The sequence below is a fragment of the Micromonospora sp. WMMD737 genome, assembly GCF_049179055.1.
GTDB classification, from domain to species: domain Bacteria; phylum Actinomycetota; class Actinomycetes; order Mycobacteriales; family Micromonosporaceae; genus Micromonospora; species Micromonospora reichwaldensis.
The window spans coordinates 4,650,001-4,765,343 of record NZ_JBMHMH010000001.1 but is presented as its reverse complement, the minus strand read 5'-3'; the positions used below and the strand labels follow the sequence as shown (position 1 = coordinate 4,765,343).

General features: G+C 69.5%; 97 protein-coding genes, 2 tRNA genes and 5 pseudogenes (2 of these 104 only partly in view). 56 read left to right on the top strand and 48 right to left on the bottom strand.

Annotated features, from left to right (window positions below):
* Positions 1-1,155, top strand: partial view of an ATP-grasp domain-containing protein gene (locus ACN27A_RS20875; RefSeq protein WP_421456024.1) — the 3' portion only. It extends 84 nt beyond the left edge of the window; only the last 1,155 of its 1,239 coding nucleotides appear in the window; its start codon lies beyond the left edge, outside the window; its stop codon occupies positions 1,153-1,155.
* Positions 1,156-1,275: 120 nt separating this feature from the next.
* Positions 1,276-1,809: a YbhB/YbcL family Raf kinase inhibitor-like protein gene (locus ACN27A_RS20870; protein ID WP_421456021.1), complete on the top strand. Its 534-nt coding sequence runs from the start codon at positions 1,276-1,278 to the stop codon at positions 1,807-1,809.
* A gap of 18 nt (positions 1,810-1,827) precedes the next feature.
* Here the strand turns inward: ACN27A_RS20870 and ACN27A_RS20865 are convergent, their stop codons facing one another.
* Complete coding sequence (locus tag ACN27A_RS20865) at positions 1,828-2,538, bottom strand: class I SAM-dependent methyltransferase (RefSeq protein WP_421456018.1); 711 nt, start codon at positions 2,536-2,538, stop codon at positions 1,828-1,830.
* 212 nt (positions 2,539-2,750) lie between these two features.
* On the opposite strand from ACN27A_RS20865, the gene ACN27A_RS20860 reads away from it, so the two are divergent.
* Positions 2,751-4,571: a hypothetical protein gene (locus tag ACN27A_RS20860; protein ID WP_421456015.1), complete on the top strand. Its 1,821-nt coding sequence runs from the start codon at positions 2,751-2,753 to the stop codon at positions 4,569-4,571.
* A 25-nt stretch (positions 4,572-4,596) separates the two neighbouring features.
* Here ACN27A_RS20860 and ACN27A_RS20855 read toward each other — a convergent pair whose 3' ends face one another.
* Positions 4,597-5,379: an IucA/IucC family C-terminal-domain containing protein gene (locus ACN27A_RS20855; protein WP_421458548.1), complete on the bottom strand. Its 783-nt coding sequence runs from the start codon at positions 5,377-5,379 to the stop codon at positions 4,597-4,599.
* Between the two features lie 293 nt (positions 5,380-5,672).
* Here ACN27A_RS20855 and ACN27A_RS20850 point away from each other — a divergent pair, with 293 nt between their 5' ends.
* The gene (locus tag ACN27A_RS20850; protein ID WP_421458547.1) at positions 5,673-7,190 is read left to right on the top strand and encodes a peptide deformylase; all 1,518 of its coding nucleotides are present in this window, start codon (positions 5,673-5,675) and stop codon (positions 7,188-7,190) included.
* A 165-nt stretch (positions 7,191-7,355) separates the two neighbouring features.
* Here ACN27A_RS20850 and ACN27A_RS20845 read toward each other — a convergent pair whose 3' ends face one another.
* On the bottom strand, positions 7,356-8,474 hold the full coding sequence (locus tag ACN27A_RS20845) for a globin domain-containing protein (protein WP_132240628.1): 1,119 nt from the start codon (positions 8,472-8,474) through the stop codon (positions 7,356-7,358).
* Between the two features lie 186 nt (positions 8,475-8,660).
* On the opposite strand from ACN27A_RS20845, the gene ACN27A_RS20840 reads away from it, so the two are divergent.
* Positions 8,661-9,431 carry a CPBP family intramembrane glutamic endopeptidase gene (locus tag ACN27A_RS20840; protein ID WP_421456011.1) on the top strand — a complete coding sequence of 257 codons (771 nt, stop codon included), beginning with the start codon at positions 8,661-8,663 and terminating at the stop codon, positions 9,429-9,431.
* 135 nt (positions 9,432-9,566) lie between these two features.
* Here the strand turns inward: ACN27A_RS20840 and ACN27A_RS20835 are convergent, their stop codons facing one another.
* Positions 9,567-11,069, bottom strand: coding sequence for a hypothetical protein (locus ACN27A_RS20835; protein WP_421456008.1), 1,503 nt, complete (start codon positions 11,067-11,069; stop codon positions 9,567-9,569).
* A gap of 342 nt (positions 11,070-11,411) precedes the next feature.
* Here ACN27A_RS20835 and ACN27A_RS20830 point away from each other — a divergent pair.
* The 3 genes from ACN27A_RS20830 (at position 11,412) to ACN27A_RS20820 (ending at position 12,133) form a co-directional block, all read left to right on the top strand.
* Positions 11,412-11,502: transfer RNA gene (locus tag ACN27A_RS20830), tRNA-Ser, on the top strand.
* Positions 11,503-11,538: 36 nt separating this feature from the next.
* Positions 11,539-11,614 (top strand) — tRNA-Arg (locus ACN27A_RS20825).
* A 363-nt stretch (positions 11,615-11,977) separates the two neighbouring features.
* Positions 11,978-12,133, top strand: a complete 156-nt coding sequence (locus tag ACN27A_RS20820) for a hypothetical protein (RefSeq protein WP_421456007.1) — start codon at positions 11,978-11,980, stop codon at positions 12,131-12,133.
* A 483-nt stretch (positions 12,134-12,616) separates the two neighbouring features.
* Here the strand turns inward: ACN27A_RS20820 and ACN27A_RS20815 are convergent, their stop codons facing one another.
* Positions 12,617-13,075 (bottom strand): DUF4259 domain-containing protein, encoded by a 459-nt coding sequence (locus ACN27A_RS20815; protein WP_421456004.1) that lies wholly within the window; start codon positions 13,073-13,075, stop codon positions 12,617-12,619.
* A gap of 42 nt (positions 13,076-13,117) precedes the next feature.
* Here ACN27A_RS20815 and ACN27A_RS20810 point away from each other — a divergent pair, with 42 nt between their 5' ends.
* Complete coding sequence (locus tag ACN27A_RS20810) at positions 13,118-14,449, top strand: IS701 family transposase (RefSeq protein WP_421456002.1); 1,332 nt, start codon at positions 13,118-13,120, stop codon at positions 14,447-14,449.
* Here the strand turns inward: ACN27A_RS20810 and ACN27A_RS20805 are convergent.
* The 3 genes from ACN27A_RS20805 to ACN27A_RS20795 form a co-directional block, all read right to left on the bottom strand.
* Positions 14,427-15,260, bottom strand: a complete 834-nt coding sequence (locus ACN27A_RS20805) for a hypothetical protein (protein WP_421455999.1) — start codon at positions 15,258-15,260, stop codon at positions 14,427-14,429. The two genes, ACN27A_RS20810 and ACN27A_RS20805, sit on opposite strands and share 23 nt — an antisense overlap.
* Before the next feature lie 4 nt (positions 15,261-15,264).
* The gene (locus ACN27A_RS20800; protein WP_421455996.1) at positions 15,265-17,250 is read right to left on the bottom strand and encodes a hypothetical protein; all 1,986 of its coding nucleotides are present in this window, start codon (positions 17,248-17,250) and stop codon (positions 15,265-15,267) included.
* A 188-nt stretch (positions 17,251-17,438) separates the two neighbouring features.
* Complete coding sequence (locus tag ACN27A_RS20795; RefSeq protein ID WP_421455993.1) at positions 17,439-18,263, bottom strand: hypothetical protein; 825 nt, start codon at positions 18,261-18,263, stop codon at positions 17,439-17,441.
* A 57-nt stretch (positions 18,264-18,320) separates the two neighbouring features.
* Here ACN27A_RS20795 and ACN27A_RS20790 point away from each other — a divergent pair, with 57 nt between their 5' ends.
* Both ACN27A_RS20790 and ACN27A_RS20785 read left to right on the top strand, forming a co-directional pair.
* A complete protein-coding gene (locus tag ACN27A_RS20790) occupies positions 18,321-18,977 on the top strand; it encodes a hypothetical protein (protein WP_421455990.1) in 657 nt (218 codons plus the stop codon).
* Positions 18,978-19,028: 51 nt separating this feature from the next.
* Positions 19,029-19,409 carry a cyclic nucleotide-binding domain-containing protein gene (locus tag ACN27A_RS20785; RefSeq protein ID WP_421455987.1) on the top strand — a complete coding sequence of 127 codons (381 nt, stop codon included), beginning with the start codon at positions 19,029-19,031 and terminating at the stop codon, positions 19,407-19,409.
* Between the two features lie 5 nt (positions 19,410-19,414).
* Here ACN27A_RS20785 and ACN27A_RS20780 read toward each other — a convergent pair whose 3' ends face one another.
* Positions 19,415-20,293 (bottom strand): IS5 family transposase, encoded by an 879-nt coding sequence (locus ACN27A_RS20780; RefSeq protein WP_421458546.1) that lies wholly within the window; start codon positions 20,291-20,293, stop codon positions 19,415-19,417.
* A 79-nt stretch (positions 20,294-20,372) separates the two neighbouring features.
* On the opposite strand from ACN27A_RS20780, the pseudogene ACN27A_RS20775 reads away from it, so the two are divergent.
* Positions 20,373-20,747: pseudogene (locus ACN27A_RS20775) on the top strand (Crp/Fnr family transcriptional regulator); the annotation flags it as partial.
* 470 nt (positions 20,748-21,217) lie between these two features.
* On the opposite strand, the gene ACN27A_RS20770 reads toward ACN27A_RS20775, so the two are convergent.
* Positions 21,218-22,606, bottom strand: coding sequence for a tyrosine-type recombinase/integrase (locus tag ACN27A_RS20770; protein WP_421455984.1), 1,389 nt, complete (start codon positions 22,604-22,606; stop codon positions 21,218-21,220).
* A 609-nt stretch (positions 22,607-23,215) separates the two neighbouring features.
* Positions 23,216-24,124 (bottom strand): hypothetical protein, encoded by a 909-nt coding sequence (locus ACN27A_RS20765; protein ID WP_421455981.1) that lies wholly within the window; start codon positions 24,122-24,124, stop codon positions 23,216-23,218.
* A gap of 59 nt (positions 24,125-24,183) precedes the next feature.
* Between ACN27A_RS20765 and ACN27A_RS20760 the strand changes: the two genes are divergently transcribed.
* Entirely contained in the window at positions 24,184-24,912 is a 729-nt protein-coding gene (locus tag ACN27A_RS20760; protein WP_421455978.1) for a class I SAM-dependent methyltransferase, read from the top strand.
* An 83-nt stretch (positions 24,913-24,995) separates the two neighbouring features.
* A pseudogene (locus tag ACN27A_RS20755) lies at positions 24,996-25,598 on the top strand (SDR family NAD(P)-dependent oxidoreductase); the annotation flags it as partial.
* 252 nt (positions 25,599-25,850) lie between these two features.
* Here the strand turns inward: ACN27A_RS20755 and ACN27A_RS20750 are convergent.
* Together ACN27A_RS20750 and ACN27A_RS20745 are read right to left on the bottom strand one after the other, a co-directional pair.
* Positions 25,851-26,468: a nitroreductase family protein gene (locus ACN27A_RS20750; protein ID WP_421458545.1), complete on the bottom strand. Its 618-nt coding sequence runs from the start codon at positions 26,466-26,468 to the stop codon at positions 25,851-25,853.
* Between the two features lie 56 nt (positions 26,469-26,524).
* Positions 26,525-28,378, bottom strand: coding sequence for a M3 family metallopeptidase (locus tag ACN27A_RS20745; RefSeq protein WP_421455976.1), 1,854 nt, complete (start codon positions 28,376-28,378; stop codon positions 26,525-26,527).
* A gap of 618 nt (positions 28,379-28,996) precedes the next feature.
* Between ACN27A_RS20745 and ACN27A_RS20740 the strand changes: the two genes are divergently transcribed.
* From ACN27A_RS20740 to ACN27A_RS20670, 15 genes are all read left to right on the top strand, one after another.
* Positions 28,997-29,164: a hypothetical protein gene (locus ACN27A_RS20740; protein WP_421455974.1), complete on the top strand. Its 168-nt coding sequence runs from the start codon at positions 28,997-28,999 to the stop codon at positions 29,162-29,164.
* Positions 29,165-29,297: 133 nt separating this feature from the next.
* Positions 29,298-29,501, top strand: coding sequence for a hypothetical protein (locus ACN27A_RS20735; protein ID WP_421455971.1), 204 nt, complete (start codon positions 29,298-29,300; stop codon positions 29,499-29,501).
* On the top strand, positions 29,498-31,573 hold the full coding sequence (locus ACN27A_RS20730; RefSeq protein ID WP_421455968.1) for a hypothetical protein: 2,076 nt from the start codon (positions 29,498-29,500) through the stop codon (positions 31,571-31,573). The genes ACN27A_RS20735 and ACN27A_RS20730 overlap by 4 nt, the downstream gene beginning before the upstream one ends.
* Positions 31,574-31,628: 55 nt before the next feature.
* Entirely contained in the window at positions 31,629-33,413 is a 1,785-nt protein-coding gene (locus tag ACN27A_RS20725) for a non-ribosomal peptide synthetase (RefSeq protein ID WP_421455966.1), read from the top strand.
* Complete coding sequence (locus tag ACN27A_RS20720; protein WP_421455962.1) at positions 33,410-34,627, top strand: cytochrome P450; 1,218 nt, start codon at positions 33,410-33,412, stop codon at positions 34,625-34,627. The genes ACN27A_RS20725 and ACN27A_RS20720 overlap by 4 nt, the downstream gene beginning before the upstream one ends.
* Positions 34,628-34,736: 109 nt before the next feature.
* Positions 34,737-35,777, top strand: coding sequence for an arginase family protein (locus ACN27A_RS20715; RefSeq protein ID WP_421455959.1), 1,041 nt, complete (start codon positions 34,737-34,739; stop codon positions 35,775-35,777).
* Positions 35,778-35,779: 2 nt separating this feature from the next.
* Positions 35,780-37,024, top strand: a complete 1,245-nt coding sequence (locus tag ACN27A_RS20710; RefSeq protein ID WP_421455956.1) for a hypothetical protein — start codon at positions 35,780-35,782, stop codon at positions 37,022-37,024.
* Positions 37,025-37,032: 8 nt separating this feature from the next.
* Positions 37,033-38,298 (top strand): PQQ-binding-like beta-propeller repeat protein, encoded by a 1,266-nt coding sequence (locus ACN27A_RS20705; protein WP_421455953.1) that lies wholly within the window; start codon positions 37,033-37,035, stop codon positions 38,296-38,298.
* Positions 38,289-40,109, top strand: coding sequence for a M3 family metallopeptidase (locus ACN27A_RS20700; protein ID WP_421455950.1), 1,821 nt, complete (start codon positions 38,289-38,291; stop codon positions 40,107-40,109). Before ACN27A_RS20705 ends, ACN27A_RS20700 begins: the two co-directional genes overlap by 10 nt.
* 50 nt (positions 40,110-40,159) lie before the next feature.
* Entirely contained in the window at positions 40,160-40,753 is a 594-nt protein-coding gene (locus ACN27A_RS20695) for an O-methyltransferase (RefSeq protein WP_421455947.1), read from the top strand.
* Positions 40,754-41,509 (top strand): SDR family NAD(P)-dependent oxidoreductase, encoded by a 756-nt coding sequence (locus tag ACN27A_RS20690; RefSeq protein ID WP_421455944.1) that lies wholly within the window; start codon positions 40,754-40,756, stop codon positions 41,507-41,509. It begins immediately after the preceding gene.
* Positions 41,506-42,561: an aldo/keto reductase gene (locus ACN27A_RS20685; protein WP_421455942.1), complete on the top strand. Its 1,056-nt coding sequence runs from the start codon at positions 41,506-41,508 to the stop codon at positions 42,559-42,561. The genes ACN27A_RS20690 and ACN27A_RS20685 overlap by 4 nt, the downstream gene beginning before the upstream one ends.
* A 23-nt stretch (positions 42,562-42,584) precedes the next feature.
* Entirely contained in the window at positions 42,585-43,523 is a 939-nt protein-coding gene (locus tag ACN27A_RS20680) for an aspartyl/asparaginyl beta-hydroxylase domain-containing protein (protein WP_421455939.1), read from the top strand.
* Between the two features lie 6 nt (positions 43,524-43,529).
* A complete protein-coding gene (locus ACN27A_RS20675; RefSeq protein ID WP_421455936.1) occupies positions 43,530-44,909 on the top strand; it encodes an MFS transporter in 1,380 nt (459 codons plus the stop codon).
* 18 nt (positions 44,910-44,927) lie between these two features.
* On the top strand, positions 44,928-46,187 hold the full coding sequence (locus ACN27A_RS20670) for an ATP-grasp domain-containing protein (RefSeq protein ID WP_421455933.1): 1,260 nt from the start codon (positions 44,928-44,930) through the stop codon (positions 46,185-46,187).
* 228 nt (positions 46,188-46,415) lie between these two features.
* Here the strand turns inward: ACN27A_RS20670 and ACN27A_RS20665 are convergent, their stop codons facing one another.
* From ACN27A_RS20665 to ACN27A_RS20655, 3 genes are all read right to left on the bottom strand, one after another.
* Positions 46,416-47,243 (bottom strand): JmjC domain-containing protein, encoded by an 828-nt coding sequence (locus ACN27A_RS20665; RefSeq protein WP_421455930.1) that lies wholly within the window; start codon positions 47,241-47,243, stop codon positions 46,416-46,418.
* Positions 47,244-47,331: 88 nt separating this feature from the next.
* Positions 47,332-49,314: a GTP-binding protein gene (locus ACN27A_RS20660; RefSeq protein ID WP_421455928.1), complete on the bottom strand. Its 1,983-nt coding sequence runs from the start codon at positions 49,312-49,314 to the stop codon at positions 47,332-47,334.
* 289 nt (positions 49,315-49,603) lie between these two features.
* The gene (locus tag ACN27A_RS20655) at positions 49,604-50,818 is read right to left on the bottom strand and encodes an ATP-grasp domain-containing protein (protein WP_421455926.1); all 1,215 of its coding nucleotides are present in this window, start codon (positions 50,816-50,818) and stop codon (positions 49,604-49,606) included.
* A 932-nt stretch (positions 50,819-51,750) separates the two neighbouring features.
* Between ACN27A_RS20655 and ACN27A_RS20650 the strand changes: the two genes are divergently transcribed.
* From ACN27A_RS20650 to ACN27A_RS20630, 5 genes and pseudogenes are all read left to right on the top strand, one after another.
* Positions 51,751-52,173, top strand: a complete 423-nt coding sequence (locus ACN27A_RS20650; protein ID WP_421458544.1) for a cobalamin B12-binding domain-containing protein — start codon at positions 51,751-51,753, stop codon at positions 52,171-52,173.
* A 7-nt stretch (positions 52,174-52,180) separates the two neighbouring features.
* Entirely contained in the window at positions 52,181-53,500 is a 1,320-nt protein-coding gene (locus tag ACN27A_RS20645; protein ID WP_421458543.1) for a methylaspartate mutase, read from the top strand.
* Positions 53,421-53,744 (top strand): DUF2326 domain-containing protein, encoded by a 324-nt coding sequence (locus ACN27A_RS20640; protein ID WP_421455923.1) that lies wholly within the window; start codon positions 53,421-53,423, stop codon positions 53,742-53,744. Before ACN27A_RS20645 ends, ACN27A_RS20640 begins: the two co-directional genes overlap by 80 nt.
* A gap of 59 nt (positions 53,745-53,803) precedes the next feature.
* Positions 53,804-54,262: pseudogene (locus ACN27A_RS20635) on the top strand (leucine zipper domain-containing protein); the annotation flags it as partial.
* 78 nt (positions 54,263-54,340) lie between these two features.
* A pseudogene (locus ACN27A_RS20630) lies at positions 54,341-54,406 on the top strand (hypothetical protein); the annotation flags it as partial.
* Here the strand turns inward: ACN27A_RS20630 and ACN27A_RS20625 are convergent.
* On the bottom strand, positions 54,393-55,118 hold the full coding sequence (locus tag ACN27A_RS20625) for a site-specific integrase (RefSeq protein ID WP_421455920.1): 726 nt from the start codon (positions 55,116-55,118) through the stop codon (positions 54,393-54,395). The pseudogene ACN27A_RS20630 and the gene ACN27A_RS20625 sit on opposite strands and share 14 nt — an antisense overlap.
* 9 nt (positions 55,119-55,127) lie before the next feature.
* Positions 55,128-55,604 carry a hypothetical protein gene (locus ACN27A_RS20620; RefSeq protein ID WP_421455918.1) on the bottom strand — a complete coding sequence of 159 codons (477 nt, stop codon included), beginning with the start codon at positions 55,602-55,604 and terminating at the stop codon, positions 55,128-55,130.
* A 536-nt stretch (positions 55,605-56,140) separates the two neighbouring features.
* Here ACN27A_RS20620 and ACN27A_RS20615 point away from each other — a divergent pair.
* The 3 genes from ACN27A_RS20615 to ACN27A_RS20605 are packed head-to-tail and all read left to right on the top strand — an operon-like array spanning position 56,141 to position 58,801.
* Positions 56,141-56,545, top strand: a complete 405-nt coding sequence (locus tag ACN27A_RS20615) for a hypothetical protein (RefSeq protein ID WP_421455915.1) — start codon at positions 56,141-56,143, stop codon at positions 56,543-56,545.
* 52 nt (positions 56,546-56,597) lie between these two features.
* On the top strand, positions 56,598-57,359 hold the full coding sequence (locus ACN27A_RS20610) for a hypothetical protein (protein WP_421455913.1): 762 nt from the start codon (positions 56,598-56,600) through the stop codon (positions 57,357-57,359).
* Positions 57,356-58,801, top strand: a complete 1,446-nt coding sequence (locus ACN27A_RS20605) for a hypothetical protein (RefSeq protein ID WP_421455910.1) — start codon at positions 57,356-57,358, stop codon at positions 58,799-58,801. The genes ACN27A_RS20610 and ACN27A_RS20605 overlap by 4 nt, the downstream gene beginning before the upstream one ends.
* A gap of 355 nt (positions 58,802-59,156) precedes the next feature.
* Here ACN27A_RS20605 and ACN27A_RS20600 read toward each other — a convergent pair whose 3' ends face one another.
* Together ACN27A_RS20600 and ACN27A_RS20595 are read right to left on the bottom strand one after the other, a co-directional pair.
* Positions 59,157-60,407, bottom strand: a complete 1,251-nt coding sequence (locus tag ACN27A_RS20600; RefSeq protein WP_421455907.1) for an XRE family transcriptional regulator — start codon at positions 60,405-60,407, stop codon at positions 59,157-59,159.
* The gene (locus ACN27A_RS20595) at positions 60,394-61,182 is read right to left on the bottom strand and encodes a hypothetical protein (RefSeq protein ID WP_421455905.1); all 789 of its coding nucleotides are present in this window, start codon (positions 61,180-61,182) and stop codon (positions 60,394-60,396) included. The genes ACN27A_RS20600 and ACN27A_RS20595 overlap by 14 nt, the downstream gene beginning before the upstream one ends.
* A 601-nt stretch (positions 61,183-61,783) precedes the next feature.
* Here ACN27A_RS20595 and ACN27A_RS20590 point away from each other — a divergent pair.
* Positions 61,784-63,016 (top strand): DNA cytosine methyltransferase, encoded by a 1,233-nt coding sequence (locus ACN27A_RS20590; protein WP_421455902.1) that lies wholly within the window; start codon positions 61,784-61,786, stop codon positions 63,014-63,016.
* Positions 63,017-63,117: 101 nt separating this feature from the next.
* Here ACN27A_RS20590 and ACN27A_RS20585 read toward each other — a convergent pair whose 3' ends face one another.
* The 3 genes from ACN27A_RS20585 to ACN27A_RS20575 all read right to left on the bottom strand — a co-directional run bounded on the left by ACN27A_RS20585 (position 63,118) and on the right by ACN27A_RS20575 (position 66,060).
* Positions 63,118-63,705 (bottom strand): transposase family protein, encoded by a 588-nt coding sequence (locus ACN27A_RS20585; protein WP_421458542.1) that lies wholly within the window; start codon positions 63,703-63,705, stop codon positions 63,118-63,120.
* A gap of 116 nt (positions 63,706-63,821) precedes the next feature.
* Entirely contained in the window at positions 63,822-63,983 is a 162-nt protein-coding gene (locus ACN27A_RS20580; protein WP_421458541.1) for a hypothetical protein, read from the bottom strand.
* Between the two features lie 253 nt (positions 63,984-64,236).
* On the bottom strand, positions 64,237-66,060 hold the full coding sequence (locus ACN27A_RS20575; protein WP_421455900.1) for a serine/threonine-protein kinase: 1,824 nt from the start codon (positions 66,058-66,060) through the stop codon (positions 64,237-64,239).
* Between the two features lie 178 nt (positions 66,061-66,238).
* Here ACN27A_RS20575 and ACN27A_RS20570 point away from each other — a divergent pair, with 178 nt between their 5' ends.
* The 3 genes from ACN27A_RS20570 to ACN27A_RS20560 all read left to right on the top strand — a co-directional run bounded on the left by ACN27A_RS20570 (position 66,239) and on the right by ACN27A_RS20560 (position 76,579).
* Entirely contained in the window at positions 66,239-69,295 is a 3,057-nt protein-coding gene (locus ACN27A_RS20570; RefSeq protein WP_421455897.1) for a hypothetical protein, read from the top strand.
* Positions 69,296-69,308: 13 nt separating this feature from the next.
* Complete coding sequence (locus tag ACN27A_RS20565; RefSeq protein ID WP_421455894.1) at positions 69,309-74,654, top strand: DEAD/DEAH box helicase; 5,346 nt, start codon at positions 69,309-69,311, stop codon at positions 74,652-74,654.
* A 65-nt stretch (positions 74,655-74,719) separates the two neighbouring features.
* Positions 74,720-76,579: an N-6 DNA methylase gene (locus tag ACN27A_RS20560; protein ID WP_421455891.1), complete on the top strand. Its 1,860-nt coding sequence runs from the start codon at positions 74,720-74,722 to the stop codon at positions 76,577-76,579.
* A 370-nt stretch (positions 76,580-76,949) separates the two neighbouring features.
* Here the strand turns inward: ACN27A_RS20560 and ACN27A_RS20555 are convergent, their stop codons facing one another.
* Positions 76,950-77,366: a hypothetical protein gene (locus ACN27A_RS20555; protein WP_421455888.1), complete on the bottom strand. Its 417-nt coding sequence runs from the start codon at positions 77,364-77,366 to the stop codon at positions 76,950-76,952.
* A 180-nt stretch (positions 77,367-77,546) separates the two neighbouring features.
* Here ACN27A_RS20555 and ACN27A_RS20550 point away from each other — a divergent pair, with 180 nt between their 5' ends.
* Entirely contained in the window at positions 77,547-78,434 is an 888-nt protein-coding gene (locus ACN27A_RS20550; RefSeq protein WP_421455885.1) for a hypothetical protein, read from the top strand.
* Positions 78,435-78,723: 289 nt separating this feature from the next.
* On the opposite strand, the gene ACN27A_RS20545 is transcribed toward ACN27A_RS20550, so the two are convergent.
* Positions 78,724-79,458: a bZIP transcription factor gene (locus tag ACN27A_RS20545; RefSeq protein WP_421455883.1), complete on the bottom strand. Its 735-nt coding sequence runs from the start codon at positions 79,456-79,458 to the stop codon at positions 78,724-78,726.
* A 206-nt stretch (positions 79,459-79,664) separates the two neighbouring features.
* Between ACN27A_RS20545 and ACN27A_RS20540 the strand changes: the two genes are divergently transcribed.
* Positions 79,665-80,159: a hypothetical protein gene (locus tag ACN27A_RS20540; RefSeq protein WP_421455880.1), complete on the top strand. Its 495-nt coding sequence runs from the start codon at positions 79,665-79,667 to the stop codon at positions 80,157-80,159.
* Positions 80,160-80,563: 404 nt separating this feature from the next.
* On the opposite strand, the pseudogene ACN27A_RS20535 reads toward ACN27A_RS20540, so the two are convergent.
* The 3 genes and pseudogenes from ACN27A_RS20535 to ACN27A_RS20525 all read right to left on the bottom strand — a co-directional run.
* Positions 80,564-80,889 (bottom strand): annotated as a pseudogene (locus ACN27A_RS20535) (tyrosine-type recombinase/integrase); the annotation flags it as partial.
* Positions 80,890-80,915: 26 nt separating this feature from the next.
* On the bottom strand, positions 80,916-81,125 hold the full coding sequence (locus ACN27A_RS20530; RefSeq protein WP_421455877.1) for a hypothetical protein: 210 nt from the start codon (positions 81,123-81,125) through the stop codon (positions 80,916-80,918).
* A gap of 277 nt (positions 81,126-81,402) precedes the next feature.
* Entirely contained in the window at positions 81,403-82,458 is a 1,056-nt protein-coding gene (locus ACN27A_RS20525) for a hypothetical protein (protein WP_421455874.1), read from the bottom strand.
* A gap of 265 nt (positions 82,459-82,723) precedes the next feature.
* Here ACN27A_RS20525 and ACN27A_RS20520 point away from each other — a divergent pair, with 265 nt between their 5' ends.
* Positions 82,724-83,056: a YrhB domain-containing protein gene (locus ACN27A_RS20520; protein ID WP_421455871.1), complete on the top strand. Its 333-nt coding sequence runs from the start codon at positions 82,724-82,726 to the stop codon at positions 83,054-83,056.
* A gap of 261 nt (positions 83,057-83,317) precedes the next feature.
* Here ACN27A_RS20520 and ACN27A_RS20515 read toward each other — a convergent pair whose 3' ends face one another.
* A complete protein-coding gene (locus ACN27A_RS20515) occupies positions 83,318-84,568 on the bottom strand; it encodes a S8 family serine peptidase (protein WP_421455868.1) in 1,251 nt (416 codons plus the stop codon).
* A 427-nt stretch (positions 84,569-84,995) separates the two neighbouring features.
* Between ACN27A_RS20515 and ACN27A_RS20510 the strand changes: the two genes are divergently transcribed.
* From ACN27A_RS20510 to ACN27A_RS20500, 3 genes are read left to right on the top strand one after another with little or no spacing between them, the layout of a single operon-like run.
* Entirely contained in the window at positions 84,996-86,207 is a 1,212-nt protein-coding gene (locus ACN27A_RS20510) for a YcaO-like family protein (protein WP_421455865.1), read from the top strand.
* Between the two features lie 32 nt (positions 86,208-86,239).
* Positions 86,240-86,578 (top strand): hypothetical protein, encoded by a 339-nt coding sequence (locus ACN27A_RS20505; RefSeq protein WP_421455863.1) that lies wholly within the window; start codon positions 86,240-86,242, stop codon positions 86,576-86,578.
* Between the two features lie 8 nt (positions 86,579-86,586).
* The gene (locus ACN27A_RS20500) at positions 86,587-87,828 is read left to right on the top strand and encodes an MFS transporter (protein WP_421455860.1); all 1,242 of its coding nucleotides are present in this window, start codon (positions 86,587-86,589) and stop codon (positions 87,826-87,828) included.
* 4 nt (positions 87,829-87,832) lie between these two features.
* On the opposite strand, the gene ACN27A_RS20495 is transcribed toward ACN27A_RS20500, so the two are convergent.
* Positions 87,833-89,008 carry an MFS transporter gene (locus tag ACN27A_RS20495; RefSeq protein WP_421458540.1) on the bottom strand — a complete coding sequence of 392 codons (1,176 nt, stop codon included), beginning with the start codon at positions 89,006-89,008 and terminating at the stop codon, positions 87,833-87,835.
* A gap of 365 nt (positions 89,009-89,373) precedes the next feature.
* Between ACN27A_RS20495 and ACN27A_RS20490 the strand changes: the two genes are divergently transcribed.
* From ACN27A_RS20490 to ACN27A_RS20480, 3 genes are all read left to right on the top strand, one after another.
* Positions 89,374-89,547, top strand: a complete 174-nt coding sequence (locus tag ACN27A_RS20490) for a hypothetical protein (RefSeq protein WP_192581334.1) — start codon at positions 89,374-89,376, stop codon at positions 89,545-89,547.
* A 259-nt stretch (positions 89,548-89,806) separates the two neighbouring features.
* Positions 89,807-90,562, top strand: coding sequence for a DeoR/GlpR family DNA-binding transcription regulator (locus ACN27A_RS20485; RefSeq protein WP_421455857.1), 756 nt, complete (start codon positions 89,807-89,809; stop codon positions 90,560-90,562).
* Positions 90,563-90,567: 5 nt separating this feature from the next.
* Positions 90,568-91,203, top strand: coding sequence for an HAD family hydrolase (locus tag ACN27A_RS20480; protein ID WP_421458538.1), 636 nt, complete (start codon positions 90,568-90,570; stop codon positions 91,201-91,203).
* A 34-nt stretch (positions 91,204-91,237) separates the two neighbouring features.
* Here the strand turns inward: ACN27A_RS20480 and ACN27A_RS20475 are convergent, their stop codons facing one another.
* Positions 91,238-91,462, bottom strand: a complete 225-nt coding sequence (locus ACN27A_RS20475) for a hypothetical protein (protein ID WP_421455855.1) — start codon at positions 91,460-91,462, stop codon at positions 91,238-91,240.
* A 424-nt stretch (positions 91,463-91,886) separates the two neighbouring features.
* Here ACN27A_RS20475 and ACN27A_RS20470 point away from each other — a divergent pair, with 424 nt between their 5' ends.
* Positions 91,887-93,566 (top strand): cellulose-binding protein, encoded by a 1,680-nt coding sequence (locus ACN27A_RS20470; protein WP_421455852.1) that lies wholly within the window; start codon positions 91,887-91,889, stop codon positions 93,564-93,566.
* 239 nt (positions 93,567-93,805) lie between these two features.
* A complete protein-coding gene (locus tag ACN27A_RS20465) occupies positions 93,806-95,038 on the top strand; it encodes a trypsin-like serine peptidase (protein WP_357578447.1) in 1,233 nt (410 codons plus the stop codon).
* A 101-nt stretch (positions 95,039-95,139) separates the two neighbouring features.
* On the opposite strand, the gene ACN27A_RS20460 is transcribed toward ACN27A_RS20465, so the two are convergent.
* Positions 95,140-97,008 (bottom strand): ABC transporter ATP-binding protein, encoded by a 1,869-nt coding sequence (locus tag ACN27A_RS20460; RefSeq protein ID WP_421455849.1) that lies wholly within the window; start codon positions 97,006-97,008, stop codon positions 95,140-95,142.
* 239 nt (positions 97,009-97,247) lie between these two features.
* On the opposite strand from ACN27A_RS20460, the gene ACN27A_RS20455 reads away from it, so the two are divergent.
* Positions 97,248-97,691, top strand: a complete 444-nt coding sequence (locus tag ACN27A_RS20455) for a pyridoxamine 5'-phosphate oxidase family protein (protein WP_421455846.1) — start codon at positions 97,248-97,250, stop codon at positions 97,689-97,691.
* Here ACN27A_RS20455 and ACN27A_RS20450 read toward each other — a convergent pair.
* Complete coding sequence (locus tag ACN27A_RS20450; protein ID WP_421455842.1) at positions 97,669-98,433, bottom strand: DUF2306 domain-containing protein; 765 nt, start codon at positions 98,431-98,433, stop codon at positions 97,669-97,671. The genes ACN27A_RS20455 and ACN27A_RS20450 overlap by 23 nt on opposite strands.
* A 325-nt stretch (positions 98,434-98,758) precedes the next feature.
* Here ACN27A_RS20450 and ACN27A_RS20445 point away from each other — a divergent pair, with 325 nt between their 5' ends.
* On the top strand, positions 98,759-99,526 hold the full coding sequence (locus tag ACN27A_RS20445; protein ID WP_421455839.1) for an RluA family pseudouridine synthase: 768 nt from the start codon (positions 98,759-98,761) through the stop codon (positions 99,524-99,526).
* A gap of 231 nt (positions 99,527-99,757) precedes the next feature.
* Positions 99,758-100,708 carry an alpha/beta fold hydrolase gene (locus tag ACN27A_RS20440; RefSeq protein ID WP_421455836.1) on the top strand — a complete coding sequence of 317 codons (951 nt, stop codon included), beginning with the start codon at positions 99,758-99,760 and terminating at the stop codon, positions 100,706-100,708.
* Here the strand turns inward: ACN27A_RS20440 and fxsT are convergent.
* From fxsT to ACN27A_RS20365, 15 genes are all read right to left on the bottom strand, one after another.
* Positions 100,702-104,613 (bottom strand): FxSxx-COOH system tetratricopeptide repeat protein, encoded by a 3,912-nt coding sequence (gene fxsT / locus ACN27A_RS20435; protein ID WP_421455833.1) that lies wholly within the window; start codon positions 104,611-104,613, stop codon positions 100,702-100,704. The two genes, ACN27A_RS20440 and fxsT, sit on opposite strands and share 7 nt — an antisense overlap.
* Positions 104,610-105,821, bottom strand: coding sequence for a TIR-like protein FxsC (locus ACN27A_RS20430; RefSeq protein WP_421455831.1), 1,212 nt, complete (start codon positions 105,819-105,821; stop codon positions 104,610-104,612). The genes fxsT and ACN27A_RS20430 overlap by 4 nt, the downstream gene beginning before the upstream one ends.
* Positions 105,808-106,488: a TIR-like protein FxsC gene (locus ACN27A_RS20425; protein ID WP_421455828.1), complete on the bottom strand. Its 681-nt coding sequence runs from the start codon at positions 106,486-106,488 to the stop codon at positions 105,808-105,810. The genes ACN27A_RS20430 and ACN27A_RS20425 overlap by 14 nt, the downstream gene beginning before the upstream one ends.
* Before the next feature lie 77 nt (positions 106,489-106,565).
* The gene (locus tag ACN27A_RS20420; RefSeq protein WP_421455825.1) at positions 106,566-107,369 is read right to left on the bottom strand and encodes an aminoglycoside N(3)-acetyltransferase; all 804 of its coding nucleotides are present in this window, start codon (positions 107,367-107,369) and stop codon (positions 106,566-106,568) included.
* On the bottom strand, positions 107,360-109,705 hold the full coding sequence (locus ACN27A_RS20415) for an FxsB family cyclophane-forming radical SAM/SPASM peptide maturase (RefSeq protein ID WP_421458537.1): 2,346 nt from the start codon (positions 109,703-109,705) through the stop codon (positions 107,360-107,362). The genes ACN27A_RS20420 and ACN27A_RS20415 overlap by 10 nt, the downstream gene beginning before the upstream one ends.
* A complete protein-coding gene (locus ACN27A_RS20410; RefSeq protein WP_421458747.1) occupies positions 109,677-109,850 on the bottom strand; it encodes a hypothetical protein in 174 nt (57 codons plus the stop codon). The genes ACN27A_RS20415 and ACN27A_RS20410 overlap by 29 nt, the downstream gene beginning before the upstream one ends.
* 98 nt (positions 109,851-109,948) lie before the next feature.
* Entirely contained in the window at positions 109,949-110,851 is a 903-nt protein-coding gene (locus ACN27A_RS20405) for a DUF4231 domain-containing protein (protein ID WP_421455822.1), read from the bottom strand.
* A 64-nt stretch (positions 110,852-110,915) separates the two neighbouring features.
* A complete protein-coding gene (locus tag ACN27A_RS20400; RefSeq protein ID WP_421455819.1) occupies positions 110,916-111,365 on the bottom strand; it encodes a SitI3 family protein in 450 nt (149 codons plus the stop codon).
* 13 nt (positions 111,366-111,378) lie between these two features.
* Entirely contained in the window at positions 111,379-111,801 is a 423-nt protein-coding gene (locus ACN27A_RS20395) for a hypothetical protein (RefSeq protein ID WP_421458536.1), read from the bottom strand.
* A gap of 188 nt (positions 111,802-111,989) precedes the next feature.
* Positions 111,990-112,517 carry a DUF6244 family protein gene (locus tag ACN27A_RS20390; protein WP_421455816.1) on the bottom strand — a complete coding sequence of 176 codons (528 nt, stop codon included), beginning with the start codon at positions 112,515-112,517 and terminating at the stop codon, positions 111,990-111,992.
* Positions 112,475-112,768 (bottom strand): hypothetical protein, encoded by a 294-nt coding sequence (locus ACN27A_RS20385; protein WP_421455813.1) that lies wholly within the window; start codon positions 112,766-112,768, stop codon positions 112,475-112,477. The genes ACN27A_RS20390 and ACN27A_RS20385 overlap by 43 nt, the downstream gene beginning before the upstream one ends.
* Positions 112,656-113,168, bottom strand: coding sequence for a DUF6098 family protein (locus ACN27A_RS20380; protein ID WP_421455810.1), 513 nt, complete (start codon positions 113,166-113,168; stop codon positions 112,656-112,658). Before ACN27A_RS20380 ends, ACN27A_RS20385 begins: the two co-directional genes overlap by 113 nt.
* 79 nt (positions 113,169-113,247) lie before the next feature.
* Complete coding sequence (trpS, locus tag ACN27A_RS20375) at positions 113,248-114,306, bottom strand: tryptophan--tRNA ligase (protein WP_421455807.1); 1,059 nt, start codon at positions 114,304-114,306, stop codon at positions 113,248-113,250.
* Positions 114,307-114,393: 87 nt separating this feature from the next.
* Entirely contained in the window at positions 114,394-114,570 is a 177-nt protein-coding gene (locus ACN27A_RS20370; protein WP_421455805.1) for a hypothetical protein, read from the bottom strand.
* Between the two features lie 31 nt (positions 114,571-114,601).
* A complete protein-coding gene (locus ACN27A_RS20365) occupies positions 114,602-115,051 on the bottom strand; it encodes a PRC-barrel domain-containing protein (protein ID WP_357578463.1) in 450 nt (149 codons plus the stop codon).
* Positions 115,052-115,336: 285 nt separating this feature from the next.
* On the opposite strand from ACN27A_RS20365, the gene ACN27A_RS20360 reads away from it, so the two are divergent.
* Positions 115,337-115,343, top strand: the 5' end (the start) of a protein-coding gene (locus ACN27A_RS20360; protein WP_421455802.1) for a hypothetical protein. 461 nt of this gene lie beyond the right edge of the window; the window shows 7 of its 468 coding nt (coding positions 1-7); its start codon is at positions 115,337-115,339; its stop codon lies off the right edge, out of view.

Sequence of the window (115,343 nt, the reverse complement as noted above, 5' to 3'; positions counted from 1 at the left end):
CACGTACGCAGCGGCGAGTCCCTGTACGACTACTACCTGAAGACGTTCCGCCCCGGCGACTACGCGGTCGACCTCGGCTTCGTCGCCGACGAGGACCACCTCGTCGACCGGCTGCGGGCGCTCGGCGTCGACCGGGTCGTCGCGGGCACCGAGCCGGGGGTGCTCCTCGCCGACACGCTCAACCACCTGCTCGGCACGCCCGGCAACGACATCGCCACGGTCACCGCGCGGCGCGACAAGTCGGCGATGGCGGCTACCGTGGCCGCCGCCGGTCTCGCCGTGCCCGCCGGCCGGTGCTTCGAGTCCGTGGACCAGGCGGTCTCCTGGTACGCGGCCAGCCTGTCCGGCCCGGCCGTCGTCAAGCCCGTGGACGGCGCGGGCACCGACAACGTGCGGTTCTGCGCGAGTCCCGACGAGGTGCGCCTCGCCTGCGCCACGGTCCTGGCCTCGGTCAACCTGTACGGCGTACCCAATCGACGTGTGCTGGTCCAGGAGCGGCTCGTCGGGACGGAGTTCTACGTCAACACGGTCTCGTACGCGGGCGCGCACCGGGTCGCCGAGATCTGGCGGTACACGAAACGGCCGGGCCCGGGCGGCGGTCCCATCTACGACTACGAGGAGCCGGTCGACCGGGGCTCGGCCCTGGCCCGGCAGCTCCGTGAGTTCGTCTTCGGGGTGCTCGACGCGCTCGGTGTCCGGTCCTCGGCGGCACACACCGAGCTCATGCTCACCGACCGGGGGCCGGTGCTGATCGAGGCCGGGGCCCGCCTCGGGGGAGCGACCCTGCCCGACGTCGTGGCGAAGTTCTGCGGTGTGTCGCAGACCTTCCTACAGGCCCAGCACCTCGTCGATCCGGCGTCGCTCGACCAGTTCGACGACCGTACGCCGGGCTGGGCCGCCGCCGTCCGGAACGTGTCGCTGATCAACCCGGTCCCCGTCGCCGCGCAGGCGGGGGACTGGCACACCCGGCTGTCGGAGCTGCCGGCGGCCGTGGCGGTCGCCGCGCGCTGCTCCCCCGGGGCCGAACTGCCGCAGACCGTCGACCTGTTCAGCTCGCCCGGCTACCTCTATCTCGCCGCGGAGGACCCGGCCGAGGTCGAGCGGAGCTACGAGATGCTGCGCCGCTGGGAACGGCACGGCCTGTACGGGAGCTGACCCCGCGCGGCAGGCCGGGTCCGCCCGGGCAGTCGCGTGGGCGCGCTGCCGGTTCGATCGCGGGTGCTGACGGGGTAAGAAGGTGCGGAGGAACAACCGCTCACCGGAAGGACCCCCCCGATGACCCTGGAACGACCGATCGCCCCGGACCCGTACGAGCTGCTGCCGACCGTTGCGTCGTTCACGCTGACCAGTGACGACGTGCAGAACGGCGAGCCGATGGACGCCGCGTACGCCCACGGCAGCGTCGGGGGCGACAACGTCTCGCCGCAGCTCGCCTGGTCCGGCTTCCCGGCCGAGACCAAGGGCTTCGTGGTGACCTGCCTCGACCCGGACGCGCCGACGGGCAGCGGCTTCTGGCACTGGGTCCTGGTCAACCTGCCGGCCGACGTGACGCGGCTGCCGCGCGGCGCGGCCGGCGACGACCTCGGCGGCGCCTTCACGGTCCGCAACGACTACGGCGACCGGGGCTACGGCGGCGCCGCCCCACCGGCCGGCGACCGGCCGCACCGCTACGTGTTCGCGGTGCACGCCCTGGACGTGGAGCGCCTCGACGTCACCCCCGACGCGACCCCCGCCGTGGTCGGCTTCAACCTGGCCTTCCACACCCTGGCCCGCGCCGTGATCCGTCCCACCTACCAGGTCAAGGAGTAACCCGGACCGGGTCCGGCCTCAGGAGGGGACCCGGGCCACCGCGAAGACCGACTGGCCGAACGGGGGGAGGACGCGCTGTTCCGCCGCCTTGGTGGCGGGGAGCACGAAGGTGTCGTAGACCTTGACCATCGGGCCCTCCTTCGGCATCAGCCGGAAGACCTTGGTCGCCATGAAGTAGCCGATCAGGCCGAGCGCGTTCGCGTAGTGGATCTTCTCCACCGTCAGGCCGGCGTCGGTCATCGCGGCGGCCAGGGTCTTCTTCGTGTAGCGCCGCACGTGGCCGGTGGCGATGTCCGCCGGGCTCATCGCGAACTGGAAGGCGGGCACGATGATGATGACGTTGCCGCCCGGCCGGACCAGGTCGCGCATGCTGCGCAGCGCGCCCACGTGGTCCTCGATGTGCTCCAGCACGTTGTACGACACGGCGGCGCTGTAGTCGCCCCGGTCGGGGTGCGGCAGCAGCATCTGCCGGACCTCGATGTGGGGCTGGTCGGCCAGCCGCTCCTTCAGCAGGATCAGCCGGTCCGGGTCGGCCTCGGTGGCGGTGAAGCGCGGCAGGTGCTCCGCCCACTCCAGCGCGTAGTCGCCGAGCCCGCTGCCGATCTCGATCGGGTTGTCACCGAGGTACGGCAGGGCCAGCTCGACGAACCAGCGACGGTGGTTGACCGCCGTCGCGAGACCCTCCAGGACCTCGGACTGCACGCGCTGATCCCCAGTGATTTCTGCCATGCGTCGATTCCTCACGATATGAACTCGACCCGCGCCTGGACCGACAGAGTGAATCATCCGCACTGGCAACAGAGAAATCGGGGCACCCGTGGTGGCCGAAATGCGGTCGGGGGTGGGCACGTGATCGGCGGTCGGCGAACCCGGCACATGGTACGCCAGTACCCCGAAACATGTCACCTTGGCGTCATAGCCTGACTACTCTACGAATCGTCATGACTACTCCTGAATCGGGCCTCCCCGCTGGCGAGTCAGGGCCCGGGGCGTCGGTGGACGGGCCCGACCGGGGCGTACGGGCCTGGAAGGGGTGGTGGACGGACGCCGCCGCGGTGGCGAGTTTCGTCGTGCTGGGCTGCTGGGTGACCGCGCGGCTCTGGCTGCGCCCGTCGCACGGCATCCGGGACAACCGCACCGACCAGTCGCAGTTCGAGTGGATGATGGCGCACGGCGCGCGCGTGGTGACCGATTTTGTTGATCCATTCACCTCGGACCGGATGAACGTGCCGGAGACCGTCAATCTGATGGCAAATACGTCCGTATTATCCGTATCTCTGCCAATGACGCCCGTCACACTCCTGCTCGGCACCCGCGCGTCGTTTCTGCTCTTTCTCACCCTCGGCATGATCGCCACGGCGACGGCCTGGTACTTCCTGCTGTCCCGGGTGGTCGTCGGCGCCCGCGGGCCGGCCTGGCTCGGCGCCGCGTTCTGCGCGTACGCCCCGGCGATGGTCTCGCACGCCAACGCGCACCCCAACATCGTCTCGCAGTACGTGGTGCCCCTGATCGTCTGGCGCACCCTGCGGCTCGCCGAGCCGGGGCGCTGGCTGCGCAACGGGCTGCTGCTCGCGGCGGTCATCGTGTGGCAGGCCTTCCTCAACCTCGAGGTGCTGCTGATGACCGCCATCGGGCTGGGCGTGGTGGTCGGGGCGCTCGCCCTCGGCCGGCCCGAGCTGCGCCGGCGGGCCCGGCCGTTCCTGGCGGGCCTGGCGGTGGCCGCCGCCGCGGCGCTGGTGGTGCTCGCGTACCCGCTCCACGTGCAGTTCTTCGGCCCGGGGGCGTACCACGGGCTGTCCTGGCTGATCCGGGGCTACTCGACGGACCTCGCGTCGTTCGTGGCGTACTCGCGGGAGTCCCTGGCCGGCGACGCCCGCAGCGCGCAGGGGCTGGCGAAGAACCCCACCGAGGAGAACGCCTTCTTCGGCTGGCCACTGGTGGTGCTCGTCGTCGCCCTGGTCTGGTGGCTGCGCCGGCACGTCGTGGTACGCGGCCTCGCCGTCCTCGCGCTCCTCTTCGGCCTGCTCTCCCTCGGGCGGGAGGTGCAACTGAACGGCAGGGGGACCGGGATACCCGGCCCGTGGGCGGCGCTGGAGAACCTGCCCCTCCTGCACTCGGTGGTGCCGACCCGGTGGGCGCTGGCGATCACCCCGATCGTCGGGGTGCTGCTCGCCTACGGGGCGGACCACGCGCGTGCCCTGGCCGCCCGGCACCCCCGGGCACGCCCGCAGATCCGCTTCGCCACCGCCACGGTGCTGGTCATGGCGCTGCTGCCGATCCTGCCGACCCCGCTGCCCACCACCCGGCTCGATCCCGTGCCCGCCTTCGTCACCTCGGGCGCCTGGCGGCCGTACGCGGACGGGGGGCGGAGCATCGTGACCCTCCCGCTGCCCGACACCCACTACGCCGATCCGCTGCGCTGGTCGGCGCGCACCGGCCTGGACATGCCCATCGCCCGCGGCTACTTCCTCGGCCCGGACACCCGCCCCGGTCGGGACCGGATCGCCCTGTTCTCCGCGCCGCCCCGCCCCACCAGCGAGTTCTTCGCCGAGATCCGGCGGACCGGCGCGGTGCCGCCGATCACCCCGCAGGCGCGGGTCGACGCGGTCGGGGACCTGCGGTACTGGCGGGCGGGCGCGGTCGTCCTCGGGCCGCATAGGCAGGCCGACGCGCTGCGCCGGGGCATGACCGAGCTGACCGGCGTCCGCCCCACGTACACCGGTGGGGTCTGGCTCTGGGACGTCCGTCCGCTCACCGACTGACGCCGGGCGGCCCGGAGGCCGCCGGTCAGGCCTGGCGGACGCAGCAGCCCTGGCAGATCTTGGGCTTGGGGAGGGTGAAGGCCAGGCAGCAGGTGCGCCGCTGCACGGTCGGCTCGCCGTTCGGGCCCGGGACCAGCTCCACCAGGTCGGCGAGGTCGAGCGCGCCGAGCAGCGTCTCGATCGTCTCGACCGACGAGCCGGGCAGGCCGTCGGCGGCCCGGAGGACGCCGTGGGCGATGCCCGAGGCCACCGACCCGAGCAGGGTGCGCGCGCCGATGCGGACCTCGGCCTGGATCGCGGCGACCATCGGGGCCAGGTGGGCGTCGAGCAGCGAGGCCCGGAGCACCCGGAGCAGTTCCGCCTCGTCCGCGACGACCCGCACCTCGGGCAGCCCGGCGAGCGCCAGCGGGTCGCTCGGCAGCACCGCGACCGTGGTCGAGCGGCGCAGGCCCATGGTGAGCAGCGGTCGGTGGTCCTCGAAGTGGATCAGCACGTCGGCCGGGTCGAGCAGCGGCACCCGTCGGGCCGAGGCCCAGCCGAGCGCCACGGGCAGCGCCGTCCAGTAGCTGTACGACTTCCAGGCCAGCGCGGCGCAGGCGTGCGGGGTGCCACCCCAGCGCGAGCTGGCCGAGCGCAGGAACTCCGGCAGGAGGGTGCCGTCGACCAGGGTGGTCGCCGGGCGCCAGCCGAACTCGTCGTGCACCAGCAGGCCGGGCGCGAGGCCGGGCACGTCGTCGGTGCCGAACATCGCGCGCATGGCGGCGGTGACCGGGGCCAGCGGCGCGGCGGCGGTGTGGCGCTCCGGCATCACCGCTGTCACTGGACTCACCCACCCCGTCGTCGCCGCCGGCGGGCACCCGCCCGTCGCTGAGCTAAGGCTAGCCTAACCACATCTCGCGAGATAAGGGAAGGCTCGCCTGCGTCGGATCCGGAGGGGCCGGTCACGTCGCCCGTGCGGCGCCCTACCCGGTCATCGGGGCGGAAAACGTCGCCTCAGTATCGACAGTCATCGCTATCTGTCAAGGCTCGTGTCGGCAAGGTGCCAGTTCCGTGTGCGCGTCGCCACAGAACGTGAAACTGATACTCCCGGCCACGAGGAAGCTGATGACCTCACCGCTCGATCGGGCTGCCGACTCCTTCGCCGCCGAGATCGCCCGGCACCGCACGGGGCGGGGGCTGTCCAAGAAGCAGCTCGCCACCCTGATGGGCTTCGACCCGTCGTACGTCAGCCACGTCGAGGGGCGCCGGCACCGCCCCACCGAGGACTTCGCGCGCCGCGCCGAGGCCGTACTGGAGGCCGGCGGCGCGATCTGGCAGCGCTTCAAGGAGTACGACGAGCTGCGGCACGCCCGGGCCGAGCGGGCACACCGGGACCCACCCGTACCCGGGCAGTGGATGCCGCCCGGCACCGGACTGATCGTCGAGCGGGAACTCGCCACCCTCACCCACCTCGGCGACGCCTACCGCTGCGTCATCCGGCGCGAGCTGTACAACGCCGGCACCGAGCCGGTCACCCGCTACCTGGTGCGGATAGCCGTCGACCGCTACCCCAACGACCCGGGGCGCTCCAACCTGCACCACCGCGAACACCCGCTGACCTTCGCCGAGCTGCGGCTGCGGGCGTACCGGGAGGACGGGGACGAGCGGGAGGCGATGCACTGGCGGGCCAAGCACGACCGCGACGCCTTCAAGGAGCTGTGGCTGCTCTTCGAGAACGCCGACCGGCGCTTCCCCCTCTACCCCGGGGACCGGGCCACCATCGAGTACGCGTACTGCGTCGGGCACGACAAGTGGGGCCCCTGGTTTCAGCGGGCGGTCCGGCTGCCCACCCGGCAGATGGCCGTACGCCTGGACCTCCCGGCCTCAGTCGACCCGCAGGTGTGGGGCGCGGAGACCTCGCTCTCGGCGGAGGAGGGCCCGCTGCGCACGCCCGTGACCAGACGCGAGGACGCCGACCGGGTGATCTTCGACTGGGCGACCGAGGACCCGCCGCTCAACGCGCGGTACCGGTTGCAGTGGCGGTTCCGCGGCCGGCCCGACGCCGAGCCCGAGGAGGCCGGGCGGATCCGGCCCAGCGACCGGATGCGCGGCATCGGCATCGTGCAGCGCGGCGCCGACCTGCTCCGCCAACCGGCCCGCCCGTTCGACCTGCCCCGCGAGGAACGGGAGGCCCGGGACGTCGCCGACCGCCTCGCGGCGACCCTGGTCCGCCTCGACGAGCTGCACCCGTTCCGCAAGGGGGTGGGCATCGCCGCCCCGCAGCTCGGCCTCGGCCGGGCGGTGGCGGTGGTCCGGCCCCCCGACCGGTCGGCAGATCCCGTCGTGCTGCTCAACCCCCGCGTCGTCGACGCCTCTCCCGACAGCGACGAGCAGTACGAGGGGTGCCTCTCCTTCTTCGACCACCGTGGCCTGGTGCCCCGGCCGCTCCGGCTCGACGTGGAGCACGCCCAGTACGACGGCAGCCGGATCATCACCTCGTTCGAGTTCGGCATGGCCCGGCTCGTCGCCCACGAGATCGACCACCTGGAGGGGCGGCTCTACGTCGACCGGATGGCGCCCGGGGTGCCGCTGGTGCCGGTCGAGGAGTACCGCGAGACCGGCCGGCCCTGGCGTTACTGACCTGAGCGCATCCGCCCCCGGCGGCACGACCACGTCCGCCCGGGTGGGAAGGACGGCCGGGCGGACGTGGTCGTGCGGGGCGGTGCCGGTCCGCCCGCTTGGGGGACCGGGGCGCGTGCCCCAGGGGGCAGGAGCACGCGCCCCGGTATGGGGGGAGGAACGCTTCTAGAGGTTGCCGAAGGTGTCGTAGCGGGTGTTCTCCGGCGGGACGCCGTCCTCGGCGAGCACCCGGAGGGTGGCCCGGACCATGCGGGCGGAACCGGAGACGTAACAGTCGTGCGCCGTCCACGGGCCGTACCGGCCGACCACGTCGGGGACGTCACCCAACTCGCCGTCGAAGTCGGGATCCTCGCTGCACGCCGGAGTGACCGACAGCCACGGGTGCGCGGCCACCAACTCCTGGAGCCCGGCCAGGCCGTACAGGTCCGCCGCCGTACGGGCGCCGTAGAAGACGTGCACCCAGCGGGTCCGGTTGTAGCTGGCCAACTCCTCCACCAGCGCCTTGATCGGAGCCAGGCCGACGCCGCCCGCCACGCAGAGGATGTCCCGCTCCGAGGAGCGGTCCAGGGTCATCGAACCCATCGGCGCCGCCACCCGGAGCAGGTCGCCGGGCTTGACCCGGCGGACCAGCGCCCCGGACACCCAGCCGGCGCCCTCCGGCGTACGGACGTGGAACTCCAGCAGGTTGTCGTCGTTCGGGGCGTTCGCCACCGAGTAGGTGCGCCACACCCGGGGAAGGTGGCGGGGCACCTCCACGCTGACGTACTGGCCGGCCCGCCACGACAGCGGATGCTGCAACGCCCGGCAGGTCAGCACCGCCGTGTCCCTGCCGTACCGCTCGTGGGTCAGCACCTCCGCGTGCCAGAACGGCGGGTTGTCGTCGGCCGCCGCCCCGGCCAGCATCTTCTCCGTGATCGCCGCGTACGCGTCCCGCCACGCCTGGTCGTACTCCAGGTTCCAGCCGTCGCCGGCGACGCTGCGCAGCGCGTCCAGCAACGCGACGCCCATGGTCTCGTAGTGCGCCGCCTCGACGTGGTACTTGCGGTGGTCCCGCCCCAGCGAACGCAGGTACTCGTCGAAGCTCTCCGGGTCGCCGACCGTCTGGGCGGCGGTGACGATCGCCTCCAGGATCCGGTCGCCCTGCCCGGTCATCTCCACCGGGAAGAGCTTGCGCAGCTCGGGGTCGAGCAGGAAGAGCCGGGCGTAGAAGTGACCGCTCAGCCGCTCCCGGTGCTCCTCGACCAGGGTCCAGCTCTCCTTCAGCAGCCTTGCGAAGTCGTCCACGGGGCGCGCTCCTTCTCCTGACGGCGGATCGGGCACCCATAGAATGTCCACGGAGCGTGCCGACCGGTCGCACAGAATGTGCGATCGGCTCGTGAGGCTCGTTCGGGCGGTGCCGCCGGCCCTGTGACGTCGGCCGGTGCCGCCGGCCCTGTGACGTCGGCCCTCGGCGTCGGGCAGAGTGGTGCGGTGACCGTTGAGCTGCAACGCCCGGCGACCCGCCGGATGCTCGGCACCGAGACGCTGCTCGTGCTCGGCCTCTCGCTCGGCCAGTCCGCCGTCTACGCGACGGTGTCGATCGTGGCGAAGCTGACCGCCGACGGGCCGCTGTCGAAGCAGACCGCCGCGCTCAACACGTCGGTGTCACCCCGGCCGTGGCTGGACCTGACGTACCAGCTGCTCGGGATCGTCTTCGCGCTGCTGCCGGTGCTGCTCGCCGTACACCTGCTGGCGCGGGACCCCGGCGATCCGGCACGGACGCTCGGCCTGGACGCCCGGCGGCCCGGTCAGGACCTGGCCCGCGGCACCGGCCTGGCCGCGCTGATCGGCCTGCCCGGCCTGGCGCTGTTTTGGGCGGCGGCCCAGCTCGGCGTCAACGCCACACTGGTGCCGGCCGCGCTGCCCGACCTCTGGTGGACGGTGCCGGTGCTGATCCTCGCCGCCGTGCAGAACTCGGTGCTGGAGGAGGTGATCGTCGTCGGCTACCTGACGACCCGGCTGCGCCAGCTCCAGTGGCGGGTCGGCGCGATCGTGGCGACGAGCGCCCTGCTGCGCGGCTCGTACCACCTCTACCAGGGCTTCGGCGCCTTCCTCGGCAACGTGGTGATGGGCGTCGTGTTCAGCCTCTTCTACCTGCGCACCCGCCGGGTCATGCCGCTGGTCGTCGCGCACACGCTGCTCGACATCGTCGCCTTCCTCGGCTACGCCCTGCTGCCGAAGGAGTGGTTCGACTGGCTCTGACCCCCGCCAGCCGCCGTCGGGTGCCGCCCCGGCGGATCTTGGTAGGAAAGTGCCCCTCCGGGGGCCACTTCTCGCCAAGATCTACCTGCGGCCCGCGCGCCGCGCTCCGCTCAGCCGAGCGCCGGCCGCCGGCGATCAGCGGGGCGTGGGTCGCCGGTAGGCGGTGATCGCGCGGGCGGCGAGCCGCTCGGCCGCCGCCGCGTCCCCGGCCGCGGCCACGAGCACCGCCGCGCCGGGCAGCAGCCGGGACGCCACCCGCAGCGCCAGCCAGCCGCCCGCCTGGGCGGCCAACGGTGCCGCCAGCCGCCACGCCGCCTCCGCCGCCCGGGGCCAGCCCGCCTCGTCGGGCGCGTCCGCCGCCCGGGCCGCCGCCAACGCCGCCCGCGCGCTCTCCGCGTCCGGGTGCACGCGGGTCAGCACCAGTAGATCCACCGCCCGGTCCGGATGCGCCGGATCCCGGCCGTACGCCGCCGCCAGGTGCAGCACCAGGTTGGCCTGCGCCCACAGCACCGCCGCCAGCTCGGCCACCGGCGCGAAGAGCCCCGCCAGCGCGGCGGTCGCCCCGCCCACCCCGGCCTGCCGGACGAACCGCCGGGTCGCCAGCCGCGCCAAGCCGTCCGCTCCCGCATCGGGGTACGCGTCGCGCAGCCGCTGCGCCCAGTCGCGGGCCCGCGGCCCGAACCCCTCGACGGCGGCCAGGGCCAGCAGTTCCGGCGCGAACGCGGGATGCTCCACCACCCGCGCGGCGGCCAGCCGAAGGACCGTCTCCGGCGTACGCCCCGGCGAGGTCTCCGCCGCCCCGTCGCCGGCGTGCCGCTCGACCACCTGCGGGGGCGCGGCCGCCGGGGCCTGGACCGGGGCCTCGGCAGCGACCGTCGCCGGGGTGAGCGTCGCCGGGACGGCCTTCTTCGCGGGCGTCGCCTTCCGGGCAGGCCCGGTCCTCGCGGCCGGTGCGGCCTTCGTCGCGGGCGTCGCCTTCTTCGCGGGCATGGTCTTTCGGGCGGCTGTGGTCTTCCGAGCGGGTGCGCCCTTCGTCGCCGCCCGGACCGCCGCGCCTTCCGCCGTCCCCGGCTCTGCGGCCTCCGCCGCCGTCGTGGCCGGCTCTGCGGCCTCCTTCGCCGCCGTCCCCGGTACTGCGGCCTCATCCGCCGCCGCTCCCGGCTCGGCGGCCTCCGCCAGCGTCGTCGCGTCGGCCTGGTCTGCCGCCTTCCTTGCTGTGGGCGGTCGCGTTGGCGCGGCCTTCTTCGCGACCGCCTTCTTGCCGGGCGCCTTGCGGGTGGGGGCGGCGTTACCGCCAGAGGTCTGCGTGCCGGAGCCGGGCGGGCCCGCAGGGGTGGCGGATGCCGGCTGATCGCCGGCAGCGGTGTGCGCGTCGCCGGTGTGCGCGACGTCACTCCCGCCGGTCTCGTCCGCCTGGCCGGGCCGCTTCCGTGGTGCCTGTTCGGCCGTGCGGCCGGCTTGGCCGGGCGGCTCTTGTGGCGTCCGTTCGGCCGTGCGGTTGGCCTGGTCAGGCTGCTCTTGTGGCGCCTGTTCGGCCGTGCGGTCGGTCTGGTCGGGCTGCTCTCGAGCTGCCTGTTCGGCCGTGCGGTTGGCCTGGCGGGGCAGCGGCGGATCGGCCGACGGCGGTTGGAAGAGCACCGCAGGCGCCGGCTTCGCCCGCCGGGGGCGCTTCCCGGAATCCTCCGGCCCGGCCGGCTCCGGCGGCGCGGGGGGCGGACTGAAGGTCGCCTTCGGGGAGCGTCGGCGCGCTCCCTCAGCAGGCTCTCGGCGGGTCGGCTCGCGCGGCGGCTGCTCCTGCATATCGATGGAGCGTAGTCCTGATCACGCCCGTGCACAGCAGGGAAAGCCGAGGCCGGGGGGAGTCCCGGGCTGGTTCGGGACAGTCCGTTGCGCGGGCGGAGGGGCGGACCGGGGAAGTCGCTTTGCTCCTGATGGGTGAGGCCCTGTATCCTCGGGCGCGGTGGTCTGCAGGGCCACCAGGGAGACTTCGCCTAGTCTGGTCTATGGCGCCGCACTGCTAATGCGGTTGGGGTCTTAAAGCCCCTCCCGGGTTCGAATCCCGGAGTCTCCGCGCGAAAGCCGGGTGTGTAGACTGGCCAAGCACCGAGCGCCCGTAGCTCAACGGATAGAGCATCTGACTACGGATCAGAAGGTTAGGGGTTCGAGTCCCTTCGGGCGCACCACCTGAGCAGGGAATATAGCCGATCGGCTATATTCCCTGCCTTCGTATGGGTCATGTGTGGGTCACGGTTCTGACCCACGTTTAAGCAGCTCAGGGGCGCTTTGGTTCGCGGTTGCGTCGCTCGGGCCGCTCCTGGGCGGTCGAGCACCATCGGAGCACCACGTTCTTAATATGTGGGATGTCTGGTAGCGAAAATGGGAAGCCCATGAGGCGGGGCACATGTCTTCGCAGGTAGCGGCCTTAGCTCGGCATGCGCTGACGACACCCCTGCAGCCCGACCCATCTGATTACCCAACAGATGCTTGTTCGATGGGACAGCCTCGATCGAGGCCACCCGGCAGGGCGCCTACCGGCGTGAACACGAATGCTGGCGGTGTTCGAGGCGCCGACCGGATTGTCGGCCGGGCGTCTTGGAGCCCGTCGTGGCGGTGGTCTCCTCGCTGAGCTTGCCGGCGTCGATGACCAGGCGAGCGGCGGCTTCGGCCGTTTCTCGTCGCTCGCGTCGATCACGCTCTGCTGACCGGCGGCCGTCATCATGGGTTGCCACGCCCGGAGGATCCGGTGCCCGAGTGCGCTGGGCCCTCGGGCACCGGATCAGCTTCGCGTTTACATCAGCCGATGGTCTTCACGGCTGTGGTGCTCCACCGCTGGCGACCTGGTAGCGGCTGCCGAGGCTCACGTCGCTGCGGCCCGGATAGACCCAGGCGTGGGCCACTATGGGACGCTCGTCCGCGCCCTGGGGGTGCGTGGGCGGCGGCGACAACCAGTTGGGCGGTGGTGATGGTCGATTCCGGCCCATGCTGACGCCCGCTTGATTCATGGCGGAGGTGCTACCGCAGTGCGAGGAGCGTGTGACGGGTCCCATAAGTGTCATCCCTGAGATGATCCGTTCGAGCCGGACGCCGGCGTTCTCGCGGCCTTCGACCCGTGGGCGTTTAGTCGTTCGGCTAGTACGGCAGCCGCCGTTCGCGATCTGCGGTCGACCTGGTGTTTCTGGTGGTCTTTACGAGTTCGCTGCCTGGAGGATGGTGGTGAGACTGTCGATGGTTTGCTGCGCTTCGGCCTGGTCGGTCTCGGTCGTCCATCCTTGATGCCAGGGTCCGCCGGGACCGGCCACGAAGTGCAGCGCTTCGAGCGCGGACGTGGCAAGGTCGGGCACTGGCTCGGGCAGAATCACTGCGCTTGGTTCGTCGGACACTTGCGTAAGGCGGTGCTGTAGGTGCTCGCCGCCGGGAAGGGTAGTGGCCACGAGGGCTGCCGCCGCGACTACTTGGTCGGGGAAGTACTCCCGCCAGAGGAGGTCGCGGTTGGCTAGGACATAGCCGAGCATGTGCCGTACCACCTCGACGCGTTGTTGTGGTGATCGCTCGGCGAGTTCGTCAAGGAAGTCCAGTGCGCCGTCACTGCTGAACGGTCCGGTTCCAAAGGTGCCCACATCGCCCTCGCCTTGATAGACGGCCACCGCTGATCATCAACGGTTGTGGACCTAACTGAAGATCGTGCGGTGGCCGCGCGCCACAGCGTAGACCCTGACCGGTGGCAGCGGATTCTGGCCGGGGTACTCGACTCGTTCGCGGGCCGGTTCGGGCGGGTGGAGCCTCGTCGCACGGCGGCGGCGTTCGTGACGGGGCTGCTGTCCGATCTTGAGGTGAAGACGTGCTGGCAGTTGGCGGAGCAGGCTGGACACGCCCGGCCGGATGCGATGCAGCGGCTGCTATTCCGGGCGGTGTGGGACGCCGATGCTGTCCGTGACGACCTGCGGCAGTTGATCGCCGACCGGTTCGGTGACCTGGACGCGGTCCTGATCCCGGACGAAACCGGCGATCTGAAGAAGGGCGTACACACGGTTGGGGTGCAGCGGCAGTACACCGGCACCGCGGGGCGGATCGAGAACAGCCAGGTCGGGGTATTCCTCGCCTACGCCAGCGAGCGCGGCCACACCTTGATCGACCGGCGGGTCTACCTGCCGGTGTCGTGGACCGACGACCGCGATCGGTGTCGGGCCGCCGCAGTGCCCGACGACGTGGAGTTCGCCACCCGGTCCGAGCTGGCAGCCGACATGCTCACCGCGGCCCTGGACGCGGGGGTGCCAGCGGGGTGGGTCGCTGCGGACGAGGCCTACGGCAACAGCAGTGTCTTCCGCGCCCACCTGCGCGAACACGGGCTTGGCTACGTCCTCGCGGTGTCCCGCAGCCACCTGATCCCACTCGACGGCGGCAAGACCCGAGTCCGCGCTGACCAGGTCGCCGCCGACCTACCCGAATCGGCCTGGCAACGCCGCAGCGCCGGCGCCGGATCCAAGGGCCCACGCCTCTACGACTGGGCCTGGCTCGATGACGTGTGCACCGACGCAGACCCCGACAACGGCGGCCGACACAGCCTCCTGATCCGCCGCAACAGCACCACCAGCGAGTTGGCCTTCTACCGCTGCTGGGCCCCACGCCCAGCAACACTCGCCCAACTCGTCCGGGTCGCCGGCATCCGGTGGACCGTCGAAGAGAGCTTCCAGGCGGCCAAGAGCCAGGTCGGTCTGGACCAGCACCAGGTCCGCCGCTGGGACTCTTGGCACCGCTTCACCACCCTCGCCCTGGCAGCTCTCGCCGTCCTGGCGATCTGCGCCGCCGACGCCGCGGCCCACGAGACTGACGCCCGCACCGACACCGGCTTGATCAGACTGACCGTCAACGAGATCCGCCGCCTGATCAACACCTGCATCATCCGCCCGATCAGCGACCTCACCCACCGTTTCCACTGGTCACAGTGGCGACGACGTCACCAAGCCCGAGCCCGACGATCCCACTACACACGCCGCCTCAACCTCGAACGACAACAGTGATCCCGAACGGCGGCTGCCGTACTAGGAGGTCGAAGGACGCGGCCTGCTCAAAAGCGTCGCCTTTGCTCAGTCGTTCAGCGAGAATTTCTTCCAGCCGTTGAGCGGTGGCGCTTTGCTCCGCGAGAAGATCTCGTACGACGGCGGCGAGACTTTCGTTGGTCATCTTGGCCGCACCGCCGGAGACGGGATTGTCGACGAGTTTTTCGAGGATGGTCAGCCATTGCCGGCTCAGCCGATCTACGTACTGTGCGCGCTTGACGTCCACGTCGTACTCGCAGTCGAGCTTGATCAACTGTTCCCAGTACGGCTTGACTGCCCGCTTCACGCCGTCGTCGAGTTCAACCCAGACGTACGGCTGGCAGGCTACTCGCACTCCGTTGCGCTCGTACCTCCACGGGCCGGACTCGGTGATGGCTCGCTGCAGTTCTACCTCGAGTTCTCTCGCACGATGCGCGACGACATTGCGGGCACGGGCGGCGGCGAGGCGTGTTAGCGCCCGGATGGCGTACGGCATGAAGTACTGCGCGGATCCGTTGAGGATCTCCCGCGGTATGCCTTCGGAGGACCAGACGAAGGTGGAGTGGACGCGGAATGTCAATACGTAACCGCGCGCCGGAACGATGATCGGTGCCTGTGCGTCTCGGCGTTCGGTCAGCCGGCCTGGGGGCGGTGGTGGCGGAGGCGGTGGTGGCATGGGGACGGGTTCGGGCCCGCGCAGCGCCGCGACGAGACGGTGCCAGAGCGTCAGCAGCCACGATCCGAACCGCCGCCAGGCAGCGGGAGAACTGGCCGTGTTGATGGTGTCGGTCATGTCGTCACTTCCTCATCGCGGCGTCGAGCCATTCCGGTAGCCCGTCCTGAAACTGCGGCAGCCGTGCGAGATGAAACGTCATCCGGCGAGGCAGGGTCGGTAGGGCGGTGAGGTCGGTGACCAACGCGGCGGTCGCCTTACGCAGGGTGTCGTCGGAGTCAGCGCTAATCAGCCAATGTTCGAAGGTGTTCCATGCCCGCCGGGACAGGTCGGCTGTCAGTAGCGCCACCTGCCAGAGGCGTACAAGCTCATGGCTGTCGACCTCATGTGACGCGGCTCTGACCATGAGTTCGGGAACGCCGACTGGGGAGTTGTCGGCCGGTATGCCGGCCAGACTGACAAGGGCACCGCCGGCGTGCAGTTGTAGCTGTCGGTCGTCAGACCACCTTGCTAGTTCGAAGATGATTCGGTCCGCCCTGTGCGAGGCGTAGAGCTGGTGCACGCCCTCGGCGACCGTGTACGTGTGCTGCTGCATCGGGTCCTGGGCGATGCGGCGAAGGTCGGCCAGGCTCCAACTGAGGTCTGGTTGTTGCAGCCCACTGGCATAGACGCGGGCGGCCGCGTCTCTCTGAAAGTTCCGATGACCACTGGCCCAGTCCCGAACCTGCCGACGGACCAGATGGCCCACCTGTCCGCCCATGTCCGCCGCGACCATCGCCCAGGCCGCTGCCTGTCGGAGTCGACGTTTGGGTGAGGCCGCCCAGTCGTCGATGATGTCGGCGCAGACTCGCGCGAAGTCGTGGTGCGCGAGCAGGCCGGCCGCCTCGGCGGCCGCTCGCTGCATCGGCTCGTCATCCTTCGAGACCAGGGTGTCCAGCCACTTGAGTAGGGCTGGCCGGGTGCTGTCGAACTCGTGCCATGCCTCATCGATGATGACGCCGCGCATGGCGCCATCGTGCAGCCAGGCTGAACGCGACGATCCGCCCCGTGACCGCGTGGCTTCCCGGCCCTCCTGCCAGTCCATGTCGAGCGGCCCGAGCAGCTCCGACACCGGGTACTGCAATGCCAGCCGGCCCCAGTCCACCCGCTTGGCCTGCCCGTCAATCTCCTCAAGCAGGAGACCGGCGGATTCGAAGACGTAGTGCAGTGGCTGCCAGGCGAAGACGGCGTACGCGATCCGGAAAGCCCGCTCGTGCTGGTCGGCCCGCCGGGGCCGCCGGCCGCCGCCTGCGTCGGAACGCAGGATCTCCGCGGCGCGGGCCCTGCGCCGCGGTTGCGAGCTACGGAGGATTTCGGCCAGCGTGTCGTCGTCGGCTGGATGACTCCGCCCGATGGCCTCGGCGATTGGCACCACCTCTCGAGGCCCGTAGGCGCCGTGCAGAGCGTCGACGAGGTCGTTGTGGTGGAGATACCCGCGAACGAGTTCGGCGCTCTCCTCATCGGTCAGCGTCAGCCTGTCGCGTAGGTGCTGGCCGAGATGAGCGCGGAAGACAGCGAGTGGCGCGGGTCGGCGATGCCGCACCTCGGCGCTGTGCCGAACACCGGAACGCGAGTCGTCGTGCCTGATCAGCACCAGGCTCGCGGACCGTCGCCGGAAGAGGTCTGCCAGCAGGCGCATCGCCTGGCTGTGGCTGTTGCCCGGCAGCCGGAGCACGTACCCGTGATCCTCCTTGATGCTGTCATTTGCTCGGTTCAGCACTTCCGGCGCGACATCCTCCGGTAGTAGGACCTCATGTATCCGGTCCGGACCGTGGCGCCGAGCTAGCGCCACGCACGCGGTGCTGAACCGCCCGGTGTGCGGCCTACCCGCCAGACAAGCCGTGGATCGCTGGCCGAGCTTTTCCCTGAGCTCCTCGTCTGCGGCCGTCTCCGCGTATACCCCGAGCAGATCAGGCACTCCCACCAGATCCCTGATGACGGGTTTCGCCGCCGGTTGACCCGTGTTGTTCACGACGTGGATCGTGTTGTTGTTGCCGACAGCGTTCACACCGCGGGCGTTGATCCCCGAGTAGGCGGCGGAGAACTGGGTGCCGTACAGCTCCTCGCCCACTCGCGGGTCCATCCGCAAGGACCCCGGAACAATCTCCTCCTGCGAATCGGCTGTCGACTCCGCCGCGGTCTCCTCCTCTCGACCACCCGGCTCATCTATCCGCAGCTCCGGCAGGGCCGCGTCGCCGGGCCCCGCATCTCCAGAGGATGTCCTGGGGGGCGACGGATCTCCGTCAGGAGTCGTGTCGCTCATCGAGGCGACCCCCACGAGTCGAGGTCTTCTGAACGGCCCGTAACGGAGATCGAATTGCCGTTGCCGATCGCGCCGATTCCCCGCGACCGGATGTCCTGGAATACCTGCCGACCCCCAGCCGGCTGAGGGCGAGGCCTACGGTCCTGACGATCAACGCTCTCACCGCCGCTCCCGTCGTTCGGCTGGCCAGAGGCGGAACCTTGGGGACCAGGACGTTCATCGGTTGCGGGAATGCTCTCGCCCGGAACGTAGATCCAGGCGGTGGCCTCGAAGTGCTTCTCAGGGAGCCGTGCCGTCACCTGCTGGAAGTGATCAGGCCGAAGATCCTGGTACTGCCGGACGATGTCCTGGTAAAGCCGATCCGACACAATTAGTGCGACCGCAGCGCCCGGGAACTGCCGTAACGCGGCCTTGAGTTGGGGCGAGTCCACCAGTCGGCAGACTGTCACGACAGCGTCGCCTGGGTAGCCGTTCGCCCCGTCGAGATGAACCGGGCCTTCGTGAACACCGACGCGCAAGCGGATACGCGCCTCAGATCTAAGACCACGGTTGTGTTCGCGCAACAACCGATCGAGGACCGGCGTAAGCCGCGTCACAACCGCCCGCTCGCTGGCCCCTGGCGGGAGGATGGCCAGCTCACCGTCACCTCCCTGTTGGATCAACCAGTTGGCGCGATCGAAGCCCAACTCGTCGCATGCCGTCGCCATGACCTCCCGGAAGGCCATCTGCGCTCGATGCTGTAGGACGTTGTCTCGGCCGCTGTAGGACTCCATGTCCACAGCGACCAGCACACGCCGGTCCGGGTCCGTGACGTAAGCCATGCTCTCCATCCCTCACTAAGTGATGAATCGTTCGAGACTTATCTCTACAGGCCGGCGGTGCTGAAGATCCCATACAAATACAGGAACAAGGTCCACTGTCGAGTCGTCGACAAGTGGTACTTCGATCCCATAGATTCCGCCGATCTGGCGTTGACTCCAGACATGGGAAAAAGCCGGAGAGCGAGCAGCAGCGAGGACACGTGGCGGGATCTTCACGTTGGCCTGGCCACGGCGGCATCACTGCAAGCCTCGATCAGACATGCGGACGCGAAAGCCCTGGCGCTGCTGACTGCCGAAGGAAGCGTGGCAGCGACAGCTGTCGATCAAGCCCTGCCGGCGACGCTGGATGGCAACCCGACCGTTGCCGCGCTTACGGTGCTCCTCACGGCCGTCATGGCGATAGCCATGACGGCGACCACCTGTCAGCTAGCGCTGTCGCTTTGGCCCCGTCTGGCGGGCGCCGGAGGTGCCAATCGATTCGGGTTTCCGGATCTCGTCGCGCTTGGCAGCCGACCATCGATCGCTCCAGCCAGTCGGCATAGGAACGAGGCCTGGGGACTTCGTGGTAGTGCTCGCCCGCATCGCGATGGCGAAGCATCTGCGTATTCGGCGGTGTTTGCCCTGGTTTCTGATGTCGCTGGGCGCAGCCGTCAGCTTGGTGACTCTCGAGGCCTTAGCGGGCGCGATCACCTGACGGACTACTGCGGGGTGTAGCGACCTTGACGCCGAAGATGAAAGATGACCTCTGGGCATGAGGAGGTGAACATGGAGGAAGTGCTCTGGCCACCCAGTACGTTTCTCGGCCGGCTCCAACCGTCGACACGAGAGCAACTTCTGACGGTGGGAGTCAGGCGGTCGGTGCAAGAGGCCCAAGTGCTTCTCCGCGAGGGCGCCTTGGAGTCCCACGTGGTCCTGCTCCATGACGCGCTCGTCAAGGTCACGGTCGCGCTATCCGACGGCCGGCACGCCCTACTGGCAATCCGTGTATCCGGTGACATCGTTGGAGAGATCTCCGCCCTGAACGGCACACCGAGGACGGCGACGATCACCGCCTGCCGTCCATCGACCATCCGTATCATCCACCGCAACGCATTCAGAGCCTTTCTCCGCGACTACCCTGAAGCCGCCCTAAGGCGTGTTTCATAAGCAGGTCAGAGCCACTCGGTGATGATGGTGATGGTGAGGACGGCTTGGAAGCGGACTGCGAGCTTGTCGTATCGGGTGGCGACGCCGCGGTGGCGTTTGAGACGCGCGATGCCGTTCTCGACGGCGTGACGTAGCCGGTAGAGGTCTCGGTCGAAGGCGGGTGGGCGTCCGCCGCGGGAGCCTTTGGCTTTGCGGTGGGCGTCCTGGTCCTTCTTGCTCGGGATGCAGGCTCTGATACCGCGTGTCCGTAGGTAGCGGCGGTTGCCGCGGCTGGTGTAGGCCTTGTCGGCCAGGACCACATCGGGGCAGGTCCGGGGCCGGCCCACCCCGAGGCGAGTGACCCGGATGCGGCGCAGGACCGGGATGAACTGCGGACTGTCACCGCGGTGCCCCGCGGTCACGACCATTGACAGGACCTTCTGGCCCTGCTCACAGGCCAGATGCGTTTTGGTGGTCAGTCCACCACGGGAACGACCCAGCGCGTGATCGGCCGGCTCGTCATGCACCCCGCCAGGCGGTTCCTTCTGCAGGTGGCCGTCCTTGCGGGCGCCGGCGGCGTGCTGATGGGCGCGGCTGGTCATCGAGTCCACGCTCACCGTCCACCCGATTCGGCCCTGCGCGTCCCCGGCGGCCTGCAATGCCGACAGGATCTTGTCCCAGGTTCCGTCTCGCTGCCAGCGGCGGAACAGGCCGTAGACGGTGGGCCAGGGCGCGTACTCGGCAGGGACGTCACGCCACGGCGCGCCGATCCGGATCCGCCACCGGATCCCATCGATGAGCTGCCGTTTCTCCCACTTCGGCGGACGACCGTTACCCGACACGGCAGGCAGCAGCGGAGCGAGCCGCTGCCACTGCGCGTCCGTGAGGTCATGCCGCCTCGTCACCGCTAAGGTGGCCACGAGGTCTCCGGTGTGAAGTTCTAGCTTGGTCGCTGAACCATCTACCGGAGACCTCTTCAGTTATCGATCACCACCACGCCGTGACCTTCGCCGGCAACCACAACTTCTGAAACACGCCTTAGAGGTGGCCGGGATCGTCGCCGACCGTCTTCGGTGGGCCAACCGGCGACGGATCGATTTCACCTCCTATCCTCTGCGAGTTCGTCTGGCCCGAGTGCTGTGGGAACTGGCAGCCGCCTACGGACGACGCAGCCCTCGCGGCTTGGTGATCGACATCCGACTGACACAGGACGAGCTGGCTACCCTCTGCGGCGCCGCCGAGATCAGCCTGCAGAAGGCGCTCGGTGGACTTCGTGCGGACGGCATCGTCGCCACGGGCTACCGCGAGATTGTCGTACGAGACAGCGATGCGCTGCGTTCAATCGCTGGCCTTGCCTAGCTAGCCGACCTCGATCGGGTGGTGAGACCGGAGGCACTACGTTCGGTAGGAACGCTCCTTAAGGATCTTCCGGGTGAGGGTCGGCAGCGGCGCGTCGATGCTTACCGCGAGGTCCAGCATCTCCTGGTAACCGGGCAACCTGTCGAGGGCGGCCGTTATCAATGCGTCAGCCGCCGGGGCGTCGGCCCGTTGGTGGGCCAGGCGCGCCGGTAGCAAGTCCAGTTCCGGCGCCGCGAGGGTTGTGGTCCTGCGAAGACTCCAGCGGGCCTGAAGACGTGTTACGTCTGCTCAGTGAGTCGGCGAGGCGGGGCAGGAACCGTGTCGGTGGCCTGGTCGCGTCGTGGGGATGGTCTGTTGGCGGCATGGTCGTGGGGCCGGATCGCGTTTCGCCGACGCCGTCGCCGTGTCAGCGGTGCAGTAGTCCCAGCCGCAGGAGAACCTGTGGCTGGGACTCTGTGCGAACACTGGACCTAGTGACAGGTGGGAGCGGGTTGTCCGGCGAGTTCCTGGTGGTTGGTAAGCTGCCGGCTGGTGAGCCTTCGTCGCGCTTTCGCGCGCCGATGGGTGCGGCGCCGCGACACCCTTAGTTGGGGTGTGTGTTTCGGTGGCTTTCGGGCTCCTGCCCCGGTGATGTCCGGTTCCGGGTGTGGCTTGGTCGGCGCTGGGGCGGTGCCGTCGTCGGTGTCTCGGGTGCGGTCGATCTGTCGTTTGATCTCCGCACCGGGTTTGCCGGCCTTGATGAGGTAGGAGGCGGTGATCTCGGCGGCCTTGTGCGCGGCTGGCGGTAGGACGGTGGTGTAGATGTCGGCGGTGACGCGGATGTTGGCGTGTCCGAGTTGGTCCTGGACGGTTTTGATGTCCGCGCCGGCGGAGTGGGCGAGTGAGGCTGCGCCGTGTCGGAGGTCGTGCAGCCGGATCGGTGGGAGTCCGGCGCGGTCGACGAGCAGCCGCAGGCGTTGGGTGAGGTAGCCGGGGTGCAGGGGTAGTCCGTCGGGGCTGGTGAACACGTAACCGCTGTCGTGGCACACCTTGTTGGCGTCGACGCGTCTGGCGCGGCGATCCTGCTGCCGTTGTCGCTGCTGGCGCAGCACCTGCACGGTGTGCTTGTCGAGCGCGACCAGGCGGCGGCTGGCCGCGGACTTCGGTGGTCCCTCGTGCACGTCGTACCCGGCCGTGGTCCGCTGCCGAACCACCGACAGTTGCCCCTCGTGCAGGTCGACGTCGGCCCATCGGAGCCCGGCGGCCTCGCCGCGTCGCAGTCCGCGCAGCGCGATCAGCCACCACAGGGCGTAGAGGGTGTCGTCGCGGACGAAGTCGAGGAAGGCGGCGAGCTGCGCGGCTGTCCACACCGCGATCACCGGGCGCTCGCCGGTGGCCTTCCACTCGGCGACGCGGGCGTCGGTCCACACCTCGGGCTGGAGGCGTTCCCGAGGGGGTAGTTCCAGACCTCGGGCCGGGTTGTCGGTGATCAGGCGGTCGCGCTGTGCGCGGCTGAGGGCGGCCCGCAGGGTGGCGTGGATGTGCTGCAACGTGCAGACGGTCTGGGGCTGCCCGGTCCGATTACGGGTGCCGGCGATCTGCGTGAAGGCGGCGTCGAGTTGCCGCGAGTTCAGGTCGCCGAGAATCAGGTGTCCGATGTGGGGAATCAGGAAGTGCTCGATGTCCCGCGTGTAGTGCATTCTCGTCGTAGGCCGGATCGACTTCCGGGTCGACAACCAGTACCGCAGCCATCGGGCGACGGTCCACGACCGGCCGGCCTGTTCCTCTCGCGAGAGCGCCAGCAGCTCGTCGCAGGCCCGCCGGGCCGCCTTCTCGGACCGGTAGCCGCCCCGTCGGATGCGTTCGACCTTGCCCAACACGTTCCTGGTCGAGCACTGGAAGTACCAGCTCCCGTGATTGGATTCCAAGAGCTTCGGGCAGGCGTTGCCCAGCGGGCGGCGGGTGTCGGGGTGCAGACAGCCACACCGTTTCAGAGTCACACCATCGCTTTTCATAGCTTTTGTCCCTTCGTTCGGGTGCCATATCTACTGACGAACGAACAGTCGATGAGCATCTGATTCGGGGCAATATTGAAGGCCCCTGCCGAAGAAACCCGATATCGAAGATGGCCATGCCAGACAAGCGCTGAAGTCCCGGGGACTCGGGCGCGATGGGGTCAGGCTTCGGGATCTTGGGTGCAGAGAACGCCTCGCTCGTTCGCCGGGTGCCCTCATCCGCAGGCTCCGCAGGTGACACGCAAAGTGGCCGATGGAGGCACTCCGGTCTGAGCCGGAGGACGCCTCTCGGGCACCCCACGTGCTCACTCAACTGGAAGCAGCCGCCGAGGCTGACCTGACTGCTTCTGACCGGAGAGCTTGAAGCACATCTGCCCGCCACTGCAGGCACTGCTCATTTCCTCAGCGTTTGAGGGCAACCTCTGACGGAACGTCCATAGCTTGGCGCGAGTGGATACCGGCGGCGTGAGGCAGTCAGAGCACGCCGAAGCGGCCGGCGAACTCACGCATTCCTGGCAGGCTGTGGCTGTTGCGGGCGAGCAGGTCGGCGGTGAGCTGCTGCGCCCGAGGCCGGAACCGGACCTCCTGTGGGGTGTCGCGTTCGGCGGCCAGCAGCGCCTGGAACGTGGCCTGCGAACGACCGCGGCCATGTAGTGCCAGGGCGGTGTCTTCCCAGTACCGGGCGCGACGCTCCGGCGAGATGATTCGGGCCGGGTCGACCAGCCGGGCGTAGTCGACAGCGGTGCCGTAGTCGCCGAGGACCCGCGACACGCTGATCTTGTACACGGCCAGTTCGAGCATGCTGAATCGGTTGGACTCGGCGTCGCCGGCCCGGCGGGCGGCGTTTTCGGCCTCGCCGAGCAGGGTCCAGGCGCTGTCGCGGTCGTCGCGCATCGCGGCGGTGTACGAGGCCGCGGCCAGCAGTTGCCCGTACAGGGCGCTGTGGGCGGCGTCTGGCAGGCCGGTGTCGGCTTGCAATGCTTGGGCGGCATCGAGCATTAGCTTCTGCGCGCCGTCGCGGTGCTGGGTGCGGCGCATGACGGTGGCGGCGAGCCTGCGCGCGTCTGCCAGCGCCATCGGGTCGTCGCCGCTTTGGGCGGCCTGTACCGCCCGGTCGGCGGTTGCCCAGGCCATGCCGTTGTCGTGCAGCTTGATCAGCAGTTGGGTGGTGACGTTGTACGCCTGGGCCAGACGGCTGGCCGCCCGCGGCGCCTCGTCGACAGCGGCGGCGTCGCGGCCGGCGATGGCCTGGGCGAGCAGCCGGGGCAAGCGGCGGGCGAGCTGGCTGTAGCGGGTAGCCCGAAAGTCGGCGCGGGCGGCGGCCAACTGCGCGGCCAGCTGATTGCCCGGAATCGGCGTAACGCTGACCCGCCCGAACAGCACGTCTTCGACGGTGTCTTACCTGGATGGTGCGCTTGTCGAGGGCGACTAGCATTCGTGGGATGCGGCACGGTGAGTTCGAAGATCCCCTGCTCGTCACCGTATACGACGGCGAGTGCCGGTGGGCAGCGGACGACGACTTCTTCGTCGAGGCGGTCGGCGCGGAACCGGCACGGGTACTCGACCTGGGTTGTGGCACTGGCCGGCTCACCGTCGCGCTGGCGGGGCGCGGGCACCGGGTGACGGGGGTGGACCCGGCGGCGGGGTCGTTGTCGGCGGCCCGGGCCAAACCGGGTGCGGAGCTGGTCACGTGGATCTGCGGAACGGTGGAGGACGTGCCGTCGGCGAGCTTCGACGTGGCCCTAATGACTAGCCATGTCGCCCAGTACCTGGTGGGGGATGACGAGTGGCGGAACGCGTTGTCCGCTCTGCACCGCGCGGTGGTGCCCGGCGGCCGGCTGCTGTTCGACTCCCGCGACCCGGCCTTCCGCCACTGGACGACCTGGAACCGCGCGTCCAGCCGCACCGTGCCATTGCCCGACGGCAGCGACGTCCTCGTCTGGAGCGAGGCGACCGCGACGGACACCGGCGTGGTCGACGTGATCCGGCACTACGAGTTCCCGGACCGGGCCCGACTTAGTTCCGCCACCCTGCGCTTCCGGACCGAGGCGGAGCTGCGGGCATCGCTGGAGGAAACGGGCTGGGCGGTGGACTTCGTCTTCGGTGGCTGGCAGCGGCAGCGCGTTGGGGCGGGCAACGGCGAATTGGTCGTTGGTGCGCACTCGACCTGACCAGCGCGTGGCTGGCCGCTTGCATCCCACGAACGCGCCGACGCGGCCATCATCTTCGCGGCTGGATTGTCTACCCTGGCCGCATGCAGCAGCTTAGGGGCAGGACCGCCGTCGTCACGGGCGCGGCGAGCGGCATCGACCGGGGGATGAGCGAGGCCTTCCTGAACGCCGGCGTGCGGGTGGTTTTGAGCGACGTCGAGGAGGACGCGCTGGGCGCCACCGTCGCCGAGTTACGGGCGGCCGGCGCCGACGTGCACGCCGTCGTGACGGACGTGTCGGATCCGCAGGCGGTCGAGCGGCTCGCCGAGTCGGCCCTCGAGCGGTACGGCGAGGTGCACCTGTTGTGCAACAACGCCGGGGTGCACATCCCCACCGTTCCCCTGTGGCAGACCACGTACGACGACTGGTCCTGGCTGCTGGGCGTGAACGTGATGGGTGTCGTGCACGGCATCCGGAGCTTCCTGCCCATCATGATCGAACAGGGCGGCGAGGCGCACGTGGTGAACACCTCGTCGATCTCGGGTCTGCTCACCGGCCGTTCAATCTACGGCACGACCAAGGCGGCGGTCATCGCGTTGTCGGAGGCCGTTCAACTGGAACTCGTCAACGGCGGCTTCGAACCTCGGGTGTCCGTGCTGTGCCCGGCGGCGGTAGACACGAGGATCTTTGACGCGGCGCGCAACCGGCCAGCCCGGCTCGCCGACGCCGGCCCGTTCCCGGCTGGCTGGTCGAAGGAGGCCGCCGCAGAGGCCTTCAGGCTCGGGCTGAACCCGCGGCTCATCGGCGACGAGGTGGTCCGGCCGGTCCGGGCCGAGCGCTTCTACGTCCTCACCCATCCTGCGTACGCCGACGAGGTGCGTAGGCGTACAGCGCGTATCTCGACGGCGAGGATCCGGCAGCGCCAGCGAGGTTCTAGCCGCCAGGCCAGCGGACGACTGTCAGTCGGGGCGGTGCGGGTGCGGGGTGGCGGCCTCGCTGATCAGCAGCCGCATTTCGATGCGGACCCGGCCCGCACCCTCCTCGGCCTGCCACCTGGCGGGAAGCCGCTCCGGGTCGCCGAGGGCGCCGACCGCCACCACGATCCACGGGTCGAAGCCGGTGGGCACGTCCGGGCCGACGCGGATCCTGGCCGGGTCGAAGCCGGCCATCTGCCGGACGTACAGGCCCTCGGACATGGCTTGGACGGTGAGGTAGGCGATTGCCTGGCCAAGGTCGTAGGACGCCCACCGCAACGGTTCACCCGACTCGTCGCACCGCGCGGCGAGGCCGCAGATCAGCACGGAGGAGGCGGCCGCCCACAGACGGTTGCCGTGGGCGAGGGCGTCGAGCAGTCCGTCGAAGACCTGATCGCCGCGCCGCCCTATGAGGAACCGCCAGGGCTGTGAGTTGCGGTTCGACGGCGAGTAGCGGGCCGCCTCCAATATGTTGTGCAGGGAACTCTCCTCGACGACGTACGCCGGGTCGTACGCCCGAGGGCTCCACCGGCCCGCGATGAGCGGGTGCAGCTTCCCCGCTGGCTCGCACCTGACGTCCGGCTCCACGCTCCGGGTCAGCATCGCCCCTCCCTCCGGTCGGTTGTCTCCGGCCCGGCGGTGGATCCGCCGGAACCCCATTAGCCTGCCGTCGCCCGCAGTCCACGTCGTTCGAGGAGCGGGAGGATCTCCGGGGCGCGACCCCGCAGCGACCGGAAGAAGCTCATGGCGTCGGCCGTCCCACCCCGCGACAGCACCTCCCGCCGGAACCGGTCCCCGTTCGCCCGCTCCAGTCCCCCGTTCTCCTCGAACCACCGCACCGTGTCGGCGTCGAGCACCTCACTCCAGATATAGGAGTAGTAGCTGGCGCTGTAGTGATCGCCGGAGAAGATGTGCTCGAAGTAGGTGGTGCGGTAGCGGGGCGGTACGGTCCGGAGGGTAAAACCGGCCTTGTCCAGCACGTCGGCCTCGAACGCCCGGACGTCGGCAACCCTGTCCTCGGGGCCGAGCGAGTGCCAGGCGAGATCCAGCAGGGACGCTGCGAGATACTCGGTCGTCTTGTACCCCTCGTTGAACCGCGCCGCCATGTGTAGCTGGTCGACCAGTTCCCTCGGCATCGGCTCGCCCGTCCGGTGATTGCGGGCGTAGTTCGCCAGCACCTCCGGCCAGAACATCCACATCTCGTTGACCTGCGAGGGGTACTCGACGAAGTCCTGCGGCACCTGAGTGCCGGCAAACCGCGGGAACCGGACGTCGGAGAGCAGGCCGTGCAGTGCGTGGCCGAACTCGTGGAAGACCGTCTTGAGCTCGAAGAGAGTGAGCAGGGTGGGCTCACCGGGGGCGGGCCGGTTAATGTTGTGCGTGTTGATCACCACCGGGCGGGCGTCCAGGAGCCGCGACTGCGCGACAAGACTGGTCATCCACGCGCCACCCCGTTTGGAGGGGCGGGCGTAGAAGTCGGCGAGGAAGAGCCCCAACGGGGTTCGGTCCCCGTCTAACACCTCGAAGACCCGGACGTCTGGGTGGTACACCGGCACGTCGTGCCGTTCGTGGAAGGTCAGGCCGTACAGCCGCTCGGCGGCGTGGAAGACACCGTCGAACACCACCCGTTCCAGCTCGAGGTAGGGGCGAAGTTCGGCCTCGTTCACCGCGTATCGGTCACGGCGTACCCGCTCGGCGTAGTACGCCCAGTCCCACGGTTCGAGGCGGAAACCACCCCCGTCGACGTCGACGACCGCCTGCAGGGCTGCCTCCTCGGCGCGCGCGTTCGCCACCGCCGCCGGGACCAGGCTTTCCAGCATGCCTCGCGCGTTGGCGACGGTGCGGGCGGTGCAGTCTTCGATCTGATAGTCGGCGTGGGTGTCGTACCCGAGCAGCCGTGCCCGCTCCGCACGTATCCGGACGATCTCGCGCACCAACTCGGTCGTGTCGTTGGCGTTGCCGCGAGCGCCCCGCTCGGTCGAGGCCCGGTGGATTCGCTCCCGCAGGGCCCGGTCGTGCAGGTAGGTCAGTGCCGGCTGCGCCGTCGGCAGCGCCAGGGCGATCAGGTACCCCCCCTCGTGCCCCCGGCTCCGCGCCGCCTCGGCGGCGGCCGTGACGCCGTCCTCCGGCAACCCGTCGAGCTGGCCTCGGTCGGTCACCAGGACGCCGAGCTCGTTGGCTTCCTCCAGCAGCCGGCGGCTGAAGGTGGCATAACGCAGGGCCAGCCCGGCGTTGTGGGCCCGCAGCCGCTCGGCGTCCTCATCAGACAGGCCGACTCCCGCGCGCACGAAGTCGGTGTGGTACCGCTTCAGCAGCCACTCCGACTCGGGATCGAGGCCCAGGTCGGGGATCCTGCGGTGCAGGTCGTCCACCCGCGCGAAGAGCCGGCGGTCGAGGAAGATCGCGTCGCGGTGCGCGGCCAGCAGCGGGGCCACCTCCGCCTCGAGTTCCTGCAGGCGGGGATTGGTGTGGGCCGAGCAGAGCGTCAGGAAGACCGCGTGTACGCGATCCAAAAGAAAACCTGACCGCTCCAGCGGTTCCATCGTGTTTTGGAAGGTCGGCGACTCCACGCTCGTCGCTATCGCCTCAACCTGAGCCCGCTGCCTGCTGATGGCGAACTCGAAAGCCGGAAGAAAGTGGCTCTCAGTTATCCGATCGAACGCCGGCATTCGATACGGGCGCTGGTCGGACGCAACGAACGGATTATCGACGATGGACAGTACACACTCTCCTCATCAAGCCCCAGCAATGTACATCACGAGGGCGGCCCCGATTTCGGCGTGGCCCGGGTTGAGCGGCCCGAGAGCCACGCAAAACATAACCACAACCTCGCCAGAACGCGAGAGAGAGGAATTTGCTCCGGAAGGCTGCGGCAACCGAGACCCTACCTCGCCGGCACGCCGTTCGTCTCGCCGCAGTTTCGCGAGAGACAGGTCTGGCGGAACGTTTTCGCAGCTAGCACCTTGTCGGCGGTTTTTCCCATACGTCGGCCCGGGCTGCTCGTGCGCCGCCTCGATACCCGTGCAGCGATGGTCGGACCGGACCCGAGGTGGTACTGCGGCGGGTCTTGACAGGTTCGCGATTTTCGTTGAAGGATTGTTCCCATCGATCCCCCACTTCGAGGAGGAACAATGTCCAACTACCCCTACGCCAAGAAGCCAGCCTTCTTCCGCGTGATGTCGGCGGAGCTGTTCTTCGAGGCCGAGGCCGACACCTCGGCTCCGGAGATCGAGGCGTTCTCGAACGTGGAGCTGGACGCTGAGCTGGACTCGATGCTGGTCGAGGTCGACGCTCGCTGAAGTAGGCAACGAGTCGGGGAGCTCCGGCAATTGCCGGGGCTCCCCGCCCTCGTTAAAAGCAATTGTCGCATGCTTTCTCCAAACGCGTTTCCGCGCGTTTGAGACGCATATCACGAAGGTTGGACGCGGGGAAGTGTTGGCACGGAACCAGGCTGCGGGCGAGCAGGTACGACGGTGCTACCGGCTGGTCGACCAGGGCGACATGCCGGGCCTGGTCGAACTTTTCACCGAGGACGCGGTGTACCGGCGGCCGGGCTACGACCGGCTGACCAGGCGGGTTCCGGGCTGCGGCAGCCGTCCGTCCGACCACCCGGCGTCCGCGGAGGACCGCAGATGAACGGTTACCCCGACGTGGCCATCCCACCCGGCACCGACCGGGTCACAACGGTCGCTGACCCGCAGGCCTACGCCGCATTGGCGCAGCGCGTGGACCGCGACCTCGCCTTCGTACCAGTCCTGTCCCCGGCGGGGCGACCGTCCATCGTCGTCGCCGGGCCCGAAACGGTCAAGCCGGACCCGCACGCCTGGCAGGGCACGGTGCTGGTGACCGATGACGAGTTCGAACCCGTCGGCCTGGTGCTCGCCCGCGGTTCAGGCCGGCCGATGCGTCGGGCTACCCTCGCCGAGGCGGTTCGACTCAGCATGGACGGGCCGGTGACCCTGGTGGGCGCCGTGGACGGCGTGACCTCGGCCGTGCTCGCCGCGCTCCCCCCCGACGCCCGGCTCGGCCTTTTCGTCGCCCGCGACCCCGCCACGGCCAGCGGGCTCGCCGCGCGTACCCTCCTGTATGGGCCGACCGTCGCCGCCGAGTCGGATGACCTCTCCTTCGACACGCTCTCCGAGGACGGCGGGCCCCACAGGCTGACCGGGCTCGACGTCACGGTGGCGGGGCTGCGCGCGGCCACGAGGAACGGGGTCGCCATCCTCGCCGGCAGGGCGCACGCCCGGGATTGCTCGATGGACCTGATGGACGGGACCATCTGCGGTCGGAGCGAGGAACGGGCCCTGCTGCCCGTCGACCCGGTCCAGCCAGAGCGATGGTCGAAACATCCCACGGCCTGCCAGCAGAGCCAGATGTGCTGCAAGTATGGCCTCCGGATCCGGGACAACCTGCGCGCGGCGGAGATCCCGGCGGCCTTCGCGGTGCTGGACAGCTGCCGTACTGCGGCCAGCGGCGACGGCGCGGTCCGCACCGACGTGTCGATCCCGCTGACCATGCTCGCCCGATCCGCGCTCGCGGTGGTCTGCGCCGTCGGTACCCGCGGCGGCAGTTCCTGGGCGGCCCCGCTGCTGCGAGGGCTGCTCCGTGCCGGCCTGCCGCTCGGCACGGCGCTGACCGAGGTCAATCAGGCGATCTCGGCGGACCCGGCGGGAAGGGGCCGGCTGGCGCTCTTCGGGGACGCCGGCCTGGTCCCGGTGCCCGCAGCCTCGCCTGCCCGTCTGGCGACGTCGGCCGAGGGGACGGTGGATATTCCCGCTGGCGCAGCGGTGACGATGGTCGACGGGACCGGCCTTCTGCCGGTGCATCCGGGCGGACCTGTGGTGGTGACCCGCGCGGACGCCGCGACCAGCTGGGCCCTGACCACGGTGTGCGGCCGGTCCGCCGGTTCGGTGGCCCCGGCGCCGGCGTCGCTCTTAGTGCCCTGGCGCGATCAGTTCCGGCCCTGGTCACGCCGGCTGCGCGAACTCACCGAGATTGGTCTGCGGGTTGAGGGCGACCGGCTGGACGCACTCGACCGCCAGGCGGCCACGGCGGTGCGGCAGCGGGCCGAGGCCGAGCATCTGACCGCGGCACGGGAGGCGGCCGAGGCGTACGCGTCGGCCCGCGACGGACTGGTCGCCGTGCAGCACGGCGCGGTCGAGCAGGAGCTGGCCGTTGTCGCCCGCTCCTTCTACCACTTCCTCGGCGGCTGGCCGGAGCCCTGGCAGGTCCGCACCGCCGCCGACGTGGAGGAGTGTCCCCAGTGTGGTGACGCCACTGCGGTCCGTCACCACGTCACGCCGGCGGCCGGCACCGGCCCCCGGCTGTGTTACGTGGTCTGTTCCCGATGCGGGGAGGTCCTCTCTGGCGCCGAGGAGTTCCCCGCGACGGTCCGGGTCACGGCACCGGCCGAAGTGGCCCGCGGTGAGCGGTTTCACCTCGCCGTCGATGTCATCGCCCCGCAGGACCGGGCCGTCGCCGTGACGGTCGGTGCCGCCTTCCGCCGGCAGGACCTGCTGTTGTGCCGGCTCGACGGGATCAGCTCGGTAGAGCTGTCCGCCGGGACGGGCCACACGGTGGAACTCACCGGGGACAGCGACCGGGAACGGACGATCCCAGATCTGCACAACGTCGTCGTCCTCGTCGCCGTCGACGGGGCGGTCCGCTGCATCAAGCGTGCGGTCTGGCTGCGGGCCCAGCGCTGCTGACGACCGCCGCCACACCTCGTCCACCCTCTGCTCAGCCCGTTGTTGGAGGCCCGCAATGACTACCTGGGACACCGGAGTGCCCGCCGCGCAGACGTTGACCGGCATGTTCGCCACGAGCGTGCGGACCTGGCCGGACCGTCCCGCCGTCAGCGACGACGCGACCAGCCTTACGTACGCCGAACTCGATCGGCGCTCCGCCGCACTGGCGGCCGACCTGCGGGCCAGGGGCATCGGGACGGAGGACAGGGTGGGCCTCTACCTGGACCGCTCGGTGGATCTCGTGGTGGCCGTCCTCGGCATCCTGCGAGCCGGCGCCAGCTACGTCGCCGTGGACGCCCGGTACCCGGAGGGCCGCCGCGACCACATGCTGGTCAACAGCGGCTGCAAGCTCGTGGTCACTCGCGCGGACTGGCGGCAGCGCATCGCGCACCTGGGTGTCGAGGAGCTGGCGTTTCGCAGCGAGGCCACCACGGCGGCGCCAGCTGTGGATCTCGCCGAGCCGGCGGGGGCGGCCAGCGTGCTCTTCACCTCCGGCTCGGCCGGGCAGCCCAAGGCGATCCTGCTGGAACACCGAAACATTGTCTCGTTCGCCACCAACCCGAGCCTGCCGGAGCTGGTGTCGGACGACCGGGTCGGCCAGATCTCTAGCGTCTCCTTCGACGCCTTCCACTTCGAGCTGTGGACGACGCTGTACCGGGGTGCGGAGATCGTCGTTCTGCCGGCCGTGCCCGAGTTGCTGGCGGCTGACTTCCGGCGGGAGATGAGGCGGCGGCGGATCACCGCCATGCTCGTGCCCACGATGGTCATAAACCAGGTGATCCGGGAGGACCGGGACGCCTTCGCCGCGCTGCGGGTCCTCCAGGCCGGTGGTGACGTCCTCATGCCCTCGGCCTGCCGGGACCTGTTGAACGGAGAGTTCCAGGGCGAGCTGTACAACCTCTATGGTCCGGCGGAGGCGACCACCGCCTGCACCGCGCACCGGGTCACCGCCGACGACGCGGAGCGAGACACCATTCCGATCGGGCAGCCCATAGCCGGGGCGACCGTTCTGCTTCTCGGCGATGGCATGCGGCCGGTGCCGTCCGGGGAGATCGGGGAGATCTACATCGGCGGTCCGGGGGTCGCTCGCGGCTACCTGGATGCACCGGAGCTGACCCAACAACACTTCGTGGCCGGTCCGCTGCCCGACGGCCCGGAACGGCTCTACCGCACCGGTGATCTGGCCCGCCAGCGCCCGGATGGGGTCCTGGAGTTCGTAGGGCGGGCGGACGGGCAGGTGAAGATCCGCGGTTACCGGGTGGAGCCGGGCGAGATCGAGCGATGTCTGTGCCGCAGCCAGGGAGTGCGTGAGGCGGTCGTGCTGCCCAGCGGCGAAGGGGAGGACCGGCACCTGATCGCCGTGGTCGTGCCCGCCGAGGACACCACCCTGCGGGAGATTCAGGAGCTCGCCCGGACGGAACTGCCGGACTACCTGGTGCCCAGCCAGTTCGCGCTGGTAGAGGAGATCCCGTCGAACGAGCACGGCAAGCGGGACCTGGCGGCCCTGCACGAGATCGCCGACGGCGTCCGGGAGCGCCGGGCCCGCCACGTGGCGCCGCGTACCGAGGTCGAGCGTTATCTCGCAGAGCTGTGGGAGGAGCTGCTCGGCGTCGAGAACGTCGGCGTGAACGAGGACTTCTTCACCCTCGGCGGCCATTCGCTGCTCGCCTTCCGGATGCACAGCCAGGTCAAACGCACGTACGGGGTGTCGGTGGAGCTGTCCGCAGTGCTGCGCGATCCGGTGCTGGCCGACGTGGCGGCGCTGGTGGAGAAGGCACGGGCGACAGGAGCTGGGGCGTGACCGGACCGTCCGTCCCGGTGGATCTGACCGACGTCGACCTGTTCGTCGGCGGTCGGCACCTCGACACGTTCGCCTGGCTGAGGGAGCACCGCCCGATCCACTGGAACGAGGGCGCGGACGGCAGCCGCTTCTGGGCGTTGACCAGATACGAGGACGTCCACTGGGCGTACCGAGAACATGCGTCGTTCGGGTCGGCCCGGGGCGCGATCCTCGGCGGGTCCTTCCGCAGCGACGACGACACCGCCGCGGGCCGGATGCTGGTCGCCAGCGACCTGCCCCGGCACCGGCTGCTCAAGCAGCAGATCGCCCCAGCGTTGTCGGCCGCCGTCGTGGACCGCATTGGCGACCAGGTACGGATCCTGCTCGACAAGGCCGTCGGGCAGGCGGTGGCGGCCGGTGGTTGCGACTTCGCCACCGAGATCGCCACCGAGCTGCCGGCCGGCGCGCTCATGGTGGTGTTCGGCATCGGGCACGACGAGGCGCACCACCTCATCGGACTGACCCGGCGGATGGTGGGCTTCCGGGACGAGACGTTCGTGGACACCGGTGGGGACCAGAAGCTGCGGCTGGCCTGGACGCAGGCCGAGATTTTTGACTTCTTCGCCGGCATGCTCGCGCAGCGGCGGCGCAACCCCGCCGAGGACCTGATCACGCTGCTGCTGCGAGCACAGGTGAACGGTCGGCGGATGTCCGAGGAGGACATCTTCTACAACTGCATGAACGTGGCGGTGGGTGGCAACGAGACGTCGTCGTACACCGCCTGCCACGGGATCGAGGCGCTGATCGCCGCCCCCGACCAGTACGACCTGCTGCGGCGGAGGCCGGACGCCCTGACCGGCGCCCTAGAGGAGATGCTGCGCTGGAGCTCGGTCAACGCGTACGTGCAGCGTGTCGCAATGCGGGATGTGGAACGTGACGGGCACTGTATACGCCGGGGTGACTCGGTCACTCTCTGGAACGTCTCGGCCAACCGCGACCGGGTCCAGTTCCCCGACGCCGACCGCTTCGACGTGACCCGCAGCCCAAACCGGCACCTGTCCTTCGGCGCGGGCATCCACCGCTGCATCGGGGCCCCAGCGGCACAGCGGGAGCTGTCGCTGCTGTTCGGCGCGCTGCTGGCCGTCCCAGCCCGGTTCCGGCTCGCCGGTACGCCCCGGCGGCTCCGCTCGAACTTCATTCTCGGGACCACCTCGCTTCCGCTGGAGGTCGTCTGATGGAGACCGGATCGGGTTCGGCGGCGATCAGCAGGTGAGACGAACTCGCACTCACCAGAACAAATCGGCATCCATATCGATTCCTCTTTCCGCAGACGGGAGGCGAGTGATGACAGCATTCGCACCGGGTAACTCGCACACGGTTCCCTTCTGCGGCCTCGCCGCCACGCCGGCCGACGCCATCGCGCCGGACGCGGTGGCTGCGGTGATCGGTGGTGGGCACAGCCTGGGCACCGCACACGAGGGGACCGAGAACGGTCCCTTCTTTATCCGCACCCTCTCCAAGGCGTACACCTGGTCCGCCGAGACACCCACCGTGCTCGACCTGCGGGCCGGCGCGCCCCTCCTCGACGGGGTGGTCGACCTCGGCGACATCACCTTTGACGGGATGTCGCTGACCGAGGCGCTGAACGCCATCGAGAACGTCGTCAAGGCGCTGCCGCCGAACGTCGCGCCCTGCCTCATCGGGGGTGACCACTCGGTCACCCTGCCGATGGTCCGCGCGTTGCGAGCCCGCCGGGACCGGCCGTTCCGGGTGGTGCAGTTCGATCACCACCTCGACCTGCAGATCTGGAACCAGGGCGCGGACCGGTCCGCCGCCGCCCGGGAGCCGATCTTCAACACCAATGTGATGTCGCACATCGCCGACGAGATCGGCCCAGGCGGCCTGGTCCAGATCGGGATCGACCCGTACGCGACCGTCGAGGCTGCGGCCGCTCCGGCCGTCCTCGACTACCTCGCCACCGTGGGGCGCCAGATCTGCCTTACCTCGCCGGCGCTGGACGACCCGGAGGCGCTGCGCGACGCAGTCGGCCGGGGCGGCGACGTCTACCTGACGGTGGACGTAGACGTGCTTGACCGCAGCGCGATGTCCGCGACCGCATATCCCGCCGACGCCGGCATGACCGTCCGGGAACTCCTCCGGTCGATCGACGCGGTGCTGTCCGAGAACCGCCTGATCGGTTTCGACATGGTGGAGTTCGCCACGCCCCGGGCCGCCCGCGACCCCAAGACGCTCGCCGACGGCGGGCGGGCGGTGGCGATCATGCTGCACCTGCTGGGCTGGCTGACGCGGCAGTCCCGGCAAGCCCCGATCCCGGACTCGGCCCACCCGGGCGAGCACCTGATCACGATTTGCCCGGAGGCTTGACGATGACAGAACTCAGCATTTCCCGTGCCAACCGGAACACCTTCCAGCAGACCTTCATCGGCCTCGAGTACGAGGCGACCAACGACCAGCCAGCGGACCTGTTCTCCCGGGCCTGCGTCGAGCAGTACCGCGACTTCAGCCCGCATCAGTTCGGTTATCTGTTCGCTCAGGTCTTCGAGTCGGAGGTGCTGCAGGAGGTCGCACTGCTCGAAGGGGTCGCCTTCGAGGAACTGGACAGCCTCCGGTACCAGCCCACGGCGACCATCAAGAACCTGGCGGAGCTGGTCGAGAGCAGCGCCGATCTCGACGTGGTCCAGCTGGTCAATCTCTCCGCCGCGCTGATCAGCATCTCCCGCTTCGGGATGGCCGAACGCCTGCTCGTGCAGGCCGCCGCCGCGCGCACCCCACTGGAAGCCTTCGAGACAGCCATGCTGGAGTTCGTCGTCTCCAACCGGCGCGACGACGGGGCGGCCTCCCAGCGGGCCTTTGGCCGGATGCGTGCGGCGATCGAGACCGGTGCCATTCCCCCTGATCGGGTGATGGACGCCTGCGCGCAGGGCGTGGTCTGGTTCCTCAAGCGGCGGGAACTCTCCGAGGCAGACTTCGACTGGTTCGTGGCGACGGGCACCGTCCTGGCCGAGAAGCCCGGGCTGGTGGAGCCGGCGGCCCTTTCCTCCTGGTACCGGGGAATCGCCATGATTCCCGCAGCGAAGGGGGAGGTGGCCGCCACCCGGCGCTACATGGAGCACGCCCGGGACGCCGCCCGGGACACGATCACCAAGCGACCGCGGGCGTACGAAATGCATCTAATGAAGACCTACCACGAATCCTCGCTGAAGGAGCACATGTACCTCACCCGGGACCAGGACCGCGCGGAGGAGTCGGGACGCGCCCTGATTGCGATCGACCCGGCCTGGTCCCCGAGCTATGGCGAGCTGGCCGAGGCATACGTGCGGTTCGGCCTGATCGGGCAGGCTGCGGAGCTGTTCGAGACCGCAGTGCGGATCGGCCCGCCGTACGTCGGCCACCACCTGCTGCAGGCGGCCCGGTGCCGCGAGCGCGCCGGCGACGACGAGCTGGCCCTGGCCCACTACCTGAGCCTGGTGGACGCCGCCGAACCCAGCGAGGACGTCATCTCCGCGGCGCTGGCGCTGGCGCGGCGGCTCTCCCACCCGGCACGAGCCCGGCTGGCGGCCGCGCTTGACGGGCACGCGACCACCGGATCGGTGACTGGACGGGAAGGGTAGGCAGCCCCGTGTCGCGGTTGGTCACCTCCGAAGCCTCCGGCGTGCGGCCGGAGCCCCAGGTGGCGTCGGGTGGCGTGCCCGACGCGCTTCCGGCGCCCGCGTTCCGCCACGACCCGGTGAAGTCGGTGCTTCCGGGACAGGCCGCCGAGCCGGTCGACTGGACGGCCGAACCGGCGGTGTGCGGGCACCGGCGGATGACGTACGACAACCGGACGCTCGGCCGGACCATCGCTGTGCCGATCAGCGCCACACCGGCGGTGGTGGCCGGAGTGGGAGTCGTGGCGGCCAGCGACGACGGCTTCGTACGGCTGCTCGATCCGTCGCTGCGCAAGGAGTACTGGCGGATCCGGCTAACCAGCTCCATCTACGCCTCACTGGTGGTTGACCGGCGTCGTCGGCACGTCGTCGTCGTCGCCACCAACGGCGAGCTGGCTTGTGTCGACCTGCGCGGCCGGCTGGTCTGGTCGGCGACAGCCGGCTCGCCGGTCTGCGCCACCCCGACCGTGCTCCCGGCGGCCGACCTGCTGGTCGTAGCTGCCTTCCACAGTCGGTGCCTGGCCGTCGACCTGGGCACCGGTCGGGTGGTCTTCGAGCACGTGCTGCCCCGGCCCTGGCAGGCGGAGCACGACGGTGCTGCCGCCTACCGCGACCCGTACGCCAGCCCGGCGGCCACGGCGGCGGGCACGGCGATCGTCTGCTGCGCGGAACATGTGCTGTGCCTCGCCCCGGACGGGACCGAGCGGTGGCGGACCGAGGTTGGGCATCCGGTCAAGGCCTCCCCGGTGGCCCTGCACGAGACCGGGGGGGTGCTGGTCTGCACGGTCGCAGGCCGGTGCCTGCTGCTGGACGGCGGAACCGGGGAGATCCGGCGCGAGCTGGCCCTCGGCTCGAAGATCACCGCTAGCCCTGCGGTCTCCGGCGGCGTCGCCGCAGTCGGCCTCCAGCACGACGTCACGGTGGGTCTGGACGTCCGGTCACTGCGCGAGCTCTGGCGCAGCGACCAGGGCGGGCCGCGCTCGTACACATCCGTCACGGTGCTGCCCAGCGGCGACTTCGTGACCACCACGGGCCGGGGGAACATGCTCTGCCTGGGCCACCGGGACGGCGCCTTCCGCTGGGAAAGCAGCCAGGTGCTCGGCCTGTCCGACCACGAGCCGGCGATGGACATCACCCCCGTCGCCGCGGCCGACGGGAACGTCTACTGCGCCTCGTACGCGGGCGATCTCTACCGGTTCAGATTTCGAAGCAGCGACAGGGGGAAACGGTGTCCATAGATCCGATCACCGCGCCGGACCGGGAGAGTCTGGAAGCGCTCGAGCAGACCCTGGCGGGGATGATGTGCCGGCTGGAAACGATCCTGTCCAGGGGCGCGCTGACCGAAGAGTGCCTGGTGGAGATCACGGCCATTTACAACAACGTCGCCTACATCTTCCTGTATCTCGAGGCGAACGAGGAGCACGTCCGGTACGACGGGCTGCTGGCCTGGCGGGACGCCTTCCACGACAACCCGCGACTCGACGAACAGGTGCTGCGCCAGCTGCTCGACCTGCGCTGCGAGGACCCGGAGGCGGAGGAGTCCCGGCTGGCGTACGTGTCGCAGCTGCGGGACAAGGCGGAGGCCGCCGGCCCCGCCGAGGACCGGCGGACGGACGAGCTCCAGGAGCGCGCCAAGTCAGTCCTGGCCGAGGTGCAGCAGGCGCAGTTGCGGTTCCTCGGTCGCGTCGGGGCGCCCACCGACACCAATAACCCGTCGGCGGTCTTCTACCGGCTGGTGAGCAGTACGCCCAGCGCGTCGACCCGGCATAAGTTGTCCCGCGTGTGGACGGCAACCCGGGACAGCCGCCACGACGAGCTCGTTGCGATCGTCGACGAGATGGTATGCGTCCGGCGCGAGCAGAGTCAGGCAGCCGGACACTCGAGCGTCATCGCCCAGGCGTTGACCAAGTGCGGCGTGGGGGCCGACGAGGCTGAGGCGTTCATCGAGCGCTACGTGCGGCAGGCGCTGGTCAGCCAGGACCGGCTGGTGGAGCGGGTACGCGAGGCGGTCGAGACCGACGGCGACCCGCTGGAGCACTTCGGCTTCTACATGCGGCAGGTTACCAGTGGGAACCGGGCCCCGCTGTTCCTCTTGGACGAGTGTCTGGCCTTCATCTTCGACGTGGCCCGCAGCATCTTCGGTCTGGACCTGAGGACCCTGCCCTCCGGCAACAGCCACGTCATCACGGTGGCGGTCGTGGCGGACGGCCGCCCGGTCGGGCAAATCAACTTCGATCTGTGGGATACCGCCGGCAAGACCGTGGGCGCCAACCACACCAAGGGGCTGCGCAACCGGACCGACTGGAGCAACCTGGTCCAGCACCCCGTCGCGTACGTGTCGTGCCGGTTCCAACGGGACGACGACCGGACCAATCGGATCACCTTTCAGAACGTGCACAGCCTGTTCCACGAGTTCGGTCACGCCCTGAACCACCTGTTGATCCGCAAGCGGATCTCCAACCGGTCCGGCCTGGAGTACCTGCCGCTGGAGCGGCTGGAGTACCTGAGCATGTTTTTCGAGAAGTGGGTGTACCATCCGGCCTTCGCGCGCTCGCTCTCCCTCGACGCGCAGGATCGGGCGATGGTGCGGGCGTGCCAGCGGATCAAGGCCATCGAGTACCAGCGGACCTACGTCGAGCGGGCGGTCACCGCCGCGCTCGATTTTGAGGTGCACCGCCGCAACGACGGCGGGCTCGCCGAGGCGTACGCCACGTTGGAGAAGCGGTTCGGCATCTCGCGGCACTGCGCGCTCGGTGACTTCCCGATGTACTTCACCTGGCCGATGTTCCAGGCCAATCCGGGGGCGAACTTCGCCTACCTGTACGGCGCCTCGGACAGCGTGGACAAGTTCCTCATCTTCGAGCCGCTGACCCTGGCTGAGGTCGCCGGCCGGCCAGAACTGCGCGAGATTTTCGCCTCCAGCCTGGACTTTTCTCTGCCCACCGCCACTCCGGACAGCGGCGTGGTCTTCGCCTTCTACGATCGGCTGGCCGCCGACGGGACGCTGGCCGAGCCGGCGGCCGCCGGGGAAGGGGCCCTGCTGCGGTGACCGAAATCCCGCACGCCTACATCCGCGCCGCGCTCGGCCCCCGGGAACCAGTGCTGGACGACATCCTCCGGTCGTCGCTGCTCGACCATCGGATGCCCACGATCCAGGTGGACGACAACGCCGGCCGGGTGCTCCAACTGCTCACCATGCTGCGCCGCCCGCAGCGGGTGGTCGAGGTCGGCACGCTGTTCGGTTACTCAACCGTCTTCATCGCCCGTGGTCTGCCCCAGGGCGCCCGGATGACCACCATCGAGATCGACCCGAAGGCGGCCGAACTGGCCTCGACTAACCTGGCCCGGGCCGGACTGGCCGATCGCGTCGAGGTGGTGGTCGGCGACGCCGCCGATCACCTGAGCACGATCCAGCCGGAGAGCGTCGGGATGATCTTCATCGACGCGGACAAGAAGTCCTACCCGCGCTATCTCAAGCTCTGTTTTCCCCTGTTGGAGCCGGAAGGGCTGCTCATTGCGGATGACGCCTTCGCCGGCGGCGACTTCAGCCCCGACCATCCCGGCACGGAGGAGGACGGCCAGGAGGCCGCAAGCATCCGGGCCTACGCGGCGGCGGTCGGGCGCAGTCCGCGGCTTTTCTCTTGTTTTGTGGGCACCCGCCACGGACTTCTCATCAGCTCGAAGAGGACCTGAATGTCAGCGAAGAACGCACTGATCACGGGGGCGAGTGACGGGCTCGGCGCCCACCTCGCGGCGCGGCTGGCCGAGGAGGGCTGGCGGGTCACCGGGGTGGGCCGGCGGCCACACGCCGAGTCGTCCGCCCCGAAGGGGATCGACTACGTGCGGCTCGACCTGGCCCGGCCGGACGCGGTGGAACAGCTGCTGGACCACCTCGGCGAGATGCCGGACCTGGTCGTGCAGAACGCGGTGAGCTACCCCGGCCCGGGTGACGGCACGCCGTCGCTCATTGAGATGGAGAACGTCTTCCGGGTCAACGCCCTGACCCCGTACCGGCTCGCCCTCGGGTTGCTCGACCGCAAGCCGCCGGAGCAGTTCATGTCCTGCATCGTGATCAACTCGGAGTCGATCTACCACGCCGACGACGGATCCGGCCTCTACGCGGCTAGCAAGGCGGCCCTGCGGGTGTTGAGCACGGCGCTGGCCACCCGCTGCCGGTCCCGCAAAGCCAGTGTCGCCACGCTGCTGCTGGGGCCGCTCGCGGATGCGAAGAAGACGACGCAGCTGCGCCGGATCGCCGAGCAAAAGGGCCTGAGCGAGCAGCAGGTCACCGCCTTGTTCCTACGTCGGTCCAATCCCGATCTGGTGATCGACCAACTGATCGACTTCGACTCGTGCCACCGCAGCGTCAGCTACCTGGCCGGCCTCGGGCCCGTCGCGAACGGCATGCTCTGCCGTCTCGACGGAGGGTCCGCCGGATCGCTGATATGACGATGAGGTACCGCCAGTTGGGCGGGACCGGACTGAAGGTCTCCAGCCTCTCTCTCGGGGTGGCGACCATCGGCTCCCTGTGGGGCGACCGGTGGACGATGTCCCGACCGGACGCTGACCGCCTGATCGGCGCGGCGCTGGACCGGGGGGTCAACTACTTCGACACCGCCAACGTCTACAACCAGGGCGAGAGCGAGTCCTGGCTTGGCGCGGCGCTCACCCGGCTGTCGGCACGGGACCGGGTGCTGGTGTCGACGAAGTTCGGGTACCGCACGGACCCGCGAGATCCCAACAGTGGCGGGTGTAGCCGCCGGGCGATGATGGCCTCGGTCGAGCGGTCCCTGGGACGGCTCGGCCTCGACCACGTCGACCTGCTCTACGTACACCTGTGGGACCGGGTCACACCGGCCGAGGAGACGTTGGCGGCGGCGGCCGATCTGGTCGCCGCCGGCAAGGTTCGTCACCTGGGCCTGAGCAACGTCCCGGGCTGGTACGCGGGACGGGCGGACGTACTCGCCCAGTGGCACGGCTGGCCCCGCCCGGCCGCGATCCAGCTCAACTACAACCTGCTGGTACGGGCGCTGGAGGGCGAGTTCCTGCCCTTCGTGCGCCACACCGGCACAGGGTTGGTCAGCTGGGGTCCGCTAGCCAACGGGCTGCTGACCGGCCGGTACGGGATCGACCCGGAGCGCCGGCAGGTCTCTGGAGCGGGCCGGGTGACGGCTACCTTCACCACCGGTGACGTCGACCCGTTCAGCCCGGTCGTCGCCCGGGTCCTCGATCGGCTCGCCGACCTCTCCGCCGAGACCGGGCACTCACCGGCGCAGATCGCCCTGGCCTGGGTTTTGGCGCGGTCGGAGGTCAGCACCGTGCTGCTGGGGGTCTCCTCCGCCGGTCAGCTCGCGGAGAACCTGCGGGCGGCGGAGCTGACGCTCGCCCCGGAGGTGCTCGCCGCGCTCGACGCAGCCAGTGGGGTGCCGGTCGAACACCCCTACACCTTCTACACCGACGAGTTGCAGACGCTGGTGCACGGATCCCCGCCATCCCTCTGACGAGACGTGATTGAGGTGAACACATGGTCGTGTTGAATACCGCTGAGGCGTGGTGTGCGCTGGACTTCCCGGTGGACCGGTTGGCGCTGCTCGACGACTTCGCAACGATCCAGGGCCTGACCTGGCAGGCGCAGGCGACCGCGAGCGTGGACCAGCGCATCCGGCCGCGCGCCACCCTGGACTGGGCCGTCGTGCCGCTGCGGGCACCCAACGGCGACCCGGACCGGACCGACCCGGGCCTGCCGGGAGAGGAGTACGGGCCGACACCGCTGCTGGAGCGACTGCCCGGGCTGTCCCGCCTGCTCGCCACGATACCGTGCGAGTTGGCGGCCGCCCGGCTCATGCGCCTGGCCCCAGAGGCCCAGGTCAAACCGCATGTGGACAGCTTCTTCGGGCTGCAGTACGGCAAGGTCCGGTTGCACGTCCCGCTGATCACCTCGCACACCGCGCTGATGGTCTTCGGAAAGGACGAGATACACTGGACGCCGGACCACCTGTGGTACGGCGACTTCAGTCGCCCGCACACCGTACGCAATGGCGGCCCCGACGACCGGGTGCACCTCGTGTTGGACTGCTTGTTGAGCGGCGAACTGCTGGCGCTGTTCCCGGAGGAGCACCGGACCGGCCAAATCATGATCAATCGCAGTAGGCTCACGCCGCCGCCGGCGCCGCCTCTCCCACCCGGTGAGTACCCGCTAATGGTGGCCCGCCGGGCGCTGGACTGGACCCGGTCGGACTCGCCTGAACTGGACCAACCGGTGGCCGTCACCCTGCTCGTCGGACCGGAAGGCGGGGCGCTGCGAATGCCCAGCGGAGTGCTCGCCAAGCTGCACGCGGTGGGAGACGGTCACTACCGGGTCGGGCGGATGCCGGAGGAGACCACGGTCCGGCTGGGCGCGGGCCAGGTCGACATCGTCCGCCGGGTCGGCGACTGTTCCACCGTCCATCCCTGCTCCTGGTAGTGCCGGATGTCGTACCACCCGGTGCGGCAACCGGGCGTGACCGACCGCGCGGATCAGCGGTCCTGCGACAGCGAAGTGAGGCACCCCATGACTCATGCCGATCCGGATGCGCCGGCGAACGGGCCTAAGCCGGCTTGGTGGCTGCGTCCATTGGTGGCGGCGCTCGGCGGGAGGGAGGCCACCGAGGGACTGTGGCCCTTGCTCGGGATCACCATGTTCGCCACCCTCGCCACGTCTGCCTTTTACGGCTACGTCGGGGTGTGGGCAGTGGTCGAGCTGCGGGCAACCCCCGGTGAGGTGGGCTGGCTGCTGATGCTTAACGCCGTACTGTCGATCGTGTCCGGCAACGTCGGCGGCCGGATCTCCGACCGGATCGGCCGACGCCCCGTCCTCGTCGGCAGCCTCGGCGCGCTGGCCCTGCTGATGATGGCCTGCGCCGTCGTGGGCGACCACAAGATGCTCGGTTTCGCGCTGGTCGCGGCGGCGAACACGGTGTCCACGCCGGCCTGGACGGCCCGTAACGCGGTGGTCGCCGACGTGGTCGGCCCGGAGCGCCGCGCCCAGGCATTCTCCTCGCTGCGGGTCTGTAACAACCTCGCTGTGGTCACCGGACCGGCGCTCGTGGGCCTGGTTCTGCTGGTGGCGAACTGGTCGATGGTTTTCTTGCTGCTCGGCGTGCTGGGGCTGGGCTCTGCGGTGTTCGCCCAGGCGGTTCTACCCGGGGGCATCGGGACGCCGAAGACCAGGGAGGACCACGGCGGACGGCGCTTCGGGATGCTACGAGACGTGCCGTTCCTGGCACTGCTCTTCTCTACCCTGCTGTCGTTCATGGTGTACGTGGCCTACGCAAGGGTGTTGCCGATCGCGGTGGTGTCCACGTACGACCTCGGCCAGTCCACCTGGGGTTTCCTGTCCGCGATCAATCCAATGCTGGTGGTGCTCTTCCAGGGACTCATCACCAAGCGTACCGCCGGAGTGCACGACAGTTGGCGGATCGCGGTCGGCGTGCTGCTGATGGGCGTGCCGTGGCTGCTGCTTCTCGTCAACCACAGCATCACCATGATCGCTGTGGTGATCGTGATCTTCGTGGCCGGCGAGATGCTGTGGGCGCCGGCCACGCAGGCGGCGGCCACCGACCGCGCACCGGAGCACGCGCGGGGCGCCTACCTCGGCGCGTACGGGGCCACCATGACCGTCGCCTGGGCCGTCGGCCCAATGACCTCACTGGCCCTGCTCGAACGGGAAGGGGAGGACGCGATGTGGGTATTCCTCGCCCTGACCGGCCTCGTCGCCAGCGTGGTGGGCCTGATCGCCGTACGCAACGGCCGGCGCGAGGCGGACGGATCCGCCCCCGCCCATGAACCGGCCACCGTGGCCGCGAACTGACCAGGAGGTAGCGCTGTCATGACCCTGCTTCTCGTGGACTCACCCGGTGGGCCGCAACCCGACGAGATCGTGCGGGCACTGGGCCCCACCGGGGCGGTCCGGGTGCTCATGCTGCGCAGCGGTGGGGCGGCCCGCCGAGACAAGCTCGGCGCGCTCGGCACGGTGGAGACCTTCGCCCGGCCAGACCAGGCCGTCGAGGCGGGCCTGGCGCTGGCGAGTCGGGTGCCGATCCGGGGCGTGGTGGCCTTCAGCGAAACGATGGCCTTCCACGCCGGGCTTCTGGCGAACCTGCTGGGCGTGTCGGCGAACCCGCCGGCCGCGCTGATCGCGGTGCGCCGCAAGGACGTCCAACGTGCCCAGTTGGCGGCGGCCGGGATGCCGACGCCGGATTGGCGGCTGGTGGCCGGCGAGCAGGACCTGGCGGCCTGTGCGGACCTCCGTTTCCCGGTCGTCCTCAAGCCCGCGGTCGGGGTGAGTAGCTTCTGCGTGGCCCGCGTGACCGACCCGGCCGGGCTGGCCGGGTCGTACGCCGACGCCGGGCGCCGCTACCAGGCCAACCCATGGTCGAATGGCGCCGACCGCCTCTTCCTGGTGGAGGAAGAGATCGTGGGCTCCCGGTGGCACGCGGACGCGCGCTTCGGGCACCAGGTCAGCGTCGAGTCGATCCTGCACGAGGGGACCGTGCACCACCTGGGGGTCACCGACAAAACGCCGATCGTCCCGCCGTTCCGCGAGGAGGGGCACCTGACTCCGAGCGCCCTCGACCCGGGCGAGCTCGACCGGGTCAGGAGCACGGCGGAACAGGCGGTCCGTGCCCTCGGGCTGACCACCGGGGCGGTGCATACCGAACTGATACTCACCGCCGACGGGGCCGTGGTCCTAGAGGTGAACGGCCGGCTGGCTGGCTGCATGTACGGGTTGATGAAGTTCTCCCGGGAGTACGACATCGCGCGGGCCATCGCGCAGGTCGCCTGCGGTCAGGCGCCGGATCTGCCGGGTGTGCCGCTGCGATTCGCCGCCTTCGTCCGGCCGCAGCCCCCGACCGGCCGGCACTGGGTGGCCGCAGTCGACCAGGACGCGCTCGACGAGGCGCTGAAGCTGGCCGACTGGGGCATGCTCGACAAGCCGGTCGGCAGCGAGCTCGACTCCGACGACGGCTCAATCAGCAACCTCGCCCGGTACGTGACCACGGCGCCGAACTCCGCCGCGCTGTTCGAAAACATTGACCGGGTAAACAGCGCAATCCACGACGCATTGACGATCGAGCCCACCGACTGATATTTCGCGCCCGTCCCAAGCACATTTCCAGCGCGTCGTCGACGCCTTGCCGCAGCCTCTGACAAATGGTTGCGGCGCGGCGGAGCGACCGGGTAAGTCAATTCCCAACGGACACCGAAATGCGGCCCAACCGGCCCGGATTCCGGTGCCCGGCACGGGCCGGAGAACCCGAACCCCATGCCCGCCCCCTCCACCACGACGGGGCGGGCATTCGGTGCCGGTCGCAGCTCAGACGCTCACGCCGGGCAGCCGCTTCAACTGCAGCGACTGCACCAGCCCGACCATGTCATCGTCGGAGATCCGGGTTAGCAGATCTGCGGTCGCCTGCCGAATCTCCGCCACCGCCGCAGTCCGCTCATCCGGGGACAGGTACGCGTGCAGCGCGGTGATCGGCTCGTGCCCGATCTCCCGCTCCTTGATTGCGTGGCTGAGGAAGGGCACCACCGCCGAATAGAGCGAGACGGCTGGGCACACCAGGGAGAGGCTGAGCGAGGCCGCCTCCGAGATGCCGTGGTGGAGCCAAAACAGTGGGATGTAGAGCAGGTCACCGGGCTCTACGACGAACCGGACCCCCTCACCTTCGGGGAGTTCGTGCCCGCCGACGTCCGGCAGGTTCAACATCCGTCGGGCGATGACCTGCTGCTCGATGTTGGTGGGCGAGGCCAGGGTCCACTCCTTCACGCCGCCCTGTTGCAGCACGAAGTTGTCGCTGTGGTCGAAGTGCGCGCCAATCCCGCTCGACGAGTAGGTCCGCACGCTGTCAAACCAGGCCCGGGGCGACGCGAACTGCTTGCTGAACCCAGCCGCCCGCCGGGTCAGGTCCGGGTCACAGGCGGACACGTTCTCAATGAACGTCACCTCGCCCGCCTGCTCCTTGATCGACGCGCCCTTGGCCGCAGCGATTCGGTGGGCGTTGTCGAAATCCTCGTCTGTCCACCGGCGACCGAGGAAGCCTTCGGCACCACCACGGACGAAGAGCGGCTTTCTGCGCCAGTACTCGGCGAAAAACCTCTCCGGTTCGTAGGTGTTCTCCACAAAATTCGATACGGAATTCACTCGGCCTCCCCGTCTAGCTGTCACGTGCTCTGTACGCATAGCTTGAATCGTTGTCATCGAATCTATGGATCGATTCGGAATCGCCCGGTCAGGAGACCCGACCCAGCGCGTGGAGCATGTACTTTTCGCGGTCGTACGGGCTGGCGCCCGGATGCCGCCGCACCGGCACCGGCCCGACGAGCGGGCGATACCCGTCGAACTCGATCAACAGCGTCCCCTCCCCTCTGGTCACCTCCGGAACGCGTTGCGCCAACGTGTGCACCCGGCCGGCCGGGATGACGCCACCCAGCACCGCCGTCCGCGCGCTCCGAACCCGGTGCTCGTCGGGAATCGCCTGCACCGCGTTCAGCGTCGCCAGCAGCACGCTGACCGTGTCCTCCGGCACCTCCAGGCTGAAGCGGTGCACCGGCTCGTACACGCGGGTACCGGCCCGCTTCAGCGCGTCGGCCACCACGAGCGGGGTGGCGCTGCGGAAGTCACCGGCTGCGCTGATCGGGCTGGCGTAACCCGTACGGGTCAGTGTGATGGCGCAGTCGATCACCGACCAGCCGTACAGTCCGTAGCGCAGCGTCTGGAGGACCGTCTCCTCAATCGCCTTGTGGAACGCGAGGGGCAGGCTGCCCAGCTCCACGGCCAATCGGAACGTGGTGCCTGAGCCGGGTGCGGACGGCTCTAGCCGCAGGCCCACCGTCGCCCAGAAAAAGTTCGGCCCGTCGAGACTGATTTCCTCCAGCGCCTCTCCTCCGCCCACCAGCCGTTCCACGTACAACGGTTGGGACGAGGCGAACTCCACCTCGATGCCGAACTCCTCAGCCAGGGTGGCCGCGAGGACCTCCTTCTGCACTTCTCCGTAGAGATCCACCGAGAGGGTCCCCTCCAGCGCGTCTCGCCGTACGTTGATTACGGGATCTTGCTCGGAGAGTCGCTGGAGGGCAGCGAACAGCACGGCGCGCTGCCCGGGGTGACGCGCCGAGACGACGGCCTCCATGCTGGGCGGCGCGAAGAGGGGATCCGTCGCCAGCCCGTCGGCACTGCCCAGCTGGTCCCCGATCCGCGCCTCGGGCAGCCCAGAGACCTTCGCGATCGCGCCGGGCAGCGCGACCGCCTCGTGCGCCTCGGCGCCCCGATCGAAGACCCGCACCGCGGACAGCCGCCCACCGAACTCGTGGATGCCGCCGCCCCGCTCGCGTCGGAAGATCCGCACCCGTTCCCGAGCGCGGATGCTGCCGGCGAAGGTCCGGACGTATGCGATGTTCTCCCCGGCCCGGCCCCGCTCCAGTTTGAACACCGTGGCCTTCAGTGGGGCGGCCGGCCCAGCCGCCGGCTTCGCAGCCATGGCGCCGAGGGCGTCCGTCAGCTGATCGATGCCCTCTCCCGTGATAGCCGAGCCGAAGTGCACCGGGTACACCAGGCCGGCCCGCACCTGGCGACTCAACTGTCCGGCGTAGTCCTGCGTGGACAACTGGACGTCGTCGTCGAGGTAGGCGTTGAGGAACGACTCATCATGAGCGCCAAGCACCTCGGCCAACTCCTCTGCGAAGGCCGGATCCGTCAGGTCACGGGGACGGCTGCGCGCCGCGCGGGTGCCGATCGCGGCCACCGTCGAGACCGCGACGCAGTCCGCCGTTAGATGCTCCCGGATCGAGTCAACCAGGTCCGCGTCCCGGGCCCCCATCCGATCGATTTTGTTGACGAAGATCAGTGCCGGGATCCGCATCCGCACCAGCAACCGCATGAGCACGCGGGTGCGGGCCTGCACCCCCTCTACGGCGGAGATCACCAGCACGGCGGCGTCCAGCATGCGGAGCGCGCGCTCGACCTCGGCCACGAAGTCGGAGTGGCCCGGCGTGTCGATGAGGTTGACGTGGACGTCGTTGACCCGAAACGACACGACGGCGGACTTGATCGTGATTCCTCGCCGCCGTTCCAGCTCGTGAGAATCGGTCTGGGTGTCGCCCCGATCGACACTTCCGATCTTGGCGATAAGGCCGGCATTGAAGAGCAGGCGTTCGGTCAGGCTCGTTTTTCCGGCATCAACATGAGCGAGAATTCCAACATTCAAAAAATTCATACCGCGTATAGACCCCTAGCGCCTCGAACAATGCGACGGTTCCTTTGAGGTTTTCGGTTTGCCCGCGCATTCCAGACTCCTTTTCGCGCATCTGACGGCGATCTGCTCGACCCTAGCATCGGGGTGCCCAAAAGCGCCTGCCGTCAGACACCGGGGCTTTCACACCAGGGAAGGCAACGCTGACCCCCAAACCGGCGGGCGACACCTCACCAGTTCCAGCCGAGCGCGGCGGCGGTCCGGTCAGGATGTGCCGCGCGTTGATCCTGGCCGAACCCGGTCGCGCACTGGGTCATCGGTACGTCGGGTCGAGTAGACCCTCCATGTGCTGCAGGAACGCCGCCAACGCGTCATGGTCCGCAACGCTGCCGCGACAGGTGTAGACGCGTTCGTGGAATCCGCGCCGCCAATCCAGCGGCGATCCAGGGGGCACGACGACGTCCAAGCGCTCCACTTCCGGCATCTTGCGCACGTCGTCGAGACCGGCGGCATGGTTGAAAATGCGTGCGCCCACCGGAGCGAGGCCGAAATAATGGAACACGACCTTTTCCGCAGACTGGCTCGCCACCTTCGGCTCATGACCCAACGAGAGCCGTACAGCCAGGTCGACCAAGCTGATGCCGTAACCTCGCCGGAACAGGTCCACGATGTTGCCGCCCGCGCGTCCGTTCACCTCGATGATCTGAGGTCCGTTCCCGGTCAACATGATCTCGGTGTGGCATACGGAATCCCCTGCGCCAAGTGCGGTGAGCGCCCGAGTAGTCAGATCGTAGACCGCCTCCTCATCGACGCTCTTGGGCAGTGGCGGGACGAATCCGCCTCGCTCGCGAAACGGAGGGCTGAGGGCGAACTTGCCGGTGATTCCGAGATGCTTCACCCGTCCTCCGCTGACCATCGACTCCACGGAGACGTATCCGCCCCAAGGCTCCTCGATGGGTGCAGGCACCAGGCGCGTCTCGAGAACGTACCCATCATCGGGATCGCTGGTCCGGCCGCCGAACAGGTCGTTGACAAGATGCCGCAGTTCTTCGGCCGACTCGATAAGGTAGGTGTTCGTGCCGCCGACACCGCGGTTCGGTTTGAGTACGCACGGCAACGGCACCTCCTCGAGGGCCTGTGCTGCGGAGAGCCGATCCGTGATCAGGGCGGTGGCGGCGTGCCCTACACCATTTTTGTTCAACGCCGTACGCTGCAGGAATTTGCGGGTGATGGTGGCGGCGGCCAGCGGCGTGTGGAACGGCAGCCCGAGTTCATGGGCCAACCGCGCGGTCGTGTCCATCTGGAAGTCGCTAAATGTGGTAATGCCGTCCGGGCGGTGGGCCGCCACGTCGTCGGCGTCGCATACGTCCGCGATATCGGTCAACATTCCGGCGACCTTGCGGCCGTATGCGGTGTTGGGAAGCACGAAAATCGGCTCGGCTATGCCTTTGAGGTCCGTCAGAATGTCGAGGGGGACTGCCGCGCCGAGGTCGTAGACGACGGCCACGCGTGGCAGGCGGCCACTCATGCCCAGTCCCTGAGGGCGTACCTCACCGCAACCATACCCGCGACCCCCCAGATTAACATCGAGCGACTCAATCGATCACCCGAACGCCCAGCGACTTACCGCGAACAGGCCCTACGCCACAGCTCTTCAGATCCGTCCCTCTGCTCAGGACACCTCACTTTGGCAGGCATACACCCGCGTGTCAACGACGTCCGTCAAACTTGACGCCCCGGAGCGCCCGTGTAAAAGTCAAGAGTGCCTGGAGTGTTGGCGGCACGACATATGAGCGCCTCAGCGTTGGCGCCAGACACACTGCAAGCGTTCTCGAGGAGAGCTGCACTATGAATTGCCTTAGGCACCAATCGACTAGGTCCTCTTGCGATATGGATAGGCCGTTGCAGTTGTCGAAAGCGACAGTGCCGGGATGCGGTAAGGTAACCGCCTTGCACCGGCCAGGCCACGATCGCAAATGACGCAACTCGTCCCCGACGGCCACCGCAGAGCAGCGGGCGCCAAACGGATGGAAGGGGCAGCCCTAGTCGCTGCGGGCGAATTACAAGAGCTGTGGCCGAGGGCGAGGGGATCGGGCAAGTCAGCAACGCCATGGCGGGGATGCGGCGGTTCGAGCCGACGGAACTGGTCACATCCATGGCGGACCTCGTTCCATGCCCCGGCTTGATGAGGTACGGATGGCCGCCGAGGATACTTTGCGCGCAGGGACAGCGCCGTTCGACCCCGACGGCCGGCCCAACCCCGGCAACTGTTGCTCCGCGAAGGTTGAGCGACGTTTCCTGGCCACGAGCACTACTGCGAGCAGGACGCCTTGGATCGCATGGCTCTCCGGCTTCACGCCCAGACGGGCAGTGTCGGTGTATCGGGGAAGTTGGAGGTGAATGCAGGTCTTGGCTGAACATTGTTCCGCACGAATTGCCAGTTCCCCGGCTGCCGATGCAGTGCATCGACGTCCCCGTACCATCTTGTCTGGCGTGAAGTCAGACTCACACACGTGGAACCTGGTCTATCTGGAACTAGTCCTCCGCGAGCGCGGCCACGACGTGGTGAATCTGGGCCCCTGTGTGCCGGTGTCGCTGCTGGTCGACGAAGCTGTGGCGGTGCGACCGGATCTGGTTGTGTTCAGCACGGTTAACGGCCACGGTTTGTGCGACGGGATGGAGGCCATCCAGGCATTGCGTGCCAGGCCGACGCTGACGGAGGTGCCGGTCGTTATTGGCGGCAAGTTGGACGTTGCCGGTACAACCGGATCCGCGCTCAGCGCCCCACTGCTGGCGGCGGGATTCACCGCAGTTTTCAACGATGACCAGACGCTGGACGCCTTTCATGCGTTCCTCGATACCGTATGCGTGAAACGTGACTGAGGCTTCGATACTACGAAACCCGGACGGCCGCGACAGTGATCGATCGGCAGCGGGATCTTTTGGAGCGTTCGTTGCCGATGCCAGGGACGCCGGTCAACTGGTCGTGCAGCCGCGAATGGGTTTTCAGGATCCATGGCGCATGAGGCGGGGACTACTCGCCACCAAAGCGGCCCGTTGCGTCACCGTAGGCACCATAACAATTGACAGCTACACGCGCGTCGGTGATCTGGCCGCAGCTCGGGAGGCCGTCCTGTCCAACCGTGACTTGAATGGCTATCCTATCGTTGTGCATCCCGAACGCACCACCCATGCGGTGCTGGACGGCGTGTCTGATCAGACGTTTCCGGTGCAGGTGCGTCACGGTTCGGCAGAGCCGCAGAGGATCGTGGCCGCCATGTTGCGCTGCGGGCTGACCGCGACAGAAGGCGGCCCCGTGTCGTACTGCCTGCCTTACAGCAGGATCCCGATTCGTCAGTCCGTGCGCAACTGGTCGAGGGCATGTCGGATGCTAGTCGAGGCGGCAGAGAAAGCCAACAGTGTTCACAACGCACGGCCACATCTGGAGACATTCGGCGGGTGCATGCTCGGCCAACTGTGTCCGCCCGAACTTTTGGTGGCGATAAGTGTACTGGAGGGAATGTTTTTCCGACAGCATGGCCTGCGGAGCATCTCGCTCAGCTATGCGCAGCAGACCCACAGCGATCAGGACGACGAGGCAGTGCGAGCACTGCGCCGACTGGCTGCAGAGCTTCTCCCACAGGTGGATTGGCACATCGTCATCTATACCTACATGGGCATGTTCCCTCGTACCTCCGTGGGGGCCGGCAAGTTGCTCGACAACGCAGCCCGCCTCGCGGTGCGTACGCGTTCTGAACGGCTCATCGTCAAGACCCGCTCAGAAGCGCACCGTATTCCAACTGTCGAAGAGAATGTTGATGCGCTCGAACGCGCGGCGGCAGTGGCGGCCATTGAACCGCGCATCGGCCGAGCAAAAGCGGTTTGGGGAGACACGGCGTGCACACAGGTCGAGACTGGCATCTACGACTGCGCCCGCAGACTGATCGAAGCCGTATGCGGGCTCGATGACGACCTCGGCCGTGCTCTCGTACGCGCGTTCCAACTTGGCATCCTGGATGTACCTTTCTGCCTGCACCCAGACAACGCCCGCCGCAGTCGCAGCTACCTTGACGCGGACGGGCGCCTGCAGTGGAGCGACGTCGGCGCTATGCCGATCCCGATCGACCGGAATGCCCGTGCTGAATACGACCTCACCTCATCCGATCTGCTGGCTGCCCTCTCGTACGTCCAACGCACCTTCGATCGATGACCTGAGCTGCAGCCTACGCATCAACTCGCACATCGACAGTGATGACAGCACAGGCATCCGCAGCATGGTCATCTTCTGCTTCGACCTCACCGTCAGCGTGCTCGCCCACCGCGCCCGCCGCGCGCCAGACTTCCTAGTGCACGACAGCTACCTGTTCGACGGCGTCGATGACCGCCAACTCGCCGCAGCCCTAGGTGTTCTGTCCATGGACGTTGGTGACGTGTTCGGGATCTTGAAAGGGTGAGGACCTCCCGAGTAGGTGTGGAGCTACCAGACAGCCGCACCTGACCCGAGGAGGTCCTCGTGCCCCACCGTAATGCCCCGTTGTCGGAGACTGGCAGGCTGCGTCTGGCCCGCTGTGTGGTGGACGATGGTTGGCCGCTGCGCCGGGCGGCGCAGCGGTTGCAGGTCAGTCCGACCACGGCGAAGCGGTGGGCCGACCGGTACCGGATCGAGGGTGTCGCGGGGATGATCGACCGGTCCAGCCGGCCGCGTCGGTCACCTCGGCGGACACCGGCGCCGGTGGAGCGCAAGGTGCTGCACCTGCGGGCCAAGCGCCGGTGGGGGCCGGCGCGGATCGGTGGCCGGCTCGGGCTGGCGGCGTCGACGTGTCATGCGGTGCTGCGCCGGGCCGGGGTGGCCCGCCTGGCGCACCTGGACCGAGCCACCGGCCGGCCAGTGCGCCGTTACGAGCACGCTGCTCCCGGGGACCTGGTCCACGTCGACATCAAGAAGCTGGGCAACATCCCCGACGGAGGCGGTGTCGGCGACGCGTGAAATCGGACCCCGGATCGGCGGGTGAATCTGGACCCCTCTTCGAGGATCGGAGGGGCGTTGAGCATGGAGGACTGGGCGGAGATCCGTCGTCTTCATCGGGCTGAGGGGATGCCGATCAAGGCGATCGCCCTTCGGCTGCGTTGCGCTGCGTCGTTGGCAGAACCTGGGTGTAGATGTCGGCGGTGAGGCGGATGTTCGCGTGGCCGAGCTGGTCCTGGATGGTCTTCATGTCCGCGCCTGCAGCGTGCGCGAGCGTGGCGGCGCCGTGTCGTAGGTCGTGCAGTCGGATTGGTGGTAGCCCGGCCCGGTCGACCAGGAGACGGAAGCGTTGGGTGAGGTAGCCGGGGTGTAGCGGTAGCCCGTCGGGGCTGATGAACACGTATCCGCTGTCGTGGCACACCTTGCCCGCGCCGACACGTCTGCCGCGGCGTTCACGCTGCCGGGCGCGGTGTTGCCGCAGAACCTGCACGGTGTGCGTGTCGAGCGCGACGGTGCGGCGGCTGGCCGCCGTCTTCGGCGGACCTTCGTGCACGTCGTATCCGGCCGTGGTCCGCTGCCGAACCACCGATAGCTGTCCGTCGTGCAGGTCGATGTCGACCCACCGCAGCCCGGCCGCTTCGCCTCGTCGCAGTCCGCGGAGGGCGACAAGCCACCACAGCGCGTACAGGCTGTCGCCGCGGACGTAGTCGAGGAAGCTGGCCAGCTGCGCGGGCGTCCACACGGCGACCACAGGTCGCTCGCCAGTGGCTCTCCACTCCGAGACCCGAGCCTCGGTCCACACCAGTGCCTGGGGTCGATCCCGGGCGGGCAACTCCACCCGCCGCGCGGGGTTGTCATTCATCAGCCCGTCTCAAATCGCGCCGGTGAGGGCTGCCCGCAGGGTGGTGTGAATGTGCTGCAAAGTGCAGGCCGTCTGCGGCTGACCGGAGCGGTTGTGGGTGACAGCGATCTGCGCGAAGGCGGTGTTGAGTTGACGGGCTGTCAAGTCACCGAGGATCAGGTGTCCGATATGGGGAATCAGAAAGTTTTCGATATCACGTGTGTAGTGCATCTTCGTGGTGGGTCGAATCCGCGCCTTTGTCGTCAGCCAATACCGCAGCCATCGCGCGACGGTCCATGACTGGCCGGCCTGTTCCTCTCGCGACAGTGCCAATAGCTCATCGCGTGCCCGACGGGCTGCCTTCTCGGAGGGGTACCCACCTTTGCGTATGCGTTCGACTTGACCCAACAGATTCCTGGTTGAGCACTGGAAGTACCAGCTGCCGTGATCGGGCTGCGACAGTTTAATGCAGGCGTTTCCTAGTCGGCGGGTGGTCGTCGAGTTCACGCAACCGCACCGCTTGAATATTCCGCCGTGGTCCATCATTCATTCATCCCTTCGGCTTGATGCTGTACCGATCCTGGCAGAGGCGATTGGATGCATATTTCATTTTGGGCAACTCCGGAGGCGCGCGCCGAATAGTCTCGGTAATGAAAATTCCTCTGCCGGGAGAACGTCAGGTCCCGGGACTCTGCTGCTAACGGAACATGGACCCACCTACTTGCCGAGAGAGTCGGCAAATCGGCTCGTCCCGAAGAGGTGGTAGGTCGTTCGATCCAATTCTGCGACCGTGCGGCCTCTTCCATCCCAGCGCTCTGGGCGCCACTGGTCGCAGAGCTGACTTGGGGATTGTTCGAGTAATGTGATGAATGGATTTCGTATTGGAATGCCCTGGCTAGAGGTGTATTCAGGATCGAGGGATCAAGGCTTGCATATCATTTGTAATGGCTTCGGCCGGTGATGCGTGAATTGCGCACGAGGTCGCCCCCATGCCCCGACGGACGATATTCCTCTCGCGCAGTTGCTGCTGTAGCGTTCCGGCTATGACGATCACCCCGTCGCGTCAGCGCAACGCTGTCTCCGAAGGCATGGCCCTCGGCCTGATCATGTGCGACCGCTTCACGCTGTCGTGGGACAAGGTCGCCATCGACCTGTCCTTCGAGGGCGCTTGGCGGTCGTGGCAGTACCGGCACCGCTTCTCCCAGGTCGACACCGACATCCGCCACGGCAGCGACGGCGTCCGGGTGATGACTCGTGCCGACGAGCGCAAGCACACCTTCAGCTTCTATTGGGACACCAGCGGACGCGACATTGCCATCTACCCGCGAAACGTCTGGTCGGACGGGGAGGTCGACGTCGACCAAGCGGCGGAGTGGATCGATGGTGGCGTCCCGGCCGAAGGCTGGCAGGAGTTGGCTACGGACTTCCTTCGACGCTTCAAGAAGTGACCATCGGGTCGGTGCACTCGCATTTGTCAGCCTGTGGTGATCGAATGACTCCATGACTGCGGATGTTCGGCGTGCTGTTCTCCAGCGCCTCGGCAGCGGAGGTGCCTCGCGATTCGGTCGCCCGTACCTCGTGGGCACCATCCATCAGGAAACCGGCTGCTCCGAGGCGGAGGTCTGGGAAGCGCTGTGGGGTCTCGTCGGCGACGGCCTGGTCTACCTAGACACCGCCGGCCAGGGCTCAGGCACTGACAACTGGCAGTGGCACCTCTCGGCTGATGGGCAGCGAGTCGCCAACGGCGGCAGCTGGGAGCCTCGTGATCCGGATGGCTACCTGGATCGGATCCGCCGCGAGATCCCGGACCTCGACGACCTCATCGAGCTCTACCTCACTGAGGCACTGCTGTCCTTCAACGGGCGGTGCTACCTCGCCGCTTCCGTCATGCTCGGCGTCGCCGCCGAGTGCGCCTTCCTGGTCATGGCCCAGTCCTACGCCGCCTCCTCCACGGCTGGCGCACCGGCCATGGCCAAGGAACTCGCTAAGCCACGCAGCAACTACTTTGCGCTCTGGACGGAGTTCCGAAAGCGTATCGAGCCGGTTCGGCAGGATCTGCCGGTCGGGTCCGCTGACGCTCTCACACTCGACGCCATCGCTGACCTGATTCGCTTGACCCGCAACGAGGTGGGTCATCCGACCGGGCGGCAGATAGACGAGGGCACGGCGCGGGTCCACCTGACGATCGCCCCGATATACCTGCGCAAGATGCAGCAGCTCGCCGACCACTTCGCTGTTCCGTCTGCCGGAGCTGAGGCATGACACAGCTTCCGATCCCGGTCCACGTCGGGTCTGAGCCACTCGACCACTGGGACGACATTGAGGCCAGGCAGCGCCAGTTCAGTGAGGAAGCAGCACCGTGGCTGCAGGAGCAGCGTCGCCCAACGATTGCCAGTGCGACTCTTGATTGGTTGGTCCTTGGCTTTGAACCCCGATGGGTGGGGTTCGACACCGCCGACTGTGCGGTGGCCTTGCAGCCGAGCGTCTACTCCGGGCAGGGCGCCGACGAGTTCAACCGCTTCCGGCAGGGGGCCGAGAGCCGGGGAGAAACCGCCCTGGTGATCAGCCCGATCGGTGACCTCGAACAAAAGCCGCGCGGTGCCCTCTTCCAACATGATGACTCAGTCTCTATCGGCCAGAGCTACACGAGCGTCAGCAGTCGGCCGATCGGCAAGGGTGCGCGGGTGCGGGCTGCCGAGGATCTCGGTGACGCCGACCGCCAGCTCGCACTACGGATGTTGAACTGCAACCCGGCACCTCGGTGGCGCAGTCTGTCGCTCAGCGGGCTTGAGTCGTACAACGGGCGAGTCCGGCATCCCGCCGAAGGCGCTCTGGTGCCGATCTTGGAGACCGAACTCGGTGAGCCGGTCGTGGCGGCATGGATCTCGCCTGATGGTGTCGAGCGGCGTTACGTCGTGCCCGTTGAGACGCCGTGGCCACTTCTCCTGCAGTGGTTGCGCGAGCAGGCGCTGCCGGAGTTCGTCCCAGGCGCGATGCGCCGGGCGAGGCGTCAGCTCGCGACCGATCAGACCCTTATGACCCGCCGTGAACGTGATGTGCGAACGGCGCTGGCCGAACTTGAGGCGGACTACTTCACTCGTCGGCACGCGCTGGAGCGCGATCTCGAGGAAGCCCAAACTGGGGCATCGACGGTCCGCGAGGGGCTGCTTTACGGCACCGGCAAGCAGCTCGTCGATGCCGTCCGCGCGGTACTGGAGTCGACCGGGGTCGATGTCGTCGATCTCGACGAAGAGCTCGGCGGCACCATGAATGCTGATCTGCTCTGCACCTACGCCGGGCGCGCGCGGCTGGTCGAGGTGAAGGGATTCAGTGGCAGCGCTCCGGAGCGTGCCTACCAGGATCTCGTTCGTCACCTTCGAGAGTGGGAGAAGCTACCAGGTGTTACTCCAGTGGTGGGCGGCGCGCTGATCCTGAGTTACCAGATCCGAATCGCCCCGCAGGAACGGAGTCGGCGGCCATACGGCCGCCCGGAGTTCCTGGCCGCTCAGGCCGAACCGGTGATAACGACGCTAGATCTCTTCGATGCGTGGCGTGAGGAGGGCGCCGAGGACATTCATAGACTGTTGTTCGGTCCTGCAACGGAGGAGCTGACTCAGCCTCTGACCGGTGACGCGCAGCCGATGCTGGCTGCGGGGCATGGCGGGCCAGAAGTTGGCCGGCGTCGTTGGTTTCGGCGAGGTTGAGGACGGCTTGGTGCGTCCCCCTTGGTAAGATTTTGTGCGATATTGCATAGATGGCAGCATAACATCTGCAGAGCGGTGCCGGAGGTCTGTCGGCGATCACGTATTACTCGATCGCCCACAGGTTTTCCCGGCTATCAGGGCAACCTCGAGTTCGACCAAACGGCGTTGGTGGAGCGACTCGGCGTGTCCCGCGCGACCGTTAACCGTTAGGAGGGTGACGACGGCTGCACCCAGCCTGTGGAGGCCAAGTTGGCACGGATCCTGGCACTGAGCGAGGCAGGCCCGTCAATGCGGCTCTGCCGCTCAGGCTGAACGGAGACTCGGGGTTGTTGGAGACGTGTCCCAGCGGAGGTCGTTAGGCCATGTCCGTAGCAACTGCCCGTAAATGACGAATGCGATCAGTCATTGGCGATGGCTGCTCCGCCGCTTTGCCGCCGGCTATGAGGTTGAGTGTTGGGCGGTCGGTGACAGCACCAAGTAGTTGTCGGATCCGCTCCACCGGCCAGCGCAGTTCCTGCGCCAGCGCGGAGATGGTCAGCCCATGCTCGGCGGCCAGTTCGAAGGCCCTTCTTAGGAGTGTCGGCTGTTCACCGGGGAAGCCGTCGATAGGTTCCAGGGCTGGTTTGGACTGGTTGAGGCGTCGATAGGCGCGTGCCGCAGTAGTGTCCGTGTAGAGGCCTACTTCTCGGCAGCGGTAAATGAGGCTCTGGATCGACGTACCCCATGTGCGCTGGAGCTCAGCAAACGCCGCGAAGTTCACCCTTACGGGCAGGAGAGGGCTGATGCTGTCGCGCGGAGTGAGGAATTCTGCGGCGAAGGCGTCGGCGTCCCGTTCATGCCTGGAGTCACCGGGAAGGGCGTCGGCATGGAGTACGAGGTGGGCGAGTTCGTGCGCGGCGGTGAAGCGCTGCCGGTATACATCCTGGGATCGATCGCGACTGATGACAATGAACGGCCGTGGTAGCCGGGAGGTCGAGAAAGCATCCACGGTACGGAAGTCGCCGTCGGCTGGCGCATGAACGACGACGATGCCGTGGACCTCAAGAGTGCGCACGAGGTGCGGAATGGGCGCGGTGCCGAGATTCCAGTGCTGGCGAAGAGCTCGGGCGGCTTGAACTGGCTCGGTGGGAAGGCCTGCGCCGGGATGAATCTCGCCGCCGGCGAACCCGGGAAGGTCTACGTGGGGCAGGAAGACGCGCCGTTCGAGGGCGTAGATGAGTTCCCAGATCTGCTCGGTGAAGGAGACGGCCTTGGCGCGCTGGTAGGAGCGTGTCTCACGGAGATGGCGGAAGTGCGCTGCCGAGGAGTCCAGGCGGGCGTAAGGGCGCCCGACCTGGAAGAAGCCGATGGGGTAGCCGAGGTGTTCGGCGAGGGCGATCAGAATCTCGGGTCGTGGTCGCGTCCCTGATTCGTATTGGCCGATGGCCGCGGCGCTGACCCCGACTCGGTCGGAGAGTTCCTTCTTGGTTAGCCCGGCGAGCTGGCGAGCTTGTGTCAGGCGTGCCGAGTCGAACTGCCTGGCGACAGCACTGGCTGACCCCGAGGGCGACTCCACGGGAAGGCCGCCGGCAGAGAACAGATCATCGGGCTCGTCAGTTCTGGGCATCGCTTCGCTGTTGGTGGTCGCTATGGTCGGCTACGGAGCTTACGATGGCCTGCTCAGCGGCGGTACGGGCGCGCAGTGTCGGGCTGGCGAGCTCCGCTTGGTCGAATCGCGGCGATGCGGTCGAGGCCGACGGCTGGGTTACCAGGCGAAGTCCTGGGATCGGTTCTGCGGACGGAACGAGGAGGGGTTGTGCGGATACCCAGCTCGCTGTGCCTGTCTGGCTCACGCTGATCTGGCCCCATCCGATGTTGAGCAGCCCGTGCCGCTCGTGCGCGGCGTAGTAGATGATCACGATACCGTCTGGCTCCAGCCCTCGCAGGAGGTCGGTGGCGTGGTCGTCCGACTCGGACTCCATACCTTCGAAGGCCGGCTGTTCATGATCGGGTTTGGGACCGAAGAGCCGCGCCAGCTCCAGGGTCGTCTTGTTGATCTTCTTTAGAGCGCGAGGGCTGTCGTAGGCGGTCGCGAGGTCCTTCGCGTACTCCACCGGCAGCACGGCGACGTTGTTGATGACGACGATGCGGTAGCTCTTGCCGAGCGGGCGCACCGTCTGGGCGCCGGGGACCTCACCGAGGTGGTTGACCAGTTCCTCGTACCGCGCCGGCCAGCCTCCGCCGAAGGCGTGGCGCGACGCTAGGCGGACCGCGTGGTGGCCGTCCATCTGCCGTCCGACGGCGGCCTGAATGGCCGACGGGATGGCCTCCATCAGCGTGGCTGCCACGTCGCGGCCGAACAGGGACGCCGCCCACGCTGCCGGCCGGATCTTCTTCGACACGACTCTCCCCTCATGCTTTACCTGCGTGCAGAAGGCTAGCATCTGCGCTTTAGTTTTGAGCGTGATGGCGTCACTTTGGTGACGTTGAGTGTGTTCCCGCAGATCACGCCGCCTTCTTCAGCAAGGGCTCGCCGAGCTGGAAGCCCTGCTGTCGCTGATGCGCGACAGCGGCATGCGGCTCGCCGACGACGTCGAAGCCGCGTTGGACCGAACTCCCTCCTGGCAGGCAACACCCAAAGGGCCGATCGGCCGAGCGGTCTTCGGATTCGCCGTCACCGGCGACCCGGAGAGCCGCTCCGACCGGCAGTTTACCGCAGAGATCCTCTCCAGCGACCCGCACGCCTACACCGCAGACCTCGGAATCACCACGGCTCCCGCGCTCACAGGCGCGCCCAGAGTCATCGTCGGACTCTCCGCGACCGCCTATCTACCCGGTTCCCCCACCAGCCACGTCCCCCGACCGGGTTCGAGGCGGCTCTGTCGGCACTGCGGAACATGGTGGAGCGGAAGTTTTGCTCGAAGTGATGTTCATGCTTGACACGGTCGGGCAGATGGGCTGAGCTCATACCGGCACGAAGCTCGACTGGAGGGTGGCGTAACGGTGCAGGGCGACCATGGCTCGGTTCTTTCGCTATTTACGGGGGCAGGCGGTCTGGATCTGGGCTTGGAGTATGCCGGATTCGAGACAAAAGCCTGTATCGAGATCGACCCCTTCTGCGCTGACACGCTGCGGGAAAATCGGCCTTCCTGGAAGCAGTTGGACAGCGGCGACGTGACCGTCGCCGCCCGCACCGTCACGCCGAAGCATCTTGGCATGAAAGTCGGGGAACTAGATCTAGTTGCCGGCGGGCCGCCGTGTCAGCCGTTCTCGATGGCTGCTCAGTGGGCGAGCAGCGGGCGCAGGGGCATGGACGACGACCGGGCGCAGACCGTGGTTGCGATGCTGGACCTGGTGGAGGCCTTTCTGCCCAAGGCTTTGTTCATCGAGAACGTTGCCGGATTCCTGCGCGGGAAGATCTCGGCTTCGCCGTTCATTAGCGATCGCCTTGCTGCGATCAATAACAAGCACGGCACCGCATACGACCTACATGCGAAAATCGTCGACGCGGCCGATTACGGGGTGCCACAACGACGCAACCGAGTAATCGGCATCGCAACCCGGGACGGGCGGGCGATGGAGATGCCATCCCCAACCCACGCCGACGCGCCGGTACGAGCCTGGGATGCGATCGGTGACCTGGCTGAGACGGACGTTCCGCCAATCCAGGGCACCTGGGCCGAGCTGTTGGCCTCAATTCCGGAGGGCGGAAACTACCAGTACCTGACGGCCCGCGGTGGCGGTGAGGAGCTGTTCGGATACCGCACACGATACTGGTCATTCTTACTGAAGCTGGCGAAGGACCAGCCCGCATGGACTCTGTCAGCCAGCCCTGGACCGTCAACCGGACCTTTCCACTGGGATAACCGGCCGCTGACTGTCCGCGAGTGCCTCCGGCTGCAGACCTTCCCCGACGAGTGGCATCTGGTTGGCCCTCACCGGCAGCGCATCAAGCAAGCCGGGAATGCCACGCCCCCGTTGCTTGCCGAGGTGGTCGGCCGGGCATTGCTGGCACATCTACGTGGTGCGTCGCCGCAGGGGCCGGAACAGGGAAAACCTCAGCTGTTGCGGGAACGGCAAGAGGAGCGAGTGCCGGCAGCTGTTCCGCCGGCGCCGGTGCCCGAGCGCTTTCGGCCGTTGGTAGGCAGCAAAAAGGCTCACCCGGGCGCCGGTAAGGGCCCATCACCGCGGGAGGCGGCATCTAGCTTGTCGCGAGGAGGTTCCACCAGAGAGTGATCCGCTTTCTGCCCTTCGCCGTTGCCGGATCCGCATCAGCGAGACTCGTTAGTGAAGCGCACTTTGAAACGGTAGGGCGAGCGGAAGCGCAAGGGTGCGGGTCACCATGACGGAGCAACGCATTGGGTCGTCGGGTGCACGGCAGTCGGTAGGCGCGCAGGAGGCGGAACCATGGCCAGGATTTTTATTCTAACGACTTCGTGCACGGATGCGAATTCTTGAACATCGATAATCGCTGTGGTTGATAGTCGCTTCATCGGCGGTGGGGTGCGGCTGGTAGGGCCTTGGGTGGTCGTGTGTTGGTGGTCGGATAGCAGGCCGGCGATGGCGCGGACGGTGGCGTCGAAGTGTTCGCGTCGGCCGTGGAAGCGGGCCAGGATCCGCCAGTTCTTCAAGTGTCCGATGACATGTTCCACGCGGATGCGCTGCGACGAGTGCCGTTTGCGGGCTGCGTCGTGCGCGGCGATGACGCTCGGCGGCAGTGACTTTTGGTGTTTGCGTGGTTTGGGTTTCGGTGTGATCACCACGCCGGCGGTGTCGGTACCGAGTCCTTGATAGCCGGCGTCGGCGAGGACCTGGACCCCGAGCGGCGCGTGGAGCAGGAGGTCGACAAGGCCGGCGGTCCGCGCCTGGGTGAGGTCGTGCATCGAGCCCGGGCCGAGTCTCGCCGCAGAACAACAGCCGACCAGCCGGATCGCAGATCACCAGGGCCTTCATCGTGTTCAGCCGGGCCTTGCCGGATACGAACCGGTCCCTACCCGCCCGGCCTCGACCGGTCGGCGGACCCGCACCTCGGTGGCGTCCATCAAGGGCCGCGGGTGGTGACCCAGGTACGCCACCACCCGCGAGAGTGCGCAGCCCTGACTCCGTCGTGTACCCGGCAACCCCGCTCGGTTAGCAGCGGCCGCACCTCGGCGACGCTGCGGGTGACCGTCGAGCGGTGCACCCCGAACCAGGCTGCTACCACGTCATGGGTCAACCCGTGCCGCAGGTGCACCAGCGTGGCCAGCAGGCGGCCGGGTGAACCCGAACTGGTGCTTTGCGCGAGCGCCGACGCGGCGACGACGCGTACGCGCGGCGAGCAGGCCACGGTGGCGGGCCTGCCACCGCGGCGCCAGTGCCGCGACCAGGCCCGCAATCACCTGCCGAGACATGCTTGTCATCCGAGGATTCATCATGATCGCAGCGCCAGCCATGACATAAACAACGACCATCGATACTCAAGGATTCGCAACCGTGCACGAGGTCGTTAGTCGAGCAGCCAGCTCATCGGCGGTCCAGTCGGTAGCCGGGCGGGCATCCCAGCGGGCCGACCGGAACGCACGGTCCCGCTCTTCGTTCTCCGGATTGCCGCTGAGGACGGCGATCTTCTGGGCCGGCCAGGCCAGCTCGGCGCGCCGGCCCTCGTCGCCCAACTCGAAACCGGTCACTGGGGCTGGCAGCCCGCGACCGACCAAATCCTGCAGCAGGTACTCCATCGCGGGCTCGCTTCGGTCGGCCTGGCGTATCACCTCGCGCCAGGCATCCTCGTCGGCCGCGACGGCGTCGACACTCGATTTCACAGAGCCGAGCAGGCTCTCGATCTCGTCGGGTTCGACCTGGCCCCGGCCCTGCCCCGGCCGGCGAAGGTCGTCGAGGAGAGCGCCGAAGCTCTCCTGTGCTGCCGCGTGCTGCCCCGCACACAGCTGAAGGAGCCCAATCTGCCGGCGCAGCAGCAGCGATCGAGGGCTCTGCGGTTCCTCACCAGCTAGGAGGTCGGTCAGTTGAAGGAGCGCCCGCGTGGTGTGTCCGGTTGAGGCGTCGCACAGCGCCGCCTTGAGCCGACAGTCGAATACCCGCACATCGTCGGTCAGGTCAGCGGCCAGCGCGTGATAGACCGGGCCGGCCTCCTGGTAGGCGCCGCCACCGTACAGCGCTTCGGCTAGGCGACGGCGTATGCCCAGCACCTCAGGGTCGGTGCTGCCGAAAGTCCCAGCCGCTCGAGAGACCATGCCGCGCAGGAGGTAAGCCGCCTGGCCGTAACTGCCGTTGCCGATCAGGCGGTCGGCGCGTTCGCGTGCGGCAGCGACGTCGGCGAGAGTCACTTGAGTGTTTGCGGGCCGTGCCGGCGCGAAAGAAGGCGGCCGTTCGGAATGGACAGCGACCATCGCTGCGGCGTACCTCTCCACCGGGCTCGGCCCCGGAGCGGGTGCGAGCACGCTGGTGAGCCCGGCGGCGTCCGCGTACGGCAACAGCCGCGAATAGACCTCCTCGGCGCCGCCCGGCCGGTCACCGGGCTTCTTCGCCAGCAGTTGCAGGACGAGCTGTTCCAGCTCGGCGGGGATTTCCGGGCGCATCTCGCGAACCGCCGGCGGTGCGGTGGTGACCTGCCGGGTTAGCACGGTGAAGAGGCTGCCCTCGAACACGTGGCGGCCGGTGAGCATCTCGTGCAGTGTGCAGCCGAGCGCGTACAGGTCGGTTGCCGGCTCGCTCAAGTTCGCCTCGACCTGCTCGGGTGCCATGTACGCCGGAGTGCCGAGCTGATCGGTGGTGACGGTGATCCGGGAGTAGTCGGCCAGCGTCGGCGCCGTGGCGAGGCCGAAGTCGAGGACCTTTACGCACCCGTCCTTGGTCAGCATGAGGTTGCTGGGCTTGAGGTCGCGGTGGATGAGCGACGCCGCGTGTGCGGCAGCGAGCACGGCGCACACCTGCGCGGCGATCGCTGCGGCCCAGCCGACCGGCAGCGGTCCCTGCTCGGCGACCAGATCGGCGATCGTGATGCCGTGCAGGCGCTGCATGACCAGGAACGGCTGGTCCTCGTCGCCGGTGCCGAAGTCGTAGACCGTTGCGATTCCGGGGTGCTCGAGGCGGGCGGTGATCCGGGCCTCGCGCCGGAACCGACGGATATGCTCGGGTTTCGGCGTGCCGCTGGGAGTCCGGATGAACTTGACCGCGATCTCCCGGTCGAGTTTCCTGTCCCAACCTACCCAGATTTCACCCATTCCGCCGTGTGCCAACGGGCTGTCCAGCCGATATCGTCCGCCACTGAGCGTGCGCTCGGGCAAATCTCCTCCTCGGTGCCGTGCTGACACTTTACGACGGCCTTGCATGGCTGTGTCCATTCTCGGTATACACGCCGTCGCGAGGTGGGGGCTGTTGACACAGCTTTCAAAGGCTGGTTCCCTGGTGTTCTCGGAGGTTGCCACGAACTCTCCGAGTGGACGCTGTGACCGAGGGGTGAGCGTGGACCTGCCAGCCTGGAACGCCAAGCTGTTCGCCGACATCCGTGACCGCGGACGCGCGGGCGAGCGGCTCTACCTGTACGTCGACCGCAACCTGCTGGCGAAGCTCTCCGACTGGCCCGCCCAGGACGCCCTCGACGACTTCTGCCATGCCTTCCGCGCCACGATGGGAACCGACCCGTTCCGCTGCGGGGCACTGGCGGCGCGGCACTGGCGGCGCACCGGTTTCCCCGGCGAGCCTCCAATCGTGGCTCACCTGGCGATGGCCGTCCTCGCGGTGACCGAGGAGCCGCTTGTTGGCACCCACAGCATCTACGCCCGGCAGAACCGTCTGCTCGGCTTCGAGGCGACACCGACCGAGCCGTCGGGCTACGGCGACGACATGGTCAGCCTCTGGACCGTTTGGAACGCCTGGCTGGACGGTCCGGGCAGCGCCTACGGCGTACGGACGGCGGTGACGCACGACCATTGGTCCCGCCAGGGCTGGGCACGGAGCCAGGCGCTGGTGCGCTTCGCCGACCGGCTGCAGATCGAGCAGTACATTGCCGCCCGCGGCGGCGTGGTCTCGTTCCCGGACCTTCTGGCCTGGCTCCGGCTGCGCCGCCCCGACATGGAGCGTCGCTTCCGGGAGGAGCCGGCCCTGGTTATCCTCCGCGACGTTCTCGATGAGGAGACCGCGCGCTGGCGCCAGGAGGGACCGCGGGTGCCGAACCGCTCCGGCGGTCGCGGCCTGCTGCTGTACGACGACTGGATGGGCTCGTTCCACGGCGTGCTCCGGGTGGACGACGCCCTCGCGGGTCGGGTCGTCGACCTGGGTTCCGGCGAGTTCCGGACGGTCGATGAGTCCGACGGCGTACTCACAGTGGCCACCGACGTGACCACCGAGGTGCTGCTGCGCGAGGGCTTCGAGCACCGGCTCACCGATGGCGTGGTGCAGCGGTTCGGCGGCGAGCCGGTCTATGTCCTGTGCAGGGACCCGCTGGTCACCGGCCTGCTCCAGGTCCGCTCCTGGGATCGCCGGGGCACGGCGGACGTCCTTGTGCGCCAGGATCGACTGCCGACCGTACGGGCTGCGCTGAGCGAGCATGGTGTGGCGGCCAAGGAGAGCCCTGCGGCCAAGCCGGGCTGGAGCTGGTTCCGGCAACTGACCGTGAGCCCCACCGACACCGCGGTCCTCGCCTGCCTGGGTCTCGGTCGTGTGGTCGCCGCCACGCAGTCCCAGCCGGTGCTCCTGCACGGCGGTCTCCGCCTGCGCAACACGACCTACCTGGTCGGTGGTGAGCCCGACCTCGTCGTCGAAGACGACGAGCTGTCCAAAGTAGAAGTAGACGGCTTACCTCAGCCGCTCGCCGCGGAGCAACCGCGGCTGCGCCTGGCCGACCTCTACCTGGACCCTGCCAAGCACACGATCGGCACCCCACTCGGCGACCTCAAGTTCACCACGGTTAACTTCTGCCGAGAGCATGCGGCGGCGAGCGACATCGGCATACCGGTCAAGCGACAGCCGGGCGGCGAACCGGTTCTCGGTTCCGCGATCCGCGACCGCACCCCGGAAATGATCGCCGGCGGTCTGCTGACCGGCGTCGAAGTGGCCGAGCCGATGGTGGTCCGGCGTTCAGCGTCGGCCGAAATGCTCTTGATCACCGAGCACGGCGAGATTAGCGAGGTACGCCCCGGCATCGCGCACTGGCTGCGTGCGCTCGACCTGGAGCCCACCACGATCGACGTGCTGGCCGCGATCCGCACCTCGACGGGCGCCCCGGTGGCCTGCGTCGTGCTCTGCAACAAGCATAGTGTCCAGGCGATCGCCGTCCCGCCCGGCACGCCCCGCATGGACGGCCGGGTCGAGCTGCGGCCGCGGCCGGACGTGCTGGGCCGGCTGGCCACCACCGTCGGCACCTGGTCGTGGCTCGGCACGCCGCACCCGCGGATCCGGCAGATCCTGAGCATGGCGATCCGCCGTACGCCGTCGTCGCCACGCGTGACGGTCTGGCGCCGGCCCGCCGAGGTCGCCGTACGCACCGACGTGGACGACGGTCCGCTCCCCGACAATCCGTACGACGATGTGCTGACCTGGCTCTCCGAGCGCGAGTACGGGCGGGCGTCGATTCGCGACTTCGGCGAGGCCTGGGAGTGGGCCTGCGACCGGAACGGCTACCCGGAAATGGCGCTCTGGTGGCGCCGGGCGCTGCGAACGCTCGAAGAACTCGGCCACATCGAGCGGGACTACGGGACCCGGCAGGTCGGTGTCGCCCCGGCCGCACTGGTGGCCCTGCCCGCCTCCTCGGGGCTGTACGTGCTGACCGGCGCCCGGCCGGTTCGGCTGGTCGAGCGGCTGGCCACCCCGGACGACTCGGACCCGCTCGTGGCGGACGCCGCCGAGGCTTGGGCCGTGCACGTTCGTAGCCCGTTGGACGGCGAAGGCCGACCTGCCGGTCCTCAGGCGATCTATCTAGAGTGCGACCCGGCGCAGCGAGCGAGCATCCGCGCCGGTCTCCTGCGTCTGGGCGTCACGCTGACCGGCGTGACGGCCGACGCACTGCTGGACCTGCTGCCCGAAATACGCCGGTTAGACCTGGTCGGTGAGCCGCTGACGATGTCGCCGAGTCGGCAGATGTGGACGCGACGGCGCACGCCGCAGAACGTGTTCGATTGGGTCGAGGTCTCCGTCGACGCCGCCCCTGGCTTCTACTGCTACCAGCTCAGCTACCGGAAGATGTACGCCTGGCGGCCGACGGTCGGCGCCGAATTGGTCCGGGTCGCATACGAAGTCGGCGAATGGCTTGCTCGGGCGGAGGTAGGCAAGACCCGGCTGTTGTTGGCCGAGGAGGGTGCCCGCCGGCTGCTGGCCGCTCCGGTGGACCTGCCGCTGCCCCGAATGCTGTCCCGGGCGCTCGTGCTGCGCACCGGCCTGCCGCCGCGCATCGCCCAGCCTCGCATCGGCGACAAGCCCTATCGGATTTACGGGAACGTCGACGCGCGGACCGCGGAGCGAGTCGCCCGCCTGCTCGCGCAGACCCCTGATCACACTGGCATCACGACGCGCCTCGCTGCATAAGGAGCTTGCACCGATGACTTCATCCACTCTCACCCTGGACGGGCTGCAGGGCTACCTCGAGGACGCGTTCCTGCGCTACTACGAGACCGCCTACGAGCTGCGCGACGCCAAGCTGGCGGCCGAGCGGCGGCGGCTGCTCAGCGCCCGGGGCACGGCGTTCATCGACCCGTACGTCGAGCTGATGCCGTCGTACCCGTCATCGTCCGCGACTCGGGAGCAGATCTTCGACAGCCTCGGCCTGCCAGAGGCTGCCGAGCTCGTCGGCGCCGGCCTGCTGCCGCATCCGGCGCCGTGGGCGCACCAGGAGAAGGCGCTCCGCGAGTCGCTGGCCGGCAGGGACGTGATCGTCGGCACCGGCACCGGCTCGGGTAAGACTGAGTCCTTCCTGCTGCCGGTCGTGACGGGCCTGGTGCAGGAGTCGCGAGACTGGAAGACCCAGGCATCTACGCCCAGCGCCCCGCGCTGGTGGGCCGGCAAGGGCGGCGCCTTCCAGCCGCAGCGCAGCGGCGAAATGGGCCGGCTCGCGGGAATCCGGGCCCTGCTGCTCTACCCGATGAACGCGCTCGTCGAGGACCAGCTGGTGCGACTGCGGACCGCGCTGGACTCACCCGCCGCCCGTGAGTGGCTGGGCCGGCACCGTCGCGGACACCGCTTCTACTTCGGCCGGTACACTGGCCGGACCCCGCTGCCAGGCACCCGGGAGACCGCGAGCGCCGAGAAAGTGCGGCACCTCGCCCGGCTGATGCGCTCTGCGGAGGTCCGGCACCGGCGCCTGCAAGAGGGCATCGACGCGGGCGGGATCGCCGGGACCTCGCGCTACTTCCTGCCCGCGCTGGACGGTGCGGAGATGCGCTCGCGGTGGGACATGCAGCACGCCGTGCCGGACATTTTGATCACCAACTACAGCATGCTGTCTATCGCGCTGTCCCGCTCGGACGAGGCACCGATGATCGAGGCGACCCGTCGCTGGCTGGAGGCGTCGCCGGCGCACCAGTTCAATCTGGTCGTCGACGAGTTGCACATGTACCGGGGAACCGCCGGCACCGAAGTGGCCTACCTGTTGCGCCGCCTAATGAGCGCGCTCGGCCTGAACCGGCGCCCCGATCAGCTCCGGGTGATCGGCACGTCGGCCAGCATTCAGGACGACGAGGAGGGCCGTGCCTTCCTCGGGGAGTTCTTCGCGCGCAACGGCAGCAGGAGCTTCACCTTCATCAAGGCCAACCCCAGCAAGCCGGCCGGCGCGGACGACCTCAGCCGTCTACTCGAGCCGCTGCTGGCGAGGACGGCTACCGTCGACGACCTGCCGGCCGACGAATCGGTCAAGCGGGCGTTCACGCTGGCCATGTCGGGCGACGACGGCTTCCGACCGCGCTCGGTGACCACCGTCGCCGAGCGGCTGTTTCCCGGCGCTGACCCGGATCAGGCACGCAAAGCGCTCGACCATCTGGTCCGCCTGCTGGGCCAGCAGGCGTCGCCGGCCGCCCGGCTGCGCGGGCACCTCTTCGTGCGTACGCTGCAGGGCCTCTGGGCGTGCACCGACCCAGAGTGTTCCGAGGTGCCCGCCGAGCTGCGCTCGCCCGAGCGGCGCATGGGTGCGCTGTACGCGTCGCAGCGGTTTACCTGTGAGTGCGGTGCCCGCGTCCTGGAGCTGCTGTACTGCCAGTCGTGCGGTGAGAGCTTGCTCGGCGGGTACGTGGCGCGCGCCGGGAACCGCGATTTCCTGGTCTCTTCGATCGCCTCACTAGACGAGCTTCCGGACCGTGCCCCGGCCGGTCGAAACGCGCAGAACTACCGGGTCTACTGGCCGACCGACCGCAAGCCGGTGGTCACCAAGTCCTGGCAGCGCACCGGCACCCGGATTGGCAACGACGCCAAGGCTCCGGTCTACAAGATGCGGTTCGTCGGCGTTAGCTATTCGCCGGGTACCGGGCTGCTGGACCTAAACAACAAGCGAAAGCCCACCGGATACGTGTTCGTGCTGGCGGCCGACGGCGCGGAGGACCGGATGCCCGCGTTCCCCACGCGGTGCCCGTCCTGCGGCGACGACAAGGAATGGGTGCAGAAGAGCAAGCGGGTGGAGGACCGGCAGCGGTCGCGGTCGTCGATCCGTACGCAGGGTGTCGGTTTCGACCGCGCCAACCAGGTCCTCACCGGTGCCCTCAAGCGGCGGCTGAATTCCCGGCTGGTGGCCTTCTCGGACAGCCGGCAGGGCGCTGCCCGGGTGTCCGCGAACCTCGAGCTTGCCCACTACCTCGACCTGATCCGGGCCCTGCTCCTCACGTTATTGCGCGCCCAGTCGGGGGACGGGACGCTGCTGCAGCGGCTGCTCGACGGCGACAAGGCACCGGAGGTCAGTGAGTTCTTCAACCGCCTGCAGGCCGCCGACCGGGACGGCGCCGCTGCCGTGCTCAAGAAGATGAGCGGATTCCCGCCCCTGGACGCAGGCGACGAACGCGCGCTCGCCGCGGTCACCGAGCGGTTAGGCGGCCGGCCCAGCCTCATCGACCTCGTCCGGGACCTCCAGCCGATGCTATTGGCGCTCGGAGTGAATCCTGGCGGACCGGCACCCAGCCGCAGTAAGGTGGGCGACGCTTCGTGGACCACGCTCTACGACTGGGATACCAACCCGGTCCGCGACCGGGGTAGCGTGCTCGACAGCGACGCCAGGAACCTGCTCGGCCGAATCGAGAAGGCCCTCGCCGAGCAGGTGGTCGCGACGGTGTTCGCGGGTGGCGACCGGGACGTCGAATCGCTCGGGGTGGCGCACGTCGTGCCTGCGGCGCCGGTCTCACTCGGCGCCCTCGATGCCCGGGTCGCCCACGAGTTCGCCTGCTCGACACTGCGGATCCTGGGGCGGCGCCGCCGGCTGCCGTGGACCCAGGACGCGGTGTTCGACTGGCCGACGGAACTCAAAGAGTACGCCGACAAGGTGGCGGCGGCGCACGGGAGTGGTCTTGACGGCGAAGGACTACTCGAGGCCCTCGGCGCCCGGCTCAAGGCCGGCGAGTCCTCCGGGTACCGCGTCGATCCGGGGCAGATGCGCATTGCACTGGCCGATCAGCCGAAGGTGTGGCGGTGCCTGACCTGCCGCACCAAGCACCTGCACGCCAGCGCGGGCATCTGCGTCACCTGCAAACGGCCGCTGCCGGCCGATCCGGAGCCGTTCGACCCGCACAAGGACGACTACTACGCGTGGCTCGCCGACCAGGACGGCGGGGCCTTCCGGCTGCACTGCGAGGAACTCACCGGACAGACCGACCCGCTCGAGGCACAGGCCCGGCAGGCGCGCTTCCAGGGAGTCTTCCTGGACGGGACCGAAGTGCCGGCGGTCGACGAGATCGACGTACTCTCGGTGACGACCACGATGGAGGCGGGCGTGGACATCGGCGCCCTCAGTGGCGTGGTTATGGCCAACATGCCCCCGCAACGGTTCAACTACCAGCAGCGGGTTGGTCGCGCCGGGCGGCGCAGCGAGCACCTCGCGGTCGCGCTCACCGTTTGCCGCGGTGCCCGCAGCCACGACGAGCACTACTTCGCGAACCCGGCCTCGATCACCGGCGACGAGCCGCCGCAGCCGTTCCTCGACATGCGGTCCGAGCCGATCTTTCGGCGGGCGTTCACCGCCGAGGTGCTTACCCAGGTCTTCCGCGCCGCGGCGTTGCGGGTCGGGTTCGACGGCGGCCGCAGCGTGCACGGCGAGTTCGGCTCGACCCGGACCTGGGCGGAACATCCCGGTCTTGCGGACGTGGTCCGGGAGACGCTTGCCACCGGGCACGACCAGTGGGCGAACGTCGCCCGTGGCCTGCTCGCCGGCACCCTGCTGGCCGACACGTACGCCGATGACCTGGCCACCTGGGCGGCAACGCGGCTGGCCGACGAGATCGCGGCGGTGGCAAAAGCGGCGCGGGTGCCGGAGCTGTCGGAGGCGCTGGCCCAGGCCGGCCTGCTGCCGATGTTCGGGTTCCCCACCCAGGTGCGCGTGCTCTACACCGACCGGCCACGAGGCTGGGAGGAGCCGAGCACGCTGGACCGCGACGCCGGGATCGCGATCTCCGAGTTCGCGCCGGGCTCGGAGATCGTCAAGGACAAGTCCGTGCACACCGCGGTCGGCGTGGTGGACTATCTGCGCCGTCCCGACGGAAGCTGGCAGGAGAGCGCCGAGGATCCGCTGGGCGAACCCCGCGTCGCCGGCATCTGCCGGTCCTGCCTCGGCGTCACGAACGACCCGGTCGAGAAGTGCCCGCACTGCGGTGCCGGCGAGCCCGAATTCGCCCAGTTGAGCCTGGCTGAGCCGTTGGGCTATCGGGCATCATACTGGCCCCGAGACTACGAGCAGCTTGGCGAGCCGACCGCGCGTGCCTCCCAGCCGCGGCTGGCTCTGGACGAGACGGCGGACCGGACTTACGAGAACGCGGTGGTCCGGTCGACGAACAGCGAGATCCTGGCGGTCAACGACAACAACGGCGAACTGTTTCAGTTCACCCCGGCCAAGCGCGTCGTCCAGAAGAACACGTACCCGGCTCCCGGGCTGATCGAGATCACGCTGGTCGCCGACAAGGAGCGCCAGGATCGGGCAAGGCTCTGGGGGCATACCCCGGAGGGCACGCCACGTCCGCCGGTCGCCCTCGCCGCCCGGCGGCGGACCGACGTGCTCGTCGTCGGCCTAGACCAGCTCGAGCCCGGGCTGGTGGTCAACCCGCAGATTGCGGCGGGACGCGGCGGTTGGGCCTCACTCGGCTACCTGCTGCGCGACGCCGCGGTCAAGTGGCTGGACATCGGCCCGGATGAGATCCAGGTCGGCGTACACCCGCGCAAGCGGGACGAGCACCTGCTCGGCGAGCTGTTCATCGCCGATACCCTGGAGAACGGCGCCGGCTATGCGTCCCGACTGGCCGACAAGATCGACGTCCTCTTCGATGAGGCCGACCGGCACGCCAAGGCACTCTGCGTGCACGGGGGTGGCCGGCCTTGCGACTCCAGCTGCCACAGTTGCCTGCGCGACTACAACAACCGTGCCTGGCACCCGCTGCTGGACTGGCGGCTGGCGGTGGACCTGCTGGACCTCCTGCGCGGACGACCGCTGGCGATCGACCGTCAGCTTGATCGCGATCTCAGCGCGGCGAAGAAGTTCGCCCGTGACTTCTCCTTCACGGTCGAAGTCGATGGCGACGTGCCGATCATCCAGGCGCGCGGGCGGCGGCCACTGGCAATCATTCACCCGTTCGAGGACCAGTCCTCGACGTCCGCCAACCTGCGGGTGGACCGCATCCGTCGGCAGCACAGCGGCGTCCTGCTCGAGACGTCCTTCGATCTCCTCCGCCGGCCAGGCGCTTTGATGGCCAAGCTGATGTCCGCCTAATTGACGGGAAGACCTGACATCACTGTTCACGTATGACGTCTTCATTGAGACTGTACATTCCCCTTGTGCAGCACAGACCAACAGTCACCGCCGCCGACATCGCCCGCCTGACCGGTGTTGGTCGGGCAGCGGTGAGCAACTGGCGCAAGCGGTACGACTCTTTCCCGGTGCCGGTCGGCGGTACCGCCGCAAGCCCTCAGTTCGACCTCGAGGAGATCGAGCGATGGCTGGCCGAGCACGGCAAGCTGCCCGCGGTCGCGGACGAGGACCGGCTCTGGCGCAACCTGCTGGCCGCCGCCGGTGACCCGGCTGCGGCTCTGGCCGCAGCCGGCGAGCACCTGTGCGGCGACCGACCCCTCCCGTTCGAGGCGCTGCGCGAGGAGCTGACCGGGCTCAGCGCGAAGCACGGCGTCCGGAACGCGTTCGAGGCGTTGTGGCGACGCTTTGCCGACCTGCCAGGGAAGCGCACGGTCACCACGCCAGAGGCGCTCAGTGAGCTGATAACCCGGCTGGCGCGGGTGCGGGGCGGCACGGTCCTCGACCCAGCCTGCGGCACCGGTCGACTGCTGCGCGCAGCGGCCGCGGCCGGGGCCACCACGGTGTACGGGCAGGACAACGACCCCGCGGCTACCCGGCTAGCGCAGCTGTTGGTGGAGATTAACGAACTTCCCGGCGAGGTCCGCCTCGGCGACTCGCTGCGCCAGGACGCCTTCGCAGGACTCGAGGCCGACGCGGTCGTGGCCAACCCGCCATTCGGGCTGACCAACTGGGGCCACGGGGAACTCGGCTACGACCGTCGCTGGGAATTCGGCGTCCCACCTCGTACCGAACCCGAGCTGGCCTGGGTGCAGCACGCGCTCGCTCATCTCAAGCCCGGCGGCCGCGCCGTTGTGCTGATGCCGCCCGCGGCAGCGAGCCGGCGTGCCGGCCGACGAATCCGCGCTGAGCTGCTACGTCGAGGCACTATGGTAGCGATTATCGCGCTACCACCGGGAGCGGCCGCCCCGCACGCCATCGGGCTGCACCTGTGGGTGCTGCAGCGCACCACGCAACCTACGGCGACGGTCCGCCTGGTCGACGCCTCGACCGAGCCGCTGGACCAGGCGTACCAGCGAATTGTGGCGTCGGTGGACGGCGACGGCGGCTTGGGCTCGACGACTTCGGTCATCGACCTGCTCGACGAGGAGGTGGACCTTACGCCTAGCCGACACGTAGCGGCGGCCGAATCCAGCCTCGACACCGTCGCAGCGCTGCGGCAGAACCGCGATCGGCTGGAGGGCCTCCTAGCCAGCCTGCCGCCGTTGCTGCCGGCGGTCGACCCCACCGCAGCTCCTCAGTCGACGCCCGCGGTGGCGATCAGCGATCTGGTGCGCTCGGGGCAGCTGGAGCTACTCGGGCCGGTACGGGCCGGCGGGCTGCCAGAGCCTGACCAACCGGTGCTGACCAGCGACGACGTCATTGCCGGGCGGCCCGGCACCGGCCGGGCCGGCGAGATGTTCACCCCACGCATCGTCGTGCGGACTGGTGACGTCGTCGTGCCGACGACCGCGCCCGCACTGTCCGCCCGGGTCATCGTTGACGGTGGTGAGTTGCTCGGGCGAAGCTTGATCTTGTTGCGGGGTGACCCGGAGGCACTCGACCCCTGGTTCCTCGCCGGCCATCTGCGGACCGCGGCTAACGAGCGGCAGGCGGTGAGCCTCTCTGGTGTGCAGCGGTTCGATGTGCGCCGGGCGCAGGTGCCCTGGGTCCCGCTCGACGAACAGCAGCGGCAGGGCACGGCCTTCCGGCAGGTGCAGCTGCTCGAGGACGCGATTCGTTCCGCCGCCCGGCTGAGCGAGGAACTCGCACGGCAGCTCGCCGCAGGACTAATAGCGGGATTGGTGACGGTTCGGAACGGGCACGCACAGCGGGATACGAGCGACTAGTTTCCTGCGCCTGAAATATCGAGTTCATATAGGTGTCATGATTGGTTGCTGGCGGATTGATCTTTGCAGGGTAGTCGGTGAGTGAATTGAGGATATCGTCGGCGGCCTTGGTCCAGCAGGTGAACGGTTTCGGGTTGTCGTTCCAGGTCTGGGCGATACGCAGGGAAGATAGCCGAACGGCTATCTTCCCTGCGTCCATGTGAGTCACGTGTGAGTCACGTCTGTGACCCACGCCTAGGGCTCCGTGTGGCCTCGCTGAGCTGGTCGATCGCACCAGCGCGCAGCGGATCGACGGTGCGAGTGAAGGGCTTGAATCTCTAGCCTTCTGACCGTAGTTGGATGCATATCTATTAAGGAAGAGTTTTGCATCTTACAGTAGCTCGCGCGGGTGTCGGTGTCCGGATCCGACACGACCACGGTGCCGCCGCTGGTCTGGAAGCCGCTCAATCAGCACTGTCGCTTCCTGGATCACCGATGGTTGCGCCGTCGGCTGCCGGACCTTTCCGCCAGAGGTCGCCTGCGTGGGTGAACTCTCCAACAGGTCACTGGTCGCCGTGCTGGTCACCGCTTGGTACCGGCCGTTGTCGAGGTAGTAGCGGCCACGCTCGGTCAAGGTCGCGGACCACCGGCCGTCCCGACGTGACACCGTGACCAGGCGGCGGCCCTGCAACGCCCTCACGGTGTGTTTCGCGCCATCGCCTGGCATACCCGGGTCGGGGCATCCAGCCTCTACCCAGCGCAGCACCTCGACTTGGTGCGGCTTCAGCGGCGTGGCGATGTCGACCATCGGTCAGATATACCGACCGGTTCCCTCCCGGGCATAGGCCCTCATCATCCCGGTAGGCGTTGGCCATCGGTCGATGTCAGAGTGGTTCTGCACACCCGGTCACACTGCCTTGTGGCAGGTCGGCATCCGAGGGGCGGTTCAGGTGGCGGTCGATGTATCGCGGTACGTCGTTGGCGATGAATGGGCGTACCGGCTTCGAGAACGGCATCCTCGGAGCGCGTACGCATCAAGGCCGTCACACCGAAGAAGACCACCGCGAGTGTCGAGGTGGAGTTCCCCGACGACGGCCACCGTGTGCAGACCGTGCCGTCATCCCGGCTGAAGGCCCGGTGGGCGGACGTTGAAGCCTACGACGCCCAGCAAGCGGGCTGGCAACGAATCACAGATTTCGAGCTTGACTCCGTCGAGCGGAGCGCGGTTCTTACCGTCTACTCCGCTCTCATCCCGGAGCAGGTGGCCGAGGTGGACTGGCGTCCGGTCGAGAACGCGACGATCATCAGGGATCGGGTGGCGCTGTCCGAAATCCTTCAGGTGACCGTCGAGGAGATTCTCGCGAAGGTCCAGTGGTTCACCACCGACGAGGGCATGATCGTTTCGCCCGCTGGCACGGTTGTGATCGCGGAGGTCGCCTGCCGCGCCCACTCGCACACCATCCTGCAGCACGTGATCGAGGAGGAGGTGGAGGCTCGACACAAGTGCAAGCATGGTGGCCCGCACCCGTTCCGCAAGGGCGAAGAGTCCAGGCCGGAATGGGAGTACCAGTGGTACCGCAGGCACGTTCGACCCGTACACGAGCTGCTGCGGCAATGGTGCGGACACCGCGCCGTCGCCGCCCACGAACGCCTTACGGCCGCTGAAGCCGAGAACCACCGCCTCGACCTACTCGTCGTGGAGCTCATCAAAGCGCTCGACCTCGCCGGCGAAACCACGCAAGCCGAGCAGTTCGCGGAGGAACACGAACGCGACCGGATCACCCCCTACCTCGCCCGCCCCGTCGTTGATCGCCCACTGCACTGGTCCGAGATGCCCGTACGTGAAGTCCAGGTCTACCGGCGTCGCCACTGGTAGACAGCCGTCCGCCGCAGTCTCTCCTGCTCGGTGCACCCGCACGACACCTGACAAGCTCGTTGCGGGGTACGAACTAAATGCCCGGCGGCATCCCCGATCCGGCGCTGGGCCGACAGGGGTGGCAGCAAGCCCAGTGCCGGCGGTGTGGGGCACGTGCGCGGTGTGCGACGGCCCGAGGCCGAGGCACCGGTGATGGCAGGTCGTTCCCTGGGCATCTTTGAAGAAACCCGTCACGTAACGACGAGGCGAACCGGTCCGCTTCCACCAGAGTGCGGCACGTTTGACCAGGTTAAGCCCGTAGCTCGGGCTCAGTCCCCTGGCGGCGTGCCGTGAACTCGGCCCGCCGCTGAGCCTCGGCGGCGGCGATCATCGTCTTCTCCTCGGGCGTGAGGTGGATACGGCACGACTCGATCGGCGTCGGATAGGTGATCGCGTCGGCCTGGCACGGTCGCCCGGCTCGGGTAGGCCTACTACAGATCGGTACTCGTTTGCGTTGCTCGCGCCGCAGAGCATGCACCTGTTCGTCGAGCCGTTCGTTCTGCCTGCGGAGATTCGCGACGGTGTCCCGAAGCTGGCTCATCTCGTTCTGGAGGCGCTGGTACTCCTCACCGCGGGCGCGACGGACCCGGTGCTTGGACGCTCCGCTGCAGCGGTCGCCCGGGGTGGCACCGCACTGCGGGCACGGCCAGTCCAAGTCCGGATCCTCGACTGTGACAACGCCCTCAGGCAGCGTGCCGACGTCGAAGCCGCGGCCGAGTTCGGCGCTGATGAATGCAGTCTCTCCGAAACACACCCGGCGGAATCCTCCCTGCGGACCGACGACCCACTCGCTGATCGGCCCGTACACCCCGATGGCCTCCGCGACGGTCAGGAGATGGGTGTAGGCGATCGGGCCTGAGCCGCCGTACAAGGTGCCAGCGACGGGCTCGCCGACCGACAGCCAGGCGACCGGCTCGCCGCAGTAACCATCCCAGGCCACGGGGCGACCCTCTCGGCCCAGCCGCGATCCGTCATCTTCCACCATCCGGAACCCCCGGTCCAACGATCAACCCAGATCGGTCGACGCCGGATTTTAGCGCGCAGTGCCTCACGAGAAGCCCGACAGCAGCGATGCGGCCAGGTGCCGGACCGTCTCTTGATTCATACCGTCGAGCTTGCTCAGGTCGGCTGTGGGCTGTGAGTTCCCCCCGCAGCCCGTTCGATCAAGTCGGTGACAGGTTCACCCACCCCTTGGGCACGTTCCAGATGTTCAACCAGACCGGGTCCCTGCGACGAGCGGCCGTGCGCGCGGCAGCGTGCCTAGCCGTCGATGAGGACGTAGCGAGGAGGGTGTGGGAGGCAGCGCGCCCCCTTTTGCGCACCGGGAGCCGTGCAGACTCCCTCGCTGCAGCAGAGGCCGCCTACCGACTCGCCGAGCGGGGCTTTCCTCCGCCGATGCGATGGGCAGATCTGGCGTCGTCCGGCGATGCTTCCCTGCGGCAAGCCGCAGCGGCCTTGATGGCTGTCCACCCTGAGATCGAGGCGGCGCTCGCGCAGGAACTGGTTAAGGACGACCACCACGCCGTACGCCGCGAGGCCGCCGTCGCCTGCTCAGCACTCGCGAACCGGGACCCAGACCTCGCACGATCGTTGGCCGCGATTCTCTCGAACGACGCCCGCTTCAGCATCCGACGGTCCGTTCCGGTGTCCCTCCTAATACCAGCGGAGGCGCAAGGACTGGGCTGACGTCGACGCCGTCTCAACCCGGGCTCCTCGGCACCACGCAACTACTGAGACCCGGGCGGGGGTTCGAGGGCGTGGATCGGGTGGTGCTCCGATGGTGCTCGGATGTTTGGCACCGAACCAGCACAGTCGCGGCTTGTTCGGCACTGCGGCATCGCCATCAACTGCCGTCCTTCCGGATCCGCTGGCTGCAGCGCGCGGACCAGCCGAAACGAAAAGCCCTCCGCGTGGACGAAGGGCTTGCAAAACAGCACGGGGTATGAGAGTTTGTATTTGGTGGGGAAGGTTGGTTACCCTCCCGACTACGGATCAGAAGGTTAGGGGTTCGAGTCCCTTCGGGCGCACAGCAGGTCAGGGGCCGTTTCGGGAAACCGAGACGGCCCCTTTCCCGTGCCGTACAGCAGCAGTCACGCCAACTCCACGCTGCCCATTCGCTCACCCAGGCGCTTCAGCGCCGCGCGGGTCTGCTTCGAACTGACCCGCGTGTAGATCTCCATCGTGACCTTGAAATCCGCGTGCCGAAGGATCTGCATCGCCACCCGAGGGTGCACGTCGAGATCGGCCAGGATGCTGGCACAGGTGCGCCGGGCGCCGTGAGGAGTGATCCGCCGCAGACCGTAGCGATGCACCCGCGCTTCCCACGCCCTGTTGGAGTTCCGGGGCTCGATCGGCGTGCCGTAACGGGTCGTGAAGACGAGCGCGACTTCAGCCACACCTCACCGGCCGCCTTCCGCTCCGCACAGGAGCGGGCGGCGTCGTTTACATGCTCTGACTTTGGCCGCGACGCCATACCTCGCCCTGTTCTCCATGACGCTCTGCCGCATACCGCTCTTGGTCAGCTCGCGCGTCGCGGACAGCAGCCGACTCCTCGGATGAGGAGAGCCGCTGTCTGTCTCGCCAGCCCACGAGGACGAACGCCCCGATAGACAGCGCCACGAGTACCACGAGGATCACCACCACCGTCGTCATGCCATCGATGGTATGCAGCCATGCCATAACTGACTGTCACTGAGTAGCCAGGAGGGCGTGCGATCTACGTGCGATAGCCGGCGGCGATGAGCGGTCAAGGGCGGTCAACCCCGGGCAACGCCGATCGATGCGCCAGGAGGGCATAAAAGAAGATCCCCACCGGCGTTTCCGCAGGTGGGAACCTCTTTAGCCCGGCGGGAGGCTATGTGGCCAGGGGTGGGGTCGAACCGCCGACCTTCCGATTTCCAGGCGGATGGTCCGATGGGTTGCCAGGAGGTTAGGCCAGCTGTCGGGCGCGGGTGGTGGTGACCGTCGCGGTGCCACTGTTGGACAGGCCGGAGATCAGGTACGCCCGGTAGGTGCCGTCCGTCAGTACGGTCCACAGGTCCGGGGTGCCGTCGGCATTGATATCAACGGCCTGCAACGTTCTGATCGCGACGCCGGTGTTCCAGTTCGCCGCTACCTGGTACTGGGTGTGGGTCAGCGTGCCGGTGCCGTCGCCGTTGTCGACCATGGTGACTCCGGTCCACAGGTACAGGTCACCGGTGCCGGCGTTGCGCAGGAAGAGCGCGATCCCTGAGGTGGTCTCGGTGCTGGCGAGGCTCCAGTTCTGCCAGTCGGTCCCGCCGGTCGGCGTGGGGTTGGTCAGGCCGGTGACGCCGTAGTAGAGGCCCGGCGCGAAGTAGTTGGGGTGGTAGCCGAGCCGGTAGCCGTTGGTGGCGTCACCGGCGATGCCGAGCAGGTCCGGGATGCCGGTGTCGACGCCATCAGCCTGGAACGCGTTCACCAGCTGCAAAGGGCTGTTGCCGTTGGCGTCGATCAAATTGTCGTATCCGATCGTGAACTGGTTGCCGCTGAGCGCCGGGTTGGTCATCGTGCCGTCCCCCGCGCCGCGGATGACGCCGCCGACGCCGGCTGAATTTCCGGTCGGAAAGTAGTACAGGAAGTCCTGGCGGTCGACGCCGGTGAAGCGTCCGGTGATGACCTGGGCACCGTCAAAGTCGGTCGGGGCGTTGTATTCGGTGACGCCGGTGCCGCGCAGGCCAATGTTGCTGGCTGGGGTTTGCACTTGGCCGGTGCCGACGCCGGTCTTATGGGACTTCACACCGAGTGCCGACCAGACGCCGGAGCCGAGGCCAGTGCCCGGACCGCCGATGGCGACCAGGTCCGGCACCCCGTCGCCGTTGAGGTCCTTGTCGACCGGGCCGGTGGTGACGGTGGGCGTGGGCTTCGGCGCGGCCTGGGCTGGCAGGGTCGGGGCGAGCGCGGTCAGCGCCAGCGCCAGCGGGGCGGTCCAGGCGAGCATCTGACGGGTGCTGAAGGAATTCGTCAAGGGTCCCCCCGTGCTGTGAGTAGTTTGCCGCCCGGACGGTACTGGATAACGGCAACTGCCACGGCCCCGTTTCGTCCGGTTTCGGGTTCCACGCAGGAGTTGGCTGTATAGCCGTTGGTACAGCCAAGCCAGCCGACAGGCGCGATCAGGGGCCGACTGGAGGCTTACAAGGCGAGCAGGTCAGCGGCAGGGACAGACGCCGGCCGACAGCAGTCTTGATCTTTGCAGGGCAGGGCCATCACGACTGCGCGACGACGGGCATGATGTGCGAGTGATCAACCAGCAAGCGGCCCGGAGCGCGGCGGAAGAGGCGCTTCGGGCGATGTCCTCGGACCCTGCTGTGCCCCCGCTTGCGATTACGCACGTGGAGGAACGTCCCGGCTGTTGGATCTTCTACTACCAGTCCGTCCGGTATGTCCAGACCGGCTCCTTCCTCGACTCTGTCGCGGGTAATGCTCCGATCCTCGTCGACTGGAACACGGGGCAGCCTCATGTGACCGGAACCGCCCGGTCGACGGAGTATTACCTCGCCGAGTTCGCGGACGGACGGCACACGTGCGAACTCTGTTGCTCGCCGGGCTCCACACCGCAGCTCTAGATGCAGGGGTTCAGACCCCTGCTCGTACAACAATGAAGTACAGCAACCAGCCCACCCGCAACCGATCTCGTGCGGTGACTAGCAACCTTGCTAGCGGCGTGGGCAGCCGTATGGAGCTGTACCGCCCGGAGCTACGGCTCAGAAGGTTAGGGGTTCGAGTCCCTTCGGGCGCATTTCACGACCAAGGCCTTGACCAGCGGAAACGCGGGTCGCGGCCTTGGTCGCTTTGCAGGCTGGGACGGAGTGTCCCAGGATTTGAAGTCAGAGCGCCGGGGACAGGTGCAGGAGACGGTTGGGCGAGCCGGCCCCCGGGTTGATCACGACCGGGTTGGCGACGCTGAACAGGTAGCTGGCCACCTGGGCCGGGGTCCAGGTCGGGTTGTTACTGAGCACCCGAGCGGCGACGCCGGCGACGAGCGGTGCGGCATGCGAGGTGCCGCTGATCGTCTGGGTCGCGTTGATCGAGTTCCACCAGGCCGACGTGATGCGATCGCCTGGAGCGAAGATGTCCAGGCAGGGGCCGAAGTTCGACCAGCTCGCCCGGTTGTCGTTCGTCAACGTCGCGCCCACGGTCAGCGCGGCCGGCACCGAAGCGGGTGAGACGGTGCAGGCGCTCACGTTCGAGTTGCCGGCCGGAACCGTTACCGTGATGCCGTCGGCGACCGCGTTCGTCACCGCGGTGTTGAGCGCGACGGTGGGGCTGGTCAGCACGCCGATGTTCGCCACGGCCGGCTGCCCGGCGAGGTGGTTGGCGATCATCCAGTTGATCCCGTTGATCAACATTGACAGCGTGCTCGGCAGGGCGCAGTCGAACACCTTGACCGCGACCGGCACGACGTTCTTGGCCGCCCCGTAGGTCGTTCCGCCGACGGTGCCGGCGACGTGGGTGCCGTGCCCGCTGCAGTCGTTGGCCGGGAGCGTGCCGTCGACGGCGTCGTAGCCGTACACCGCCTGGCCGCCGAAGTCGGCATGGCCGATCTGGATCCCGCTGTCCACGATGTACGCCCGGACGCCGGTCCCGACACTGGTGAAGTTGTAGGTGCCACTGAGTCCCAGCGGTGCGTCGATCCGGTCGAGGTTCCACGGCGCGTTCGTCTGGGTGGTGGCCAGGCTGGTCAGACGGTCCTCCTCCACGACCGCCACCGCCGGGTTGGCGGCCAGCCGGCGGGCCACCGGCTCGGAGGTCCGCACGGAGAAGCCGTTCAGCGCGTCGCGCCAGACCTGGTCCGGGCGGAAGCCGTACCGGTCGGCGAGGCGGGACACACCGGCCTGCCGATCGGCGACCGTACCGCCGCTGTCCTTGAGGGTGACCACGTAGCTGCCGGGCACGTGGGTGGCGTTGCCGGCGCCGAGGATCTCGCCGGTCGCCCCGGACCGCGCCTCGGTGGCGGGTGTCGCAGTGGCCGGTCCGGCAGCCACGGTGAGGAGCAGGACCGTGGTGACGAGCGTGGCCATGGCGGCCGTTCCGGCTCGACGCTCGCGCGCGAAGATCGTGTGGCGGTGGAGCCTCATCTCCCAGCCTCCCTTTGTTCCGGCCATTCCGGCGGGCGTACGACGCGCCGATTGAATGGTCCGAACGGTTTTGCCGGATCGTACAGTCGGTATATGGCAGAAATCCATCGTGAAATCACGAACTCAATCGATGGAGGTCTTTTTGCGCGTGGAGTGGAAAGAGTTCTGCCTTGATGTATCAGCGCTGCTTCCGGGGCCTCGACTGCGGCTGCTGCTGCCTGCGGGGCCGCGGGCAGCCTCGTCCCGGGCGCGGCCACGCCGGAAGCGACCGCGAGGACTGACGGCCGCACAGCCATCCGTGCAGCCAAGCCGGCCGACATACGTGGGTGATGGGCGACGGCCACCGACGATTCCGCTGCCGGCCGTTGACATCGAAGCTGTTAGTTGACACAGTCCGGGCCGGTGGATGGTCCCGGGGGAGGCTGCGGTGTCGTTCCGATCCGTGCCCGCCGAGTGCGCCCTCGCGACGGCCTCCGCGGAGATCGACCGGCTCGGGCTCACGGCGCGGGCGACGGTCCTCGGCCCGGCCGCGTCGCCGACCATGCGCGTCACGCTGTTCCGGGACGGAGCACGGGTCGCCGTCGGTGCGGGAAAGGGCGCGGGTCCTCAGGGCGAGGCGAGCGCGTACTTCGAGGCCCTGGAGCGCTGTCTCATGTCAGCCCGGGAGAACCGACGATGGACCGCGGACGCCACCAGGCTGGTGCCGGCGAGCGTCGTGGCCGGGCAGTCCGCCCTGGAGCCCGACCTGGTCGTGCAGCGGTGGGCGGCGGAGTTTCCGGACTCCGTCGCGGCGTGTGCCTCCTACGGCGGGGTCCGTTATCCCACGTTCCTCACCGATCCGCGCTACTACCGGTGGCCGGTGGCGGGTGACGACGTCCGGCCGTACCGCAGCCTGCTGCGGTACTCGTCCAGCCTGGGCACCGCCGCCGGCGTCGACCTGGCAGAGGCCGTCTACCACGGCCTCTGCGAGCTGATCGAACACGACGGGCTCGGTCAGGCGCTGCTGCGCTGGTACGTCGCCGGAGTCCCGGACGTCGACCTCGTACCCGTCGGCGAGCTGCCGGACGGACTGCGTTCGCTGCACGCGGATGCCGTACGGGCGGCCGGCGCACCCGTACACCTGCTCGACATCACGACGGACCTGGACGTGCCGGTGTACGTGGCGGTCAGCCCGGCGGCCGGCGGCGGGCCGACCCGGCTCGGGGCCGGCGCGTCGCTCTGGGCCTCCGACGCCGCGTCGCGTGCCCTCGGCGAGCTGATCCAGATCTGTGCGCTCGCATCCACCGCCGACCCGCCCGCAGTCCAGCGCCTGGCGGCCTGGCCGGCACTGCAACGGTGTGCCCTGATGCCACTCGACGAGCTGCTCTCCGGCCCCGTGCGGGCGGTGCCGCTACGCGCGGACATGGCCGGCGACGGCAGCCCGGGTTGGGGGCTGGAGCACGTCGGGCGGGCGCTGGCCCGGCACGGCATCGGCTACCACGTGTGCGAGGTCGCGCCAGTCGGCTCACCGATCGCGGTGGCCACCACGATCGCCCCGGGGCTGGAGCGCTTCAGCCTGGTGCGGCACGGGGTGCCCGTCATCCCGACCGGGCGGGGGTGGCACCTGTGGCCGTCGCCGGATAGGGCGACGGTCACTTGACCAGATCCAGTTCGAACGAGATGAGGGACACCATGTCTGCTGGCGACTCCTGCTTCCGTACCGGCGACGAGGACGGTGAGCTGATGGCTCGCCATCCTTCCCCGGGGGGCGGCACTCTGTGCTTCCACCCCGCCGACGAGAACGGTGAGCTGACGGCTCGTCAGTCTCCCCCGGGCGGCACCCTGTGCTTCCACCCCGCCGACGAGCCGATGGTCCGTAGCGTCTGGCCCGGCGGTGGCGGCGGCACCTCGTGCTTCCACCCGGGCGACGAGGACGGCGCGTCGACGGCTCGCCTCGCCGACGATCTGGCGGCGGACCTGCACCTCGCGCTGACCAGCATCGACGATCGGCAACTGGCCCTGCTCGCCTGAAGCAGGCCGTGACACAGCGCACCGAGGCAGCCGGCGTCGAGGGACGCCGGCTGTTCCACCGCGACTTCTCCCTCTGGTACGTCGCCCGATCGATCTCGGTCGCCGGGACCGCCGCGAGCGCCGTCGCCCTGCCGCTGCTGGTCTACCGTACGAGCGCCTCCCCGACGCTGACGGCGGCGGTGGTCGGCCTCGAAGCCCTGCCGTACCTGTTGTTCGGGCTCTTCGCCGGCGCCGCCGCGGACCGCCTGCCGCGCAAGCGCATGATGATCACCGCCGACGTGTGCTGTGCCCTCCTGCTCGCCACCGTGCCGGTCGCCGCGCTGTTCGACGCGCTGGCCTCCTGGTACCTGCTCGTCGTGGCGTTCGGCGTGGGCTGCGGCTTCTGCTGGTTCGACGCCGCGGCCTGGGGCACCTTCGTCCGCATCGTCGGCAAGCCGGGGGTCACCCGGGCGAACAGCCTCATCTGGTCCACCGAGATCGTGCTGGAGATCGCCGCGCCGGCCGCCGCCGGACTGCTGGCCGCGATCGCCGACCCCACCCTGGTGCTGGCCGTCGACGCCGCCACCTATCTGGTGTCCGCCGCGCTGCTCGCCCAGATCCGGACCAGGTCGGATCCGGGGCCGACAGTGGCCCGCCGGCTGCGGGCCGAGATCCTCGAAGGAGTGCACTACCTCTGGCGAACGCCGGTCCTGCGTACGCTGACCGCCGCGGGCTTCGGCCTCAACGTCGCCGCCGGCGGCGTGCTGGGTCTGCTGGTCGTCCACGCCGACCAGGCTCTCGGCCTGAGTCCGGAGGACCAGCGCCTGGGTCTGCTCTACGCGGCCGCCGCGGTCGGCTCGCTGATCGCCGCCGTCCTCCTGCCCCGGGCCAGCCGTCGGGCCGGCCAGGGAACGGTGTCCATCGCGGGGCTCGTCATCTTCGTCGCGGCCCTCATCGGCCTGGCCGGCACCTCGGCGTTCACCCTGGCGCTGGCCGGATGGGCGATCTGGGCCGTCGCGCGCCTGACCGTGAACGCGAACGGCATCACCGTGCGCCAGCTGCTCACCCCCGATGCGTTGCAGGGCCGCGTCAACACCACCGGACGCATGCTGGCCTGGGGTGGCACTCCGTTCGGCGCCCTGATCGGCGGACTGGCCGCGGACACCTACGGGGTCCGGGTCGCGTACCTGATGCTGGCTGTGCCCGTCGTGCTCAGCCTCGCCCTGGTCGTCGCCTCACCGGTGCGTGGCCTGCGCATCGCGGTCGACTAGCCCCTCACCCCGCGCGTCCACCGGGTCCCCGCGTGGTCAGCCTCGTCAGGACGCCCACGAGCACGACCAGGGCGATGACCTGCGTGACGGCCACCGCAGTCGTCAGACTCGCCGGCGACAGCTCGTACAGGAATCCGGCTGCGGCACCGCCGGCCAGTGCCCCTGCGCCCTGCACCGCGGCGAACACCCCGTACGCGGTCGCTCTGCGGTCCCGAGGCACGAGATCGGCGACGAGCGCCTTGACGGTGGAGTCCTGCACACCCACGGCGGCACCCCACAGCAGGACCCCCGCCGCTGCCAGCGGCAGACCACCGGCGAACAGCAGGGCGGGCACGGCGGCGATAAGTGCCGGGAGCGCGATCAGCACCCGTGGGCCGGTCCGGTCGTAGAGAGCGCCGGTGAGGAGGGCGGCGAGCGCACCGGCGGCCATCGCGGCCGCGTACATCAGCGGCACCGTCGCGGTCGCGACGACGCCCGCGCGGACGAGGTGGAAGCCGATCAGCCCGAAGGTCACCAGGCCGGCTGTGCACAGCGCCATCGCCGCCGCGAACCAGTGGAACATCGCCGGCAACGGCGCCCGCCGCGCCGCCCGGGTGGCCTGCGGGTCGGATGACGCCGAGGGGGTGCCGCCGGCCGGTGCGGTGCTCGCGGCCGGCATGTCGGTACGCGCCCGGACGGCGAGCAGCAACAGCATCGCGACGACGCCTGGCAGGGCAAGGACGGCCAGCGCCGGCCAGAGGGCCCCCGCGGCCATCGCGACGACCGCGGCGACGAGCAGCGGACCGGCGAAAGCGCCGACCTGGTCGAGTGCCTTGTGCACGCCCAGCCCTCGACCCAACCCGACGCGGCTGGCGGCGTCGGCCAACAGCGCCGACTTGGCCGGACTGCGGACCGCCTTGCCCAGCCGTTCGGCGAGGATCAACGCGGCGGCGACGGCCAGACCCGCGCCGCCCAACAGCGGCGTGAAGGCGAGCAGCGGTACGCAGACCGCGGTCAGCCCGTACCCGAGGAGGGTCAACGACCAGTACCGGCGGGTCCGGTCCGCAAGCGGCCCGGACACCAGCCGCAGCAGCAGTGCCGCCGCCTCGCCGGCGCCGGTGACCAGCCCGACGACGACAGCGGAGGCGCCCAGTGAGGCCAGCAGCGGCCCGTACACGGAGCGGGCACCTTCGTACACCATGTCGGCGGCCAGGCTCACCACGCCGAACCCGACGACGACCCGCCACGCCGAGCCGTTGCCTGCGGCCACACCTGCCCGGGACCGCAGCGGGCCGCGGACCACCGTCCGCTCGCCTGCGGCGCCGCCAGCGGCATCCACCCCAGCGGCGTCATCCCCACGACCCACGTCCGAACGCACGTCGGCATTATCCGCAGCGGGTGGCGGCAGGGAAGCAGGGCAGGTCTCGGGTGGCCGCTCCGGCGACCCTCGTCGCAGGCCGTCGTTGGCCGGTGCCGCTCTGTGCCGCGTACGCCCGCTGGGCGGCCGACGGGCGGCCGACGGGCGGCCGACGGGCGGCGACGGCCGTCGCGGCCGATACTTGGTCGATGACCAACCCTGATCTCGACCCGGAGTTGTATCCGCCGCTCGATCCCCGGGAGCCGGTGCCCGACGACGCGGCGCAACTACTTCCCGATACGCCCGACGAGCTGCCGGAAGCACCCGCCGAACCGCTTCCGGACGACGGTGACCAGTCCGGCGGGGTCCGCGAACCGGCCTGATCGGCTGCGCGGGCCGGAGGCCACCGGGACGCGGGAGATTGTGCTCGTCCATCGCTGCGGCCTGATACCGCTCTGACGACCGCCGCGGATCGGCGACGGTCACGGTGGCGCGTGGCGAGCCGCTTCGGCGCCACATCAGATGCGCTCCGCAGCGATAGGACCGGGCGCGCACGGGTTTTCGCACATGACTCCGAACGCAACACGCGGCTGAGGTGTTCGATGTGTTGTCTACGCCTGCGTGGTGATGTTCAATCAGGGCATGACGATCAGCGACCGCCATCGGCGGATCCTCGACGCGGTGCAGCAGGCCGGTCAGCTCGGCGTCCCCCAGCTCGCCGAGCTGACCGGCACCTCCGAGATGACCGTTCGGCGGGACCTGGAGCAGCTCGCCGACCAGGGGATGCTTGAGCGTTACCGCGGGGGCGCCCGCAGCCTCACCCTCCGTGGCGAGGCGCCACCGTTCGCCGTGCGCTCGCACGAGGGCCAGGACGCCAAGCGCCGGATCGCCGCGGCCGTCGCCGATCTGATCGCCGACGGTGAAGCGGTCGTCGTCGACAGCGGTACCACCTGCCTGGAGGTCGCCCGGCTGCTCGTCCCGCGTCGGCTCACCGTCATGCCGCTCTCGATGCACGCGGCCAACGCCCTGACCGGTGCGCCTCAGCTGCGGCTACTGCTGCCCGGCGGTGAGCCCCGTCGTGACGAGCTCGCTCTCACCGGACCGCTCGCCGAGGCGTCCCTGGCCGCGCTGCGTTTCGACACCGCGATCCTCGGCTGTTGCGGCCTGACCGCCGACGGGCTGACCGCCTACGACCTCGCCGACGCCGCCATGAAACGGGCGATCATCGCCTCGGCCCACCGCGTCATCGTGGTCGCCGACCCCGCCAAGTTCGCACGCACGGCCCTGGCGTTCGTCGCGCCCGTGTCCGCGATCAGCATGGTCGTCACCACCGACGACGTGGCCGAGGACGACGCGAACGCACTCGTCGCCGCCGGCACGATCATCCACAGGGCGTGACCGTCATGCCCGACGTCATCCTGTTCGATCTGTTCGGCGTCATCGCCTGCCACCAGTCCGCACCGGACAAACGCGCGCTCGAGGCGGTCGCGGGCGCCCCCGCCGCGACCTTCTGGGACGTCTACTGGCGGCTACGCCCGCCGTACGACAGGGGGCAGGTCGCCGGCCCCGGGTACTGGCGCCAGGTCGGTGCCGAACTCGGCACCACCTTCGACGACGACCGGATCACCGCGCTGATCGCCGCGGACGTCGCCAGCTGGGCCAGCGTCGACACCGACATGATCCGGCTGATCGAGCGGGCCGCCGCCGCAGGCGTACGCCTGGCCCTGCTCTCCAACATCCCCGAGGAACTCGCCAGCCACTACGAACACCACCACGCCCAGTGGCTGCGGCACTTCGAACTCGTCGCGTTCTCCTCCCGCATCGGCCACGCCAAGCCGGAGCCCGCGGCCTTCCTCTGGTGCTGCGACAGGCTCGGCGTGCCACCCGGCAGCGTGCTCTTCATCGACGACACCACCGTCAACATCCACGCCGCCGAACGCCTCGGCATGCACACCCACCAGTTCACCGGGCCTGCCGGGGCGGCCCGGGCGATCAGCCGGGTGCAACCGGGGTGGTCATGGTCCGACGCCATGCCCTAGCAGGCCGGACGATGCTGGGCTGATGCGTCTGCCGCTACATCCGTCCGCGGCGCATGCCGTAGGGGATGCCGACGGCCAGGACGAGAATCAGCACCGCACCGATGGCTGCCATCGTGGTGCCGCGGGAGTCGCCCCCGGCCATCCGCAAGACTCCCCATACCAACACGATCACCGCCAGGATCCCGGAGGCTGCCGCCAGCGCCCGCATCACGTTCTTGCTGTAGGGGCCGCCGGCGTCCGGCGTCGGCTGATTCGTCATCCCATCCTCCATCCCGGGGCCGCGTCAGCGGGTCGAACGGGGGGCCGCAGCGCCAGGAGATCGCTCGCGATGACTCCGGCGCTTGTGCCTCACTCCTGCCCCTTCGCCTATCGCGGCAAACCGGCGCCACAAGGCGACCGGAGCCACGCGCCACCCCGGGGAACCGTTCCGTCGTCGGGCCGCAGCCCGTTGCCAACGGCCATGCCTGTAGCCGCCAAGGGCGCCGGCGACGCGGACAGCGCGCTGCCGTATGCAACAAACCTGCACGTCTCCGCACTTGCTTCACAGGCAAGCGCTTTCCTAGCCTGTGTTTCATCGATGTTTCGATCCCTGGCCGGGCTGAGGGTACGGACACGAAGCCGCATGCGGTGTCGGGCTGTGCAGGCAGTGCCCCGCACCGTGCTCACTCCTGAGGAGTCCAACAGTGCGAACCACAGTGCGACACAAGCTTCTTGCCGGCGGCACCGCCGTGGCTGCCGCAGCCGCGCTCGCCGCGGCGCTGCCGATGACCCAGGCGTCCGGTGCGACTGGCGGCCCCAGTCCCGCATCGGTCGGCGTCAACGCGACAAACCTCAGCCTCGGAGCCGGCTCCGACGGCTCCAGCAAGGCCAGCGGCACCAGCTACGGCAACGTGCTCGACGGCAACATGAGCACCTACTGGTCGCCGACCGGCTCGACCGGCCGCATCTCGATCAAGTGGGACACCGCCACCACGGTGGCCTCGATCAACATCCGGGAGGCGGCCGGCGCCGTCGGGGTCATCGGCTCCTGGCGGGTCGTCAACAACGACACCGGCGCCACCCTGGCCAGCGGCAACGGGGCCGGGGTCATCAACTTCGCCGCCACGTCGCTGCGCAAGATCAACTTCGAGATCACCGGCTCGACCGGTACGCCGAGGGTCGCCGAGTTCGAGACGTACGCCTCGGGCGGGACCACCCCGCCGCCGACGACTCCGCCGCCGACCACGCCGCCGCCCACCACCCCGCCGCCGACCACGCCCCCGCCGACCACGCCCCCGCCGTCGAGCGGCACGCTGTACGTGGCGCCGACCGGCACCGACAGCGCGTCCGGCACGGAGGCGAACCCGACGACGCTCACCTCCGCGATCACCCGGATCACCGCCGGCGGCACGATCTACCTGCGCGGCGGCACCTACCGCTACTCGCAGACCATCACCATCGGCCAGGGCAACAACGGCACGTCGAGCGCGCGCAAGAACATCTTCGCCTACCCGGGCGAGACCCCGATCCTGAACTTCTCGGCCCAGAGCGAGGACCCGGCGAACCGTGGCCTCGCGTTGGGCGGATCGTACTGGCACATCCGCGGCATCGTCGTGGAGCGGGCCGGGGACAACGGCATCCTGCTCGCCGGCAACAACAACATCATCGAGCGTACGGTGACCCGCCACAACCGGGACTCGGGGCTCCAGCTCTCGCGGCTGGTGGCCAACGCGCCCCGCGACCAGTGGCCCTCCAACAACCTCGTGGTCAGCACCGTCTCGCACGACAACGTCGACTCCGACGGTGAGGACGCCGACGGGTTCGCCCCGAAGCTCACCGTCGGCCCCGGCAACGTCTTCCGCTACACCGTGGCCCACAACAACATCGACGACGGCTACGACCTCTACACGAAGAGCGACACCGGGGCCATCGGCGCGGTGACCATCGAGTCCTCCCTCGCCTACGACAACGGCACCCTCAGCAACGGCGGCCAGGCCGGTGCCGGCGACCGCAACGGCTACAAGCTCGGCGGCGAGGACATCGGGGTGAACCACATCGTCCGGGGCAACATCGCCTACGACAACGGCAAGCACGGATTCACCTACAACCGCAACCTGGGCACGATGCAGGTGTCGAACAACGCCAGCATCGGCAACGCTGAGCGCAACTTCACCTTCGACGGCGGCTCCTCGGTGTTCCGGAACAACACCTCGTGCGACGGCGGCTCGAACGACAAGATCATCGGTAACTCCGACAGCTCGAACCAGTTCTGGTCCGGCACCAACGGATCCCGGTGCGCCCAGTACTCCGGCGCTTTGGGCTGGTCCTTCGCGTCCGACGGTCGCCTCGTGGTGACCTTCGGCGGCAGGGTCGTCACGCCGTAACGAAAGGTACGACGCCGGCGTCACCGCAGCGGTGGCGCCGGCGTTCCGTCCGGTGCGGCCGGCCGTCGCCGGGCTCGGCCGGGGAAGTGTGTGGTGCGGGTGGTCCCCGCCAGGAACCCGCCGGCGCGACCGACGGCACCGTGCCGGTAGGTAGGCATCGATATGTTTACATGCCTCCATCGACTCGTGTATGAAGGCTGCAAGCACGTCTGGGTGCTGGTTCCTCGGGAGGAGCGACGATGAAACATGCCATGCGCCGCCTACGAACGGCGGCGGTCGCGCTGGGCGCCTGCACACTCGGGCTGAGTCTGATGTCGGCACCCGCCGCCGAGGCGTACTCGGTGCAACCCCTCGCGCCGCAATCCGAACGGGCACCCGAATCGGAGCAGTTCTCGGCGGAGGGCGTCACCACGGTCGGTGAACTCCGTACCGTCACCGGCACGCTCTCCTCGGCCGGCGACGCCCGTACGCAGGTCATCCGGCACCCCGGCGCGTCGTACGTCAAGGTGCACTTCAGCGCGCTGCGACTGGCCCACGGCGACTACGTCACCGTGGCGAGCCCCGACGGCCGGGAGAGCTACCGGTACGACCGCTACCTGAACCGGGCGACCGGCGCGGACTACACCACCGACGGACAGCCGGGCTTCTGGGCGATGTCGGTGGAGGGCGACACCGCGGTGGTGACGATGCACAGCAGCCGCGCCTCCCGTGGCAACGTCGCGACCATCGACCGGTTCTGGCGCGGCTACGACCGCGCGGAGATCGCGCAGCACAACTTCTCCACGCAGTCCGTCTGCAGCACCGACGCCCGCCGCGACGTGGTCTGCTACCAGAACAGCCACCCCACCGAGTACGCCCGCGGCAGGGCCGTGGCGCGGCTGCTGATCAGCGGCGGCGGGATGTGCACCACCTGGCGGGTCGGCAACACCAACCGCATGCTGACCAACAAGCACTGCTTCTCCACGCAGGCCGCCGTCACCGGCAGCGAGATGCAGTTCAACTACCAGTGCGCCACCTGCGGCGGCTCGAACCCCGGCGCCGGCACCAAGGTGAGCGGGGCGACCCTCTACAAGGTGAGCAGCGGCGGCTCCAGCGAGCTGGACTACGCCCTGTACTCGGTGAACAACTTCACCAGCATCCAGAGCTTCGGCACGCTGTACCTGGCGACGACCGCCACCACCACCGGCACGCGGATGTACATCCCGGGGCACGGTGACGGCAGCCCGAAGCGACTGTCGATCTTCGAGGACACCCAGAACGGTGCGAACTGCACCGTGAAGAACGCGAACTACAACGCCTCGAACATCAGCTACAGCTGCGACACCTCCGGCGGCAACTCGGGCTCGCCGGTGCTGAACTCCAGCCACCGGGTGATCGCCCTGCACCACCTCGGCGGCTGCCCGTCGAACCAGGGCGCGAAGGCGCACCTGATCTACAACCAGATCGCCAGCCTGATCGACAACAACGGCTGACGACGACTGACGGCGGGCCGTCGGGGCGCGACACGACCCCGGCGGCCCGTCCGCGCGCTCATCGCCCCGGCACGCGCCAGTCGCGCGACCACGGGGACACGTCAGGCCGGCACCGGTTGATCGAACTGGGTGCGGTACAGCTCGGCGTACCGGCCGCCCCGGGCCAGCAGGTCGGGATGCCGGCCGCGTTCCACGATCTGGCCCTGTTCGAGCACCAGGATCTGGTCGGCGGAGCGGATCGTGGAGAGCCGGTGCGCGATGACCACGCTGGTCCGCCCGGTCAACGCCTCACCCAGTGCCGCCTGCACCGCCGCCTCGGACGTCGAGTCGAGGTGTGCGGTGGCCTCGTCGAGGATCACCACGCGCGGTCGGGAGAGCAGCAGCCGGGCGATGGTGAGCCGCTGCCGTTCGCCGCCGGAGAGGCGGTACCCCCGCTCGCCCACGACCGTCTCCAGACCGTCCGGCAGCGAGCGGATCAGGTCGGCCAGCCGCGCGCGCCGCAGCACGTCCCACAGGTCGTTCTCGTTGGCGTCCGGTCGGGCGTAGAGCAGGTTGGCGCGGATCGTGTCGTGCAGCAGGTGACCGTCCTGGGTGACCACCCCGAGGGCGTCCCGGACCGAGTCGCCGGTCAGGTCGCGGACGTCGCGCCCGGCGAGCCGGACGGCGCCGTCCTCCACGTCGTACAGGCGCGGCAGCAGTTGCGCGATGGTGGACTTGCCCGCGCCCGACGAGCCGACCAGGGCGACCATCTGTCCGGGCTCGGCACGGAACGAGATCCCGTGCAGCACCTCCTCGCCGCCGCGGGTGTCGAGCTTCGCCACGTCCTCCAGCGAGGCCAGGGAGACCTTCTCGGCCGACGGGTACCCGAAGCGGACGTCGTCGAACTCCACCGCCACCGGCCCGTCGGGCAGCGGTCGGGCGTCCGGCTTGTCCTCGATCATCGGCTTGAGGTCCAGGATCTCGAAGACCCGCTCGAAGCTGACCAGCGCGCTCATGATCTCCACCCGCGCGCTGGCGAGCGAGGTCAGCGGCGCGTACAGGCGCGACAGCAGCAGGGCGAGCGCGACGACCGCGCCGGCGTCGAGCTGCCCGCCGATGGCGTACACGCCGCCCAGGCCGTACACCAGGGCCAGCGCGAGGGAACCGACCACCGTGAGGGCCGTGATGAAGACGGTCTGCAACATGGCGGTACGCACGCCGATGTCGCGCACGCGCCGCGCGCGGGCGGCGAACTCGGCGGACTCCTCCGCCGGCCGCCCGTAGAGCTTCACCAGGGTGGCACCGGGCGCCGAGAACTTCTCGGTCATCCGGGTGCTCATCGCCGCGTTGAGGTCGGCCGCCTCCCGTTCGAGCCGGGCGAGCTTCCGGCCCATCCGCCGCGCGGGCAGCACGAAGATCGGCAGCAGCACCAGCGCCAGCAGGGTGATCTGCCAGGAGAAGGTCAGCATCACCGCGAGCGTCAGCAGCAGCGTCACGGCGTTGCCGACCACGCCCGAGAGCGTGTCGCTGAACGCCTGCTGCGCCCCGATCACGTCGTTGTTGAGGCGCGAGACCAGGGCGCCGGTGCGGGTCCGGGTGAAGAACGCGACGGGCATCCGCTGCACGTGGTCGAAGACGGCGGTCCGCAGGTCGAGGATCAGGCCCTCGCCGATCCGCGCCGACTGGTAGCGGGTGAGCAGCCCCAGCCCGGCCTCGGCGAGCGCGATCAGGGCGATCGCCACGGCCAGCCGCACCACCGTCGCCGTGTCGGTGCCGGAGACGATCGCGTCGACCACCCGCCCGGCCAGCACCGGTGCGGCGACGGTCAGCACCGCAGCCACGACGCTGCCTGCCAGGAACCACGCGAGCAGGCGGCGGTGCGGGCGGGCGAAGCCGCCGATCCGCCTCAGGGTCGCCTTGGAGAAGGGCCGCTGGTCACGCTGATGCATCGCGTGGTGCAGGGACATCCACGCGGTGACTTCCATGCTCATGCCGCGAACCTAGGACCTGCAGCGAGGTTGAGGTCAAGCGGATTCCGTCCTGGTTGGACGCCTCCGGCGCGGGCGATGCCCGCCTGACACCCCGGGCCGGGCGGTCCGTCCGGTCGCGGTCGCGCCCGAGTTGGGATACTGTGCGTGCTGTTTCCATCACGCTGTCGTCCGAAGGGGAACCCATGGGGAACCGTGAACCGGTCGCGGAACCGTCCTTTGCCAGCGAAGGCGCCAAGCCGATGCCCTGGTCGAAGGCGCATGAACGGCTGACCGAGGCGGGCGAGTTCTTCCTGTCCACCGTCCGCCCGGACGGCCGACCGCACGCCGTGCCGCTGCTGGCCATGTGGCTCGACGACGACGCCATGTACTTCTGCTCCAGCGAGTCCGCCCACAAGGTCGACAACCTGGCCACCAACCCGCACTGCGTCCTCACCGTCGGCAGCCCCGAGCTGGACCTGTCCGTCGAGGGCACGGCGTCGCGGATCACCGACCCGGCGTCGCTGAAGCGCGTCGCCGAGGCGTACGGGGAGAAGTACGGCTGGGAGGTGACCCCGGTCGACGGTGGGATCGACGGCGACGGGATCGGCCCGTCGCCGTACCTCGTCTACCGGGTGGCTCCCGCCAAGGTCGTCGGCATGGACAAGGAATCCGGCTTCGCCGCTACCCGGTGGCGGTTCGAGTGAGCGCGTCGGCCGGACGCGTGGACTGAACGCGCAGCCGGGACGGGCGGGCGGTGCGGCGCAGCCACCAGTACGCGATGGCCACGTTCACCAGCGTGCTGCCCCATCCGTTCACCTCGGCGGCCACGATCGGATTGAGGGACCATCCGGTCGCCGCGCTCACCAGGAAGATCACCCGCCCCCACACGGTCTGCAGCGCGAACGCGAAGCTGTAAACCATCCACTTGCGATGCTCGGCGTAGCGACGCCGCCGGGCGGCGCGGAAACCGAGCACGGTCGTGACGATCCATCCCACGGACGCCAGGGCGCTGCCGAGCAGCCCGTTCGGTATCGCGGCGAACGGCATGAGGGCGAGCCCCAGCAGGGCGGCCGGGAGGGCGCCGGCGAACACGTACAGCCGGCCGCTGGTCCGGTGCACCGCGGGATAGCGCAGCCGCAGCCACGGCCAGACCTGGAGGCACAACGTCACCAGCGCGATGGTGCCGAAGAGGATGTGCACCACCAGGACGGAGTAGTGCGCGGTGAACCCCTCGTTGAGGATCACGCGCGCCTGGGTCGGGTCGAGGCGCAGGTACGGCGGCAGGACGAACAGCAGGAACCCGGCGACGAGCGCCACCAGCGGCACGATCCACGGCCGCCGCCACCACGGTCCGGACGACCCGCCGGCCCCCGTCCTGCCCGTCGGCCGCCGGGACTCCTCGTCCTGCCGGGCCGGGCGGCCGGCCTCCTCCACATACTGGGTCACGGTGGTGTACCTCCCAGGTCCGGGCGCTTCGCGCGGCGGTCTGCTTCGACCCCGTGTGCCTTTTCAACCTAGAGTCCGACAACCCGGCATATTTCTTTCAACGTGCTCCACTCGCCGTCGGCCCGCTCCACACCTCGAAGCAGGCCGATGACGTGGTCGCGCCTGCGCGGCACCGCGCGACACCGGGGGCGCGGCCGTCGGGTTGGTATCCTTCGCCGTGTCGGCCCACCTGGCCGGCCTGGGCCCCCGCGCCGCGCGTGACCACCGCCCCGGGCGGCCGTCGACCACCCGGAACAGCTCAGGACAATCGAGAGCCGAGGCGACGATGACCACCTTCAGTTGGTCGGAGCTTCGGCGCCGGCCAGTCCACGAGGACGACCACCTGCTCGTGCTCGACAAGCCGCCGGGCATCTCCGTGATGGGCGAGCGGCACGCCGAGTCCCTGACCGACCTGGCCGCCGCCGCCGGGGAGCCGGTGCACTGGGTGCACCGCATCGACAAGGTCACCTCGGGGCTGCTGCTGCTGGCCAGGACGCCGTCGGCGCACGCCTCGCTGACCCGGCAGTTCGCCAACCGGGGCGCCGACAAGCGCTATCTGGCCTGGGTCGAGGGGGCGCGACTGCCCGAGAACGGCACCATCGACCTGCCGCTGCGGCCGGGCCGCAAGGGCACCATCCGCATCGCGGGCGAGCGCGAGGCCATCCGCTACGACGCCGACCGCCGCCGCTTCGCGCTGCCGGAGTCGGCCGTCGACCGGTCCAAGCCCTCCTACGAGTCCCGTACCGACTTCGCCACGGCGCTGGTCAGCGGCGACCGTACGCTGCTGGTGCTCAAGCCGGTCACCGGCCGGCGTCACCAGATCCGCGTCCACCTGGCGTGGCTCGGCTTCCCGATCGTCGGCGACCCGCTGTTCCACCGCGGGCAGGCGGACCAGCGGACGTACCTGCACTCGTGGGGCTGCGAGATCACGTGCGACTGGCGCGACGAGCCGCGTACCCGGTTCTGGGCCGCGCCTGGCGAGGAGTTCCTCGACGTCTTCGCCGAGGGCCGCAAGCCCCGGCTCGACGACGCCCTCGACGCGCTGACCGCCTGACCGTCCGACCCGGCCGCCGGCGTCCCCGGTCGAAGCGGCCGCCGGAAGTTCCAGCGGCGGCAGACCGGAGGTGTCGTTTCCGACAGATCCGGCCCCTTGTTCCGGCTCGCCATAGCGGCGCGGCGGGCCCGACCATTAGGCTCGATTGCTGAGTGGAGCAGTCAGACATCGTCTCCACTCGATGCCGGGTTGCGAGTATTGGCTGGTTGCGGCACCGAAGGGCAGGACGGAGTGACCCGAGACGGCGAGCCAGGGGCCGACTTCGCCGAACGCGAGGACAGCAGACGCGTGGCGTACGAGGTGACCGGCGCGCCCGACGGCTTCCCCGTCTTCCTGCTCCACGGCACGCCCGGCAGCCGCCGTGGCCCGAAGCCGCGCGGCATCGTCCTCTACCGCATGGGCGTCCGGCTGATCGCCTACGACCGACCCGGCTACGGCGACTCCGACCGGCGCGAGGACCGCGACGTCGCCGACGCCGCCCGCGACGTGGAGGCGATCGCCGACCACCTGGGCGTGGAGCAGTTCGCCGTCGTCGGCCGCTCCGGCGGCGGCCCGCACGCCCTCGCCTGCGCGGCCGACGCCCGGCTGCGCGGCCGGGTGACCCGGGTGGCCGTGCTGGTCAGCCTCGCCCCGTGGAACGCCATCGAGCTGGACTGGGTCGGCGGCATGAACACCGGCAACGTGCGCGGGTTCGGGGTCGGCAGCCCCGACACCGCCGCGGTGGTGGAGGAGATCCGCCAGCGCGCCGAGCGGGCCGCCGCGGACCCGCGACTGCTCCTGGCGGACCTGCGGACGGAGATGAGCACGGCGGACCGCCGGGCCGTCAACGACCCGGCGCTGCGCCGGCTCATCACCGACACCTACGCGGAGGCGCTCCGCTCCGGGCCGTACGGGTGGATCGACGACGTGCTGGCGTTCCGCCGCCCCTGGGCGTTCGACCTGTCGGCGATCGACACCGCGGCGACGCCGGTGCGGCTGTGGCACGGCGCCGACGACAACTTCGCCCCGGTCAGCCACGGCCGCTGGCTGGCCGCGCAGATACCCGGCGCCGAGATGGAGGTCCGGCCCGGGGCGGCGCACTTCGACGCGGTCGAGGAGTTGCCGCGCATCCTGCGCTGGCTCGTCGACCCCGACGCGGCGCTGGGCGCCGACCTGCTGATCGGCGCCCGGCCCGGTCAGTAGGGGTGCGGGTCGAGCACCCGGCGCACGTACCGCCCGTCGCGTAGCACCACGACGCTGGGGTGGTGCTGCCCGATCCGGTTGGCGAGCCGGTCGGCGATCCGCATCCGGCCGATGCTCACCCGCCCGCCGGACAACGCCTGCTGGGCGGTCTCCAGGTTGCCCCGGCTGCGCAGCGTGTCGGGGTGCTCGGCCCCGAGCACCTCGGTCAACTGCTCCACCACGGCCCGCAGCCGGTCGCGTCCCTTCTCCGTGTCCCCGGCGAGGATGGTGAAGACCGCGACGTTGTTGGCCGCCGCCATGGCGAACGGGTGCCGGTCGCCGAGCGCGGCGAACACCTCCCGCGCCGTGGTCTCGGTGAGCGACCGGCCGGTGCCCGTGTCGCCGGCGTCCCACAGGGCCACGCCCAGGTTGATCCGGCAGACCAGCGAGTACGGGTGATCGGCGCCGAACAGCCGGACGAACATCTGCTCCACCTCGCCCAGCTCCGTCAGCGCCTGCGCGCTCTGCCCCTGCAACATCAGGTTCGCCGTCCGGCTGAGCCAGCTGAACAGGGTGTCCGGGCTGGTCGGCCCCTGGGTGGCCAGGAGCCGCTGGTAGGTCTCGTCGAGCAGTTGGGCCGCCTCGGCGATCTCCCCGGTGCTGCGCAGCGACACGGCCAGGTTGGCCTGCGCGGTGAGCAGGTCCCGGGAGTGCTCGCCGAAGAGGTTCCGGTAACCCGTCACCGTCTCCCGCAGCAGCGCCACGGAACCCTCGTAGTCGCCCGTCTCCCGAAGGTCCCGGGCGAGGTTGTTGGCCGACGCCAACGTGTTCGGGTGATCGTGGCCGAGGACGACCCGCAGCCGACGGTTGGTGGCCTGGTCGCCGTCGAGGGCCTTGTCGAACATGCCCATCAGCCGGTAGGACGCCGCCAGGTTGTTGGCGGCGATGAGGGTTCCCCGGTGGTCCTCGCCGAAGACCTCGACCGACGCGGCGTACGTCCGCAGGTCACGCTCCAGGGCCTCCCGGTAACGGCCCAGGGTACGCAGGTCGGCGCCGTAGCCGCCGGCGGTCATCAGGGTGTGCGGGTGGCTTTCGCCGATCAGCTCCTCCTGCTGGCGCAGCGTGTCCTCGTCCAGCCGGTGGGCCTCCTCGAACCGCCCGAGGCTGCGCAGCAGGTTGGCCCAGTTGAACCGCAGGTGCAGCAGCTGGACGCGCAGCTTGCGGTGCTCCGGCCCGTCCGGCGGGAACTCCGCCAGCAGCGTCGACCAGACAGCCTCGGTCTCCCGCGCGTACCGCTCGCCCTGCTCGTAGCCGCCGTTGACGTAGATGTAGCGGATCCGGTCGATGACGAGCTGCCGGACGTCGTCGTCGCGGCAGGAGATCGCGTCGGACCCGTCGAGGTGGGGCCAGAGCATCCGCAGGCGCTGCCGGTTGGCCGGGTCCGACACCTCGCCGGGCGGTCGCGACCCGGCGAGGATCTGGTGCACCTCGTGCTTGGCCGTGATGAGCTCGGCGTCGGACATGCGGGCGCGCAGGGCATTCTGCAACAGCCGGTGCACCTGGACCCGGTGGGCGTGCGGGTCGAGCTTGATCAGCGCGAGCTTGTTCATCCGCTGCACCAGCGCCGCCGCGATGTCGCGTTCGGAGACCCGGTCGGCGACGCGGGCCGCCACCACCTTGTCGTACGGGGCGATGACCTGGGCCACCTGGTCGCCGTAGAGCAGTTCCAGGGAGATCTCCGGGGCGAGCACCGACGCGAGTTGGAGCAGCCGGTAGGCCCCCGGGGAGCCCTGCCTCAGCCGTTGCAGCGGGAGGTCCCAGACCTCCGTCTCCAGGCCGGTGCGGCGCAGCCCGGCGAGGTATTCGTCGACCGGCGTCCGGGTGTCGGCCAGCCACGCCCCGACCGTCGCGACGAAGATCGGCACGTTCTCCACGGCGTCGGCGACCCGCTCGGCCTCGGCGACGCTCATCAGGTGCTCGCCCAGCCGGGCGCGCAGGTGCGCGACGCTCTCCGCCCGCTCGAACGCCTCCACGTCCACCGCCCGCGCCAGGTCGCCCCAGTCCGGGTTGCGGGTGGTGACCAGTACGTGGCCGTTGCCCTGCGGCAGGTAGGGCCGGACGTGTTCGTACTGGTCGGCGTTGTCGAAGATGAGCAGCCAGTGCGGCGGAGGGCTGCCGTCGGGGCGGCGCTCGGTCTGGCCCAGCCGCTGCCGAAGGGCGCGGTTGGTCTCCGGGATGGTCGTCTGGGCCGGCAGGCCCAGCTCGTCGCTGAGCTCCGTCATGAGCACGTCGACGAACTGCGGCGGGTCGGCGGCCACCCACCAGATGATGTCGTACGCGCCCCGGAACCGGTGCGCGTACTCGATGGCGAGCTGCGTCTTGCCGAGACCGGGGCCGCCCCGCAGCGCGACCGGGGTGCCGCCCCCGCCCGACGCCTTCAGCTCCTCGCGGAGCCTGCGCAGCAGGTCCTCGCGCCCGGTGAAGCGGGCGTTGCGGGCCGGCGCGTTGAACACCGTGGCGCGCACCCCCGGGAAGCGGGCGGGGCGCAGGCCGGTCGCGCCCACCGTGCGTCCCACCAGCTTCAGCAGGTGGGTCGCCGCGTCCTCGGCGGTGAGGTCGTGCACGGCCGTCCAGCTGCCGACCGGGACGTCCGGCACCGGCGGGGTGTCGTCGACGTGCACGGCCAGCCAGCTCGGCGCGCCCTGGTCGCCGTCGGTGTCGGGGCGGGCGCGCCGGGCCGCCAGGTAGGCCCGGGAGACCAGCCGGACCTCCCGGAAGGCCGGGCCCGTCGGCTCGGGCGCCGGCCCGTCCAGGGGTGCGGTGACGACCCGCAGGTCGGCCGAGTTCAGCACGGCCTGCGCCCACTCCGCCCAGACCTGGTCCTCGGGCACGTGGCGCAGCACGATCAGCTCGTCCACGACCGTCGGCTTGCGCTCGAAGCGCTGCACCGTCCGGCGGCGCAGTTGGTCGTCCATCCGGGGCAGACCGGTGATCCTGCCGTTGGTGATGTGGCTGGTCAGCGTCTCGTACGCGGACAGCAGCGTGGTCCGGCCACCCGGCTCGTCGCCGAACGTCGCAAGCGTCTCCTCGTAGGCGTAGTACGCGCGGTAGGGCACCTCGACGGTCAGCCAGTACGCCTGCCGCTCGCTGTCGGTCATGCCGCCCGGCAGGCCGGTGAACTTCTGCATGGCCAGCGACCGGCCGGCGTCCCGCTTGCTCTTCTCCCCGTCGTCGACGCGCATCGGCACGGGCAGCACCCGCCGCGCCCGGCGCCCCTCGTAGTCGCGGACCCGGGCGGCCACCGCCGCGGCGCCGTCGATGCCCTGGTCGCTGAGGGTGAAGCAGTCGACCAGGACGTCGGGCAGGTGGATGGTGCAGATCTCGGCGACGTCGCTGATCCCGGTGCGGCTGTCGATGAGGGCGTAGTCGTAGTGCCGCTTCATGTCCTCGCGCAGCGCGTCGAAGAACTGCGCGCCGCCGAGCCGGTTGTAGAAGTTGTCCCAGTTGAGGCCGGTCACGCTGGTCGCGTAGTCGGGGTTGTGCCGGCCGGCCAGCAGCAGGTCGAGGCTGCCGCCGCCGGGAAATTCCCAACCCACCGAGAACGCGTAGCGGTGGACCCGGGCGTACTCCCGGTGCCAGTCGCCCGGCCGGGGGTCGGCGCCGGTCTCCTCGCGCCGGCGCGCGTTCTCCCACTCGTAGTCCAGGATCAGGTCCATCACGCCCCCGGTCGTGGCGACCTGCTCCGGGTCGAGGAACGGGGCGTAGAACCGGTGCAGGCCGGGAGATTCCAGGTCCCAGTCGGCGACGAGCACCCGCTGGCCGTTCGCGGCGAGGATCCACGCGGTGTTGGCAAGCGCCATGGTGCGGCCCGTACCGCCCTTGTAGGAGTAGAAGGTGACGACCTGCCCTTCGCGCGATGGCGTCATCGCTCGTCCTTCCCTCGCGTCGTGTCGAACGGCCGCGTCGGCGGCAGGCCCGGACCGGTGACCGGCGGGCCGTCGGACGGCCGGGACGGCCGCAGCGTCGGCTTCGGCGCGGCCGGGCCGTCGGGCGGGTACACCGGACCGTGCCGGAGGAACTGCTTGCGGGCCTCGGTCACCAGCAGCGGCGCGCAGCGCTCGAACTCGTCGATCGCGCGCGCCGGCAGCACCCGGGGGAATCCGGCGTCCTGCAACGTACCGGCGATCGACTCGGGCGCCGACTCGCCACGCTCGTGCTCGGCGGCGATGACCAACGGGACGACCCAGCGGGGCAGGCCGTCCAGCGCGGCCCGGGCGGCGGCGGCGCCGGTCGCGGCGTCCACCAGCACGACGGTGGGGCTCGCCGGCGCCAGGGCGCGGGCGGTCGCCAGGTCGACGACCCGGGTGGGCAGGCCCAGCCGCTCGCCGGTCGCGGCGACGTAGTCGGCCACCGCCAGCTCGTGCTGCCCGGCGTACGGCCGCCACCGCGCGTGGTCGGTGAGGGTGGTGACCACCAGCGCCGGGCCCCCGCCGTCGGTGACCGGGTGGCTGGACAACGTCGCCGCCCGGGAACGGGCCAGCGGCTGCGTCTCGGCCACCAGGACGATGCGCGCCGCCAGCGCCGCGAGGACGCTCTCGTACTGGCGGCGGTAGGCGCTGAGCTTGCAGAGGGCGCGCAGCCCGTTCTCGGCGTAGTCGGCCCGGTCGTCGGCGTCGTGGACCAGGTCGAGGGCCTGGGTCGTCTCGGGCCGGTCGCCCCAGGACGGCAGGGGCAGCCACAGCACCGGCAGCAGGTGCCGCTCGGCCCGCGCCGGGGCGAGCCGGGTGAGCCGGCTGCGGAACGACTCGCGCTCGCCCAGCGCCCACGCGTTGCGGAAGTAGTTCGGCGAGTGCAGCGGCACGAAGACGTGCGTGAGGCTCAGCGCCTCGGTGAGGGTCTGCCTGAGGTCGGCCCCGGGGCTGACCTGACCGTCGAAGAAGCCGGCGTCGAGGTCGCCGCTCCTCGTGGCGCCGCGCCGCACGGCGGCGGCCAGGTCGTGGAAGAACCGGCTGACCCAGTAGTCGGTGTCCGGCCGGGACGCGGCCGACAGCGGCACCGAGTGGGCGTAGCTGAGGAAGAAGTACGTCTCCCGGCGCGCGACGGCACGGGCCCCCGTGAGGTCAGACCACGTCATGTCCGACCTCCTCGAACGTCTCGCGCAACAGCCGTACGTCCGTCGGGACCTCCGCCCGCACCCAGTGCGTCTGGTAGGCCCGGGCGATCCGCTGCGCGAGCCGCCAGACCACCGCGTCGTAGGCGTCCTTGCCGTTCTTGCCGAGGCTCAACAGGCCGTAGATGCCCTCGTCGTGGTATTGCGGGGCGATGTCCGGGGGCAACCGGGTCGGGGTGAACATCTGCCGCCGCGACACGACCTCCGGCAGCCGCCGACGGTCCACCACCGACCAGTTGACCGGGACGACAGGTGTCTCCCCGGCGGACGGCTCGGCGCCCGGCCGGTGCAGGACCTGCCGCCGGGTGAACGCGTCCCACTCCTTGGCGCACCAGGCGCTGTTCAGGTACTGCGGCGAGATCAACGGGATGAAGACCTGGCACTGGCCGGCGGCGAAGGCCAGGTCCTCGGTCCACACCTGCCCGCCGTCGAGCATCCGGTCCATGAATCCGGCCGTCCGTCCCGGGCCGAGGCCGAGCAGCTCGACGACGTGGTCGGACAGGTCGACGAAGAGCTGGAAGACCTTCTGGTTGGTGTCGCGCGGGGGCGCGGCCACCCGGTTCTTCGTGCGGGCGTAGCTGAGGAAGAACACGGGGGCGCTCTCGTCCTCCCCGTACGTTTCCTCTGCCACCTACCGCTCCCGACCGGTGCAGCGACTCCCAGCCGTCCACAGTATCGACAGCCGCCAACCCGTCGCTGCCCCGTTCGTCACCGGCGGTGCTCATCCATCCACCCTCGGGCGAAGTCGACGGCCACCCGGAGATCCACGAGCCGGGCGTCGGCGCCGCCGACCCGCCCGGTGCGCACCGGCCCGGCGTCCGTCAGGGCCCGGCCGATCAGCGGGAAGTCGGAGTCGTGCAGGTCCGGGGCCCGGAAGTCGCGCCGGACCCGCCGCCCGGCGGCGTCGCGCAGGTAGCACCGGTACGCCCGGTCGGCCGGCGGGCGGCGCAACCGGTACTCGGCCAGGTGGAACGCCGTGCAGACCGACCAGTCGACGCCGAGCAGCAGCACCACGGCGTCGGCGGCGTGCAGCGCGCCGAGGGGCGAGCGTTCGCCAAGATGGCAGCCGAGGTCGTGGACGGCGGTCAGCCGGGCCGCGTCGGGGCCGAGGGCGGCGAAGGAGGTCTGCGGGTGGCGGCTCCGGTACGCCCCCGGCTGCCGGCGTACGTGCTCGGCGAAGACCCCCATGCCCTCGGCGGGGCTGCGCGCCGGGTCGAACGGCACGATGGCCGCCTCCGCCGCCGCGATCCCCGTGGCGTCCATGCCGGCGGTCGCCGCCCGGAACGCCCGCGAGGTGGTGGAGTTGCCGGCTGTCTGCGCCGGTACGACCACCGTGCCCGCTCCGCCCAGCACGTCCCGCAGGGCGGCCAGCAGCGTGGCGGGGCCGCCCGCCACCCGGCCGACGCGGGACAGGGCGCAGTGCACCAGCACGGTGGACCCCGGCCGCAGTCCCAGCGCGCGCAGGTCCGCCGTCAGCGTGGCCCGCCGGAGCGGGCCGGCGGTCACGGCCATCTGTCCACCGTGGCGCGCATTCCGCCGACGAACCGCTCGCCGGCGGCGGTCAGGACGCCGAGGTCGAGCAGGGCGTCGAGGGCCCCGTCGGTCCAGTCCCGGTAGCGGCGGAAGTGCCCCCCGGCGGCCGGCCCGGGGCGGTGGCGCCACACGTCGGCGACCGCCAGATGGGCGTAGACGCCGTGCAGCACGCCCTCCACCGGCCGCGGGTCGTCCCGCCACGGCACGCGCAGCGTCCGGGTGTCGTCGCGGTCGAACAGGTCGCAGACGTCCAGCACCGCGCTGAGCTTGAGGTGCTGCACCTCGTGCACCAGCAGCACGGCGAGGGTGGCGTCGTCGGGTACGGCCGTGACGGCCACCGCGCCGAAGGCGGCGCCGGCGGCGGCGCTGCGGAACCGGCCGGTCGGCTCCGCGCGCAGCGGCACGACGGCCCGCAGCAGGGTGCGTACGCCCGCCGTGTAGCTGGTGGCCTCGGCGTCGATCCGCCGCACCGCCCCCTCCAGCCGCCGCGTCCACCCCAGCGCGGCGGCGCCGGAGAGCCGCGGCTCGACCGGCAGGTCGTAGCCGTCCCGGTGCGGATCGGTGTCCTCCAACAGCAGCCGGTCACCGCCGAGAGGGACGGCACGCACCGGCAGCCAGCCGTCCGGCCCGTCCTCCCGGGCCGGGTCGCCGTCGTGGCCCGGGTGGACCGCGATCCGCCGCCCGGCGAGCCGGACGCCGCCGCCGTCGACGACGAGCCTGACGACGCCCCGCTCGGCACCGACCGCGAGCGCGCCGAGCGTCGGCAGGCTGACCACCCCGTCGCGCACCGGGACGGGCAGGTCGGCCCGGACCCCGGCGCGGACGGCGGCGGCCGCCGCCACGCACGCCAGGTAGGACAGCTCGGCCGTCCCGTCCCGGCAGCGCCGCGCCCAGCGGCGCACGAAGGGGTGGGCCAGCACGGCGCGGACGGCGTCGGGGTGCGCGTCGTCCAGGTGGACCAGCAGCCGCCACCCGTCGGCCGCCACCGGGTCGCCCGCGGCCCGCTCGCTGAGCGCGACCAGCAGGGCGCGCACCAGCGCCAGGTGGACGGCGGCCAGCTGCGCGGCCGAGCCCGCCGTGCCCGCGCCGGTGGCCAGGTCGTCGAGGACGCGCGGGTGGAGCGAGTCGGTGGGCCGGGCGGGTTCGTCGGCGACCGGCGCCGCCGTCACCGCCCGGACGAGTTCCAGCAGGTCCGGGCAGTAGACAGACGGGTTGTCGAAGCCGTTCCCGGCGCGGTACCGGTGGGCGTACAGTCCGCCGCCGCAGTGCCCGACCACGGGGCACGCGCGGCAGGTCGCGCAGAGACCGTCGAGACCGGTCTGCCGTACGGCGATCGCCGGGTGGGCCGCGGCGTCGTCCACCCGGTGGCGGAAGACGTCCAGGCCGGTGGCCGCGGCGCCGTCGAAGGCGGACTTGAGCGAGTCGACCTGCTCGAAGGTGCCGTCGGTCTCGACGACGACCAGGTCGGCCGGGCCGAGCCCGACCGCCTCGCTGTGGCTGCCGTGCCCGGACGCGGTGGAGAGGAGGGACTCCAGCAGGCGGATCGGCACCGGACGCCCGTCGGCCGTCCAGCGCCGGTGGACGGCCAGCAGCCAGTCGGCGTACGGGGTGGCGAGGCCGTCGGGCCGGGCGGGTGGGTTGTCCCAGTTGGCGTGCGGCAGCAGGAAGTCGACGTGCGGCGGCTCCTCGGCCAGCAGCGCCTCGTACACCCGGATCGGGTCGTTGGCGAGGTCGACGGTGCAGAGGATGCCCGCGTAGCTGCTGCGGTACGCGGGGCTGCGCAGCAGCGACAGCGCCCGCAGCACCTGGGGGTGGCTGCTCGACCCGTTGGCGTGGCGGCGGTGCCGGTCGTTGGCGGCCCGGTCGCCGTCGAGCGATATCCCCACCTTGACGTCGTGGGCGACCAGCACGTCGCAGGTCGCCGGGGTGAGCAGCACCCCGTTGGTCTGCATCCGCAGGTCGAGCCGGGCCACCGGGCCGATGACGCGCCGCAGGGTGGCGGCGGTGGCGTCGAGCCGGGCGGCGCCGGCGAGCAGGGGCTCACCGCCGTGCAGGACCACCCGTACGACGCCGAGCCGATGCGTCGCCGCGTGCTCCGCGATCCGCTGGGCGACTGCCGTCACCGTGTCGGGGGCCATCACCCGGGGCTGGCGCCGCCAGGACTGGTCGGGGTGTTCGTAGACGTAGCAGTGGTCGCAGGCGAGGTCGCAGCGGCTGACCAGCTTCAGCACGTACTGCGTCAGCGGGGCGACCTGCCCGGTCGGCCGACCGCCCGGCCCGGCTGGCTCAGATCGCAGAGATGAAGGCCGCGACATCGACACGGGCCGGGCGATCCTCCCTGCGGCTGGTCACGCGGGCGACGGAGCGGGCCCGGTCGAGCGGGATCCGGCCGAGCGGGGTGCGCCGGAGGTCGTCCAGTGGCGGCGGGGTCGGATCGGGCTGGCGTGCGGTGCGATCCACGTCGGTTCCCCCATTTGGAGTCGGGAGTGGACGGACGACCGCCCACGGCGACGGTCAACGACGACTATCGACGATGCTATATGGCACAACCTGTGATGTCACGGCTGCGCAGCGCCATCCTGCTCGATCATCTTCGCCATCCAGCCCTCGTTCGACAGCGAGATGATGCGCTCCGCCTCGGCGACGAACGCGTCGTCGTCGGCCCAGCCCAGCCCGGTCTCGCGGACCGTGCGCAGCCGGGTCAGCTGGTCGGCGGTGCGGGCGTACTCGATCTGGTGGTGCTCGTACTGCTGGGCTGAGCCGTAGCCGACCAGGGCCGTGGTCACGGCCGCCGCGACACCGATCCAGGCGGTGAGGCCGAGGTTGTCGCCGAGCACCCCGACCGTCGCGGAGAGCAGGGCGGCGGCGATCGTGAGCCCCGTCGCCGCGTACCGGACCCGCCGCGCGGCGCGGGCCATCCGGCGGGCGGCCGGCAGGTAGTAGCCGTCGACCTGCCGCTGCAACCGTTCCGTCACGTACGTGGTCACGTCCGAGACGGCCGGCAGCGGACGGTCGGCCGGCGGCGCGTCCAGGGTGCGGCCGACCAGGTCGCCGGCGTCGTCCATGAGCGCGTCGAACCGACCGAGCAGGACGGCGTCCCGGTCCGCCCCGCCGAACGGGGCGACCCCGGCGAGGTAGCGGTAGGTGTCCGCCTTCAGCGCCTCGGAGACCGAGCGGAGGCGGGTCCACGCGTGCACCGCCTCCCGGGAGGACCACCGTGCCGCCAGCGGCACCACGAGCAGCGCCGCCGCCGCGACGATCGCGAGCGCCCGTCCCACACCGGGGTGGGCGTGCCCGAGCTGGTTGGCGAGGGTGCCGCACACGGCGGCCCCCACGGTGAGCGCGGCGATGGTCGACCGCGCACGGGTGATCGCACGCTTGGCCTCGCCGGACGCCCGTGACCAGGCAGCCTGCCGCTGCCAGATCGTCGCGACCGCTACCGGGACATCGAAGTTCGCCACGATCCGATGGTAGGGCGGCCGCGCCCGTGCCAGGGGGACCCGAAACGGCCGTGCGATCCGCGGGTCAGCCGGGCAGGAAGCTGTCGTACGCCTCGTCGTACCAGTCGGCCTCGTTGTGCCGGCGGAGCACGCCGTTCACCCGGGTCAGCATCAGCCAGTTGTCGTTGAGCACCAACGCCGCGTCCTCGGGCCGGCTGGCCAGCACCCGGCCCACGGTACGCAGCATGTGCGGCCTGCCCTTGTCGGTCAGCGTGTCCTTGCGCATGTGGAAGCCGATGTCGACGTAGGTCTCCGGCTCCCACTCCCACTGGACGCCACCGTCATCTTCCGCGCCGTAGTACCCGTGGCTGCCCGACGTGATGCTGACGACGTACCCGCACTCCTCGTTCAGGTTGGCGCTGAGCAGGCGGTTCCCGGCCGGCGTGGGTGTCTCGGCGGCACCCGGAGCGGCGAGTTCGGCCACGAGCTCCAACGGGATGTCACCGGCCAGCGTCAGTCGGTAGGTGATGGACATGTGGCGCCTTCCCTCAGTTTCGCCGGACGATTTCGACGATCGTGCCGTTCCGTGTGACTGCCACCAGTTCTTCCAACGCTGGTACCGGCCAGTCGTCGAACTGCTTCTGCAGGGCGCCGACGTCCCCCCGCCAATCCTGGAGGTTCAGCACCACGCGCTGCGTCTGGGCGTCCGTGATCTTCCTCGTGACCGCGCTTCCAATGGCTCGGACTGAGGTGGTGGGACCGGGAGAGTAGCAATCGAAGATGAGCCCTTCGATCAGGTAATCCGGCGACCGTTCCGGATCGACGACGTCGCCGGTGTTCCGCCGGGCTGTTGCGATCTCTTGTTTCGTCGGGTTCTGGTGCACGCGGTAGCCCTGGTGGGCGATCTTGTCGGCGGTCTCGTTCTCCAGTTCCAGGCTGCGGCGTTCCGTTGGTCTCTCCTTCGCCGGGATTCGGGTCCGTGGTCCGGTTGGTGCGCCGCTGAGGGAGCCGGTGGCGGGCCTGGTCCAGAACGCAAGACCGGGTGTGGGACCCTCGTGCCCGGCGTCGTGGTCGGCGGTGTCGGTGTCGTCTGCCGGGGAGGCGTCGGGGGCGGGTGCTGTGACGGTGGGGCTGGACGGTGTGCTGCCGCCAGCCCCGGTCAGTTTCCCGCCGACCCCAGCTGGCGGGCCTCGGCGATCGCCGTCTCGACCGCCTGCCGGGCGCTGGCGGTGCGTTGGGCGACCAGGCTCAGGACCTGCGTGATGCTCTCCAGGGACTGCACGAGGGGGCCGGGTTGGCCGCCGTGCAGGACGGTGGTGACGAGTTGTCGCGTCTCGCGGACCTGTGCGGCGGTGGTGGCGGCGGCGTCGCGGATGCCGTCGCACGCGTTGTGCACCGGTGCCAGGCCGGCGATCGTCTCGTGCGGGCTGGCCTCCTGCGGGACGGCCGCGGTGGCCTTCGTGGCCTCGCCGATGGTGGTCGCGAGGCTGCCCAGGCTGCCCCGGACGGCCGAGATGCCGTCGCGTACCCGGATCACGCCCGCCGCCACGGCGGCGAAGCCGGCGCCGGCGGCGCGCAGGGCAACCTCCTGCGCCTGGTTGTCGGCGGCGGCCGCCAGCGCCTGCGCCCTGTCGACGCCGGTGGTCAAGGCGCGCAGCTCCCCGGTGATCTTCTCGATGTGCGACACGCGGCCGACTTCCCCCGATCGACGACAGTGGAATACCCGAAGCTGAAACCTAGCGACCCGCGCCCCCGGGCCGCCAGACCTCGGAGGCGGTGCACGGGGCCGCGCCGAGCCGCCGGTGCCCCACTCGGCCGGGGCGGATCAGTCGGCCCGGTGCAGTGGTCCCCATTCCGTCGACGCCTGCGCCTCGACACCCGGTCCGCCTCCCGCAGCGCCCGCTCCGACACCCACGCGACCGGTCGGCGGCACCGCACCAGCGGCTCGTTGTCCGGGCCCGGCCGCGCTGCTCGCCGGCCAGCACCCAGGGGCGTACGCCGGGCCGCGTAGCCGACGCAGGTGGCAGTAGTCGTAGAGCCGGCGGGCCACCCACAGCCGCAGCGGCCGATCGCCCCACCACGACTCGACGGCGAGCGGATTGGCGGAGAGGCCGGGCAGGTCGATGCCGGTCAGCGCGTCCTTGCTGGACTGCCCCGACCCGTGCTCGCCGGACAGGTCGAGGCCCGGCCCGCGGGACCACCGGACGTACAACTGCTCACCCGAGGTCGCCTTGCGCAGCAGGTCGACGAGCTGGTCCAGCTCGTCGACGACCGGCAGCACCGCCTCGTACCGGACCACGCCCATGGTGTTCCAGTTGCCCCGCCCGGAGCCACTCATTCGTCCCACCGCGACCGCTCCGCACGAACCGGCCCGGTGCTGGAGCCCATTCCCTGTCCCGGGCCGGTCGTACGACCGCTCAGGCCGGCGTGGCCGTGGCCTTGCGGTGCCGCTCGGCCCTACGGCGCACCTGCGTGTACGCGCTGGTCAGCCCCATCGTCCGGCGGACCTCGACGAGCGTCTGCCGCACCTCGTGGCGGGTCCGTTCCGTGCCCTCGAAGATCAACTGGTCGACCAGCCCGGGCTCGGCCTCGAGCCGGGCCCGACGCTCCCGGATCGGGTCCAGGAACCGGTCGAGCGCGACCGCCAGCTTCTCCTTCACCTCCACGTCGCCGACCCGCCCGGCCCGGTAGCGCTCCTTGAGGTCGTCGACCTGAGCCCGATCGGGGTTGAAGATGTCGTGGTACGCGAAGACCGGGTTCCCCTCGACGGTGCCGGGCACGTCGGCCCGGACCCGGTTCGGGTCGGTGTACATGCCCATCACCGCCCGGCGCACCGTCGCCGGATCGGCGGAGAGCGCGATCGCGTTGCCCAGGCTCTTGCTCATCTTCGCCCGGCCGTCCGTGCCGACCAGGGTGGGCGTCTCCGACGCGATCGTCTCCGGCACGGGGAACACCTCCCCGTAGAGGTGGTTGAAGCGCCGGGCGATCTCCCGCGTCACCTCCACGTGCGCCGCGTTGTCCTTGCCGACCGGGACGACCTGCCCCTTCACGCAGAGGATGTCGGCGGCCTGGAGCACCGGGTACCCGAGCAGGCCGTAGGGCATCTCCTCCTTGCCGGCGGCGCGGGCCATGTCCTTGAGCGAAGGCACGCGTTCCAGCCGGGGCACCGTGACCAGGTTCTGGAAGAGGGTGTTCAGGTCGCCGACCTCCGGGATGGCCGACTGGAGGTAGAAGGTGGCGCGCCGCGGGTCGACGCCGGCAGCCAGGATGTCGGTGACCATCTCCCGGGCGTTGCCCGCGACCCGCTCGATGTCCTCGCGGGTGTTCCGCGTGGTGAGCATGTGCAGGTCGGCGATGATGAAGAAGCTCTCGTAGCGCTGGTGCAGCCGCACCCGGTTGGCGATGCTGCCGACGTAGTGGCCGAGGTGCAGCCGCCCGGTGGGGCGGTCCCCGGTGAGCATCCGTGCAACGGACATGGTGGTACGCCTTTCGTGCCTGGTGGACGAGTGTGTGCGCGGGCGCGCGTCGACCGGGGATGTCATCCCGGGTCGGTCAGGGTCGGCTCAGTGAGCCGTACGCCATCGCGCGCCGTCGCGGAACCGCAGTCCACCGGCACGAAGTACGTCGATCATCCGCTCGCGGCCGTCGTCGGAGCGGGTCGGAGAGGTGGTCACGACACCGAGCGGGAGGCCGTCGACCAGGTCGACGACCTCCGGCGCGTAGCTGATCGGCCGGACCATGCCCTCACGGTAGCGGCTCCGGCCTGCCCGCTCAGCCCTGCCGGTAGCTGTCCCGGTAGTAGTCGCCGATCCGGTCCCGGTAGCCGGGCTCGCCGTAGGCGTCCGGGTCGAAGGCCGGTGACTCCTTGACCTGCTCGCGGGTGCGGTCCACGTGCACCGTGCGGTCCAGGTGGTCCACCCGCGTCACGGTGCCGGCCGGCAGCAGGACCTTACGGCCGAAGATCCAGGGTCCGGTGTCCACCACCAGCCAGCGGGCGTCGGTGTCGTCACTCGCCTCGTCGACGGAGCCGATCCGCCCGTCGGTGGCCTCCACCCGGTAGCCGACCAGGTCGAGCGGGGTGCCGGGGCCGGGGGCGTCGGGTCCGTCGCCGCCGGGCTCCGGCCCGTCCGGCGGGGCGGAGTCGGGGTTGGCTCCGGAGTACCCGCCGGCGAGGGCGGACGGGTCGCGCCAGGTCCAGGGATTGAACGTCGACGGCTGCACGGGTCACCTCCGATGACGGTCTGCGCCGGTCCCGGAAGTCAGTGCCCCGCCCGAGCCTCCGGGAAACAACACGGCAATTTCCGGTTCACTGAAATTTCTCGGTGCGAAGTACGTCATATTCGCCGACCGTCGATGAATGGCACGGCTGTGCCGCAGGTGGCGGCGACGGGAAATGGGCCGCGCACATTGGCCGGGGATGCGGAGTGTCCAGTCGGCACATTCGTTCGGCCAACCGGGCCGACCATTCTGGTGACGCATCTGTCGCAGAGGAAAAGGGGGACACGGATGTACC

Coding starts and splice junctions, on each gene's coding strand:
- ACN27A_RS20445 (WP_421455839.1), top strand. CDS start 98,759: ATGACCACCTTCAGTTGGTCGGAGCTTCGGCGCCGGCCAGTCCACGAG.
- ACN27A_RS20690 (WP_421455944.1), top strand. CDS start 40,754: ATGTCAGCGAAGAACGCACTGATCACGGGGGCGAGTGACGGGCTCGGC.
- ACN27A_RS20550 (WP_421455885.1), top strand. CDS start 77,547: ATGGGCGTACCGGCTTCGAGAACGGCATCCTCGGAGCGCGTACGCATC.
- ACN27A_RS20530 (WP_421455877.1), bottom strand. CDS start 81,125: ATGACGACGGTGGTGGTGATCCTCGTGGTACTCGTGGCGCTGTCTATC.
- ACN27A_RS20495 (WP_421458540.1), bottom strand. CDS start 89,008: ATGGTGTACGAAGGTGCCCGCTCCGTGTACGGGCCGCTGCTGGCCTCA.
- ACN27A_RS20565 (WP_421455894.1), top strand. CDS start 69,309: ATGACTTCATCCACTCTCACCCTGGACGGGCTGCAGGGCTACCTCGAG.
- ACN27A_RS20795 (WP_421455993.1), bottom strand. CDS start 18,263: ATGGCTTACGTCACGGACCCGGACCGGCGTGTGCTGGTCGCTGTGGAC.
- ACN27A_RS20475 (WP_421455855.1), bottom strand. CDS start 91,462: ATGACGAATCAGCCGACGCCGGACGCCGGCGGCCCCTACAGCAAGAAC.
- ACN27A_RS20600 (WP_421455907.1), bottom strand. CDS start 60,407: ATGCCCAGAACTGACGAGCCCGATGATCTGTTCTCTGCCGGCGGCCTT.
- ACN27A_RS20670 (WP_421455933.1), top strand. CDS start 44,928: ATGACCCTGCTTCTCGTGGACTCACCCGGTGGGCCGCAACCCGACGAG.
- ACN27A_RS20480 (WP_421458538.1), top strand. CDS start 90,568: ATGCCCGACGTCATCCTGTTCGATCTGTTCGGCGTCATCGCCTGCCAC.
- ACN27A_RS20415 (WP_421458537.1), bottom strand. CDS start 109,705: ATGTCGCGGCCTTCATCTCTGCGATCTGAGCCAGCCGGGCCGGGCGGT.
- ACN27A_RS20515 (WP_421455868.1), bottom strand. CDS start 84,568: ATGAGGCTCCACCGCCACACGATCTTCGCGCGCGAGCGTCGAGCCGGA.
- ACN27A_RS20555 (WP_421455888.1), bottom strand. CDS start 77,366: ATGGTCGACATCGCCACGCCGCTGAAGCCGCACCAAGTCGAGGTGCTG.
- ACN27A_RS20675 (WP_421455936.1), top strand. CDS start 43,530: ATGTCGTACCACCCGGTGCGGCAACCGGGCGTGACCGACCGCGCGGAT.
- ACN27A_RS20860 (WP_421456015.1), top strand. CDS start 2,751: ATGACTACTCCTGAATCGGGCCTCCCCGCTGGCGAGTCAGGGCCCGGG.
- ACN27A_RS20740 (WP_421455974.1), top strand. CDS start 28,997: ATGTCCAACTACCCCTACGCCAAGAAGCCAGCCTTCTTCCGCGTGATG.
- ACN27A_RS20420 (WP_421455825.1), bottom strand. CDS start 107,369: ATGGCCGTGACCGCCGGCCCGCTCCGGCGGGCCACGCTGACGGCGGAC.
- ACN27A_RS20465 (WP_357578447.1), top strand. CDS start 93,806: ATGAAACATGCCATGCGCCGCCTACGAACGGCGGCGGTCGCGCTGGGC.
- ACN27A_RS20710 (WP_421455956.1), top strand. CDS start 35,780: ATGACAGAACTCAGCATTTCCCGTGCCAACCGGAACACCTTCCAGCAG.
- ACN27A_RS20655 (WP_421455926.1), bottom strand. CDS start 50,818: ATGAGTGGCCGCCTGCCACGCGTGGCCGTCGTCTACGACCTCGGCGCG.
- ACN27A_RS20625 (WP_421455920.1), bottom strand. CDS start 55,118: ATGAATGACAACCCCGCGCGGCGGGTGGAGTTGCCCGCCCGGGATCGA.
- ACN27A_RS20725 (WP_421455966.1), top strand. CDS start 31,629: ATGACTACCTGGGACACCGGAGTGCCCGCCGCGCAGACGTTGACCGGC.
- ACN27A_RS20685 (WP_421455942.1), top strand. CDS start 41,506: ATGACGATGAGGTACCGCCAGTTGGGCGGGACCGGACTGAAGGTCTCC.
- ACN27A_RS20805 (WP_421455999.1), bottom strand. CDS start 15,260: ATGACCGACACCATCAACACGGCCAGTTCTCCCGCTGCCTGGCGGCGG.
- ACN27A_RS20400 (WP_421455819.1), bottom strand. CDS start 111,365: ATGTCCATCACCTACCGACTGACGCTGGCCGGTGACATCCCGTTGGAG.
- ACN27A_RS20605 (WP_421455910.1), top strand. CDS start 57,356: ATGACACAGCTTCCGATCCCGGTCCACGTCGGGTCTGAGCCACTCGAC.
- ACN27A_RS20730 (WP_421455968.1), top strand. CDS start 29,498: ATGAACGGTTACCCCGACGTGGCCATCCCACCCGGCACCGACCGGGTC.
- fxsT (WP_421455833.1), bottom strand. CDS start 104,613: ATGACGCCATCGCGCGAAGGGCAGGTCGTCACCTTCTACTCCTACAAG.
- ACN27A_RS20680 (WP_421455939.1), top strand. CDS start 42,585: ATGGTCGTGTTGAATACCGCTGAGGCGTGGTGTGCGCTGGACTTCCCG.
- ACN27A_RS20455 (WP_421455846.1), top strand. CDS start 97,248: ATGCCCTGGTCGAAGGCGCATGAACGGCTGACCGAGGCGGGCGAGTTC.
- ACN27A_RS20750 (WP_421458545.1), bottom strand. CDS start 26,468: ATGCTGACCCGGAGCGTGGAGCCGGACGTCAGGTGCGAGCCAGCGGGG.
- ACN27A_RS20610 (WP_421455913.1), top strand. CDS start 56,598: ATGACTGCGGATGTTCGGCGTGCTGTTCTCCAGCGCCTCGGCAGCGGA.
- ACN27A_RS20380 (WP_421455810.1), bottom strand. CDS start 113,168: ATGAGTGGCTCCGGGCGGGGCAACTGGAACACCATGGGCGTGGTCCGG.
- ACN27A_RS20370 (WP_421455805.1), bottom strand. CDS start 114,570: ATGGTCCGGCCGATCAGCTACGCGCCGGAGGTCGTCGACCTGGTCGAC.
- ACN27A_RS20485 (WP_421455857.1), top strand. CDS start 89,807: ATGACGATCAGCGACCGCCATCGGCGGATCCTCGACGCGGTGCAGCAG.
- ACN27A_RS20545 (WP_421455883.1), bottom strand. CDS start 79,458: ATGGTGGAAGATGACGGATCGCGGCTGGGCCGAGAGGGTCGCCCCGTG.
- ACN27A_RS20615 (WP_421455915.1), top strand. CDS start 56,141: ATGACGATCACCCCGTCGCGTCAGCGCAACGCTGTCTCCGAAGGCATG.
- ACN27A_RS20430 (WP_421455831.1), bottom strand. CDS start 105,821: ATGACGTGGTCTGACCTCACGGGGGCCCGTGCCGTCGCGCGCCGGGAG.
- ACN27A_RS20460 (WP_421455849.1), bottom strand. CDS start 97,008: ATGAGCATGGAAGTCACCGCGTGGATGTCCCTGCACCACGCGATGCAT.
- ACN27A_RS20640 (WP_421455923.1), top strand. CDS start 53,421: ATGCCCGTGCTGAATACGACCTCACCTCATCCGATCTGCTGGCTGCCC.
- ACN27A_RS20660 (WP_421455928.1), bottom strand. CDS start 49,314: ATGAATTTTTTGAATGTTGGAATTCTCGCTCATGTTGATGCCGGAAAA.
- ACN27A_RS20820 (WP_421456007.1), top strand. CDS start 11,978: ATGCTGGCGGTGTTCGAGGCGCCGACCGGATTGTCGGCCGGGCGTCTT.
- ACN27A_RS20855 (WP_421458548.1), bottom strand. CDS start 5,379: ATGCCGGAGCGCCACACCGCCGCCGCGCCGCTGGCCCCGGTCACCGCC.
- ACN27A_RS20865 (WP_421456018.1), bottom strand. CDS start 2,538: ATGGCAGAAATCACTGGGGATCAGCGCGTGCAGTCCGAGGTCCTGGAG.
- ACN27A_RS20870 (WP_421456021.1), top strand. CDS start 1,276: ATGACCCTGGAACGACCGATCGCCCCGGACCCGTACGAGCTGCTGCCG.
- ACN27A_RS20760 (WP_421455978.1), top strand. CDS start 24,184: ATGCGGCACGGTGAGTTCGAAGATCCCCTGCTCGTCACCGTATACGAC.
- ACN27A_RS20505 (WP_421455863.1), top strand. CDS start 86,240: ATGTCTGCTGGCGACTCCTGCTTCCGTACCGGCGACGAGGACGGTGAG.
- ACN27A_RS20490 (WP_192581334.1), top strand. CDS start 89,374: ATGACCAACCCTGATCTCGACCCGGAGTTGTATCCGCCGCTCGATCCC.
- trpS (WP_421455807.1), bottom strand. CDS start 114,306: ATGTCCGTTGCACGGATGCTCACCGGGGACCGCCCCACCGGGCGGCTG.
- ACN27A_RS20785 (WP_421455987.1), top strand. CDS start 19,029: ATGGAGGAAGTGCTCTGGCCACCCAGTACGTTTCTCGGCCGGCTCCAA.
- ACN27A_RS20715 (WP_421455959.1), top strand. CDS start 34,737: ATGACAGCATTCGCACCGGGTAACTCGCACACGGTTCCCTTCTGCGGC.